This is a genomic window from Variovorax sp. PAMC28562 (genome assembly GCF_014303735.1).
In the GTDB taxonomy this organism is placed as follows: Bacteria; Pseudomonadota; Gammaproteobacteria; order Burkholderiales; family Burkholderiaceae_C; genus Variovorax.
Map to the genome: position 1 here is coordinate 1307764 of NZ_CP060296.1, position 115017 is coordinate 1422780.

General features: G+C 65.2%; 102 protein-coding genes and 1 riboswitch (2 of these 103 cut by a window edge). Of the genes, 74 read left to right on the forward strand and 28 right to left on the reverse strand.

Features of this window, described 5'->3' with window-relative positions; genetic code table 11:
* The 9 genes in view from H7F36_RS06190 to H7F36_RS06230 are tightly spaced (at most 38 nt apart) and all read left to right on the forward strand, a layout consistent with a single transcriptional unit that may run on beyond the window.
* On the forward strand, positions 1-245 hold the final stretch of the coding sequence (locus H7F36_RS06190) for an ABC transporter substrate-binding protein (protein ID WP_187053856.1). Its footprint begins 745 nt before the window's first position; only the last 245 of its 990 coding nucleotides appear in the window; its start codon lies off the left edge, out of view; it ends in the stop codon at positions 243-245.
* Between the two features lie 5 nt (positions 246-250).
* On the forward strand, positions 251-1024 hold the full coding sequence (locus H7F36_RS06195; RefSeq protein WP_187054825.1) for an ABC transporter permease: 774 nt from the start codon (positions 251-253) through the stop codon (positions 1022-1024).
* A complete protein-coding gene (locus H7F36_RS06200) occupies positions 1024-1803 on the forward strand; it encodes an ABC transporter ATP-binding protein (protein ID WP_187053857.1) in 780 nt (259 codons plus the stop codon). Before H7F36_RS06195 ends, H7F36_RS06200 begins: the two co-directional genes overlap by 1 nt.
* 14 nt (positions 1804-1817) lie before the next feature.
* Positions 1818-2555, forward strand: coding sequence for a histidine utilization repressor (gene hutC, locus H7F36_RS06205; protein WP_187053858.1), 738 nt, complete (start codon positions 1818-1820; stop codon positions 2553-2555).
* A 5-nt stretch (positions 2556-2560) separates the two neighbouring features.
* Positions 2561-4138: a histidine ammonia-lyase gene (hutH, locus tag H7F36_RS06210; protein ID WP_187053859.1), complete on the forward strand. Its 1578-nt coding sequence runs from the start codon at positions 2561-2563 to the stop codon at positions 4136-4138.
* Positions 4135-5877, forward strand: coding sequence for a urocanate hydratase (hutU, locus tag H7F36_RS06215; RefSeq protein WP_187053860.1), 1743 nt, complete (start codon positions 4135-4137; stop codon positions 5875-5877). The genes hutH and hutU overlap by 4 nt, the downstream gene beginning before the upstream one ends.
* Positions 5878-5915: 38 nt before the next feature.
* The gene (locus H7F36_RS06220; RefSeq protein ID WP_187053861.1) at positions 5916-6671 is read left to right on the forward strand and encodes a transporter substrate-binding domain-containing protein; all 756 of its coding nucleotides are present in this window, start codon (positions 5916-5918) and stop codon (positions 6669-6671) included.
* A gap of 18 nt (positions 6672-6689) precedes the next feature.
* Positions 6690-7358: an amino acid ABC transporter permease gene (locus tag H7F36_RS06225; RefSeq protein ID WP_187053862.1), complete on the forward strand. Its 669-nt coding sequence runs from the start codon at positions 6690-6692 to the stop codon at positions 7356-7358.
* Positions 7355-7930: a HutD family protein gene (locus H7F36_RS06230; protein WP_187053863.1), complete on the forward strand. Its 576-nt coding sequence runs from the start codon at positions 7355-7357 to the stop codon at positions 7928-7930. The genes H7F36_RS06225 and H7F36_RS06230 overlap by 4 nt, the downstream gene beginning before the upstream one ends.
* A 409-nt stretch (positions 7931-8339) precedes the next feature.
* On the opposite strand, the gene H7F36_RS06235 is transcribed toward H7F36_RS06230, so the two are convergent.
* Positions 8340-9254 carry a LysR substrate-binding domain-containing protein gene (locus H7F36_RS06235; protein ID WP_187053864.1) on the reverse strand — a complete coding sequence of 305 codons (915 nt, stop codon included), beginning with the start codon at positions 9252-9254 and terminating at the stop codon, positions 8340-8342.
* 129 nt (positions 9255-9383) lie between these two features.
* On the opposite strand from H7F36_RS06235, the gene H7F36_RS06240 reads away from it, so the two are divergent.
* The 8 genes from H7F36_RS06240 (at position 9384) to H7F36_RS06275 (ending at position 18352) form a co-directional block, all read left to right on the forward strand.
* On the forward strand, positions 9384-10775 hold the full coding sequence (locus H7F36_RS06240) for a sulfatase (RefSeq protein ID WP_187053865.1): 1392 nt from the start codon (positions 9384-9386) through the stop codon (positions 10773-10775).
* 34 nt (positions 10776-10809) lie between these two features.
* Positions 10810-11781 (forward strand): Bug family tripartite tricarboxylate transporter substrate binding protein, encoded by a 972-nt coding sequence (locus tag H7F36_RS06245; RefSeq protein WP_187053866.1) that lies wholly within the window; start codon positions 10810-10812, stop codon positions 11779-11781.
* Between the two features lie 54 nt (positions 11782-11835).
* On the forward strand, positions 11836-13092 hold the full coding sequence (hutI, locus tag H7F36_RS06250; RefSeq protein WP_187053867.1) for an imidazolonepropionase: 1257 nt from the start codon (positions 11836-11838) through the stop codon (positions 13090-13092).
* Entirely contained in the window at positions 13089-14522 is a 1434-nt protein-coding gene (locus H7F36_RS06255) for a formimidoylglutamate deiminase (protein WP_187053868.1), read from the forward strand. Before hutI ends, H7F36_RS06255 begins: the two co-directional genes overlap by 4 nt.
* Positions 14519-15331, forward strand: coding sequence for an N-formylglutamate deformylase (gene hutG, locus H7F36_RS06260; protein WP_187053869.1), 813 nt, complete (start codon positions 14519-14521; stop codon positions 15329-15331). Before H7F36_RS06255 ends, hutG begins: the two co-directional genes overlap by 4 nt.
* A gap of 80 nt (positions 15332-15411) precedes the next feature.
* The gene (locus H7F36_RS06265; protein WP_187053870.1) at positions 15412-16245 is read left to right on the forward strand and encodes an alpha/beta fold hydrolase; all 834 of its coding nucleotides are present in this window, start codon (positions 15412-15414) and stop codon (positions 16243-16245) included.
* Positions 16246-16307: 62 nt separating this feature from the next.
* On the forward strand, positions 16308-17351 hold the full coding sequence (locus tag H7F36_RS06270) for a homocysteine S-methyltransferase family protein (RefSeq protein ID WP_187053871.1): 1044 nt from the start codon (positions 16308-16310) through the stop codon (positions 17349-17351).
* A 221-nt stretch (positions 17352-17572) separates the two neighbouring features.
* Complete coding sequence (locus H7F36_RS06275) at positions 17573-18352, forward strand: SH3 domain-containing protein (RefSeq protein WP_187053872.1); 780 nt, start codon at positions 17573-17575, stop codon at positions 18350-18352.
* A 28-nt stretch (positions 18353-18380) separates the two neighbouring features.
* Here the strand turns inward: H7F36_RS06275 and H7F36_RS06280 are convergent, their stop codons facing one another.
* Positions 18381-19265 (reverse strand): LysR family transcriptional regulator, encoded by an 885-nt coding sequence (locus H7F36_RS06280; RefSeq protein WP_187053873.1) that lies wholly within the window; start codon positions 19263-19265, stop codon positions 18381-18383.
* Between the two features lie 72 nt (positions 19266-19337).
* Here H7F36_RS06280 and H7F36_RS06285 point away from each other — a divergent pair, with 72 nt between their 5' ends.
* From H7F36_RS06285 to H7F36_RS06310, 6 genes are all read left to right on the forward strand, one after another.
* Positions 19338-19787 (forward strand): PACE efflux transporter, encoded by a 450-nt coding sequence (locus tag H7F36_RS06285; RefSeq protein WP_187053874.1) that lies wholly within the window; start codon positions 19338-19340, stop codon positions 19785-19787.
* Positions 19788-19821: 34 nt separating this feature from the next.
* Complete coding sequence (gene dinG / locus H7F36_RS06290) at positions 19822-22107, forward strand: ATP-dependent DNA helicase DinG (protein WP_187053875.1); 2286 nt, start codon at positions 19822-19824, stop codon at positions 22105-22107.
* Positions 22108-22156: 49 nt separating this feature from the next.
* A riboswitch (S-adenosyl-L-homocysteine riboswitch) is annotated at positions 22157-22240 on the forward strand.
* A 41-nt stretch (positions 22241-22281) separates the two neighbouring features.
* Positions 22282-25050, forward strand: coding sequence for a methionine synthase (gene metH / locus H7F36_RS06295; protein ID WP_187054826.1), 2769 nt, complete (start codon positions 22282-22284; stop codon positions 25048-25050).
* A 54-nt stretch (positions 25051-25104) separates the two neighbouring features.
* Complete coding sequence (locus H7F36_RS06300) at positions 25105-26907, forward strand: ArnT family glycosyltransferase (RefSeq protein WP_261802514.1); 1803 nt, start codon at positions 25105-25107, stop codon at positions 26905-26907.
* On the forward strand, positions 26904-27863 hold the full coding sequence (locus tag H7F36_RS06305) for a glycosyltransferase family 2 protein (protein ID WP_187053876.1): 960 nt from the start codon (positions 26904-26906) through the stop codon (positions 27861-27863). The genes H7F36_RS06300 and H7F36_RS06305 overlap by 4 nt, the downstream gene beginning before the upstream one ends.
* Positions 27864-27903: 40 nt before the next feature.
* Entirely contained in the window at positions 27904-28302 is a 399-nt protein-coding gene (locus H7F36_RS06310; RefSeq protein ID WP_187053877.1) for a GtrA family protein, read from the forward strand.
* A gap of 39 nt (positions 28303-28341) precedes the next feature.
* On the opposite strand, the gene H7F36_RS06315 is transcribed toward H7F36_RS06310, so the two are convergent.
* From H7F36_RS06315 to H7F36_RS06330, 4 genes are all read right to left on the reverse strand, one after another.
* Complete coding sequence (locus H7F36_RS06315) at positions 28342-29256, reverse strand: protein NO VEIN domain-containing protein (RefSeq protein ID WP_187053878.1); 915 nt, start codon at positions 29254-29256, stop codon at positions 28342-28344.
* A 72-nt stretch (positions 29257-29328) separates the two neighbouring features.
* Complete coding sequence (locus H7F36_RS06320) at positions 29329-30528, reverse strand: amidohydrolase family protein (RefSeq protein ID WP_187053879.1); 1200 nt, start codon at positions 30526-30528, stop codon at positions 29329-29331.
* On the reverse strand, positions 30474-31229 hold the full coding sequence (locus tag H7F36_RS06325) for a TetR/AcrR family transcriptional regulator (RefSeq protein ID WP_187053880.1): 756 nt from the start codon (positions 31227-31229) through the stop codon (positions 30474-30476). Before H7F36_RS06325 ends, H7F36_RS06320 begins: the two co-directional genes overlap by 55 nt.
* Complete coding sequence (locus H7F36_RS06330; RefSeq protein ID WP_187053881.1) at positions 31229-32002, reverse strand: ferredoxin--NADP reductase; 774 nt, start codon at positions 32000-32002, stop codon at positions 31229-31231. Before H7F36_RS06330 ends, H7F36_RS06325 begins: the two co-directional genes overlap by 1 nt.
* 271 nt (positions 32003-32273) lie before the next feature.
* Between H7F36_RS06330 and H7F36_RS06335 the strand changes: the two genes are divergently transcribed.
* The 12 genes from H7F36_RS06335 (at position 32274) to H7F36_RS06390 (ending at position 47210) form a co-directional block, all read left to right on the forward strand.
* The gene (locus tag H7F36_RS06335) at positions 32274-33863 is read left to right on the forward strand and encodes a 6-hydroxynicotinate reductase (RefSeq protein WP_187054828.1); all 1590 of its coding nucleotides are present in this window, start codon (positions 32274-32276) and stop codon (positions 33861-33863) included.
* A gap of 15 nt (positions 33864-33878) precedes the next feature.
* Entirely contained in the window at positions 33879-34808 is a 930-nt protein-coding gene (locus tag H7F36_RS06340; RefSeq protein ID WP_187053882.1) for a UPF0280 family protein, read from the forward strand.
* Positions 34809-34838: 30 nt separating this feature from the next.
* Positions 34839-35480: an amino acid synthesis family protein gene (locus tag H7F36_RS06345; protein ID WP_187053883.1), complete on the forward strand. Its 642-nt coding sequence runs from the start codon at positions 34839-34841 to the stop codon at positions 35478-35480.
* A gap of 40 nt (positions 35481-35520) precedes the next feature.
* Positions 35521-36105, forward strand: a complete 585-nt coding sequence (locus H7F36_RS06350) for an amino acid synthesis family protein (RefSeq protein WP_187053884.1) — start codon at positions 35521-35523, stop codon at positions 36103-36105.
* Positions 36106-36259: 154 nt separating this feature from the next.
* On the forward strand, positions 36260-37465 hold the full coding sequence (locus H7F36_RS06355) for an ABC transporter substrate-binding protein (RefSeq protein ID WP_187053885.1): 1206 nt from the start codon (positions 36260-36262) through the stop codon (positions 37463-37465).
* A gap of 41 nt (positions 37466-37506) precedes the next feature.
* Positions 37507-39453, forward strand: a complete 1947-nt coding sequence (locus tag H7F36_RS06360) for an ABC transporter permease (protein ID WP_187053886.1) — start codon at positions 37507-37509, stop codon at positions 39451-39453.
* Positions 39450-40286, forward strand: coding sequence for an ABC transporter ATP-binding protein (locus H7F36_RS06365; protein WP_187053887.1), 837 nt, complete (start codon positions 39450-39452; stop codon positions 40284-40286). The genes H7F36_RS06360 and H7F36_RS06365 overlap by 4 nt, the downstream gene beginning before the upstream one ends.
* Entirely contained in the window at positions 40283-41017 is a 735-nt protein-coding gene (locus H7F36_RS06370) for an ABC transporter ATP-binding protein (RefSeq protein WP_187053888.1), read from the forward strand. Before H7F36_RS06365 ends, H7F36_RS06370 begins: the two co-directional genes overlap by 4 nt.
* Positions 41018-41053: 36 nt before the next feature.
* Entirely contained in the window at positions 41054-41698 is a 645-nt protein-coding gene (gene pncA, locus H7F36_RS06375) for a bifunctional nicotinamidase/pyrazinamidase (protein WP_187053889.1), read from the forward strand.
* The gene (locus H7F36_RS06380) at positions 41698-42171 is read left to right on the forward strand and encodes a (2Fe-2S)-binding protein (protein ID WP_187053890.1); all 474 of its coding nucleotides are present in this window, start codon (positions 41698-41700) and stop codon (positions 42169-42171) included. Before pncA ends, H7F36_RS06380 begins: the two co-directional genes overlap by 1 nt.
* A gap of 10 nt (positions 42172-42181) precedes the next feature.
* Positions 42182-45946 carry a molybdopterin cofactor-binding domain-containing protein gene (locus tag H7F36_RS06385; protein ID WP_187053891.1) on the forward strand — a complete coding sequence of 1255 codons (3765 nt, stop codon included), beginning with the start codon at positions 42182-42184 and terminating at the stop codon, positions 45944-45946.
* Between the two features lie 58 nt (positions 45947-46004).
* On the forward strand, positions 46005-47210 hold the full coding sequence (locus H7F36_RS06390; RefSeq protein ID WP_187053892.1) for a fumarylacetoacetate hydrolase family protein: 1206 nt from the start codon (positions 46005-46007) through the stop codon (positions 47208-47210).
* A 30-nt stretch (positions 47211-47240) separates the two neighbouring features.
* Here the strand turns inward: H7F36_RS06390 and H7F36_RS06395 are convergent, their stop codons facing one another.
* A complete protein-coding gene (locus tag H7F36_RS06395) occupies positions 47241-48779 on the reverse strand; it encodes a YifB family Mg chelatase-like AAA ATPase (protein WP_187053893.1) in 1539 nt (512 codons plus the stop codon).
* A gap of 214 nt (positions 48780-48993) precedes the next feature.
* On the opposite strand from H7F36_RS06395, the gene H7F36_RS06400 reads away from it, so the two are divergent.
* From H7F36_RS06400 to H7F36_RS06445, 10 genes are all read left to right on the forward strand, one after another.
* The gene (locus H7F36_RS06400; RefSeq protein WP_187053894.1) at positions 48994-49854 is read left to right on the forward strand and encodes a TorF family putative porin; all 861 of its coding nucleotides are present in this window, start codon (positions 48994-48996) and stop codon (positions 49852-49854) included.
* 64 nt (positions 49855-49918) lie between these two features.
* Positions 49919-50257 carry a P-II family nitrogen regulator gene (gene glnK, locus H7F36_RS06405; RefSeq protein WP_187053895.1) on the forward strand — a complete coding sequence of 113 codons (339 nt, stop codon included), beginning with the start codon at positions 49919-49921 and terminating at the stop codon, positions 50255-50257.
* 26 nt (positions 50258-50283) lie between these two features.
* Positions 50284-51828 (forward strand): ammonium transporter, encoded by a 1545-nt coding sequence (locus H7F36_RS06410; RefSeq protein WP_187053896.1) that lies wholly within the window; start codon positions 50284-50286, stop codon positions 51826-51828.
* 158 nt (positions 51829-51986) lie between these two features.
* Positions 51987-52913: an SMP-30/gluconolactonase/LRE family protein gene (locus tag H7F36_RS06415; protein ID WP_187053897.1), complete on the forward strand. Its 927-nt coding sequence runs from the start codon at positions 51987-51989 to the stop codon at positions 52911-52913.
* A 4-nt stretch (positions 52914-52917) separates the two neighbouring features.
* A complete protein-coding gene (gene glcE / locus H7F36_RS06420) occupies positions 52918-54078 on the forward strand; it encodes a glycolate oxidase subunit GlcE (protein WP_187053898.1) in 1161 nt (386 codons plus the stop codon).
* A gap of 80 nt (positions 54079-54158) precedes the next feature.
* Positions 54159-55388: a glycolate oxidase subunit GlcF gene (glcF, locus tag H7F36_RS06425; RefSeq protein WP_187053899.1), complete on the forward strand. Its 1230-nt coding sequence runs from the start codon at positions 54159-54161 to the stop codon at positions 55386-55388.
* A gap of 248 nt (positions 55389-55636) precedes the next feature.
* Positions 55637-59056 (forward strand): ESPR-type extended signal peptide-containing protein, encoded by a 3420-nt coding sequence (locus tag H7F36_RS06430; protein WP_187053900.1) that lies wholly within the window; start codon positions 55637-55639, stop codon positions 59054-59056.
* 72 nt (positions 59057-59128) lie between these two features.
* The gene (locus tag H7F36_RS06435) at positions 59129-60007 is read left to right on the forward strand and encodes an OmpA family protein (RefSeq protein WP_187053901.1); all 879 of its coding nucleotides are present in this window, start codon (positions 59129-59131) and stop codon (positions 60005-60007) included.
* Positions 60004-60576 (forward strand): hypothetical protein, encoded by a 573-nt coding sequence (locus H7F36_RS06440; protein ID WP_187053902.1) that lies wholly within the window; start codon positions 60004-60006, stop codon positions 60574-60576. The genes H7F36_RS06435 and H7F36_RS06440 overlap by 4 nt, the downstream gene beginning before the upstream one ends.
* Before the next feature lie 82 nt (positions 60577-60658).
* A complete protein-coding gene (locus tag H7F36_RS06445) occupies positions 60659-61072 on the forward strand; it encodes a carboxypeptidase regulatory-like domain-containing protein (protein WP_187053903.1) in 414 nt (137 codons plus the stop codon).
* A 42-nt stretch (positions 61073-61114) separates the two neighbouring features.
* On the opposite strand, the gene H7F36_RS06450 is transcribed toward H7F36_RS06445, so the two are convergent.
* Positions 61115-61603 carry a glutathione peroxidase gene (locus H7F36_RS06450; RefSeq protein ID WP_187053904.1) on the reverse strand — a complete coding sequence of 163 codons (489 nt, stop codon included), beginning with the start codon at positions 61601-61603 and terminating at the stop codon, positions 61115-61117.
* Positions 61604-61621: 18 nt separating this feature from the next.
* On the reverse strand, positions 61622-62926 hold the full coding sequence (gene lplT, locus H7F36_RS06455; protein WP_187053905.1) for a lysophospholipid transporter LplT: 1305 nt from the start codon (positions 62924-62926) through the stop codon (positions 61622-61624).
* Between the two features lie 181 nt (positions 62927-63107).
* On the opposite strand from lplT, the gene alr reads away from it, so the two are divergent.
* Entirely contained in the window at positions 63108-64196 is a 1089-nt protein-coding gene (alr, locus tag H7F36_RS06460) for an alanine racemase (RefSeq protein WP_187053906.1), read from the forward strand.
* A gap of 33 nt (positions 64197-64229) precedes the next feature.
* Here the strand turns inward: alr and H7F36_RS06465 are convergent, their stop codons facing one another.
* Both H7F36_RS06465 and H7F36_RS06470 read right to left on the reverse strand, forming a co-directional pair.
* A complete protein-coding gene (locus tag H7F36_RS06465; RefSeq protein ID WP_187053907.1) occupies positions 64230-65207 on the reverse strand; it encodes a 2-dehydropantoate 2-reductase in 978 nt (325 codons plus the stop codon).
* A gap of 34 nt (positions 65208-65241) precedes the next feature.
* Positions 65242-65637 (reverse strand): 5-carboxymethyl-2-hydroxymuconate isomerase, encoded by a 396-nt coding sequence (locus H7F36_RS06470; RefSeq protein WP_187053908.1) that lies wholly within the window; start codon positions 65635-65637, stop codon positions 65242-65244.
* A 60-nt stretch (positions 65638-65697) separates the two neighbouring features.
* On the opposite strand from H7F36_RS06470, the gene radA reads away from it, so the two are divergent.
* A complete protein-coding gene (radA, locus tag H7F36_RS06475; protein WP_187053909.1) occupies positions 65698-67092 on the forward strand; it encodes a DNA repair protein RadA in 1395 nt (464 codons plus the stop codon).
* Positions 67093-67114: 22 nt separating this feature from the next.
* On the opposite strand, the gene H7F36_RS06480 is transcribed toward radA, so the two are convergent.
* Positions 67115-67618, reverse strand: a complete 504-nt coding sequence (locus H7F36_RS06480; RefSeq protein ID WP_187053910.1) for a hypothetical protein — start codon at positions 67616-67618, stop codon at positions 67115-67117.
* A gap of 136 nt (positions 67619-67754) precedes the next feature.
* Between H7F36_RS06480 and H7F36_RS06485 the strand changes: the two genes are divergently transcribed.
* The gene (locus H7F36_RS06485; protein ID WP_187053911.1) at positions 67755-68189 is read left to right on the forward strand and encodes a glycerate kinase; all 435 of its coding nucleotides are present in this window, start codon (positions 67755-67757) and stop codon (positions 68187-68189) included.
* Here H7F36_RS06485 and H7F36_RS06490 read toward each other — a convergent pair.
* Positions 68186-69217, reverse strand: a complete 1032-nt coding sequence (locus H7F36_RS06490; protein ID WP_187053912.1) for a recombination-associated protein RdgC — start codon at positions 69215-69217, stop codon at positions 68186-68188. The genes H7F36_RS06485 and H7F36_RS06490 overlap by 4 nt on opposite strands.
* A 143-nt stretch (positions 69218-69360) precedes the next feature.
* Here H7F36_RS06490 and H7F36_RS06495 point away from each other — a divergent pair, with 143 nt between their 5' ends.
* The 3 genes from H7F36_RS06495 to bla are packed head-to-tail and all read left to right on the forward strand — an operon-like array spanning position 69361 to position 71494.
* A complete protein-coding gene (locus H7F36_RS06495; protein WP_187053913.1) occupies positions 69361-70320 on the forward strand; it encodes a branched-chain amino acid transaminase in 960 nt (319 codons plus the stop codon).
* A gap of 14 nt (positions 70321-70334) precedes the next feature.
* Positions 70335-70544 (forward strand): zinc-finger domain-containing protein, encoded by a 210-nt coding sequence (locus tag H7F36_RS06500; protein ID WP_187053914.1) that lies wholly within the window; start codon positions 70335-70337, stop codon positions 70542-70544.
* A gap of 35 nt (positions 70545-70579) precedes the next feature.
* On the forward strand, positions 70580-71494 hold the full coding sequence (gene bla / locus H7F36_RS06505; RefSeq protein ID WP_187054829.1) for a class A beta-lactamase: 915 nt from the start codon (positions 70580-70582) through the stop codon (positions 71492-71494).
* A gap of 24 nt (positions 71495-71518) precedes the next feature.
* On the opposite strand, the gene H7F36_RS06510 is transcribed toward bla, so the two are convergent.
* The 9 genes from H7F36_RS06510 to H7F36_RS06550 all read right to left on the reverse strand — a co-directional run bounded on the left by H7F36_RS06510 (position 71519) and on the right by H7F36_RS06550 (position 82582).
* Positions 71519-72070, reverse strand: coding sequence for a phosphatase PAP2 family protein (locus tag H7F36_RS06510; protein WP_187053915.1), 552 nt, complete (start codon positions 72068-72070; stop codon positions 71519-71521).
* Between the two features lie 87 nt (positions 72071-72157).
* A complete protein-coding gene (locus H7F36_RS06515) occupies positions 72158-73423 on the reverse strand; it encodes an O-antigen ligase family protein (protein ID WP_187053916.1) in 1266 nt (421 codons plus the stop codon).
* A gap of 64 nt (positions 73424-73487) precedes the next feature.
* A complete protein-coding gene (locus tag H7F36_RS06520; protein ID WP_187053917.1) occupies positions 73488-74696 on the reverse strand; it encodes an ATP-binding protein in 1209 nt (402 codons plus the stop codon).
* 33 nt (positions 74697-74729) lie between these two features.
* Positions 74730-75452, reverse strand: coding sequence for a response regulator transcription factor (locus H7F36_RS06525; protein WP_187053918.1), 723 nt, complete (start codon positions 75450-75452; stop codon positions 74730-74732).
* A 66-nt stretch (positions 75453-75518) separates the two neighbouring features.
* A complete protein-coding gene (locus tag H7F36_RS06530; protein ID WP_187053919.1) occupies positions 75519-77189 on the reverse strand; it encodes an NAD(P)/FAD-dependent oxidoreductase in 1671 nt (556 codons plus the stop codon).
* The gene (locus tag H7F36_RS06535; RefSeq protein WP_187053920.1) at positions 77189-78007 is read right to left on the reverse strand and encodes a beta-ketoacyl synthase chain length factor; all 819 of its coding nucleotides are present in this window, start codon (positions 78005-78007) and stop codon (positions 77189-77191) included. The genes H7F36_RS06530 and H7F36_RS06535 overlap by 1 nt, the downstream gene beginning before the upstream one ends.
* The gene (locus H7F36_RS06540) at positions 78004-79197 is read right to left on the reverse strand and encodes a beta-ketoacyl-[acyl-carrier-protein] synthase family protein (RefSeq protein WP_187053921.1); all 1194 of its coding nucleotides are present in this window, start codon (positions 79195-79197) and stop codon (positions 78004-78006) included. The genes H7F36_RS06535 and H7F36_RS06540 overlap by 4 nt, the downstream gene beginning before the upstream one ends.
* Before the next feature lie 146 nt (positions 79198-79343).
* Entirely contained in the window at positions 79344-80705 is a 1362-nt protein-coding gene (locus H7F36_RS06545) for an AmpG family muropeptide MFS transporter (RefSeq protein ID WP_187053922.1), read from the reverse strand.
* 74 nt (positions 80706-80779) lie between these two features.
* Positions 80780-82582 (reverse strand): NAD(P)/FAD-dependent oxidoreductase, encoded by a 1803-nt coding sequence (locus H7F36_RS06550; RefSeq protein WP_187053923.1) that lies wholly within the window; start codon positions 82580-82582, stop codon positions 80780-80782.
* A gap of 266 nt (positions 82583-82848) precedes the next feature.
* Here H7F36_RS06550 and H7F36_RS06555 point away from each other — a divergent pair, with 266 nt between their 5' ends.
* The 16 genes from H7F36_RS06555 to H7F36_RS06630 all read left to right on the forward strand — a co-directional run bounded on the left by H7F36_RS06555 (position 82849) and on the right by H7F36_RS06630 (position 104070).
* On the forward strand, positions 82849-89163 hold the full coding sequence (locus tag H7F36_RS06555) for a DUF11 domain-containing protein (RefSeq protein WP_187053924.1): 6315 nt from the start codon (positions 82849-82851) through the stop codon (positions 89161-89163).
* Between the two features lie 90 nt (positions 89164-89253).
* Positions 89254-90975, forward strand: coding sequence for an allophanate hydrolase (atzF, locus tag H7F36_RS06560; protein ID WP_187053925.1), 1722 nt, complete (start codon positions 89254-89256; stop codon positions 90973-90975).
* A gap of 88 nt (positions 90976-91063) precedes the next feature.
* Positions 91064-92065: an ABC transporter substrate-binding protein gene (locus H7F36_RS06565; RefSeq protein ID WP_187053926.1), complete on the forward strand. Its 1002-nt coding sequence runs from the start codon at positions 91064-91066 to the stop codon at positions 92063-92065.
* A gap of 47 nt (positions 92066-92112) precedes the next feature.
* The gene (locus H7F36_RS06570) at positions 92113-92916 is read left to right on the forward strand and encodes an ABC transporter permease (protein WP_410003082.1); all 804 of its coding nucleotides are present in this window, start codon (positions 92113-92115) and stop codon (positions 92914-92916) included.
* Between the two features lie 5 nt (positions 92917-92921).
* Positions 92922-93758 carry an ABC transporter ATP-binding protein gene (locus tag H7F36_RS06575; protein ID WP_187053928.1) on the forward strand — a complete coding sequence of 279 codons (837 nt, stop codon included), beginning with the start codon at positions 92922-92924 and terminating at the stop codon, positions 93756-93758.
* A gap of 7 nt (positions 93759-93765) precedes the next feature.
* The gene (locus H7F36_RS06580) at positions 93766-93972 is read left to right on the forward strand and encodes a DUF4089 domain-containing protein (protein WP_187053929.1); all 207 of its coding nucleotides are present in this window, start codon (positions 93766-93768) and stop codon (positions 93970-93972) included.
* Positions 93973-94007: 35 nt separating this feature from the next.
* Entirely contained in the window at positions 94008-95396 is a 1389-nt protein-coding gene (locus H7F36_RS06585) for an AtzE family amidohydrolase (RefSeq protein WP_187054830.1), read from the forward strand.
* Positions 95397-95427: 31 nt separating this feature from the next.
* Positions 95428-95811, forward strand: a complete 384-nt coding sequence (gene hpxZ, locus H7F36_RS06590; protein WP_187053930.1) for an oxalurate catabolism protein HpxZ — start codon at positions 95428-95430, stop codon at positions 95809-95811.
* A 127-nt stretch (positions 95812-95938) separates the two neighbouring features.
* A complete protein-coding gene (locus H7F36_RS06595; RefSeq protein WP_187053931.1) occupies positions 95939-97051 on the forward strand; it encodes a BMP family ABC transporter substrate-binding protein in 1113 nt (370 codons plus the stop codon).
* A 9-nt stretch (positions 97052-97060) separates the two neighbouring features.
* Positions 97061-98143 carry an ABC transporter permease gene (locus H7F36_RS06600; RefSeq protein WP_187053932.1) on the forward strand — a complete coding sequence of 361 codons (1083 nt, stop codon included), beginning with the start codon at positions 97061-97063 and terminating at the stop codon, positions 98141-98143.
* 16 nt (positions 98144-98159) lie between these two features.
* Positions 98160-99080, forward strand: coding sequence for an ABC transporter permease (locus tag H7F36_RS06605; protein WP_187053933.1), 921 nt, complete (start codon positions 98160-98162; stop codon positions 99078-99080).
* A gap of 36 nt (positions 99081-99116) precedes the next feature.
* On the forward strand, positions 99117-100199 hold the full coding sequence (locus H7F36_RS06610) for a formamidase (RefSeq protein ID WP_187053934.1): 1083 nt from the start codon (positions 99117-99119) through the stop codon (positions 100197-100199).
* A complete protein-coding gene (locus H7F36_RS06615; RefSeq protein ID WP_187053935.1) occupies positions 100199-100921 on the forward strand; it encodes a cysteine hydrolase family protein in 723 nt (240 codons plus the stop codon). The genes H7F36_RS06610 and H7F36_RS06615 overlap by 1 nt, the downstream gene beginning before the upstream one ends.
* An 8-nt stretch (positions 100922-100929) precedes the next feature.
* Complete coding sequence (locus tag H7F36_RS06620; protein WP_187053936.1) at positions 100930-102579, forward strand: ABC transporter ATP-binding protein; 1650 nt, start codon at positions 100930-100932, stop codon at positions 102577-102579.
* Between the two features lie 18 nt (positions 102580-102597).
* Positions 102598-103272, forward strand: coding sequence for a cysteine hydrolase family protein (locus H7F36_RS06625; protein WP_187053937.1), 675 nt, complete (start codon positions 102598-102600; stop codon positions 103270-103272).
* A gap of 105 nt (positions 103273-103377) precedes the next feature.
* Complete coding sequence (locus tag H7F36_RS06630) at positions 103378-104070, forward strand: GntR family transcriptional regulator (RefSeq protein ID WP_187054831.1); 693 nt, start codon at positions 103378-103380, stop codon at positions 104068-104070.
* A 141-nt stretch (positions 104071-104211) separates the two neighbouring features.
* Here the strand turns inward: H7F36_RS06630 and H7F36_RS06635 are convergent, their stop codons facing one another.
* Positions 104212-104397 (reverse strand): hypothetical protein, encoded by a 186-nt coding sequence (locus tag H7F36_RS06635; protein ID WP_187053938.1) that lies wholly within the window; start codon positions 104395-104397, stop codon positions 104212-104214.
* A 21-nt stretch (positions 104398-104418) separates the two neighbouring features.
* On the opposite strand from H7F36_RS06635, the gene H7F36_RS06640 reads away from it, so the two are divergent.
* The 5 genes from H7F36_RS06640 to H7F36_RS06660 all read left to right on the forward strand — a co-directional run bounded on the left by H7F36_RS06640 (position 104419) and on the right by H7F36_RS06660 (position 108818).
* Positions 104419-105237, forward strand: coding sequence for a cysteine hydrolase family protein (locus tag H7F36_RS06640; RefSeq protein WP_187053939.1), 819 nt, complete (start codon positions 104419-104421; stop codon positions 105235-105237).
* A gap of 10 nt (positions 105238-105247) precedes the next feature.
* Positions 105248-105628, forward strand: a complete 381-nt coding sequence (locus H7F36_RS06645; protein ID WP_187053940.1) for a hypothetical protein — start codon at positions 105248-105250, stop codon at positions 105626-105628.
* On the forward strand, positions 105625-106767 hold the full coding sequence (locus H7F36_RS06650; protein WP_187053941.1) for a ring-opening amidohydrolase: 1143 nt from the start codon (positions 105625-105627) through the stop codon (positions 106765-106767). The genes H7F36_RS06645 and H7F36_RS06650 overlap by 4 nt, the downstream gene beginning before the upstream one ends.
* 65 nt (positions 106768-106832) lie before the next feature.
* A complete protein-coding gene (locus H7F36_RS06655) occupies positions 106833-108374 on the forward strand; it encodes an amidohydrolase family protein (RefSeq protein WP_261802515.1) in 1542 nt (513 codons plus the stop codon).
* A gap of 33 nt (positions 108375-108407) precedes the next feature.
* The gene (locus tag H7F36_RS06660) at positions 108408-108818 is read left to right on the forward strand and encodes a DUF3830 family protein (RefSeq protein ID WP_187053942.1); all 411 of its coding nucleotides are present in this window, start codon (positions 108408-108410) and stop codon (positions 108816-108818) included.
* An 8-nt stretch (positions 108819-108826) separates the two neighbouring features.
* On the opposite strand, the gene H7F36_RS06665 is transcribed toward H7F36_RS06660, so the two are convergent.
* Positions 108827-109501: an SOS response-associated peptidase family protein gene (locus H7F36_RS06665; RefSeq protein ID WP_187053943.1), complete on the reverse strand. Its 675-nt coding sequence runs from the start codon at positions 109499-109501 to the stop codon at positions 108827-108829.
* Positions 109502-109604: 103 nt separating this feature from the next.
* Positions 109605-110408 (reverse strand): exodeoxyribonuclease III, encoded by an 804-nt coding sequence (locus H7F36_RS06670; RefSeq protein ID WP_187053944.1) that lies wholly within the window; start codon positions 110406-110408, stop codon positions 109605-109607.
* Between the two features lie 11 nt (positions 110409-110419).
* Between H7F36_RS06670 and pyrE the strand changes: the two genes are divergently transcribed.
* Both pyrE and H7F36_RS06680 read left to right on the forward strand, forming a co-directional pair.
* Positions 110420-111109: an orotate phosphoribosyltransferase gene (gene pyrE, locus H7F36_RS06675; RefSeq protein ID WP_187053945.1), complete on the forward strand. Its 690-nt coding sequence runs from the start codon at positions 110420-110422 to the stop codon at positions 111107-111109.
* A 60-nt stretch (positions 111110-111169) separates the two neighbouring features.
* On the forward strand, positions 111170-111811 hold the full coding sequence (locus tag H7F36_RS06680; RefSeq protein WP_410003070.1) for a DUF4124 domain-containing protein: 642 nt from the start codon (positions 111170-111172) through the stop codon (positions 111809-111811).
* Positions 111812-111843: 32 nt separating this feature from the next.
* On the opposite strand, the gene gatB is transcribed toward H7F36_RS06680, so the two are convergent.
* The 3 genes in view from gatB to gatC are tightly spaced (at most 1 nt apart) and all read right to left on the reverse strand, a layout consistent with a single transcriptional unit that may run on beyond the window.
* Positions 111844-113358 carry an Asp-tRNA(Asn)/Glu-tRNA(Gln) amidotransferase subunit GatB gene (gene gatB / locus H7F36_RS06685; RefSeq protein WP_187053947.1) on the reverse strand — a complete coding sequence of 505 codons (1515 nt, stop codon included), beginning with the start codon at positions 113356-113358 and terminating at the stop codon, positions 111844-111846.
* A gap of 1 nt (position 113359) precedes the next feature.
* Positions 113360-114850, reverse strand: a complete 1491-nt coding sequence (gatA, locus tag H7F36_RS06690; RefSeq protein WP_187053948.1) for an Asp-tRNA(Asn)/Glu-tRNA(Gln) amidotransferase subunit GatA — start codon at positions 114848-114850, stop codon at positions 113360-113362.
* On the reverse strand, positions 114847-115017 hold the 3' portion of the coding sequence (gene gatC / locus H7F36_RS06695; RefSeq protein WP_187053949.1) for an Asp-tRNA(Asn)/Glu-tRNA(Gln) amidotransferase subunit GatC. 129 nt of this gene lie beyond the right edge of the window; the window shows 171 of its 300 coding nt (coding positions 130-300); the start codon falls outside the window, past its right edge — the gene reads right to left on this strand; the stop codon is at positions 114847-114849. Before gatC ends, gatA begins: the two co-directional genes overlap by 4 nt.

Here is a 115017-nt window from a genome sequence, read left to right on the forward strand (position 1 = left end):
TGATCAAGGCCGACCCGGCCAAAGCCAACGAGATCATGGGCTCCGCGGTCAAGCAAGACGGCGCAGCCTTCGCCAAGTCGTCGGCCTACCTGCGCTGGCAAGACAAGGCCGCCAACCAGAAGTTCTTTGCGGGTGAGCTCACGCAGTTCATGAAAGAGTCGGTGCCGATCCTGCTCGAAGCCGGCGTGATTCGCAAAGCGCCGGACGATCTGGCCGTGACCTTCGACGCAAGCTACATCAAGTGATGCGCATGGCGCCGCTGGAGCCGGTGGGGGCGCGCGGTCGATGGGTGCTCGGCATCGGCTTCTTCGTGCTTTTCGTTTGCGCGTGGAGCTTTTTCACGCTGGGCGGCTTCGTCTCGCCGACTTTCCTGGCGAGCCCGCCGACGATGGTCAAAGAGGCGTACCTGCTCTTCGTGGAGTACGGCTTCATCCGCGACATCGGCATGACGGTGTGGCGCGTGTTCGGCGGCTTCGTGCTGGCCGCGATCGTCGCGGTGCCGCTCGGCATCGCGATGGGTGCGTACAAGCCGATCGAAGCTCTTCTCGAGCCCTTCGTATCGTTCTGCCGCTACCTGCCGGCCTCCGCTTTCATTCCGTTGCTGATTCTCTGGGCCGGTATCGGCGAAGCGCAGAAGCTGCTGGTCATCTTCATCGGCTCGGTGTTCCAGATCATCCTCATGGTCGCGGTCATCGTCGGCGGTGCGCGGCGCGATCTGGTCGAGGCGGCCTACACGCTCGGCGCCGACAGCAACGGCATCGTCAAGCGGGTGCTCATTCCGGGCGCGGCGCCGGGCATCGCGGAGACGCTGCGGCTGGTGCTGGGCTGGGCCTGGACCTACGTGATCGTGGCCGAACTCATCGGCTCGTCGTCGGGCATCGGCCACATGATCACCGACAGCCAGGCGCTGCTCAACACCGGGCAAATCATCTTCGGGATCATCGTCATCGGCATCATCGGGCTGGTGTCGGACTTCGCGTTCAAGGCCCTCAACCGCCGCCTCTTCGCGTGGAGTGCCCTCTGATGAGCCAGCTTTCCATCCAGGCGGTCACTCGCGTTTTCGAAGACACCAAAGGCCAGCGCACGCAGGCGCTGCAACCGATCGATTTCGAGGTCAAGGAGAACGACTTCGTCACCATCCTCGGCCCCTCGGGCTGCGGCAAGTCGACACTGTTGCGCATCGTCGCGGGACTCGGTCGTCCGACCAGTGGCCAGGTGCTGCTCAACGGTCAGAAAGTCATCGGGCCTGGCGCCGACCGCGGCATGGTGTTCCAGAGCTACACGCTCTTTCCGTGGCTCGATGTCGAGCAGAACATCCGCTTCGGCCTGCGGGAGCGCGGCATGCCCGAGGCACAGCAGAAAGAACGCGCCGCCTACTTCATCGCCAAGGTCGGCCTGCGCGGCTTCGAGAAGCATTTCCCAAAGCAGCTTTCAGGCGGCATGCAGCAACGCACAGCCATCGCGCGTGCGCTCGCCAACGACCCCCAGATCCTGCTCATGGACGAGCCCTTCGGCGCGCTGGACAACCAGACGCGCGTGCTGATGCAGGAGCTGTTGCTCGGCATCTGGGAGGCCGAGCGCAAGACGGTGCTCTTCGTGACGCACGACATCGACGAGGCCATCTTCATGGCGAATCGCGTGGCCGTGTTCAGCGCGCGACCAGGGCGCATCAAGGCCGAGCTGGCTGTCGATTTGCCGCACCCGCGCCACTACACCGTCAAGACCACGCCCGAGTTCATGGCCTTGAAGGCGCGGCTGACCGAAGAGATCCGCGCCGAGTCCATGGCGTCCGTCGAGCACTGACGAGCACCGACACCATGAAGCGCGACCTGCCGTCCCTCGCCCTCTACGAGCAGGTCAAGGAGCACATCGTCCGCAAGATCCAGGACGGCTCGTGGCCCGCGGGGCACCGGCTGCCTTCGGAGCACGAGTTGGTCGTGCAGTTCGGCATTTCGCGCATGACCGCCAACCGCGCGTTGCGCGAGCTGGTGACTCAGGGACGCGTGGTGCGCGTGGCAGGCGTCGGCAGTTTCGTCGCCGAGAACAAGCCGCAATCGACATTGCTGCAGATCGCCAACATCGCCAGCGAAATCCGCGCGCGCGGCCACGACTATGGCTATCAGCTCATTGCCGCGGAGCGCATCGCGTCGCCCGCCGATGTGTCGGCCTGGCTCGACCTGCGCTCGGGCGAGTCGGTGTTTCACAGCGTCTGCCTGCACCTCGAAAACGGCGTGCCCGTGCAGCTCGAAGACCGCTACGTCAACCCGCGTGTGGTGCCCGACTACCTCGACCTGGACCTTTCCAACCTGCAGCCCAGCGAATACCTCGTGCGCAACGTGCCGTTCGACCAGATCGAGCATCTGGTCGACGCGGTGCTGCCCACCGCCGAGCAGGCGGTACGGCTCGCGATGCCCGCGGCCGAGCCTTGTTTGTTGCTCACGCGTCGCACCTGGACGCGTACGGTGCCGGTCACGCTGGTGCGCTGCCTGCACCCGGCGTCGCGCTATCGGTTGGGCAGTCGTTTCAGTGCCGACGGCAACCCGCGTTCCGGATGAATCACATGCCCAATTCCATGCCGATAGAACCCACTCTCCTGTTGCCAGGCCACGTCGATCTCGCACTGCTGCGCCGCATCCACGCCGGCCGCGACATCACGCTGGCGCTCGACCCATCGACCGCGCACGGCATGGCCGCCGCGCAGGCGGCGGTGCAGCGCATCGTCGATAACGACGAAGTGGTCTACGGCATCAATACCGGCTTCGGCAAGCTGGCCAGCACCCGCATCGGCAACGACCATCTGGCCGAGTTGCAGCGCAACCTGGTGCTGTCGCACAGCGTGGGCACCGGCGAGCCGCTGGCGCCCGCGGTGGTGCGGCTGGTGCTGGCGACCAAGGCGGTCAGCCTGGCGCGCGGCCACTCGGGCGTGCGGCCGGCGCTGGTCGAGGCCCTGCTCGCGCTCTTCAATGCCGGCGTCATGCCGCACATCCCGGCCAAGGGTTCCGTCGGCGCATCGGGCGACCTGGCGCCGCTCGCGCACATGGCTTGCGTGCTGATCGGCGAAGGCAAAGCGACGATGCCGGATGGCGCCATCGTCAGCGGTGCCGAAGCGATGCACGGCATCGGCCTCGATCCCTTCGTGCTCGGCCCGAAAGAAGGGTTGGCGCTGCTCAATGGCACGCAGGTCTCGACTGCGCTCGCGCTGGCCGGCCTGTTCGGCGCCGAGAGCGTTTTCGCGTCTGCGCTGATGTCGGGTGCGTTGTCGCTCGAAGCCATTCAAGGCTCGATCAAACCCTTCGATCCACGCATCCATGCAGCGCGCGGGCAGCCAGGACAAATCGCCGTGGCAGCAGCGGTGCGCACGCTGCTCGATGGCAGCGAGATCGTGCCGTCGCATGCCGATTGCGGCCGGGTGCAAGACCCGTACTCGGTGCGCTGCATTCCGCAAGTGATGGGCGCCTGCCTCGACAACCTGACGCATGCGGCGCGCGTGCTGGTCATCGAAGCCAACGCGGCATCGGACAACCCGCTGGTGTTCGTGGACACCGGAGAAGTCATCTCGGGCGGCAACTTTCACGCAGAACCGGTCGCGTTCGCTGCCGACATCATCGCGCTCGCCATTGCAGAGATCGGCGCCATTGCCGAGCGCCGCATCGCACTGCTGCTCGACACCGGCCTGTCGGGCCTGCCGCCCTTTCTGGTACGCGATGGCGGGCTCAACTCCGGCTTCATGATCGCGCAGGTCACGGCCGCGGCGCTCGCGTCGGAGAACAAATCGCTCGCGCATCCAGCCAGCGTCGACAGCTTGCCGACTTCGGCCAATCAGGAAGACCATGTGTCGATGGCGACCTTCGCGGCGCGCCGGCTGGGCGACATGGTGACCCACACGGCGGTCGTCGTCGGCATCGAGGCGATGTGTGCTGCGCAGGGCATCGAGTTGAAGCGAACCGACAGCGGGCTCAGGAGTTCGCCGCTGGTCGAAGCCGAGTTCGCAAAGATTCGTACCCAGGTCGCTTTTCTCGAACGCGATCGTTACCTCGCGGCCGACATCGAAGCCATGCGCCTGTGGGCGTTCGCGGCCGACTTGCCGCCCGCCTTGACCGACATCCTCCCCAGTCACCGAAAGGAGCCGACACCATGAACGCGCCCGACAAATTCATCGCCACTGGATCAGCTTCGCCCGACGCCAAAGCCGATCCGCGTCACGACCCGACCCGCGTGATCCGGGCCCCGCGCGGCAGCACGCTCACCTGCAAGAGCTGGCTGACCGAAGCACCGTTTCGCATGCTGCAGAACAACCTGGACCCCGAGGTCGCCGAGCGACCGCAAGACCTCGTGGTGTATGGCGGCATCGGTCGCGCTGCCCGCAACTGGGCCTGCTACGACCAGATCCTCGAGTCGCTCAAGGTACTGGAAGACGACGAGTCGCTCTTGATCCAGTCGGGCAAGCCGGTTGGCGTCTTCAAGACGCACGAGAACGCGCCGCGCGTACTGATCGCCAACTCGAACCTCGTGCCCAAGTGGGCGACGTGGGAAAAATTCAACGAGCTCGACCGTGCCGGCCTCTTCATGTATGGCCAGATGACGGCGGGCAGCTGGATCTACATCGGCGCGCAGGGCATCGTGCAAGGTACCTTCGAGACCTTCGTCGAAGCCGGCCGCCAACACTATGACAACGACCTCGCCGGCAGGTGGATCCTTACCGCCGGCCTCGGTGGCATGGGCGGCGCGCAGACACTCGCGGGCGTGCTGGCCGGTGCGTGCGTGCTGGCCATCGAATGCCAGCAGTCGAGCATCGACTTCCGCTTGCGCACGCGCTATGTCGACAAGCAGGCCAGGGACATCGACGACGCACTGGCACTCATCGCGCACCACACGTCGAAGAAGGAAGCGATCTCGATCGCGCTGCTCGGCAACGCCGCCGAGATCGTGCCGGAATTGGTCAGGCGCGCGAAGGCCGGCACCGCCATCAAGCCCGACCTGGTGACCGACCAAACATCGGCGCACGACCTGATTCACGGATATCTTCCTGCAGGCTGGAGCGTGCCGCAGTGGCAGGCCGCCATGAAGGACGAAGCGCAACACGCAGCGCTCACAGCCGCCGCCGCTGCATCGTGCACGGTGCACGTGCAGGCCATGCTCGACTTCCAGTCGATGGGCGTGCCGACGGTCGACTACGGCAACAACATCCGCCAGGTCGCTTTCGATCAGGGCCTGAAGAACGCGTTCGACTTTCCGGGCTTCGTGCCCGCGTACATCCGGCCGCTGTTTTGCGAAGGCAAAGGCCCGTTTCGCTGGGTCGCCTTGTCGGGTGACCCGGAAGACATCTACAAGACCGACGCCAAGATCAAGGAACTGTTCCCCGACAACAAGCACACGCACCGCTGGCTCGACATGGCGCGCGAGCGCATCGCGTTCCAGGGCCTGCCGGCGCGCATCTGCTGGCTGGGCCTCGGCGAGCGCCACATCGCGGGACTCGCGTTCAATGAGATGGTGAAGTCGGGCGAGCTGAAGGCGCCCATCGTTATCGGCCGCGACCATCTCGACACCGGCTCGGTCGCCAGCCCGAACCGCGAAACCGAAAGCATGAAAGACGGCACCGATGCCGTGAGCGACTGGCCGCTGCTCAACGCCCTGCTCAACACCGCGGGTGGCGCAACCTGGGTCAGCATCCACCACGGCGGCGGGGTCGGCATGGGCTACTCGCAGCACGCCGGCATGGTCATCGTGTGCGACGGCACCGACGCAGCCGCAAAACGCATTGGCAACGTGCTGTGGAACGACCCGGCCAGCGGCGTGATGCGTCATGCGGATGCGGGCTACGACATCGCTATCGCCACGGCGAAAAAGCATGCGTTGAAGCTGCCGATGATCGAGTAGTTTCCTTTTCTTTTCGTTGTCCTCCATTGAAAGCATCCATGCCCATTCGCCGTCAGTTTCTCGCTGTCGCAACGACAGCCCTCGCCACGCTCGGCTTTGCATCCGCGCTGCATGCGCAAACCGGCGACACCATCACCGTCGGCACGGACGCCACCTTTCCGCCGATGGAGTTCGTCGACAACGGCAAGCGCACCGGCTTCGACATCGAACTGGTCGAGGCCATCGGCAAGACGCTGGGCAAGAAGATCGAATGGACCGACATCGACTTCAAGGGACTCATTCCCGGCCTGATCTCCAAGCGCTTCGACATGGCGGTGTCCGCCATCTACATCACGGACGAGCGCAAGAAGGTCGTCGACTTCACCACCCCCTACTACGCGGGCGGCCTCGTCGCGATGGTCAAGGCCGACAACACCAGCATCAAGACGCCGGCCGACTTGAACGGCAAGAAGGTCAGCGTGCAAGTGGGCACGAAGTCGGTCACTTACGTGAAAGAAAAGTACCCGCAAGTGCAGCTGATGGAGGTCGAGAAAAACCAGGAAATGTTCAACCTGGTCGACATCGGCCGCAGCGACGCTGCCGTCACGGGCAAGCCCGCCGCCTATCAATACGTGCGCATGCGATCGGGCCTGAAGGTGCTCGACGAGCAACTCACGACAGAGGAGTACGGCATGGCGATCCGCAAGGACACGCCTGAACTGACGAAGGCGGTGAACGGCGCGATCGAGAAGATGAAGGCCGATGGCACGTACGCGGCCATCGTGAAGAAGTGGTTCAGCAACACGGCGAAGTGATGTCGGCTGACCGGCCCCATGGATCTTGATTTCTCCCCAGTCTGGCAAGGCTGGTCTGCCCTTTTGCAGGGCGCGCTCGTCACGGTCGAGCTCACGGCGTGCGCGCTGCTGCTCGGCTGCGTGCTCGGCCTCCTGGTTGGCATCGGCCGGCTGAATCCGAAGCGCCGCTGGCTCTATTCGGTTTGCACGGCTTACGTCGCGGTCATTCGCGGCACGCCGTTACTGGTGCAGCTCTTCATCCTCTTCTTTGGGCTGCCGCACTTCGGCATCCTGCTGCCGGCCTTCTTGTGCGGCGTGCTCGGCATGGGCGTGTACTCGGGCGCGTACGTGTCGGAGATCGTACGGGGCGCCATCCAGTCGATCGACCGTGGCCAGACCCTGGCGGCCGAGTCGCTGGGCATGACGCCGGCTGTCGCGATGCGACAGGTGATCCTGCCGCAAGCTACCGTGCGCATGATCCCGCCACTGGGCAACGAGTTCATCGCGCTGATCAAGAACTCGGCGCTCGTGTCCTTGCTCACCATTCACGACGTGATGCATGAAGGGCAGAAAATCATCAGCGTGTCGTACCGCTCGCTGGAGGTGTACCTTGCGATAGCGCTCGTGTACTTCGTGCTGACCGGTGCTGTCACGCTGGTGCTGCGCCATTTCGAACAACGACTTCGCCAAGGTGGACTGCTGAGATGACCCTGCAACGTTTCGCTCGCAACGCACTGCGCTCGACCCCGTGGAAAAACGGCGGTGGCACCACGCAAGAGATTGCGACCTGGCCACCGGAGGCAGGGCTCAGCGCGTTCGATTGGCGCGTGAGCATCGGCACCGTTGCGGCGAGCGGACCGTTCTCGGTATTCCCCGGCATGGACCGCACCATCGTGCTGCTCGACGGCGAAGGCATGCGCCTGCGTTCCGCCGATGGCCGCGTCGTGCACCGGCTCGACGAGCCGCACGAGCCCTTCGCGTTCAGCGGCGATGTCGAAGTCGACTGCACGTTGATCGGCGGTGCGTCGAGCGACTTCAACGTGATGACGCGCCGTGCGGCGTGGGTCGTCGATGTGCGCGTATTCGAAGAAGGCCTGACTCTCGGCGCCGCCGAGTACGGCGTGCTGATGAGCCTCGACGGGCATTGGCAGGCCGGCGAGCAGAAGTTGAATCAGGGCGAAGGCATCTGGTGGGCAGATGTCCGCACTGAATGGCGCTTGGCGCCGTTGAGCCGCAGCGCGAAGCTGGTGGCTGTGCGATGGAAGCCGAGCGCGCTATGACGCCGTCTTAGCGGCCGTTCGCTCGTATCGCGGTCTTCTTTGCTGCAATGCCTATCCGCGAAGGCACAGCCATCCCACCAGCAATGTGGCGCTGATCCATGCGGCTCGGCGAAGAAAGTGTTGCATATGGTCGCGCCATGACAACGGCATCGGGTTGAGCGCGTGCCGGAGTACGTCGCGGTCCTCGCGACGCTGCATTCTTTGGCGCTGCCGGATCGTTTGCCGACTCAAATTGCAAGCTGTCATGACGTGTCGAAAATTTCCCACTGAATGGCTGGCGTTGCATCAGAGGAGATTCCTCGGCGCATCGACGCTCGATTCTGTGGATTTGGGGGCGACGCTGGAATGCCGAAAGGCGTCATCACGATCACCTTTGGCGATCGTGCCGCTCAGGGAATTCGAAAAAGCGTCAGTCCATCGGGCCAACCAGCCGCGCGTATGAAACGAACATGCTGGTCAACGTGCTGGCAAGCGGCGTGAGCGGAACGCTGTGTCGATGCACCAGGCAGATTTCATACCTGGGAAGTTGCTCCGCGAGAGGAATGGCGACCAATTTGCCGTCCATGATGCCGGCGGTCAAGATCATGCGAGGCAGCGGCGCGAGGAGGTCGGTCTTGGAAAGAATCATCAAACTGTCGAACATCGAATTGCTCGTGACAGCGATCCTCGGACTGCCCAAGCCGCACGCGGCAAACAACTCGACGACACTGCCTTTTGGAGCGCCAAAGGATTCGGGCGAACCGAGGACGAGCCATTCGCTTTCGGCGAGTTCGCGGATGGACTTGGCCCGTGCCATTGGATGGTCTTTTCTAGCCACCACCACGGGCTCGCTTTTGAACAGCCTGGTAACCACCAGATCTTCGGTTTCGATGTCTGCGGGCAAGGGCACGATCGCAAAGTCGAGGCGGCCTTCACGCACAGCCGGAAGAAGCGAGTGCGACAGGCCGCTGGTCAGTTGGACCATCACATCCGGATTGCGTTTGCGAAAGTCGGCGAGCACCGTCGGTGCGAGCAGCAGTGATGGCGCCGTCGAAACGCCGAATGCAACGCTTCCCATACCAAGGCCGCGCAATTGTTGGATCGCCGTCTCCGCCTGGTCGCATTCACGCAAGATCGCTTGCGCGCGCACGAACAGCGCGTCGGCGTAGCGGGTCAGCGTGATGCCACGCGTGGTGCGATGCAACAGGCTGACCTGCAACGAACTTTCGAGGTTTTGCAGGCTCTTGGTGAGGCCTGACTGGGAAGTCTGCAGTGAGCGCGCCGCGGCGCGAACGCTTCCCTGCTGGACCACGGCTACAAAATCTCGCAGTTGCTGAAGTGTCATGGCGTGATCGCTGAAGGTGATCTTGATGCTGTATTGCGACCTTACGTTGTTCAGCACCGCTCTACAGAATGGCTCGGGCGATAGACCCGCTGGAGCCTTCATCGAATGTCGCGCAAAAAAGAATGCCCGATGAAAACTGCGCCAGCCGACCGCCCGAACATCATTTTCATTGTCGCCGATGACCTCGGATATGCCGACCTGGGTTGCTACGGCGGCCGGGCGCCGGTCTCGCCGGTGCTCGACGCTCTTGCCGAGCGGGGCATTCGCTTCGACCAGGGATACGCCAACTCACCCGTGTGCTCGCCGACGCGCTTCGCGTTGATGACAGCCCGGTATCAGTACCACCTCCGGGGCGCTGCAGAGGAGCCCATCAACAGCAAAAGCCGCGGCAGCGCGGAGCTCGGCTTGCCGGCCGACTGCCCGACGCTCCCGTCACGATTGCGGGCTGCCGGCTATCGAACTGCATTGGTAGGCAAGTGGCACCTGGGCTATCCGCCAACCTTCGGCCCTCTCAAGTCTGGGTATGACGAGTTCTTCGGGCCGATGTCCGGTGGTGTCGATTACTTCACCCACTGCGACACCGGCGGCACCCACGACCTTTGGCAGAGCAGCGAACCAGTTACAGAAGACGGCTACCTCACCGACCTTTTCTCCAGGAAGGCCGTGGACTTTATCGAGCGTGCTGCGCCTGCGGCCGATGCGACGCCCTTCTTCCTCAGTCTCCACTACACGGCGCCACACTGGCCTTGGGAGACGCGAGACGACCAAGACATGGCAATGAGCCAGGAACTGCGCGCCAACCTCTTTCATCACGGCGGAGGCAACATCCATGCGTATCGCAAGATGATTCATCACATGGACGAGGGCATCGGCTGGATCGTCGATGCTTTAAAAAAGAAGGGGCTGCTGGACAACACGCTGATCGTCTTCACGAGCGACAACGGGGGTGAGAGATTTTCAGACAATTGGCCTCTTGTTGGCGGCAAGCTCGACCTGACGGAAGGTGGCATCCGCGTGCCATGGATCGCGCATTGGCCAGCCGTCATCGCACCTGGCCGACAAAGCGCTCAGCAATGCATGACGATGGACTGGTCCGCCACGATGCTGGACGCGGCAGGAATCTTGCCCGGTGGCGCGAGTAGTGCGAATAGTGCGAGTAGTGCAATCGACGAGGCAGAGACGCCGATCGATCCAGCCTGCCCGTTGGACGGCGTATCGCTGCTGGCGGTGCTGCGTGGCACGGAGCCCCCGTTTCGCAGGCGGATGCATTGGCGCATGAAGCATCGCGGTCAAAGGGCGCTGCGCGACGGGGATTGGAAATACTTGCGTGTCGACGGGCATGACTATCTCTTCAATCTGGCCGAGGACGAACGCGAGCGCGCCAATCGCGCGACCCATCAACCGCTGTTGCTCGACGCGATGCGCGCGGACTGGGAAGCTTGGAACGCGACCATGCCCGAGATCCCTGCCGATGCCAGTGTGTTGCCCGGTTATTCGGCCAAAGACATGCCGCAGCGCTGAATCGATTTGTCTATCAATGGAAAACGAAAGACCCATGAAATCCAACTTGCTGCACCTGCTCGTCATCGCGAGCTTCACGGTGCTTCCGTTCGGGTCCATTGCGCAAGAGGCGTATCCCGCCAAGCCCATCCGCATCGTTGTTCCCTACCCAGCCGGAGGTGTGCCGGACGTTCTCACCAGAGTCGTGGCAGAGAAAGTGGCTGCGTCCTGGGGTCAGCCATTTGTGATCGAGGCCAAGCCGGGCGCCAGCGGCAACATTGCGGCACTGGCGGTAAAAGGCGCCCCGCCCGATGGCTATACGTTGATGGTTGCAGCCCCTTTTCTGACGATCAATCCGCTGCTCGACACCAACACCAAGTTCGCGACGAAGGACTTCGTGCCTGCTGTCCTGCTGGCCAATTCACCGAACGTTCTGGTGGTGCCGGCAACGCTTCCTGTCAACACGCTGAAGGAGTTCGTTGCTTACGCCAAGTCTCGTCCGGGAAAGCTCAACACCGCCAACCACGGGACCGGAACGTCCAATCACATGGGCACCGAAGTGTTCATGTCGGTTGCGGATCTCGACATGGTCATGATTGGCTACAAAGGGCAGGTCCAGTCGGTGCCTGACCTGCTCAGCGGTCAGATCGATTTCATGTTTTTGGCCTCGGCGCAGGCTGCGCCTTTTCTCAAGTCCGGCAAGCTGAAGGCGCTTGCTGTCAGTGCAGACAAACGGCTCGAGTCGCTGCCCGACGTCCTGACTGTCGGCGAGGCAGGCTATCCCGCCGCCGTTGTGCTCCCGTGGTATGGACTGGTAGCACCCGCAGGCACGCCGACGGCGATCGTCGCGCGCATCAATGCCGCGTTCACCGAAGCGCTGAAAGACCCAGAGGTCGCCAAGCGCCTCCACAGCCTGTACGCCGAACCCATGGGTGGCTCACCCGCAGACTTCCAGCGTCTGCTGGCCTCTGAAAACACGCGCTGGGCCGATGTCATCAAGAAGCGGAACATCCAGCCCGAGAAGTGAAGTCTTACACTGGCTCTTCGCCGGAAAAACATGCCGGCAAGTCTCTGGTGACCCATGACGATTTCGTTTGACTCGCATCCTTCCGCAGACGGCCTCTGGACTGATCTTCGGTTGCCATTCCAGCCTGGAACCAACGTAGCGATCGTCGTCGAGCACGGCATCGTTCGCTGGATCGGTTCGCCCGATGCAGTGCCGAAAGAGTTCTCGGGGTTGCCGACGCATGAGGGTGGAAATGCGCTCGTCACACCCGGCCTCGTCGATTGCCACACGCACCTGGTCTACGGTGGCCAGCGCGCCAACGAGTTCGCGATGCGGCTGGCCGGTGCGAGTTACGAAGAGGTCGCCAAGGCAGGCGGCGGCATCGTCGCGAGCGTGCGCGCCACACGCGAGGCGAGCGAAGACGAACTGTTCTCGAGCGCATCGCATCGATTGCAAAGCCTGTTGTCCGAAGGCGTCTGCGCGATCGAGATCAAGTCGGGCTACGGCCTTGCGCTGGAACATGAGCGCAAGCAGTTGCGTGTGGCACGGCGACTGGCCCGAGCACATGGCGTGACGGTACGCACCACCTTCCTCGGCGCGCATGCGTTGCCGCCCGAGTACGCCGGCCGACCGCACGGCAGTCGCGACTACATCGATCTCGTGTGCAACGAGATGCTGCCCGCGCTGGCAGCCGAAGGACTCGTCGATGCGGTCGATGTGTTCTGCGAGCGCATTGCGTTTTCTCTGGCCGAAACCGAGCAGGTCTTCAAGGCGGCGCGAGCGCTCGGCTTGCCGATCAAACTGCACGCCGAACAACTCTCCGACATGGGTGGCGCCGCGCTCGCCGCACGCCACGGCGCGTTGTCGTGCGACCACATCGAGCACCTGTCGCAAGCCGGCATCGACGCCATGCGCGAAGCCGGCACCGTCGCCGTGCTGTTGCCCGGTGCGTTCTATACATTGCGCGACACGCAGCTGCCGCCGATCGCCGCGTTGCGTGCGGCCGGCGTGCCGATGGCGGTGTCGACCGATCACAACCCCGGCACCTCGCCCGTGCTGAGTTTGCTGCTGATGGTGAACATGGCATGCACCTTGTTTCGGCTGACCGTTCCCGAAGCCATCGATGGTGTGACGGTGCATGCGGCACGTGCGTTGGGACTGCAGGAAACGCACGGCACGTTGGCAGTCGGACGGCCTGCGAACTTCGTTTTGTGGGACTTGCAGGATGTTGCCGAGCTGGCGTATTGGTTCGGTCAGCGGCCGATGAAGGCCGTGGTGCGGCAGGGGCGGATCGCTGAGGGGTCCCGCCTCGCTCAACGCGCAGCACAGTGACAAATTCCGTCTTCGCCAAAGACGCCCTGCTCCCAACGGGCTGGTCCACCAACGTGCGCCTGTCATGGAACGACAAAGGCCGATTGGCCGAAATCGAAACCGACGCAGCTCCCCCGACCAACACCGCCATCGCCATCGCCAAAGGCCCGCTCATTCCGGGTATGCCCAATCTTCACTCGCATGCCTTCCAGCGCGCCATCGCCGGCCTCACTGAGTTCCGCGGCCAAAGCGTCGACGGACAGCAAGACAGCTTCTGGAGCTGGCGCAGCTTGATGTACCGTTTCGCGCTGCGGCTCGACCCGGCGCAAATGGAAGCCATCGCGCTCGGCCTCTACGTCGAAATGATCGAGGCCGGCTACACGTCGGTCTGCGAGTTTCACTATGTGCACCACGACGCCGATGGCCGTCCGTATGCCGACGACGCCACGCTCGCGCTGGCCCTTATGCGTGCTGCGCAACGCGCCGGCATCGGCCTGACTTTGCTGCCCGTGCTGTACCAAACCAGCGGTTTCGGCGGCACCGCACCGGGTGAAGGTCAGCGGCGATTCATCCGCTCGACCGACTCGATGCTGCGACTGCTCGAACGCCTCAAGCCACTGTGCGATGCCCAAGGCGCACGGCTCGGCCTCGCGCCGCATTCGCTGCGCGCGGTGCCGCCCGAAGGCTTGCGCCAAGCGCTTGTCGGACTCGACGCGATCGATGCCACCGCGCCCATTCACATCCACATCGCCGAGCAGACCAAAGAGGTCGGCGATTGCATTGCCTGGAGCGGGCAACGGCCAGTCGCCTGGCTGCTCGATCACGCTGACGTGAATGCGCGCTGGTGCCTTGTGCATGCAACGCACATGGATGCGGACGAGTACGCGCGTGCGGCGCGCAGCGGCGCCGTCGCGGGCTTGTGCCCGACGACCGAAGCCAACCTCGGCGACGGCATCTTCGATTTGTCGGCATGGCGCGCTGCCGGTGGTTCGAGGGGTGCGGGCGGCGTCTGGGGCATCGGCTCCGACAGCCACATCTGCGTGAACGCCGCGGAGGAATTGCTGATGCTCGAATACAGCCAGCGCCTCGCGACGCGCCAGCGCAACGTCGCTGCCGACAGCGGACAACCGCATGTCGCCACGGCGATGACGCTCGCCGCAGTGCAGGGCGGCGCGCAGGCGGCTGGCCGCCTGGACCCCGGATGCGTCGCCGGCCTCGCGATCGGTCAGCGCGCCGACTTCGTCGTGCTCGATGCAGCGCATCCATCGCTCGCCGGATTGGGAGCTGCCGACATGCTCTCGTCCCATGTCTTCGCAAGCCATCGCACCAGCGCCATCGATTCGGTGTGGGTCGGTGGCGCGCAACGCACGAAGGGCGGTCGCCATCTTCTTCACGACTCTGCCACTGCGGGGTTCGTCGCTGCGCGCACGCAACTGCTTTCGACCACATGACCTTCGTCACCGACCAACCTCCGTTTCGCTTTCGCCAGGGCACGCGCCCGCTGCTGATCTCCATGCCGCATGTCGGCACTCACGTTCCCCCGGCATTGGCAGTTCGCATGACAGAAGAAGCGCGCCATGTGCCCGATACCGACTGGCACCTCGAACGGCTCTACGACTTCGCCGATGAACTCGGCGCGTCGGTGCTCGTCGCCACCCATTCACGCTACGTCATCGACCTCAATCGCGCGCCCGATGGCGCCAGCCTCTATCCCGGCCAGAGCGTGACCGGCCTGTGCCCTATCGACACCTTCGACGACACGCCGATCTACACCGCAGGTGATGTGCCCGACGCCGCCGAAATCGCCGCGCGTCGCGATGCGGTCTGGCATCCATACCACCGGCAGTTGCAAGCTGAACTCGCCCGACTGAGGGCGGCGCACGCCACCGTCGTCTTGTGGGACGCGCATTCGATCCGCTCGCGACTGCCGCGCTTCTTCGAGGGCAAGCTGCCCGACCTGAATCTGGGCACCGCCAACGGCGCGAGCTGCAGCGAAGCGCTGGCATCGACACTGCTGGCCATTGCGCAGTCAGCGCCGTCCTACGCGGGCGTGTTGAACGGTCGCTTCAAGGGCGGCTACATCACGCGCAAATACGGCGATCCGGCCGGGGGCGTGCATGCGGTGCAGCTCGAGATGACCCAGTCCAGCTACATGCAGGAAACGCTGCCGTTCAACTACTTGCCCGACGAAGCGGCCGGCGTCCTGCCTCAAGTCCGGCAGATGCTCAACGCGGTGCTGGAGTTCGCCCTGAAACGCTAGGGACATCGAGGGGGCAGCAAAAGCAGGGAGGTGGCGCGAGATACCGTCCCATTGTCCAAACACCCCACAGGAAGAAATGTATGCCGATGATCAAGGTTGCCACCGAGGCGCATCACCCCGTCGAACTTCACTACGAGGACTATGGTGTCGGCAAGCCTGTGGTCTTGATTCATGGGTGGCCGTTGAGCGGTCGTTCCTGGGAGGCGCAGGTGCCTGCGCTGATCAAGGCCGGCTACCGCGTCATCACCTACGACCGACGCGGCTTCGGTACCTCCTCGCAGCCGTGGGCCGGCTACGACTACGACACGTTCGCGGCGGACCTGGATGCCGTGCTGACGCAGCTCGAGCTGCACGGCGTAACGCTGGTCGGCTTTTCAATGGGCGGCGGTGAAGTTGCCCGTTACATCGCGAAGTTCGGCACCGCAAGAATTGCCAAGGCAGTGTTTGCTTCCGCTGTGACGCCGTACCTTTACAAGTCGGCCGACAATCCTGAAGGCGGCCTGGACGACGCAACGATTGCGGGATTTCAAGGCGGTGTCGAAAGTGACCGGCTCGCCTTTCTGGACGCCTTCACCGAAAACTTCTTCAAGGCCGGCGACAAGGTGCAAGTCAGCGAAAGCCAGCGGGTGTATGCGCGCAATATCGCGGCTTTCGCCTCACCCAAGGGCACGCTGGATTGCGTGGCCGCCTTCGCTCGCACGGACTTCAGGGCCGACCTGGAAAAGATCAAGGTGCCCACGTTGGTCATTCACGGCGATGCCGATGCGATCGTGCCGTTCGAAGTGAGCGGTGCGCGCACGCACAAGGCGATTGCCGGCAGTCACCTCACTTTGATCAAGGGCGGCCCGCACGGGGTGAACCTCTCGCACGCTGCCGAATTCAACAAGGCCCTGCTGGAGTTCCTGGCCGTCTGAGTTCCGGGCGCTCCAAGGTTATTTGCCGGGCAACCGAAGTCCCGGTTTCTACAATCGGACGCATGAAGCCTCTCGTCTACACCCGCGGCCAAGCCCTGGCCGGCATTCTTGCCCAGCGCATCGCCATCCTCGACGGTGCGATGGGCACGATGATTCAACGGTTCAAGCTCAATGAGGCGCAGTACCGAGGCCAGCGCTTCAAAGATTTCGAGCGCGACGTCAAAGGCAACAACGAGCTGCTCTCGCTCACCCGGCCCGATGTCATTCAGGACATCCACGAAAGCTATCTGGCCGCCGGTGCCGATCTGATCGAGACCAATACCTTCGGCGCCACCACCATCGCGCAGGAGGACTACAGGATGGCCCATCTGGCGCGCGAGATGAATCTCGAGTCCGCCAAGCTGGCCCGCGCAGCCTGCGACAAATTCAGCACGCCCGACAAGCCGCGCTTCGTGGTGGGCGCGCTCGGCCCAACGCCCAAGACCGCGAGCATCAGCCCGGATGTGAACGATCCGGGCGCGCGCAACGTCGACTTCGAATCGCTGCGGGCGGCCTACTACGAGCAGACCGAGGCACTGGTCGAAGGTGGCTCAGACGTCATCCTTGTCGAGACGATCTTCGACACGCTCAATGCCAAGGCCGCGCTGTTCGCGGTCGAGGAGTATTTCGACAACAGCGGCGAGCGGCTGCCACTGATCATCAGCGGCACCGTGACCGACGCGTCGGGCCGCATCCTGAGCGGCCAGACCGTGACCGCGTTCTGGCACAGCATCCGGCATGCACAGCCGCTGGCCGTCGGCCTCAACTGCGCGCTCGGCGCGGCGCTGATGCGGCCGTACATCCAGGAGCTGGCCAAGGTCGCGGGCGACACCTTCATCAGCTGCTACCCCAACGCCGGACTGCCCAATCCAATGAGTGAGACCGGCTTCGACGAGACGCCCGACGTCACATCGCGGCTGCTGCACGAGTTCGCCGCCGAAGGTCTGGTCAACATCGTCGGTGGCTGTTGCGGCACCACGCCCGACCACATCGCGGCCATCGGGCGGGCGGTGGCGCCGCTGCACGGACGCATGCTGCGCAACGCGTTCTATCGCGAAGCCGCCTGATCGGAAGCGTCGCGATCTGCGTTCGATCGGCGACTTGGCGAGTCTTCACTTTCAGCAAATTTGTGAAGCGCAGATGAAGCTTGCGCTCCAAACGCAACGTGCGTGCACGCGGACGCTTCATGCCGCGTTGTTCGACAAGGTCAGGCCGGCACAGACGCGGTTAAGGCCGATTGACAACGCTTCAGACCGCGGCCTACCCTGACCTCGCACAAGGATTCAACATGAACAAGACAAACGCTCAGCGATGGATCGGCATCGGCGCCCTCGCGCTGATTCTTCCGGTGGCAGCCGCAGCACAGCAGGCCTTCACGCGCGGGCCCGTCAACTTGCGCGCTGGCCCCTCGGGCGACTACCCGACGGTGGCGCGACTCGGTCCGGGCCAGCCGCTCGACGTCATCGGATGCACCAACGGCTACGGCTGGTGCGACGTCGTGTTGCCCGACGAACTGCGTGGCTGGGTCGCAGCTCAAAGCCTCGACTACGCCTACGAAGACCAGCGTGTGCCGTTGGCTACCTACGGCGCCAGCATCGGCGTCCCGATCGTCGGCTTCGCGATCGGCAACTACTGGGCCGATAACTACCGTGATCGCTCCTGGTACGGCGACCGCCGCTACTGGGGCAATCGGCAACCGCCGCCCGTGCAAGGCTGGCGTCCGGAGCGGCCGCCGCAACCGGGCTGGCGCCCTAATCCGTTTCCAGGTGGCGGTGGCGGAGGTGGCTATGGCCCGGGCTTCGGCCCCGGTTATGGTCCTGGCTATGGTCCCGGTTATGGTCCCGGCCGCCCCGGTAATCCCAACTTCGGCGGGCCCGGTGGCGGTCAGCCTCCCGGCTACCGGCCACCCGGCGGGAACTTCAACCCGCCGCAGCAGGGGTTTCGTCCCCAACCGATGCCGCAGCCCGGCTTTCGTCCGCTGCCGGGCGTCGGGCTCCAGCCGTCGCCGCCGCCAGCCCCATCCAACGTACAGCCGCGCAGCAATGGCTTCCAGAAGGACGGCCCCTGACCTGACCCGCAGCGACCTCGCTCGCTGCTCACCCGCGGCGTCGCATCAGGTCGACGAAGCGGCTCGCTCCCAGCCCGAGCGGCCGCTCCTTGGACCACACGACATCGACCCATAGGTCGAGTCCGTTGCTGAGGTTCTCGAAAGGAATTTCGACCAGCGCGCCAGCGGCTATGTGCGGCAGCACCACGTTGCGCGGCAACCAGCCCCAACCCAGGCCTGCCGCGATCAGGCTCAGTGCCGCGAGGGCGTTGTCGGTGCGCCAGGTGTCTCGCGCATAGACGAAGCGCGGATCGCTCGTCGCCAGATCACGCCCAGCGACGACGATCTGCCGCGTCGTGATGAGGTGTTGTTCACGCAGTTTGCCGGCGGCCTGTGCGAGCACGGGGTGCGCTGGCGCGATGACTGCGACCATCGTCTCGCTGCTCACTTCCTGAAAGCCTTCGCGACCGTCCAGGCTCGGCCGCTCGAACACGAGCGCCAATTGCGCGCGACCGGTGTGCAGCATTTCGAGCGCATCGGCCTGCGGCGCCGCCAGCACTTCGACTTCGAGCAGGGGATGCTCTTGCGCCAGTGTGGCGAGCGCGGCGCTCCACGGTGCCGCTAGCAACTCAGGCGCAATGGCCAAAGTGAGCCGGTGCTCCAGGCCCTGCGTCAGCGAAAGCGCTTGAACCTGCAACTGCCGCAACTGCGTTGCCAGCAACCTCGCTTGCGGCTCCAGCGAGCGCGCGGCGGCATTGGGCCGCGGCTCGCGGCCGGCGCGGTCGAACAGCGGCAAATCGAGTTCCGCTTCGAGGTTGGCGATCGCCATGCTGACCGCCGAAGGCACGCGGCCCAGCGCCCGCGCGGCGGCCGAGAACGAGCCTTTGTCGATTACCGCGAGAAAGACTTCGACGCTGTCGCTCGACCAAGCCATGCCGTTCCACCTGTCAATTAAACTGAAAGTAGATGACTTTATATGTCAGCGTGTCGAACATAAAGTCGCTGCATGCAAGGAATCAAACGCCGCGTCGTCTACATCACCCTCTACGAGGGGATCGCCATCGTGGCCGCCAGCGTCGGACTCACGCTGATGTCCGGAAAGGGCCTCGGTCACTCGGGCGCATTGGCGGTCGTCGCCTCGGTCATCGCGGTGCTTTGGAACCTCGCCTTCAATGCCCTTTTCGAGCGCTGGGAGGCGCGGCAATCCGTGCGCGGGCGTAGCGTCAAGCGCCGCATCGCGCATGCCGTCGGCTTCGAGGGCGGGTTGATCGCCTTTCTGGTGCCGGTGTTCGCCTGGGCGCTGGGCGTGAGCCTTCTCGAGGCGCTGGTGATGGACCTCGGCCTGGTCGTGTTCTTCCTGGTCTACACCTTCGTTTTCAATTGGGGCTTCGACACCGTTTTCGGTCTGCCCACATCGGCTGCAACGCCTTCCACGAGCGCTGCTCAGCCGGCCTGAACCCCCGCCGTCTGCGGCATGCAACACTCGCTCGATGTCATCTTTGGAATGGGCCGCGTCGGCCTTGCAGGCGTTCGACGGGGCGGTGGCCGCGAGCAAGGGCTTTCGCAGCCGCGAAGGGCAGCGGCGCATGGCCGAACACGTGGCGCGCACGCTGAGCGTTGCCACGCTCGGCAAGGCTGAAAAGTCGAATCTTCCGCAAGAGTCGCAAATCGGCGCCGTCAGCGGCGCCGATGAGCCGGTCCGCGCGATTGCCGTGATCCAGGCAGGGACTGGCGTCGGCAAGTCGCTCGCCTATTGCGCACCTGCCATCGCGCTGGCCTTGGCGCGCAACACGCGCGTGATGATTTCCACCGCTACGGTCGCGCTGCAAGAGCAGTTGGTGAACAAGGACTTGCCGGCGCTCGCCGCGCTGCTGCCCGAGCCGTTTCGCTTCGCGCTCGCCAAGGGCCGTGGTCGCTATGTGTGCAAGCTGAAGCTTGAACGCCTGACCGGCATGGCGGCGGATGGCGCCGCCGCAGAGCACGGAAGCCACGGCGAAGAGGGCGACAACTTCGAAGACGACCTGTTCGCCGACGAAGAAGCCGGCGAGGGCGCGTCGCGCGCCGTGCGGCCACCGCACGAGGTCGCTGCGCGCCTCCAGTTCCATACCGGTATCGCGCAAGCGCTTGACCGCGGCGTGTGGGATGGCGACCGTGATTCGCTCGACGCCCAGCCCGCCGCCGACCTCTGGGCACCGATGGCGGCCGACGCTGCGTCGTGCACCGGCAAGCATTGCCCATCGTTCAACGGCTGCGTCTACTACGAGCGCCGCAAGACGCTGGTCGGCGCGCAGGTGATCGTGGTCAACCACGACCTGTTGCTGTCGTCGCTCAACAACCGTTTGCTACCCGAGCTCGACAACTGCCTGCTGATCCTCGACGAGGCGCACCATTTGCCGGCCACCGCGCTCGCGCAATTTGCCTGCCGCATGGACCTGGGCCGCCACGCGTGGGCCGAGCGGCTGGCCCAGCGTGCGGTGCGCGTCGGTGTGCGGCTGGAGGTGACCGAGGTGGCCGACATTCCGATGCATGCCTCGCAGATGCGACAGGCACTGCAACAGGTCGAGCGGCTGGTGATGGAGCTGTACGGAGAAGCGCTCCAGACCGGCCTCGCGAACGCCTTCAACGCAACGGGTCGCAACACATCCCGGGCACGTTTGCCGCTCGGTGAACTGCCGGAAGCGCTGCAGGGACCACTCGGTCGGGTGGCGCACCATGCATCCGGATTTTTGGATGCGTTGCGTGTCATCGCGAGCGCGTTGCGAGCCGAAATGCGCGACCAGCCCGCGCTCGCCCGCCGGCTGTCCGCCATGTATGCCCAACTCGGCGCGCTGGCGCCACGGCTCGAACAGACACTCGACACCGCTCAACTGCTGCTGCGCGACGCAACGCCCGGTGCAGCGCCGGCCGCCAAATGGTTCACGCTGGAAGTCGATGGCGACCTGGCCACGCTGCAAGCCCACGCGAGTCCGTTGCTGCCCGGCGCGACGCTGCGCAACAACCTGTGGAACAAGGTGCGCGGCGCAGTGCTCACATCGGCCACGTTGACCAGCTGCGGACGCTTTGATTTTTTCTTGCGCGAGTCGGGGCTGCACGGTTTGCACGAGGAAGGCGTCGCGACCACGCTCGAAGTGCCCAGCCCGTTCGACTACGCCAAGCAAGGCAAGCTCATCGCGGTCGAGACCCGAGCCGATCCGCGCGAAGCTGCCGCCTATGTCGCCGAGATGGTGAAAGCCTTGATGCGCGATCTGGCCGATGTGCGGCACGGTGCGCTCGTGCTGTTCACCTCGCGGGAGCAATTGCGCATGGCCGTCGAGGCGCTGACGTCCCGCCTGAAGTCCATCGTGCTGCTGCAGACGGCGATGCCGCGCCAGCAGTTGATGGCCACGCACCGCCACCGCGTGGCCGAGGGCCTGCCTTCGATCATCTTCGGCATGCAGTCGTTTGGCGAAGGGCTGGATCTGCCGGGCAAGCTGTGTGAGTCGGTCTTCATCGCCAAGCTGCCGTTCGCATCACCCGACGATCCGGTGAGCGAAGCGCGCGCCGAGTGGCTGCGTACAGTCGGCCGCGATCCTTTCACCGAGTTGGTGGTGCCGGCCACGGCGATCCGTTTGGCGCAGTGGGTCGGTCGCGCGATCCGCAGCGAGGACGATCGGGCGAGCGTGTACTGCTATGACCGGCGGCTGGTTCGTACGTCTTATGGGCAACGGTTGCTGCAGGGCTTGCCGGCGTTTGCGCTGACGACTGTGTGTGCGGCGGAGGTGGCGGTGGTCGTTTGACCAAACCCTCACGCGGCATCGACGATCCGAAAGCCGCCTAAAATTGAGTCTCTCGAGGAGCGTTGCAGCGTTGACCGGTCTTTCTCAAGACCCGGTCACGTCAGGCTCGGGATCGCAACGACGCTCACCTGATTTCAAAAATCTACAGGTGAGCCCGTGTCCCAGATGTCCCAGATGTCCCCGAACTCCGAGTCCCCAGAGACCTCAGGTACCCCGATTCCTCCGCCGCTGATGCTCTCCGGCCTGGAGCCGGTCACCATCGGCGAGGGCGCCTTGTTCGTCAACATCGGCGAGCGCACCAACGTCACCGGTTCGAAAGCATTTGCCCGAATGATCTTGAACGGTCAGTTCGAGGAGGCGCTCGCGGTAGCACGCCAGCAAGTCGAGAACGGCGCGCAGGTAATCGACATCAACATGGACGAGGCCATGCTCGACAGCAAGGCTGCCATGGTCCGGTTTCTCAACCTGATCGCCAGCGAACCCGACATCGCGCGGATGCCGATCATGGTCGACAGCTCCAAGTGGGACGTCATCGAAGCGGGGCTGCGCTGCATCCAGGGCAAGGGCATCGTCAACTCGATCTCGATGAAAGAAGGCGTCGACGGCTTCAAGCGGCAGGCCAAGCTGGTGCGGCGTTACGGCGCGGCAGCGGTGGTCATGGCGTTCGACGAAAAGGGCCAGGCCGACACCTACCAGCGCAAGATCGAAATCTGCGAGCGGGCCTATCGCATCCTGGTCGACGAGGTCGGCTTTCCGCCTGAAGACATCATCTTCGACCCGAACATCTTCGCCATCGCGACCGGCATCGAAGAGCACAACAACTACGCGGTCGACTTCATCAACGCGACGCGCTGGATCAAGCAAAACCTGCCGGGCGCACGGGTGTCGGGTGGCGTGTCGAACGTGAGCTTCAGCTTTCGCGGCAACGACCCGGTGCGCGAGGCCATCCACACTGTATTTTTGTACCACGCCATCAAGGCGGGCATGGACATGGGCATCGTGAATGCCGGCATGGTCGGCGTGTACGACGACCTCGAGCCGGTGCTGCGCGAGCGGGTGGAAGACGTGGTGCTCAACCGCCGCGAAGACGCTGGCGAGCGCCTCGTCGAAGTGGCCGAGACGGCCAAGAGCGGCGCCAAGGACGAGAGCAAGAAGCTCGAGTGGCGCGGCACGTCGGAGCATCCGGTGGCGGTCGACCAGCGGCTGTCGCATGCGATGGTGCACGGCATCACCGACTTCATCGTCGACGACACCGAGGAGGCCTACCAGATCATTTTGGCGAAGGGCGGCCGGCCGCTGCACGTGATCGAAGGGCCGCTCATGGCCGGCATGAACGTCGTGGGCGATCTGTTCGGCCAGGGCAAGATGTTCTTGCCGCAGGTGGTCAAGTCGGCCCGCGTGATGAAGTCGGCCGTGGCGCATTTGCTGCCCTACATCGAGGCGGAAAAACTGCTCGACGAAGCCGCGGGGCGCGATGTGCGCACCAAGGGAAAGATCATCATCGCGACGGTGAAGGGCGACGTGCACGACATCGGCAAGAACATCGTCACCGTCGTGCTTCAGTGCAACAACTTCGAAGTGGTGAACATGGGCGTGATGGTCCCGTGCCACGAAATTCTGGCGCGCGCCAAGGTCGAGGGCGCCGACATCGTGGGGCTCTCGGGCCTCATCACGCCGAGCCTCGAAGAGATGCAGTATGTCGCCGGCGAGATGCAGCGCGACGACCATTTCCGCATCAAGAAAATCCCGCTGATGATCGGTGGCGCGACCACCAGTCGCGTGCATACGGCCGTCAAGATCGCGCCGCACTACGAGGGCCCGGTCGTCTACGTGCCCGATGCCTCGCGCAGCGTGAGTGTGGCGCAGAGCCTCCTTTCGGACAACGCGACCAAGTACATCGAAGAACTCAACGCCGACTACGAAAAGGTGCGACTGCAGCACGCCAACAAGAAGCAGATACCGATGTGGTCGCTGGCGAAATCGCGGGCCAACAAGACGCCGATCGACTGGAAGAACTACACGCCGCCGGTGCCCAAGTTCATCGGTCGCCGCGTGTTCAAGAACTACGACCTGACCGAGCTCGCCAAGTACATCGACTGGGGCCCGTTCTTCCAGACCTGGGACCTCGCGGGTCCGTTTCCCGCCATCCTGAAAGACGAGGTGGTCGGAACCGAAGCCGTGCGCGTGTATGCCGACGGTCAGCGCATGTTGAAGCGCCTGATCGAAGGGCGTTGGCTCAGCGCCAGCGGCATCGTCGGTTTCTGGCCCGCCAACACGGTGAACGACGACGACATCGAGTTCTATACCGACGAGAGCCGCACCGAAGTCGCCATGACCTGGTATGGCATGCGCCAGCAGACCGAGAAACAGATGATCGACGGCGTGATGCGACCGAGCCGCTGCCTGGCCGACTTCGTCGCGCCGAAAGACAGCGGCCTGAAAGACTATGTCGGCATGTTCGCCGTTACCGCGGGCCTGGGCGTCGAGAAGAAGGAGAAGTACTTCGTCGACGACCTGGACGACTACTCGGCCATCATGCTGAAGGCGCTGGCCGACCGGCTGGCCGAGGCGTTTGCCGAATCGCTGCATCACCGCGTGCGCACCGACCTCTGGGGCTATGCGCCGCACGAAGGCCTGAGCAACGAGGACATGATCGCCGAGAAGTACCGCGGCATTCGACCGGCGCCCGGCTATCCGGCGTGCCCCGACCACAGCGTCAAGCGCGAGATGTTCGAAGTCATGCAGTGCCAGGACATCGGCATGACGCTGACCGAAAGCCTCGCGATGACGCCCGCCGCCAGCGTCAGCGGCTTCCATTTGAGCCATCCTGACTCGACGTACTTCAACGTCGGCAAAATCGGGCATGACCAGTTGCAGGACCAGGCGGCGCGCAGGAAACAAAGCGAGGCCGAGTTGGAGCGGCTGCTGGCCCCGAATCTATAACCCGTCGGCCGGTGCGTCCGTGGCCGGCGACCGGGAGTTTCTATTTTCCAGAAGTTGATCTTTGCCGCGTCGCACTACGCGGCGCTGGCGGTGTTCGTCGTGAGCTGTTGGGGCTACGGGCGCGCCGTGTTGTCGCGCATCGGCGTGCCCACGCCGGCCGACGTTTGGCTCGAAGCCGGAATAAGCGCCACGCTCGGGGTCGGCCTGTTCATCTGCGCGTTTCAGGCATTGGCCATTGCGGGATTGTTCGGCGTGACGGGCGTGATTGTGCTGGTCGCTATCGGCATCGGCGCTGCGGCGCTGCAAGTGCCGGCATGGCGGCGGCAATTGCGTGAGCGTGCCGCGGCTGCTGCCTTTCCTTCCTCCTGGGGCGCCGACGCGCCGATGTCGTGGCTCGACAAAGCCGCACTCGCCGCGCTCGCGCTGATCGCTCTTCCGGCGCTGGTCGCACCGCTCGCACCGCCCGCCGTCTTCGACGAACTGATGTACCACCTGCCGTACGCGCGCATGCTGGCGCAGACCGGCGCGCTCGGCATCCACGACTGGCTGCGCTACCCCTGGTTTCCGTACAACTACAACCTGCTCTATGCCGCCGCGCTGCTGGTCGGCGACGACGTGCTGCCGCACTTCCTGAGCGCGCTCGCGGGCGCACTGTCGGTAGGGATGGTCTATCGGCTCGGACGACAGCACACCAGCCGCACGCTCGCGCTCGCCGGCGCCGCCATCTGGCTCGGCCTGGGCGACTACGCCAGTGCGCTGATCGACATGGGCGTCGCACTGTTCGTGCTGGCCGGCTGCGTCGCGCTGTGGTGGTGGCGCGAGGCGCAGGGTGCGAAGCGTCCGCAAGCGCCGCGCTGGCTGGTCGTGGCGACGTTTTTCTTCGGCGTGGCGGCAGGGTGCAAGTACCAGGCGTTGACCTTTCTTCCGTTGGTCGCGGTGTTCGTGCTGTGGCGCGAGCGTCGGCCCAAGGTGCTGGCGCTCGCGCTGTTGAGCTTCTTGTTGCCGTGCATCTACTGGTACGCGCGCAACGCCATCACGACGGGCGACCCGTTCAACCCGATCGGCGCGCGCCTGTTCGGCTTCACCAACTGGAACGCCGCCGACTATCAGAACCAGTTCGACGACGTGAAGGCGCACGCGGCATGGCCGAACCTGGCGATCTGGGGCGTCGTGCTGGCGCCTTTGAGCCCATGGTTCAAGCGGTCTGCGGCGGTGCGCGCGGCGGTCGTGTTCTGCGCCTACTCGCTGGTCGTCTGGTTCGTGACGTCGCGCTATCCGCGCTACATGACGGCGTCGTACCCGTTGGTCGCGCTCATGGCTGCGCTGGGCTGGGCCGTGTTCTTCAAGGCGATCGCTTCGGGCGTTCGCAAGGCCGCACCGGCATTCGCGGCGTGGTCACGATGGTCGACGGTCGGCGCCTGGGTCGGTGGACTGTTGATCGTCACGCTCGCCGTTATGTCGGTGCAACAGACCTTCAAGAAAGGCGCCATGGTCTCGGTCACGCCGAGCGCGCGCGACGCCTTCCTGCGCGTGAACGTGCCGGGCTATGAAGTGATGCGCTACCTGCGCGAGCATCCGCACGGCAAGCTCTATCAGGTGGCGCTGAGCGAGGCGATCTACTACGGCCCCGACGAGGTCTGGGGCGACACGCTCGGGCCGTGGCGCTACGCCGATTTTCTGGCGGCGCCGCCAGCCGAGATGGCGCGCAAGTTCATGTCGCTGGGCTTCGGTTCTCTGGTCGTCGCCTCGCCCTATGTGGCGGGCCTGAGCAGCAAGCCCGGCTTCGACAAGCACTTCGTTCCACTGTTCGAAAAGGACGGTGCCAAGGCCTACCGTATCCTCGCGGACGCGCCATGACCGAACTCTCCTCACCTTCCCTGCGCATCGCCGCCGTCATTCCGTGCTTCAACGAAGCGCTCGCCATCGCCCAAGTCATCGCCGAGTTCCGCGACGTCTTGCCCGAAGCGCAGATCCATGTCTTCGACAACCGCTCCACCGACGACACCGCCGCAGTGGCACGCGCCAGCGGGGCGCGCGTCACGCATGTGGCGCTGGCCGGCAAGGGCAACGTCACGCGGCGCATGTTCGCGGATGTCGAGGCCGATGTGTATGTGATGGTCGATGGGGATGCGACCTACGACCTCGACGGCGTGCGCCCGATGATCGACGCGCTGCTCGCCGGCAACCTGGACATGGTGGTGGGCTACCGTGTCGACGACGGTGCCGATGCCGACACCTACAGGGCCGGGCACCGTCTCGGCAATCGCATGCTGACTGGCGCTGTCGCCGGACTCTTCGGCGGCCACCTCACCGACATGCTGTCGGGCTACCGGGTGTTCTCGCGCCGCTATGCCAAGTCGTTCCCGGCCGTGTCGGCGGGTTTCGAGATCGAGACCGAACTCACGGTGCACGCGCTCGAACTGCGCATGCCCTTCGCCGAACTGCCGGTGCGCTATCGCTCGCGGCCCGAGGGCTCGCACAGCAAGCTGTCGACCTACCGTGACGGCTGGCGCATCCTGAAGACGATCTGCAAGCTGTTCGTGAGCGAACGGCCGCTGCAGTTCTTTGCCAGCATCGCCGGCGTGCTGGCGCTCGTGTCGCTGCTCGCCGCCCTGCCGCTGGCGCTCACTTACGTCCACACTGGTCTGGTGCCGCGCTTGCCGACAGCCGTGCTGCTCACCGGCAGCATGCTGACCGCCATGCTCGCCTTCGTTTGCGGCGTGGTGCTGCACACGGTGACCATCGGCCGGCGGGAAGCCAAGCGGCTGCGCTACCTCGCGATCCCGGGCGTGCGACACGCTGTCGGGCCTTGAAGCATCCACCGATGTGCAGCGATGCGGCGATCAAAGCGCGATGAAGCTCGGTCGTGAATTCCTGACCTTCGCTGCGGTGGGCATCGTCGGCCTGGGCGTCGACGTCGGCGTGCTGTACCTCGCCGCGCCGGTGTTCGGCTGGTATGCGGCGCGCGTGTTGTCGTTTCTGGCGGCGGCCAGCGCGACCTGGGCGCTCAACCGGCGCTACACCTTCGCGGCGCGGTCGTCGAACACGTCGATCTGGCGTGAGTACCTCGGCTACCTGGTGACGATGCTGGGCGGCGCCGCCATCAACTATGTGGTTTACGTCGCGACCCTGCACTGGATCGACGGTCGCTGGGCGCCCGCGCTCGGCGTCGCGCTCGGCAGCTGCGCCGGCCTCACGCTGAACTTTCTGTCGGCGCGGCAGCTGGTGTTCAATGCCCGGCGCGGTCCCTGACTGGGAACCGCGACGCCACGCGGGGTGGGGCCGGGCAGGCTAGTCGAGCAGCGGCTCGAGCCCTGATGCGCTGTCGATTTCGGTGGGCTTGTAGAGCTTGTGCGCCGCCGCCGGGCCGGGGACATCGGTAACGACGACCAAACGCCATTGGTCTGTCGTCTTGGCGCACGCGCGCTCTTGCGCCGAGAGCTGAAAGCTGGCCATCCCCGCCGCCGTGCCTTTCACCGCGAGCTTGAGCAACGTGGCGCCCTTCTTGTCCTTGACCTCGATGTCGTAGCCGAGGTTCTGGCCGACCACGTTCTCGGGCTTGTAGCCGTAGCCCGCGAAGTGGCGCGTCAGATACTCCAGCGCGGCCGTCTGCAGCTCTTCACGGGAGGCGACGACCACCACGACTTTCGGCGGCGGCACCGGAACGCCGCCCCGCGCACGTGCGGCCAGCATGTCTTCGTCGGTAGGCAGCCAGCCGCGCGCGCCACGCACCAGCACTGCGACCTTCAGGTCGGCATCCCACGAAGCGACGTGCCATTCCTGCTCGTCCGGGACACGTGTCGAGACTTTGGCCGCCTTGTCTGTTTCCAGGTCGGCAATCGCGATGCGGTTCGTCTGCAATACGGCCCGCACGCCTTGGCCCGCGTCGAGCGACCGCTTGAGCAAAGTCAGACGGTCTTTGGCGCGCTGAATCTGCTGGGCGCTTCGCTCCCCGCCGTCCAGCCGGCGCTGCGCATCCAGCGACTCGAGATAGAACCAGCGCCCATCGCCGGAGATGCTGACCAGCTCCGCCCAGACGGTGGCGATGACGTTGTCGCCGGTCGCCAGCCAGGCGTGATCGCCCGCTTTGTCGCGTGCTTCGAACACGCCCATCCGGGCAATGATTTCGACAGGCGTGCGTTTTTCGCCGGTGAGGCGCTTTTCGTTGATGAGGGCCAGGACGGCGGGTTCGACTTCTTTTTCCATGCGGGGGGGAATCTGCGGGTTGTGACCGTTTCAAGTATGCCGCGAAGTCTTTGCGCGCTCTAGTGCAAGCGCTCAGTGCGCGCCGGAAAGTACCGTCGGCACCTCGGTCGCAGGCGGTGTATTGCGACTCCGGCCGCAACGCACGATGCCGTCGATCATCACCATGCCGACGCCCGGAATGTCGCCAATCTGCACGCTCTCCAGCAGTCCGGCAGCGGGCGAATGCTGCGCCCGGTCCATGAACACGAAGTCGGCATCGCGGCCGACTTCGATCAGGCCGCTGTTCAGATTACGGATGCGCGCCGTGTTGCCGGTCGCAAAGCAGAACACCTGCTCTGCCGGAATGTTGGCGAAGGCTGAAATGAACGACACCATGCGCAGGATGCCGAGCGGTTGCACACCCGAACCCGCAGGGCCATCGGTGCCGAGGATGACGCGGTGCGGGCACTTCAGTTCCATGGCGGCGCGGGCCGCGGCGATGGCGGTTTTCTCATTGCCGTTGTGCACGATCTCGATGGCGCGCGAACTCTTCTCGCACAGCTCGCACACATGCGCTTCGGGCAGCGAGGTGTGGCCGCCGTTGATGTGGCCGATGATGTCGGCGTCGGCTTCGAGCACCACGTCCTTGTCGATGTAGCCCGAACCCGGCACGGATGGGCCACCCGTGTGGATGGTGCTCTGGATGCCGTACTTGCGCGCCCAGGCCACCATCTCCTTGGCTTCGTAGCCGGCCTTGACCGTGCCCAGTCCCACTTCGCCCAGCAGGCCGACGCCGGCTTCGGCCAGTTCCTTGAAGTCGCTCTCGACCATGCCTTTTTCGATGACGGGCGCACCGGCCAGCACCTTCACGCCGGCCGGGCGAAAGTTGTCGAACGCGCGTTGCGCCGTGATGGCGAGCGCCTTCAGTCCGACGATGTCTTTCGGTCGTCCCGGCAGGTGCACTTCACCGGCCGAGATCATGGTCGTCACGCCGCCGTTCATGCTCGACTCGATCCAGCCGAGCTGGCTCTGGCGTGGCGTCCAGTCGCCGAACACCGGGTGCACGTGGCTGTCGATGAGACCGGGCGCCACGGTGGTCTGATGGCAGTCGATGACGGTCTTGGCACCCTCGACATCCAGGTCCTTGTACTTGCCGACCGCGACGATCAAGCCGTCGTTCACCACGATGGTGTCGGCATCGAGGATGGGCTTGTCGATGTCGCCCGAAAGCAGCAGGCCTATGTTCTGGATGACGACTTTGCCCGACTTGCCGCCGGTTGCGATTTCTGCCATTTCTTGACCTCGTGGGGGACTGTTGTTGGTTCATCGGGGACGCCGGCATCGACCGTGCGCAACACGGTCTCGATGACGAAGTCTTCCCAGTGCGACACCGCTTCGGGCGTTTCGAGCGGCTCGCCCAGAAACGCCGTGAGCGTGTGTCGGTTCGACGTATAGAAGTAGCCGGTCGACGCGATCAGCAGGTAGAGATCGCGCGCGGCGACGTCGGCGCGAAAGAGCCCTTGCTGCACGCCGCTCGTGAGCAGTTGCTGGATGATGGCGATGGCCTGCGAGGAGTACTCGCGCGCCCGCAGCGACTTGGCGATGTGCCGACCCTTGTGCAGGTTCTCGGTGTTGAGCAGCGTGACGAACTCGGGGTTCTTGCGGTAGTAGCCGAGCACGAAGCGAATCACCGCGGTGAGCGCCTCGACAGGCCGCGTGGCATCGAGTTCGATCGAGGCCTCGGCCTCGTCCATGCGCCGGTAGATGCCTTCGAGCACCGCGATGAAGAGGCCCTCTTTGCTGCCGAAGTAGTAATAGATCATCCGGTCGAACGACTTGGCGGCTTTCGAGATTTTCTCGACGCTTCCGCCGTCGTAACCGTACTTGGCGAAGACCTTGGTCGCCGCCTTCAAGATCGAATCGCGCGTGGCCTGCGCCGCAGCCTCGCGCACGCCGGTACGACGTGTGGGCTTGGCGGCAGCCTTGCGCTCCATTATTTTTCAGCGAAGGCGCGTTCGATCACGAAGTCGCCGGGCGTCGACGTGTTGCCTTCCTTGAAGCCTCGCGCTTCGAGCATGTGCTTCAGGTCGACCAGCAGTCCGGGGCTGCCGCACAGCATGACGCGGTCTTCTGCGGCATTGATCGGCGGCAGGCCAAGGTCGTCGGTCAGCTTGTTGCTCTCGATGAGCTCGGTGATGCGGCCCATGTTGCGGAACTCTTCACGCGTCACGGTCGGGTAATAGAGCAACTGCTTTTCGATCATCTCGCCCAGGATCTCGTGCTTGGGCAGGTGGTCGGTCACCAGGTCGTGATACGCCAGCTCGTCGATCTGGCGCACGCCGTGCACCAGGATGACCTTCTCGAACTTCTCGTACGTTTCCGGGTCGCGGATGATGCTCATGAACGGTGCGAGGCCGGTGCCGGTGCCGAACAGATAGAGCCGCTTGCCGGGCAGCGTGTAGTCGATGAGCAGCGTGCCCGTGGGCTTGCGACCCACGATGATGGTGTCGCCCGGCTGGATGTGCTGCAGCTTCGAGGTCAGCGGGCCTTCTTCGACCTTGATGCTCAGGAACTCCAGGTGCTCTTCGTAGTTGGGGCTCACGATGCTGTAGGCGCGCAACAACGGCTTGTTGTTCACCTTGAGGCCGATCATGGTGAAGTGGCCGTTGGAGAAGCGCAGGGAAGGATCTCGCGTGGTGGTGAAGGTGAACAGCCGATCGGTCCAGTGGTGGACGGTCAAAACGCGTTCTTCGCTGAATGCACTCATACGGGATTCGATGTTGGTTGTGAACAGAAGTCGATCATCCGATTGTCCTAGGTTGCCAAAAGCCTTGCGAGCCCGCTTTGGAAACGCCGCTCGAAAACACCATTGCAAGCCTCGGGCCCGTTTGCTACATTGACCGTGAATGTAGTGAACACCACATGAAAGTGTAGGGAATGCTACACAAATGTCAGACGCCCTACAAGCGCGGCTGTCGGCACGTTTGTTGCACGCAGCGGGAACACGCATCCAGAAGAATCCCAACGAGATCGCCACGATGACCGAACACACCAAGACAGACGGATTGCCCGGCATGGACATGCCGGTGCCCGCCAGCCGCGAGGACCACGCCGTCGCCAAGCCGGCCAAGATCGAGTGCAACGCCTGCCCCGTGCTGTGTCAGATCTCCGATGGCCGCACCGGCGCCTGCGATCGGTACGCCAACCGCGACGGCGTGCTGGTGCGCGTCGATCCCGTGGTGCTGCTGCGTCGTGAGCTGTCGAGCGCCTCGCCCGCACTCGTACCCTTCGACCGACCGGCCGCAGAAACCGCCGATGGCATCGACCCCGACTGGAACGGCGACCTGCTGCATTCCGACGAAGTCTTCGTTACCGGCGTTGGCTCGTCGACGACGTACCCCGACTACAAACCGGCGCCCTTTATCGTGGCGTCGAAGGCGCGCGGCGTGGACATGATCACCGTCGTGACCGAAGGCATCTTCAGCTACTGCAGCCTGAAGGTGAAGATCGACACCGATCGTTTTCTGGGCGCCGAACAGGCCAACGTGCGCTACCGAGGCGAAGTCGTGGGGCACGTCACCACGGCGGAATACGGTTCGCAGATGCTGTCGCTCGGGGGTGTGCATCACCTCACCGGTGGCAGCAAGAAAGAAGGCCGCATGACGGTCGAGCTGATGCAGTTGCTCGGCAACAAGAAGCCGGTCGAATGCACCATCGACGGCGGCGCGAGCATGGTGATCCAGGCGGGCAAGGCGCCGATCGTCAACGGCGTCGAAGAGCAGCGCATGCGCGTCGGCTGCGGCTCGGCGGCCGTCGGCATCTTCGCGCGCCAGTTCGCCAGCGTGGCCGACGAGGTGGTGGTGGTCGACGACCACATCACCGGCGTGCTCACCGAACACCAAGCCGGCAAGTGCCTCGATATGCCGAAGTCGGGGGTGCAGATGCGCGGCCGCAAATCGACGCCCGGCCGTTACTTTCAGGTGGCCAATCCGGGCAATGGCTGGGGCGGCACCGACATCGACGATCCGCTGTCGATCATCGAAGGTTGGGAAGCGGGCGTCGCCAAGCCCGGCCTGCGCCTGCTCATGACATCGACCACCGGCGAGCACGCGCAGTGGTACGTGCTGGACGACGCGCTGCGGCCCGTCGAGCAGCCGATGCCGTCCGAGGTGCGCCGCATCGTCGAGCGCATCGGCGAGAACTGCGAACCGTCGCTGTGCACGGTGTTGTTTCTCGGCGGCGCCGGCGGCAGCCTGCGCGCCGGCGTCACGGAAAACCCGGTGCTGCTGACGCGTGCGATCAAGCAGGCGCTGGTCAACGTGACCTGCGGCGGCGCGCCAGCCTATGTCTGGCCCGGCGGCGGCATCACGGTCATGGCGGATGTCATGCGGATGCCCGACAACAGCTTCGGCACCGTGCCGACGCCGGCCATCGTCGCGCCGATCGAGTTCAGCATGCGGCGCGACGACTACGCCGCCCTCGGCGGCCACATGGACAGCATCTTTTCGCTGGAGCAGGCGCTCGCGCGCGGTGCCTGGCAAGACGATGGCGCCCCGCTCGCGCGCCAGTGGCTGGCGATCGACGAGGCCAATCCGTGGCCACTGGGTCAACCGCCGATGCTGGGTTAAGGCACTGCTCCGAATATGACGGCACGACGCAACCGGCTCGACGCGGACCGCTGGCATTTCAGCCACGGGCCGATCGACGTCATCGCCGAGGCACATGGCGATGCCGCGGTCGTTGCCGAGGCACATGAGGCCGCGTGGCAGCGCTTCGCCGGCGTGCTCGACGAACTGGTGGGCGAGCTGCGCGAACTGCGTCGACCGATTCAAACAGTGCAGGCGACGCATACGCTGCACGGCCCTATCGCACGCCGCATGTGGTCGGCCTGCGCCCCCTTCAGTGCCGGCTTCATCACGCCGATGGCAGCCGTCGCCGGCTCAATCGCGCAAGAGCTCGTCGCCTGCTATCTGCGCAGCGGTATCGAACGTGCCTGGATCAACAACGGCGGTGACATCGCGCTGCACCTCGCGCCGGGCGCGCAGGTGCGCATCGGCCTGCTGGCGGACATCGCGACCTTCGATTGGCGCGACGCCGGCCCGCTCTTCACCGACGGCCAATTCGACATCACTGCCGACATGCCGGTGCGCGGTGTCGCGACCAGCGGCTGGCGCGGCCGCAGCTTGTCGCTCGGCATCGCGGACAGCGTCACCGTGCTGGCGGCCACTGCAGCCGAGGCCGATGCGGCGGCGACGGTGATCGCCAACGCGGTCGATGTCGACGACGCGGGCATTCGACGCAAACCGGCCAGCGAATGCAAGGACGACAGCGACCTCGGTGACATCCCTGTGACGGTCGATGTCGCGACGCTCGATCCCCTGCAGGTGCGCCGTGCACTGGAGGCGGGAGCGGCCTGTGCCAAGGCGCTGCAACAGGCCGGCCGCATCCACGCGGCCGTGCTGGTTTGCCAGAAGCAATGGCGCATGGTCGAGCCCTTATGCTCGGACGCATTGCAGAACGCGCAGCCCGCCGGGCGCGTCGCGATGTCTGCAGTTGGTTCAGTATTTGCTTAACGAAAAGCAAGGCAACTTTCAATGATCGCAATGATCGATATCCGTCGCGTCTTCACCCATGTCGAGCACATCCACCACGAGTTCGGGCCGCGCGCCGAGACTCCGTTGGTGCGTGGCGCCATCGGCGTGGTGATGACCAATCCGTTCGCCGGCCGCTACGAGCCCGACATCCTGCCGATGATGGCCTTGCTCGATCCGGTCGGGGTCGACATGGCGCACCGGCTGCATGCCGCCATGGACGTGCCGCTCGACCGGCTTGCGACTTATGGCAAGGGCGCCATCGTCGGCGCTTCCGGCGAGCTGGAGCACGGTGCGCTGTGGCATGTGCCCGGCGGCTATGCGATGCGCGAGCTGCTCGGCTGGAAGGGCGACCGCGTCGCCTACATGGCGGGCAAGGCCGCCGCCGGGACCGGCCAGCCGGCCAACGCCTTGTCGATCGTGCCGTCGACCAAGAAGGTCGGCCCGCCCGGTGCCGCGCTCGACGTGCCGCTGACCAACATCAATGCCAGCTACGTGCGTGGTCAGTTCGATGCGATCGAGGTGCGCGTGCCCGGTGCGCCGGCTGCGGACGAAATCGTCTTCATCCTGGCGATGAGCACGGGCTATCGCATCCACGCGCGCGTCGGTGGGTTGCTGGCCAAAGACATCGCCAAATGGGATGGCCTGCGTTGAACGCAGCACCCACGACGCATAGAAAGACAAGGAAGAATTCATGAGCGCGAACATCAGAAAACTCGTTGTGCAAGTCGACGAAATCCGCAAGGAAATGGGCCAGCCCATCGATCCGCCGACGCGTCGTGCCGTCGCCATCGCCGTCATCGAGAACCCGTACGCCGGCCGCTACAGCGAGAACCTCGACGCGCTGATCGCCATCGGCGAAGAGCTCGGCGCACTGCTCGGACAGAAGGCCGTCGCCGCGTTGGGCATCGCGCCCGGCGACGTCGAGAGTTACGGCAAGGCGGCCATCGTCGGCGAGGCCGGCGAGCTCGAACATGCGGCGGCCATCCTGCATCCGAAGCTGGGCGCGCCCCTGCGAGCCGCGGTCGAAAAAGGCGCCGCATTGGTGCCGTCGAGCAAGAAGCGCGGCACGCTCGGCACCGCCATCGACGTGCCGCTCGGTCACAAGGACGCCGCATTCGTGCGCAGCCACTTCGACGCGATCGAAGCGCGTGTGTCAGATGCGCCGCGCGCCAACGAGATCGTCGTTGCCGTGGCCGTCACCGACAGCGGCCGACCACTGCCGCGCATCGGCGGCCTGAAGGCCAGCGAGATCAAAGGCGAAGACGGTCTTCGCTGAACATGAGCACACCCCCAGCCTTCGCGCACTTCGTGTCGCTTCACCAACCCCCTTGCAGGGGGCAACACCAGCGGCCGGGCAAAGCCCGTTCCGCGGTGTTCCCGGCGAAGAGCTACTCATTCGTTACTTGTCACCATCCCGAAGGAGTTTTCCGATGAACCCATTGCGTCATGTCTTCAGCGCCGCGGCCCTCGCCGTGTTCGCCATCGCCGTCGTGCCCGCCCATGCGCAGGGCGTGATCAAGATCGGCGAAGTCAACAGCTACAAGGCGCAGCCCGCCTTCCTCGAGCCCTACAAGAAGGGAATGGAGCTGGCGGTCGAGGAGATCAATGCCAAGGGCGGCGTCAACGGCAAGAAGGTCGAGCTCATCACGCGTGACGACAACGCGAACCCCGGCGACGCCGTGCGCGTGGCCGAAGAACTGGTGGCGCGCGAAAAGATCGATGTGCTGACCGGCACCTTCCTGTCGAACACCGGCCTGGCCGTGGCCGACTTCGCCAAGCAAAAGAAAATTTTCTTTCTGGCCGGCGAACCACTGACCGACAAGATGACATGGCAGGGCGGCAACGAGTACACCTTCCGCCTGCGCCCCGGTACCTACATGCAGGCCGCGATGCTGGTACCCGAAGCCGTCAAGCTCAACAAGAAGCGCTGGGCCGTCGTGTACCCCAACTACGAATACGGCCAGTCGGCAGTCGCTGCGTTCAAGACGCTGCTGAAGGCGGCACAGCCCGATGTCGAGTTCGTGGCCGAGCAGGCGCCGCCGCTGGGCAAGGTCGACGCCGGTGCGGTCGCGCAAGCGCTGGCCGATGCCAAGCCGGACGCCATCTTCAACGTGCTGTTCGGTGCCGACCTGTCGAAGTTCGTGCGCGAAGGCAATACGCGTGGCCTCTTCAAAGACCGCGCGGTCGTCAGCGTGCTGACCGGCGAGCCCGAGTATCTCGATCCGCTCAAGGAAGAGACGCCCAACGGCTGGATCGTCACCGGCTACCCGTGGTACGGCATTCAAACGCCCGAGCACAAGGCCTTCTTCCTGGCCTATCACGCCAAGTACAACGACTATCCGCGCCTCGGCTCGGTGGTCGGATACACCATGATCAAGTCGGTCGCAGCCGGCATCGCCAAGGCGAAGAGCACCGAGCCGCTGAAGCTGGTCGCCGCCTTCAAGGGCCTGCCGGTCGACACGCCATTCGGCAAGATCACCTACCGCGCCGAAGACCATCAATCGACGATGGGTGCGTTCGTCGGCAAGACCAAGAATGAAGGCGGCAAGGGCGTGATGGTCGACTACACGTACTTCGACGGCGCCAAGTTCCAGCCGAGCGCCGCCGACGTCAAGAAGTCGCGCGCCGCAGACTGATCGTTCTTTTTTTCGACCGCTAGCTTTCGACTGCCCGACTCATGAGCCTCTCGTCCCTGCTGCTGCAGTTCCTCACCGGGCTGTCATCGGCTTCTTCGTTGTTCCTCGTGGGCGCGGGTCTGTCGTTGATCTTCGGGGTCACGCGCATCGTCAACTTCGCGCACGGCTCCTTCTTCATGGTGGGTATCTACATTGCCTACACGCTGGTCGACCGGCTCGGCACCGGGCTCGGTTTCTGGCCGGCCGTCGTGATCGCCGCGCTGGCCGTCGGGGTGCTCGGCGCGCTGATCGAAATGGTGCTGCTGCGGCGCATCTACAAATCGCCGGAACTGTTCCAGTTGCTGGCCACCTTCGCACTCGTCCTGGTCATCAAGGACGCGGTGCTCTATCTATGGGGGCCCGACGAATTGCTCGGCCCCCGCGCGCCGGGTTTGTCGGGCGCGGTTGAAATTCTCGGGCGGCAGTTCCCGACCTACGACCTGTTTCTGATCGTCGTCGGCCCGGTCGTTCTCGGCCTCATGTGGTTGCTGCTGACACGCACGCGCTTCGGCACGCTGGTGCGCGCCGCCACGCAAGACCGCGAGATGGTCAGTGCGCTGGGCGTCAACCAGGCGTGGCTCTTTACGGCGGTGTTCGCGCTGGGCGCCATGCTCGCGGGACTCGGTGGTGCGCTGCAACTGCCGCGCGAGCCGGCCACGCTGGCGATGGACTTGAACACCATCGGTGCCGCCTTTGTTGTGGTGGTTGTCGGCGGCATGGGCTCGATCCCCGGTGCCTACGTCGCCGCGCTGCTCATCTCCGAAATCAAGGCGGTCTGCATCTGGCTCGGCGTGGTGGAACTCTTCGGCTACAGCGTCTCGTTCTCCAAGCTCACGCTGGTGGTCGACTTCATCGTGATGGCGATCGTGCTGGTGTGGCGCCCGTGGGGCCTGTTCGGCCGGCCGCAGGCGCCGAGCCGCTATGTCGGTATGGCTGAAGAACCATTGCGTCGCGCCAGCAAGGGCTATCTGTGGGCCGTTGCCGTGCTCGGCGTACTGCTGATGGCGATGCCGCTGCTCACGGTCGACTCGCCGTACACCACGGTGCTGATGATCGACCTGCTGATCGCCGCGCTCTTCGCTGCCAGCCTGCACTTCATCATGGGTCCGGCCGGAATGCATTCGTTCGGCCACGCCGCGTATTTCGGCCTGGGTGCCTACGGCGCTGCGCTGCTGGTCAAGGCCAGCGGCCTGCCGATGGAACTCGCGTTGATCGTGGCGCCGCTGGTCGCAGCCATCGGCGCTTTCGTCTACGGCTGGTTCGCGGTGCGGCTGTCGGGGGTCTATCTGGCGATGCTGACGCTGGCCTTCGCGCAGATCACCTGGGCCATCGTCTACCAGTGGGATTCGTTCACCGGCGGCAGCAACGGGCTCACCGGCGTCTGGCCGTCGGAATGGCTGTCGGACAAGCGCATGTACTACTGGCTCACGCTGATCCTGGTGGCGGCCGGCGTGCTGCTGCTGCGCCGCGTGCTGTTCTCGCCCTTCGGCTACGCGCTGCGCGCCGGGCGTGACTCGGTGCTGCGTGCCGACGCCATCGGCATCGACGTCAAGCGCATGCAATGGACGGCGTTCGTCATCGCCGGCACCGCAGCCGGTCTAGCGGGCTCGCTCTATGCGTTCTCCAAAGGCAGCATTTCGCCAGAGAGCCTGAGCGTCGACAAGTCGGTCGACGGGCTCGTCATGGTGTTGTTAGGCGGTGTCCAGACTCTGGCGGGCCCGGTCGTCGGTGCCGTCACCTTCAGCTGGTTGCACGACACGGTGGCGCGCAATACCGACTACTGGCGCGCGATGCTGGGTGCGATTATTTTGATTTTGGTGCTGCTGTTCCCGCAGGGCATCGCGGGGTTTTCCAAGCAGATGTTCGACAAGCTGAAACGCAAGACTGTAATGGCGGGGGATACCCCCGTCCCAGCCTTCCCCCGGAAGGGGAAGGAGCAACTTCCATGAACGCAGACATCGCAACATCCGTGACCGACGTCCCGCTTTTGAAGGTCACCGGCCTCGGCAAATCCTTCGGTGGCGTGAAGGCGGTCGACGGCATCGACTTCGAGTTGAAGGCCGGCGAACTGCTGGCGCTGATCGGGCCGAACGGCGCGGGCAAGTCGACCACCTTCAACATGGTCAACGGGCAGCTCAAGGCCGACCAGGGTTCCATCCTGTTCGACGGTCACGAACTGGTGGGCATGAAGCCGCGCGCCATCTGGCGCCTGGGTGTCGGCCGCACCTTCCAGATCGCAGAAACCTTCGCTTCACTGACGGTGGTCGAGAACGTGCAGATGGCGATGCTGTCGCACGACGGCAAGCTGTTCTCGATGTGGCGCCGCGCCGCCGAGCACAAGCGCGACGAGGCCATCGCCTTGCTCGACCAGGTCGGCATGAAGGCGCAGGCCGATCGGCCGTGCAGCGAACTGGCTTACGGTGACGTCAAGCGCGTCGAGCTCGCCATCGCGATGGCCAACGCACCCAAGCTGCTGTTGATGGACGAGCCCACTGCCGGCATGGCACCTAAGGAGCGCAACTCGCTGATGGCACTGACCAAAGACCTCGTGATCAGCCGCGGCTTGGCCGTGCTGTTCACCGAGCACAGCATGGACGTGGTGTTCGCGTACGCCGATCGCATGATCGTGCTGGCGCGCGGACGCCTGATCGCGCAGGGCAAACCGCTCGAGATCCGCGACCACCCGAAAGTGCAGGAGGTGTACTTCGGCAGCGGCAAGACCTTCGAGAAGATCGCGGAGAAAGCGGCGGCTGTGTCGGCCGCATTGGGGGCTGCCGTATGAGTGCAAACGAATTGCTGCTCGAAGCCAAGTCGCTCTGCGCCTGGTACGGCGCAGCGCAAATCCTGTACGACGTCGACCTCGAGGTGCGGCGCGGCGAAGTCGTCGCGTTGATGGGCCGCAACGGCGCCGGCAAGTCGACCACGCTGAAGACACTGATCGGCATGCTGACCAAACGGCGCGGCGCGGTGCGCTTCCTGGGGCACGACATTTCGAAGAGCGAGCCGCATGTGGCGGCGCGCCTCGGGCTCGGCTTCGTGCCGGAAGACCGGCGCGTGTTCACCGATCTCACGGTGATGGAGAACCTCGAAGTCGGCAAGCAGCCTGAACGGCACTGGACCGACGGCACGGCGGCACCGGTCTGGACGCCCGAGCGGCTCTTCAAGCTGTTTCCCAATCTCGGCGAAATGCCGAACCGGCCGGGTGGCCGAATGAGCGGCGGCGAGCAGCAGATGCTGACCGTCGCGCGCACGCTGATGGGCAACCCGTATCTGGTGCTGCTCGACGAACCGTCAGAAGGCGTCGCGCCGGTCATCGTCGAACAGATGGCCAACATGATCCTCGAGCTCAAGTCGCAGGGCGTCAGCATCCTGCTGTCGGAGCAGAACATGCACTTTGCGGAACTGGTGTCTGATCGCGCTTATGTGCTTGAAAAAGGTCAGATCCGTTTTCACGCGTCGATGGCCGAGCTTGCCGCCAACGAAGATGTGCGGCGGCAATATCTGAGCGTTTGATTTGTCGCTTCAATCATCCAGTCAAGGAGCCCCACCATGCATGCAGAGCTGCCCAGCGCATTCAGTCGAACGACACTGATCGTGGTCGACGTGCAGAACGGCTTCATCGACGGCGGTGGCCTGCCGGTGAAAGGCGGTGCCGAAGTCGTGCCGGTGATCAACCGCCTCGCGTCCGTCTTCGAGAACATCGTCATCACGCAGGATTGGCATCCGCCCGGCCATGCCTCTTTCGCGGTCAACCACGCGGGCCGCAGCCCTTACGAGATGGCGACGATGCCGTATGGCGAGCAGGTGCTGTGGCCGGTCCATTGCGTGCAGGGCACCGCAGACGCCGCGCTGCACAAGGACCTCCACCTTCCCACGGCACAACTCATCATCCGCAAGGGCTTCCATCCGGGCATCGACAGTTATTCAGCCTTCGAGGAAGCCGATCGAAAGACGTCGACCGGCCTGGCGGCGTACCTGCATGCGCGCGGCATCGACACCGTCTATGTAACCGGACTCGCGACCGACTTCTGCGTCGCGTGGACCGCGCTCGATGCGCGCACCGCCGGCTTCACCGCGTTCGTCATCGAAGACGCGACGCGTGCGATCGATCTCGATGGCTCGCTCGACAAGGCCTGGGCGCAGATGGCCGCGCAGGGCGTCGGGCGCATCCAGTCGGCCGAGCTAATCGGTTGATGGACTTTTCCCTGACCGTTAACGGCCGAGCGCAACCGCTGTCCGTGTCGCGCGAGGCGTCGCTGCTGCACGTGCTGCGCAACGACCTCGGGCTCAACGGGCCCAAGTACGGCTGCGGACTCGGCCAGTGCGGCGCCTGCACCGTGTGGGTCGACGGCGTGGCGGCGCGCAGTTGCGTGATCCCGGCGCACGGCGTCGAAGGGCGCGAGATCACCACGCTCGAAGGGCTTGGATCGCGCCATGACTGGCACCCCGTTCAAAAGGCTTTCGAAGACGCGCAGGCGGCGCAATGCGGCTACTGCCTCAACGGCATGGTGATGCAAGCGGCCGCACTGCTGGCGCGCGAGCCGAATCCCAGCGAAGACCGTATCCGCGCCGAGCTGTCCGGCAACCTGTGCCGTTGCGGCACGCATGTCGAGATCGTTCGCGCGGTCCAGATAGCGGCGCTGCGGCTGGCTGAGGCCGCGTCATGAGCGCTGCGCAATGACATCGCGGCGGGCCGACCAGCCGCGCACCCGCGCCGACTTCTTGAATGCCGATGGCGTGCTCGTCATCGTGCGCGCTACACCGCCGGCGCCGCCGCCGGCCAAGGGCCAGCCTGCGCTCGTGTCGGGCAACCCGGAGGAAGGCGACGAGGTGCTGCTCGCGGTGTGGGACGACGGCAGCGCGACCGGCTTGAACGGCCACGTCGATCTGGGCACCGGCCTGCAGACCGCACTGGCGCAGATCGTCGCCGAAGAGCTCGACCTCGGCATGCCGTGCGTGCGCATCATGCTGGGCGACACGGCGCGTGCGCCCAACCAGGGCGGGACCATCGCGAGCGCGTCGATCCAGAACCATGCGAGGCCGTTGCGCTTCGCCGCCGCACAGGCGCGAGCCTGGTTGATGGCGCGTGCCGCGGCACGGCTCGGTGCGCCGGCCGACGCGCTGGTCGCTCGTAACGGCGTGGTTCACTTCGCCGATGCACCGGAGCGCAGCGTCGCTTTCGGCGAGCTCGTGGCCGGCCAGCGCACCGTGCTGCAGCTGGCGCATCACGTCGAACTGAAGCATCCGGACGACTACCGCATCGTCGGCACTTCGCAGCCGCGCGTCGACATCCCGGCAAAGTTGGCGGGCGAACTCGTCTTCGTGCACGACATGCGCGTGCCCGGAATGCTGCACGGCCGCGTGGTGCGCCCACCGTATGCCGGTGCCGACCATGGCGACTTCATCGGCAACACGTTGGAGTCGGTCGATGAGGCATCGATCGCGCACATCCCCGGCCTGCGTGCGGTGGTGGTGATCCGCGACTTCGTCGGCATCGTGGCGGAGCGCGAAGAGCACGCGGAGCAGGCGCTACGCGAACTGCGTGTCACGTGGAAGCCGTGGCCCGGCATGCCCGACCTCGGCGACGTCGCGCAGGCGATTCGCGACAACCCGTCGACGCAGCGGCTGCTGGTCGACGAGGGCGATGTCGATGGCGCGCTGGCTGCGCTCGGTGCTGCGGGTGGCTCCATGAAGCGGACCTATGTCTGGCCGTACCAGATGCACGCCTCGATCGGGCCTTCCTGCGCGCTGGCGGAATGGCATGCGGGCGGCGAGGCCGATGCAGAGTCCGATGCAGAAGCCGACCCGCCCATCGTGCTGCGCGTCTGGGCCGGTTCGCAGAGCCCGCATGTGCTGCGCGACGACCTCGCGACGCTGATGGGCGTGCGCGATGTGCAGGTCGATGTCGTTCGCATGGAAGCGGCCGGCTGCTATGGCCGCAACGGCGCCGACGACGTGGCCGCCGATGCCGCCTTGCTGGCGCGTGCCGTCGGCGCGCCGGTGCGGGTGCAGCTCACGCGCGAGCAGGAACACGCCTGGGAGCCGAAGGGCGCGGCGCAACTGATGGAGATCGACGGCGGGCTGCTTGCCGATGGCCGTATCGCTGCCTACGACTTCGAGACTTCGTACCCATCGAACGGATCGCCGACGCTCGCGTTGCTGCTCACCCGCACCATCGAGCCGGTGCCACACGCCTACGAAATGGGCGACCGTACGGCGCGTCCGCCGTATGCGGTCGACAACCTGCGCGTCAAGGTCAACGACATGGCGCCGATGGTGCGCGCGTCGTGGTTGCGCGGGGTGTCGGCGCTGCCGAACTCGTTCGCGCACGAGTCGTACATCGACGAGCTGGCGACAGCCGCCGGAGTCGATCCGGTGCAGTTCCGGCTGCGCCATCTGCACGATCCGCGTGCTGTCGAGCTGGTGCAGGCGACCGCGCAGAAAGCCGGCTGGCGCATGCGTACCGGGCCGCAGGAAAACGCCGACGGCGGGCTGGGCGAGGGCGGCGACATCCTCTTTGGCCAGGGCTTCGCTTATGCGCGCTACGTGCACAGCAAGTGGCCGGGCTTCGGTGCGGCCTGGGCGGCGTGGGTGGCCGATGTCGAGGTCAATCGCAAGACCGGCGAAGTCCATGTGCGGCGCGTGGTCGTCGGCCACGATGCGGGACTGACCATCAACCCCGCGGGCGTCGAGCACCAGGTGCACGGCAACGTGATCCAGACCACGAGTCGTGCGCTGATGGAGGAGGTGCGGTTCGCACCGCAGCAGAAGGCCGGCGAACGCTTGCCCGGCGTGCTGCCGTCCGGCGTCGTCGCGAGCCGCGAATGGGGCAGCTACCCGATCATCAATTTTCGGCAGGTTCCCGTCATCGAAGTGATCCAGATGGCGCGCCCCGGCGAGCCGCCGCTGGGCGCGGGCGAGTCGTCTTCGGTGCCGGGGACGGCGGCGATCGCGAATGCGATCTTCGATGCGACGGGGGTGCGGTTTCGGTCGCCACCGTTCACCTCCGAAGTCATCCGTGCTGCGCTCGGCAGTTCACTCCCTCCCCCGCTGCGGGAGGGCATGGGTGAGGGCATGAAACCGGCGCAACTTGACCTGCGCGTGCCCCCGTCCCAGCCTTCCCCCAAAGGGGGAAGGCGCAACGCGCGGAGCGTGTGGGCGATGGGGACTGCGTTGGTCATCGGCGGCATCGGTGTCATCGCGGGCCTACTCGGCTGGCGCTCGGTCATCGCGCCCGTCTCGTTCAGCGCGCCCGTTTACAGCGCCTCGACCATCGAGCGCGGTCGGGTGCTCGCAGCGCTCGGCGATTGCGCCGTGTGCCACACCGCTGCAGGCGGCGTGCCCAACGCCGGCGGACGTGCGATGGAGACGCCCTTCGGCACGCTCTACGCAACCAACCTCACGCCCGATGCCGACACGGGTCTCGGGCGCTGGTCGTTCAGCGCATTCCAGCGTGCGATGCGCGAAGGCGTCTCGCGGGATGGCCATCACCTGTACCCCGCATTCCCCTACACCGCCTTCGCGAAGACCAGCGACGACGATCTTCAATCGCTCTATGCGTACTTCATGTCGCTGCCCGCGGTCCGCGCCGAAACGCCGCCTGCCGAGTTGAAGTTTCCGTTCAGCATTCGCCCTTTGATGGCGGGATGGAACGCGCTGTTTCACGATGCGACGCCTTACCAACCAGTCGCCACGCAGACAGCCGAGTGGAATCGTGGCGCCTATCTGGTCAACGGCCTCGGCCATTGCGGCGCGTGCCACACGCCGCGCAATTCGCTCGGCGCGGAGCAGGGCGGCAATGCGCTCTTTTCGGGCGCCATCGCCGACGGGTGGGAAGCGCCGGCACTCACATCGCTCTCGAAGGCCGCAGTGCCGTGGGACGCCGACGAGCTGTATCGCTATCTGCGCCAAGGGCACACGCAACGGCACGGCATCGCCGGCGGTCCGATGGCCGAGGTCGTGCGTGAACTCGGCGCGGTCAGCGACGACGATGTACGCGCGATGGCAAGCTATCTGGCGTCGTTCAATGCGGTGACGACATCGGCATTGCCCGAAGCGCACGCCGCCACGGCGACCCGCGCTATCGACAGCGCCGCCGCCGGTCGCGGCCCGCTGCTCGGCTCGGCGCAGCGCATGTTCGACAGTGCCTGCGCCGTCTGCCATCACGATGGCGACGGGCCGACGCTGCTCGGCGTCAACACGCCCCTCGCGCTCAACAGCAACCTCACCAGCACGCGACCCGACAACCTGCTGCGCACCATCCTCGATGGCGTGCGCGCGCCGGCGACCAAAGACATCGGCTTCATGCCCGCATTTCGCGATGCACTCGACGATGCGCAGGTCGCGCAACTCGCGGGCTACATGCGCGCGCGCTTCGCACCACAGGAGCCGGCATGGAACGATCTGCCGGCGCAGGTCGCACGCGTGCGGGCCTTGCGCTGATCGCCGTACCATCGACGGCAGACGCTGCTTTCAAGCGCCGAACCAGGAGACACGCCCAATGACCACCACCCTCTCGCCCGACACCAGCCTGCCCCGCGACGCCGACCGCGCCACGCTCATCGGGCGCATCTGGCAACCCGGCATCGGGCCCACGCTGGTCGCAGTGCACGAAGGCGGACTCCACGACCTTTCGCACCTCGCGCCGACCACGAGCGACCTGCTCGAAGCCGATGTGCCGCCCGCCGATGCCGTGCGCGAAGCCATCCAATCCGGCAAAGCGCCACGCATCGCGCACCTCGCCGATGTGCTCGCCAACAGCTTCGAGGCGCAAGACGACGAGACCAATGCGCGAGACTTCGGCCGGCCCTGGTTACTGGCGCCGTGCGACCTGCAGGCCATCAAGGCCAGCGGCGTCACCTTTGTCGACAGCCTGCTGGAGCGGGTGATCGAGGAACAGTCCCGCGGCGATGCATCCAAGGCCGACGCGATTCGTGCGGCGCTCAGCGGTGTGCTGGGCGACAACCTGGCCGGCATCGTGCCGGGGTCGCCCGAGGCCGCGAAGGTCAAGGCTTTGCTGATCGCGCAAGGCGCCTGGTCGCAGTACCTCGAAGTCGGCATCGGCCCCGACGCCGAGATCTTTACCAAGGCGCCGGTGCTGGCGGCGGTGGGCACCGGCGCGCAGGTCGGCATTCATTCGGGTTCGGTCTGGAACAACCCCGAGCCCGAGGTCGTGCTGGCGGTGAACAGCCGGGGTCAGACGCTCGGTGCGGCGCTCGGTAACGACGTCAACCTGCGCGACTTCGAAGGCCGCAGCGCGCTGCTGCTCGGCAAGGCGAAAGACAACAACGCGTCATGTGCCATCGGCCCGTTCATCCGCTTGTTCGATGCGCACTTCGGCATCGACGATGTGCGCCGCATCACGGTCGGACTCAAGGTCGTCGGACCCGAAGGCTTCGCGCTCGAGGGCTCGAGTTCGTTGTCGAAGATCAGTCGCGATCCGCTCGACCTGGTCGGTCAGGCGATCAACCCGCATCACGCGTATCCCGACGGCCTGATGCTGTTCCTCGGCACCATGTTCGCACCGACGCAAGACCGGCACGGTCCGGGCCAGGGCTTCACGCATGTGGTCGGCGACCTCGTGACGATCTCGGCACCGGAACTCGGCGCACTCGTGAATCGCGTGGTGCACGCCGATCAGGCGCCGCGCTGGAACTTCGGCATCTGCGCGTTGATGCGCAATCTTGCGGGGCGCGGGTTGCTCTAGCGTTTCAGCGCGGACGTTTTAGCGCGTCCTTCAGAGCGTCCCGCGCAGGGCGCGCCTGTATTGAACTGCCTCCGCCACATGCGCGACCTCGACCAGCGGCGATGAGGCCAGGTCGGCGATGGTGCGCGCGACCTTGAGCGCGCGATGCGTCGATCGCGCGCTCCAGCCCAGCTTGGCGGCGGCCGTGTGCATGAACTTCAGGGCTGCCGGTTCGAGACCGGCATGGCGATCGATGTCTGCGCCTTGCAGTGCCTGGTTGGGCTTGCCCTGCCGCGCAACGGCGCGGTCCCGAGCCGCCGCTGAGCGGGCCCGGATGCTGTCGGTCGATTCCCCGGCCGGTGAATCGAGCAGCTCCTTGGCCGATACCGCAGGTACTTCGATATGCAGGTCGATGCGGTCGAGCAGCGGTCCGCTCAGCTTGCCCTGGTAGCGCGCGACCTGGTCGGGCGTGCAGCGGCAGGCTTTCAGCGTGGAGCCGAGGTAGCCGCAAGGGCAGGGGTTCATCGCGGCGATCAGCTGGAAGCGCGCCGGGAATTCAGCGCGCCGGGCCGCGCGTGCAATCGTGATGGTGCCGGTCTCCAGCGGTTCTCGCAACGCTTCAAGCGCCGAGCGCGCGAACTCGGGAAATTCGTCGAGGAACAGCACACCGTGATGCGCCAGCGAAATCTCGCCCGGTCGCGGTGGCGATCCACCGCCCACCAGCGCCACCGCGCTGGAGGTGTGGTGCGGCGCCGAGGTCGGCCGCTGCATCCAGCGCTCGATGGCGAAGCGGCCTCCGAGGCCGGCCACGGCGGCGCTTTCGAGCGCCTCGTCGACCGTCATCGCCGGCAACAATCCGGCAAAGCGTTGCGCCAGCATCGACTTGCCCGAGCCGGGCGGGCCGACCATCAGCAGCGAGTGATTTCCCGCCGCTGCGATCTCAAGGGCCCGCTTGGCGCCGACGTGGCCTTTGACGTCGGATAAATCGGCGTACCGCGGCGGCGCGGCGCTCTCGGCCGGCAGCATGCGCGCCCAGCCGTCGATCGGAGCATCTATTGGTGCGGTCGCGTCGGCTGGCAAAAATTGACGCACCACATCGAGCAGATGCGCCGCGCCATAGACCTCGGTGCCATGCACCAGTGCGGCTTCCCGCGCACTTTCCGTCGGCAACACCAGCTTCGTCGCGACACCGCAGGTGTGCAGCGCGAGTGCCATCGCCAGCGCGCCCCGCACCGGCCTCAACTGGCCTGACAAGGACAACTCACCCGCGAACTCGTGGCCGGCCAGCCGCGCACTGTCGATTTGACCGCTGGCCGCCAGGATGCCGAGCGCGATCGGCAAATCGAGGCGGCCCGAGTCCTTCGGCAGGTCGGCCGGGGCGAGGTTCACGATGATTCGCTTGTTGTTCGGGAAGTCGAGCCCGGCGTTCTGGATCGCGGAGCGAACCCGCTCACGGGCTTCCTTGACCTCCACATCGGCCAGCCCGACCAGCGCAAAGCTGGGCAACCCGTTCGCCAAATGCACCTCGACGGTCACGCTGGCAGCTTCCAGGCCCAGCAAAGCGCGGCTTTGCACCAAAGACAAACTCATTTCACTCCCTTTCCCCAAGATGGTGCACCATCCTTTTGTGGGGTCGTTGCTGCCGGTTGGTGGGCGGCCAACTGACAGAAACAGTTTGATTAACTTTTGCCCGGCAAGCGATTCGGAATCGTTCCCCAGGTTCCCGGCTTGCGTGAACTTTGGCACGCTCCCTGCTTTGAGGTTCGCTCCCATCCATTTAAATAACGCCCCGAGGAGCTACCCGATGATGCACCGTACCGCCGCCAAGACCCTGGTTGTCCTGGCCACCGCTCTGACCGCGACGGGTGCCGCTCTGGCCCAGACGACGCCTGCCGCCGACCCGGCTCCAGCTGCCACGTCCCCCCTGACCGCCAACATCTCGCTGACCACGAACTACAAGTTCCGCGGCCAGGACCAGGACGCCATCGGCCACAACGGTCTGTACAAGAAGCGCGGCGTCAAGCCTGCAGTGCAGGGCGGCTTCGACTACGCCTTCGGCGAAAGCGGCTTCTACGTTGGCAACTGGAATTCCAGCGTCAACTGGCTCTCGGGCAACAGCATCGAGATGGACATCTACGGCGGCTACAAGATGAAGGTCGGCGTGTTCGACCTCGACTTCGGCGTGCTGACCTATGTGTACCCGGGCAACCACCTGGGCAACACCACAGAACTCTACGGCGCTGCCACCTACAGCGACGACGCCCTGGGCGCCTTCACCGCGAAGTACTCGCACACCGTGTCCAAGGACTACTTCGGCTTTGCCGGCGCGGCCAACGGCTCGGGCCTGAAGGGCCGCAACAGCGGCTACCTGAACCTGTCGTACGCCAAGGAAGTGATTCCGCACCTGACGTTGAAGGCCGCGGTCGGCTACACGCGCCTGAGCAGCGACATCCGCAAAAACACGGGCTACAAGAGCTACGTCGACTACAACGTCGGCGCGTCGTGGGACTTTGGCGGTGGCCTGTCGCTGGCCGGCGCGGTGGTCGGTGCCAACAAGAAAGATGCCTACCTGGCGGTCGTGGAACCGGGCTTTGGCCCGATCGGCGTGCAAACTCAGTCGATCAACAAGGCGCAGTTCATTGCTACGCTGACCAAGACGTTCTGAACCTCCAATTAGAAAGCGCGGCGCCTGCCGCCGCGCCCGCCGGTTTTATCTCAAGGAGAACATCATGAAGCTGGTTACAGCCATCATCAAACCATTCAAGCTCGACGAAGTGCGCGAAGCACTGTCGGCCATTGGCGTGCAGGGCATCACCGTGACCGAGGTCAAGGGCTTCGGTCGCCAGAAGGGCCACACCGAGCTCTACCGCGGCGCTGAATACGTTGTCGACTTTCTGCCCAAGGTCAAGATCGAGGCCGCCGTTTCCGACGAGCTGGTCGAGCGCGTGATCGAAGCGGTCGAGGGTGCCGCACGCACCGGAAAGATCGGCGACGGCAAGATTTTTGTCTACAACCTCGAGCAGGTTGTTCGCATCCGCACCGGTGAAACGGGCCGCGAAGCGCTCTGAGATCAAGGCACGAAAGAACAACTGAAATGAAAAAACTGCTCGTCTCCCTCGCGCTCGGCCTGAGCGTGTTTGCCGCTGGCTCTGCGTTTGTCACCTCGGTGCAAGCGCAGACCCCGGCGCCTGCCGCCGAAGCGGCTGCGCCCGCGGCCAGCGCTGCGCCAGCGGCTCCGGCACCTGCCGCTGCAGCAGCTGCGACTCCGGCAGCCGACGCTGCTGCAGCGCCTGCCGCTGCCGCCCCTGTCATCAAGTTCGACAAGGGCGATGTCAGCTGGATGATGGTGTCCACGCTGCTCGTCATCTTGATGACCGTGCCGGGCCTGGCGCTGTTCTACGGCGGCCTGGTCCGCAGCAAGAACATGCTGTCGGTGCTGATGCAGGTCATGGTCACGTTCTCGCTGATCGTGCTGCTCTGGCTCATCTACGGCTACAGCCTCGCCTTCACGGAAGGCAACGCCTTCGTAGGCGGGTTCGACCGGCTCTTCATGAAGGGGATTTTCGACCCGGCCACCGGCGTGTTCGCACCCGGCGCAACCTTCAGCAAGGGCGTCTATATCCCTGAACTGCTGTTCGCCGCCTTCCAGGCCACGTTCGCCGGCATCACCTGCTGCCTGATCGTCGGTGCCTTCGCAGAGCGCGCCAAGTTCGGCGGCATCCTGCTGTTCATGGTGCTGTGGTTCACCTTCAGCTATGCGCCCATCGCGCACATGGTCTGGTTCTGGATGGGCCCTGACGCCTACGCAAGCAAGGACGTCGTCGATGCGATGAACTCCAAAGCCGGCCTGATCTGGCAGTGGGGCGCGCTCGACTTCGCAGGCGGTACTGTCGTGCACATCAACGCAGCCGTCGCCGGCCTCGTGGGTGCCTTCATGATCGGCAAGCGCATCGGCTTCGGCAAGGAAGCCTTCACGCCGCATTCGCTGACGCTGACGATGGTCGGTGCCTCGCTGCTGTGGGTGGGTTGGTTCGGCTTCAACGCAGGATCGGCCCTCGAAGCCGGTACCAGCGCCGTGCTGGCCTTCATGAACACCTTCTCGGCCACCGCCGCCGCTGTGCTCGCATGGTGCATCGGTGAAGCGCTGCACAAGGGCAAGGCTTCGATGTTGGGTGCTGCTTCGGGTGCTGTTGCCGGCCTCGTCGCCATCACGCCGGCCGCCGGCAACGTCGGTCTCATGGGCGCCATCATCATCGGCTTCGTTGCTGGCTTCGCTTGCCTCTGGGGCGTGACCGGTCTGAAGAAGCTGCTCGGTGCGGACGATTCGCTCAACGTCTTCGGCGTGCACGGTGTCGGCGGGATCGTCGGCGCGTTGCTCACCGGCGTGTTCAACACGCAATCGCTCGGCGGCCCCGGCATCGTCGGCGACTGGGTTACGGCCAGCGTCGTCACCAGCGAAATCGGCCCACAGGTCTGGATCCAGCTCAAGGCTGTGGTGCTGACCATCGTGTGGTCGGGCGTGGTTTCGGTCATCGCCTACAAGATCGCCGACCTGACGATCGGTCTGCGTGTGACGGAAGAAGAAGAGCGCGAAGGCCTCGACATCTCTTCGCACGGCGAGACCGCATACAACAGGTAACCCCCCAAGGGCTTTGCGCACTTCGTGTCGCTTTGCCCTCCCCCCTGCTGGGGGCGACACCAGCGGATCGGCAAAGCCGGATCCGCGGTGTCTTTGGAATTTAAAGGCCACCTTCCGGTGGCCTTTTTTATGGGCGGCGGTGACGCACAATTACTTCCATGTGGACCACGCTTGACGACAGCCTTTGCGAACTGGGTGAATCGCCGTTCTGGCACCCGGGTGAACGATCTCTTTACTGGCTGGATATCGCTGGACGTACTGTGTTGCGGACTCGGGGGGACATCGGTGCCGCCGGCGCGACCGTCGAGCGATGGACGCTGCCGAGCGAGCCGGGCTGCATGGCGCCGGCGCGGCGGGGCGGTTTGGTCATTGCGCTGCGCGATGGCATCTACCGGGCCAAGACATGGGGCGGCGCGCTGACGCAGCTTGTCGGTGTCGACTACGACACGCGCACGATGCGCTTCAACGACGGCAAGTGCGACCCGCTTGGCCGCTTCTGGGCCGGCACATTGAACGAGGCCAAGGACAAGTCCAACGCCGAGCTCTATTGCCTCGACATGCGCGACGGGCGTGTGCCGGTGTTGCAATGCATGGCCGGTGATGCCATGACCGCCAACGGCCTCGCGTTCTCCCCTGACGCCGGCACCCTGTACTGGTCGGACACGGCGGCGCATGCGACCCGCGCGTGGGACTGGGTGGCCGATTCCAATACGCTGACGCGGCCGCGCGTGTTCGAGCAGTTCGCGGCCAAGCCCGCAGGCTGGACGCCATCGTCGCCGGTGCGCTATGCCGGTCGCCCCGATGGCGCCACGGTCGATGCCGAGGGCCACTACTGGGCAGCGATGTACGAGGGCGGTCAACTGCTGCGCTTCGCCCCCAATGGCAAGCAGGTCGGCGCCATCGCGACGCCGGTGCAGTGCCCGACGATGCCGTGCCTCGGCGGCGATGATTTGAAGACGCTGTTCGTGACGAGCGTGCGCAAGGGACGTCCCGCAGAGGAACTCGAAGAGCGACCGGCCTCGGGTTGCGTCGTCTCGATGCGCGTCGACACACCGGGGTTGCCGGTGGCGTTCTTCGAAGATTGACACGATGACCAATTCCGTTGAACTCCAGCGCATCGTCGAGCGCGTGCGCGCTGCCGCGGCCGACGCCACCCCGCTCGACATTCGTGGGGGCGGCACCAAAAATTTCTATGGTGAGGTCGCCTCGGGCGAACCACTCGTCACCAGCGAGCTCAGCGGCATCACGAGCTATGAACCCAGCGAGCTGGTCGTCACCGTCCGTGCCGGCACGCCGCTCGCCGAACTCGAAGCGCTGCTGGCCGACCAGGGCCAATGCCTGCCTTTCGAGCCACCGCGCTTTGCGCATCCGGCCAACCCCGGCGTGCGCGGTGGCACCGTCGGCGGCATGGTCGCAGCGGGCTTGAGCGGGCCTTCGCGCGCCAGCGTCGGTGCGGTGCGCGACTACGTGCTCGGTGCCACGCTGGTCGATGGTCGCGGCGAGGTGCTGCACTTCGGCGGCACGGTCATGAAGAACGTCGCGGGCTATGACGTCTCGCGCGTGCTGGCCGGGTCTCTCGGTACGCTTGGCGTGATCGCTGAGGTGAGCCTGAAGGTGCTGCCCGTCGCGCCGGCCGAAGCGACGATCGAGTTCGCTTGCGAGCAGGCCGATGCATTGCGGCTGCTCAACGAATGGGGCGGTCGTCCATTGCCGCTGAACGCCAGCTTGTGGCGACGGCGCGATGGTGCGGGCGTGTTGTCGTTGCGCTTGCGCGGTGCGGTCGCGGCCGTCGACGCGGCGTGCCGTCATCTGGGCGGTGCGCTTCAGGCCGCAGAGCCCGCTGCAGCCGGCTGGCAATCGCTGCGCGATCAGCAGCATCCGTGGATCGCCGACCGTGAGGCGAATGGCGGTGCTTCGGCCAACACGGACGACCTCTGGCGCCTGTCGGTGCCGCAGACTGCGCCGGCGCTCTCGCTCGATGGCTCGCCGTGGATCGAATGGCATGGCGGCCAGCGCTGGTACCAGGCCGGGCAAGGGCAAGCTGAGCGCATGCGTGCGACGGCCCGCGCGGTCGGCGGTCACGCGACGCTGTTCAGGGCGGCAGGCCGTACCGAAGCGACCGATGCAAGCGCACCGGCTGCAAGGTTCGATGCGCTGAGCGTGCCGTTGGCGCGCATTCATCGCGCGCTAATGAAAGAGTTCGACCCGCACCGGATCTTCAACCGCGGCCGGCTGTTGCCGGAAGCTTGAGTCGTCTCGCTTCTTCAGCCAACACGTCAGCCAACACGTTAGCCAACACAGCCAGCTATCAAGGCCAGCCACTACCCCACATGCAAACCGAACTCGCCGCTGAATTTCGTGACACCGCAGACGGACAAGAGGCTGAAGCCATCCTGCGCAAGTGCGTGCACTGCGGCTTCTGCACCGCCACTTGTCCGACCTATCAATTGCTGGGCGACGAACTCGACGGCCCGCGTGGCCGCATCTACCTTATTAAACAGGTGCTCGAAGGCAAGCAGCCGACGCGCAGCACGCAACTGCATCTGGACCGTTGCCTGACCTGCCGCAACTGCGAAACGACCTGCCCGAGCGGTGTGCAGTACGGCCACCTGGTCGACATCGGCCGGAAGATCGTCGACCAAAAAGTGCCACGCCCCGCAATGGAATCGGCCACGCGCTGGCTGTTGAAAGAAGGCCTGCCGTCGCCGCTCTTTGGGCCGGCCATGAAGGTCGGCCAGGCGGTGCGCGGACTGCTGCCCGCCGCGCTGAAAGCCAAGGTGCCCGCCAAGCAGGACGCCGGTCTCTGGCCGACGACCCAGCATGCGCGAAAGGTGCTCATGCTGTCCGGTTGCGTGCAGCCCGCGATGATGCCGAACATCAACAGCGCGACCGCGCGTGTGCTCGATGCTGCGGGCATCCAGACCGTCATCGCCAGAGAGGCCGGTTGCTGCGGTGCGTTGAAGTTTCACCTCAACGACCAAGAAGGCGGTAAGGCGAACATGCGCACCGCCATCGACGCGTGGTGGCCGCATGTGGAACGCGCCGAAGTCGAAGCCATCGTGATGAACGCATCCGGCTGCGGCGTCACGGTACGCGAATATGGGCACATCCTGCGTGACGACCCGGCATACGCGGCCAAGGCCCGACGCATCAGCGAACTGACCAAAGATCTGAGCGAGCTGCTGCCCGATCTGGTGCCCGTGCTGAAGGCGCGTGTGAAGCCACCCGAGGGTGTGATCGCCTACCACCCACCATGCACGTTGCAGCACGGCCAAAAGCTGCGTGGGGGCGTCGAAGTCAACTTGCGCGCATTGGGTTTCGATGTGCGAGTCGCTCTCAACGAAGCGCATCTTTGCTGCGGCTCGGCCGGGACGTATTCGGTGCTGCAGCCCGAGCTCGCTTATCCGCTGCGCGATCGCAAGCTCGGCAACCTGAACCAGCTTCAGCCGAGCGTCATCGCCTCGGCGAATATCGGCTGCATCACGCATTTGCAGAGCGGCAGCGGCGTGCCGGTGAGGCATTGGATCGAGTTGCTCGACGCTGCGATTTCCGCGCATTGACGTGGCACTCAGAGTGCAGCCGAAGAGGCGTCTTTCGTGGCGTTTCTTAACATTTAATTTCTTTTTAGAAACATTGAGGTGACACTTGCGGCCGTCGCAATTGTTAATTGCTTCACGCATTATTAAAGAGAGTGTCAGCTTCGAATAAGACCGCGACTTAGTGCCTGCGCACTCCCAAATTCCGACCAGATACTCGCGCCCCATTGCCAAGGCACTTTTGACCGAGGCACCAATCAGGGGGAAGAAAGATGAACCGGTCATTCAAGAGCATCTGGAGCGAGGCGCAAGGCGCGTGGGTTGCGGTTTCGGAAGTCGCTGGGGGGCGCGGGAAAAAGAGTCGCAGTGGTGTAACCGCTGGCCTCGTTGCGTTGTCGGTCACGATGGCCTTGCTGGCCGCGCCCACAGGGGCACAAACTCTGATCGACAACGCTGGTGTGCGCGCCGGCGGTAACGCGAGTGCTGCGGTGGAGATAGGTCAAGCTGGTGGTGCCACTCAGGGCTTTCTGACTGCTCGCGTTGCCCTTACAGCCGCCAACGTTTTCGGCCTGACCGGTAACACCATGACCGCCGGCATGCAGGTCTACAACACGGCCACAACCACTGGCGCGAACGGTGTGAGTCCAGGCCTCTACACGTGGAACGGCAGCCAGTGGATCTCCAACAGCGAGGTGCCGTACTTTCATTCGAACTCGACGGCGGTAGGCAATTCGACCGCGGCTAATTCCGGTGCCACCGGTGCTAACAGCATCGCCATCGGACCCAATGCGACGGCCGCCGGGGGCACCAGTCTTGCCGCAGGTTTCGGCGCCAATGCCAGCGGGTCGCAGACGATTGCGTTGGGATGGAGTGCAAACGCAGGCGGCGTGAACAGCATCGCATTGGGCACCAAGAGTTCTACAGCCGGCTTTACGCAGATTGCGATCGGCTCGGGTGCAAAAACAGACGTGCTTTCCACTGACTCAACGGTGATCGGTGGCGGCGCCTCTGCAATCAATTCTGCTTTCAGTACGGTCGTCGGCACTGGCGCCAGCGCCGTCGGGAATACCAACTCGGTCTTCGGCTACCAGGCTTCCGCAATCAACGTAAGCAATGCCACCGCGATCGGCGAAGGCGCTTCGGTGACGGGCTCTGCTGGCATTGCACTGGGGTCTGGCGCCGCTGCGACCGGTAGTCTGACCACCGCCATCGGCGTGGGCGCCGCATCGAGTGGCAGCACCGGCATCGCACTGGGCCTGAACGCTGTCAACACGGTCGCCAACTCGGTCGCGTTGGGAACGAATGCTTTCGACAGCGCCACGGCAAGCGCAACGACTGCGGGGACGACGGCCTACAACAGCAGCGTTATCAACGGCACAACATACAACTACGCTGGTGGCGCTCCAATCGGCGTGGTTTCGATCGGTAGTCCTGGCGCAGAGCGTCGCATCCAGAACCTTGCGGCCGGACAGATTTCCGCCACAAGCACCGATGCAGTCAATGGTAGTCAGCTTTATGCGGTTGGCAGCTCAATTACTTCTACGATTGCTGCAGGCCAGACGCATTACTACAGCGTAAACGACAACGGAGTGCAGACTGGTAACTACGCGAACAACGGTGCAACTGCCGCGTTCGCTATTGCTGCGGGTACCAATGCCGCGGCGGGAGGTACCGGTGCGGTGGCAATGGGTGGCAATGCAGTAGCCAGCGGCAGCACGGGTGTATCGATCGGCTATGTCGCCGGGACGGGTTCCACCAACACCGCCGGCACCGTCAATGTCGGCTATGCCACAGGCATCAGCGGAAGCGGCAAGAACAACACGAACGTGGGTACGACCACTGGCGGCCTGACCAACGGCGACGGCAATACAGCGATGGGCTACGACACCGGCCGCGGTATCACTGGCAGCTACAACTTGAGCGCGGGTCAGAGCGCCGGGACTGCGACTGTCGGCAACGCCAACATTGCACTCGGTGAGGGCACTGGGCAATTGCGCACCGGCAATGACAACGTCGCGATGGGCACGAGCGCCGGAGTCAACTCCAACGGCAACCGAAACATTTCCATTGGCAGCGGCGCAGGCGGTAACTTCGGCGCAGTAACCAATGCTGACGATGCCATCGCCCTGGGCACAAACAGCGTGGCGTCGGCCAGCAATGCGATGGCGTTGGGTGCCTATGCACGTGCCAACAACGCAAGTGATGTAGCGCTGGGGGCCAGCTCTTTCACCGCTGCGCCCAACGCCACGCCAACCGGCACCATCAACGGCACGACTTACACCTACGCCGGCGGTGCGCCAACCAGCGTGGTGAGCGTGGGCAACGTCGGTAACGAGCGCCAGATCACCAACGTAGCGGCGGGCCAGGTCACGGCCACCAGCACCGATGCAGTCAACGGCTCGCAGCTGTATGCGACCAACTCGGCAATCAGCAACGTCACCAACGGTGGCGGCATCAAGTACTTTCATGCGAACTCGACAGCTGCCGATTCGGTCGCAGCCGGCGCAGAGAGCGTCGCAATCGGCCCTCAAGCGGTCGCAAATACTGCTGGTGGCGTGGCCCTGGGTTCAGGCGCGTTGTCGGATCGCACCATCGTCCAAGGCACTGGCACCTTCAGCAGCGGCTCGACCGCAGTGGGCTACAACACCACCGACCGCACTTTGCTCGGCGCAGTGAGCGTCGGCAACAGCACCGGCTACCGCCAGATCATCAATGTCGCAGACGGCACCCAGGCCAGCGATGCGGTGACGGTGAGGCAGTTGAGCGGTGCACTGGGCAGCATCGCCGCCACGACGGGCAAGTACTTTCACGCCAATTCGACCGCTGCTGATTCGCTGGCAGTCGGTACGGAGTCGGTGGCCATCGGTCCACAGACCGTGGTCAACGGCAACAATGGCATCGGCATCGGCAACGGTGCGACGGTGCAGGCCAGCGCCACAAACGGTCTTGCCATCGGGACGGGCGCCAGCGTGACGCAGGTCGGCGGAGTCGCTTTGGGCGCAGGTTCCATTGCCAGTACAGCCGCCGGCGCCAAGGGCTATGTTCCGACCGGTGCCAGCGTGGCGCAGACGGCGGCGGTCAACGCCACGACCAGCACACTGGCGGGTGTGTCAGTAGGCAATGCGGCCACGGGCCAGTTGCGCCAGATCAACGGCGTGGCGGCAGGCTCGGTCGACAGCGACGCGGTCAACGTGAGCCAGTTGAAGGCGGTGCAGACCTCCGTCACCACGCTCGACAACAACGCGGTCAAGTACGACACCACGACCGCCGGCACGACCAACTACAACTCGGTCAACCTGGGCAACAGCAACTCGACCGGGCCGGTGACGCTGGGCAACGTTGCCAACGGAGTGGCGCCCTACGATGCGGTCAACGTGCAGCAGCTCAATGCGGGCGTGGCGTCCGCCAATGCCTATACCGATGCGCGAGTCAACGGATTGCAGGGGAACATCGACGGCGTGGCACGGAAAGCCTATGCCGGTGTGGCGTCGGCGATGGCGCTGGAAAGCGCCCCGTACATCGCGGGCAAGACGACCTATGCGGCCGGCATGGGTTACTACCAAAGCCAGGGTGCGGTCGGCATCGCGTTGCGTCGCACGGCGGACAACGGACGATGGAGCGTGACGGGTGGCGTGTCGGCCAGTGCTGGCGGCGTGGCGGTGCGCGCGGGCGTGTCGGGGATATGGGACTGACGGGATGAGAGCGACCACCACTTCATTCGCATCCAACTCCTCCTTCATCCCACTTTCCCGGAGATAGACACCATGTCATCGCACTCATCTTTTCGTTTCGTTCGCGCCACCTTCGGCCTGGTCGTGCTCACCTGTGCCGGTCTCGTGGCTTCGGCGCAGCAAGCGCAACCTGCGGTGTCCGCCGCGGCCTCAGGCGAGGTCGCCTTTCCGTCGCTCGACAGCTCGTATCTCAAGACCGGATCCTTCGTCGGCCCCGACCATGTGCGACGCATCACGCCCGGTTTGAGCAAGGACCAAGTGCGGCTCGAACTCGGCAATCCGCAGTACAGCGAAGGCCTGTTCGGCGTGCGCGAATGGGACTACGCCTTCAACTTCTATACGGGCAAGGGCAATGAGTACATCACCTGCCAGTTCAAGGTGAAGTTCGACTTGGTCGACGATGTCTATCGCGCGGCCAGCACGCACTGGAAAGGCGTTGCCTGCGAACGCTATCTGAACCCGGTGGTGATGGCGCAAGCCGTTCCGGTGGTGATGGCCGCACCGGCGCCGGCACCCGTGCCCACCACGCGCCGCCTGACATTGGGTGCCGATGGGTTGTTCAAGTTTGCCAAGTCCGGTTTCGACGATCTGCTGCCTGCAGGTCGCGGCCGGCTCGAGGCCTTGGCGGTAGAACTGCGTCGCGATGGCGTCGTGCTCAGCTCGATCATCATCACCGGCCACACGGACCGCATCGGTTCCGACGCGTCCAACGTGGCGTTGTCGCAAGCGCGTGCCAACACCGTGCGCAACTACCTCATCGGCAAGGGCCTCGACGGCAGGCTGGTGCGTGCATACGGTGCTGGAGAAACGCAGCCGGTGACGCAATGCGCCGGCGAGCGGGTCACGCCCGAACTGGTGGCTTGCTTGCAACCGAACCGCCGCGTCGACATCGAAGTCGCGGGTCAGCAGTGACAGCGCAGCGCGCGCTGGATCAGTCGCGGCGCGGTGACTGCATCCGTGCTTCGCTCCTGAGCAGTTTGCTGGTCTGTTCCACGCTGGTGTCGGCACAGGTTCAGCAGGCCCAGCCGGTTGCACCCGCACCGCCGCCGCGCAATGCGCTGGAGCAACTGACCGCGCAAGCCGGCATCGGCACCTGCATGAGCACGATGCATCGCGTCGCACCGGCCCTGACCGGCCCCTCAGGCGCTTTCGCCGCCATGCTGATGACCAACCCGGTAGCGCCCGATGCCTCCGCGTTCGCAGCGTCGGTCGAGCGCGCGGAGCCGACGGGCACGCGCTTCGTCAGCGCGGTGTTCGCACCGACCGGGCGTGGCGGGTGCGACGTGGGCTACGACATGATCGACGTGTGGGGCAAGCCGTGCGCGCAAGTCGCGGTGCAGGACCTCGGCTACGCCAAGCCGCTCGATGTCGTGGGCAAGTCGATCGGCGTGGTCCCGATCAGCCCGACGCATCACATCTACCTGATGCCTACGGCCGGCAACGGTTGCGTCAGCATTACCAAGGAACTGCTGTTTCCCTGACCTGGTCTGGCGCTGCGGTCCGACCCGGCGCGCGAATTTATCGGGCGAAGCTTTGCTCCGCTGTTTGAAGGAGTGCTTTGCCATGGTCAGGAAAATTCGTCCCGCTTTCTCTTTCGCTGCATGCTTGGTGCTGGCCGGCGCCGCGACCCTCGCTGCAGCGCAATCCGCGATGCCGGCCATGCGTGGCGAGGGCGCTGCGCGTTACGTCTGCGGTGGCATCGGTTCCGATGAATCGACTGCCTTTCGCGCCTCGATGAAAGAGCATCCGCTGGCGCTCTTGTTTGCCCGTGCAGACGGCGCTTACGAGGCCGACGTCGCAGTCAGCATTCAGGATGAGAAAAACATCACTGCGTTGGCGTTTCGCGCCAGCGGGCCGGTATGCCTGATCGATCTCCCTGCCGGAAAGTACGTCGTCAACGCCGACGCTGGCAGCGCTTCCAAGAAGCAGTCGGTCACCGTAGGTGGCGGCTCGAAGTCGGTCGACTTCCGCTTTTGATCTGACGTGAGCTGGCGCCGCCTTGCGCGGGCGCCGTGTTTGTCAGGCCGTTGCCAGCGCCTTCTCGATGTCGCGCTCCATCGATGCCGGCGTGTCGAGCGGCGCATAGCGCTTCAACACGCTGCCGTCGCGCGCCAACAAAAACTTGGTGAAGTTCCACTTGATGGCCGTGCTGCCGAGCAAGCCAGGCTTCTCCTTGCTGAGCCACTGGTACAGCGGTGCAGCGCCGCTGCCGTTGACGTCGATCTTCTCCATCATCGGAAAGCTGACGCCGTAGTTCTTGGTGCAGAACGCGCCGATTTCTTCGTTGCTGCCGGGGTCTTGCGAGCCGAACTGGTTCGACGGAAAGCCAAGCACCGTCAGGCCTTGTTCAGCGTACTTTTCATGTAGCTTTTCGAGCCCCTCGAACTGCGGCGTAAAACCGCATTTGCTCGCGGTGTTGACGATCAGCAAGACCTTGCCGCGATAGCTTGAAAGCTGCACGCTCTTGCCATCGATCTGGGTTGCGTCGAAATCGTAGACGGTGGTCATGTGGTGTGTCTTCCTGGGTCAGTGGTGTTTGTCGCTGCGCGCGATGGCAAGCAGATGCTGCACCTCTTCCGGGTATTTCCGCAAGTTACTCAGGTGCCAACGGCGAATGAGCCACATGAAACCGGCGACCAGTCCGCCGAAAGCGGTGATGGCGGCGTTGGCCGACAGGCCGAGGCCGGTGCACGCGCTGTAAAAACCACCGAGCAACAAAATGCAGGCTTGCTCGTTGAAGTTTTGTACGGCGATCGAACGGCCAGCGCCCATCAGGTTGTGGCCGCGATGCTGCAGCAGCGCGTTCATCGGCACCACGAGAAATCCGCCGCATCCGCCCAACAAAATCAGGAACGGCACAGCAAGCCACACGTTGCCGATGAAGATCATGCAGACCACCAGCACTCCCATGCCGATGCCCATTGGAATGACCTGCGTTGCGGTGTCGAGCTTCATGCGCATCGACGCCGCCACAGCGCCGACCGCCATACCGATGGTGACCACGCCGGTCAGCCAGGACGCCTGCGTCGTGTTGTAGCCGAGTGCCACCGAACCCCAGGCGATGACGATGTACTTCAAGTTGCCGCCAGCGCCCCAGAAAAGCGTGGTGGTCGCGAGCGAAATCTGGCCGAGCTTGTCGCGCCAGAGGCGGGCATTGCAGTGCCAGAAGTCGGGCAGTAACGATGCGATGTTGCGCACGAGGCCATGCTGCTTGTTGCTGCGCAGCGACCGCATCTCTACGCCGGTGTGCGGGATGCGCGTGTTGAACCAGGCCGCCAATGCGTAGACGAAGATCAGCACGCTGATCGCGGCGGCCGGCGGCGTGTCGACGCCGGTGTCGATGAACGGCAGATCGAACCGCAGCAGATGGCTCGACACCGTGTGCCCGACCAGCGTGCCGCCGAGCACGATGCCCAGCAGGATCGATGCGATCGTCAGGCCCTCGATCCAGCCGTTGGCCTTGACCAGTTGCGACGCCGGCAGCAGCTCGGTGAGGATGCCGTATTTGGCCGGCGAGTACGCCGCCGCGCCGAGTCCGACGATGGCATACGACAGCAAGGGGTGCGTGCCGAACAGCATCATCAGGCAGCCGACCACCTTGATCGCATTGCTGATGAACATCACTTTGCCCTTGGGCAAAGCGTCTGCGAAGGCACCGACCAGCGGCGCCAGCACCACATAGAAGACCGCGAAGATCGGCACCAGCGCGGCGCGCTGCCATTCGGGCGCGCCGGCACTTCTCATCAGTTCGACGGCGGCCACGAAAAGCGCTTGGTCGGCCAGTGACGAAAAGAACTGGGCCGACATGATCGTGTAAAAACCGCGCTTCATCGAGGGGCTGAATGGCCAGAGAGGGGGCTGCTGGCAATAGTGAAAAAAGGCTTCCGCTGCAGGCGGATGGGCGGTTATAGCATGGGGTTGCGATGCCAAAATGAGCACTACCACCCGTGTTTTCTGTGGGCATTGCGCCTTTTTTCGCACATTCTTTTGCACATTCAAAAACGAGTTTGAGATGCCCCGTCCGATTCTTGCCACCCTTCACGCCGACGCGCTGCGCCACAACCTCGAGCGCGCGCGCCGTGCCGCGCTCGATTCGCGCGTGTGGGCGGTGGTCAAGGCCAACGCTTACGGCCATGGTATCGAGCGCGTGTTCGACAGCTTTCGCGGCGCCGACGGTTTCGCGCTGCTCGACCTGGCCGAAGCCGAGCGGGTCCGCGCGCTCGGCTGGCGCGGTCCGGTGCTGCTGCTCGAAGGCGTGTTCGAGCCGCGCGACCTCGAACTTTGTTCCCGCCTCGACCTCTGGCACACCGTGCATTGCGACGCGCAAATCGACATGCTGGCCGCGCACAAGACGCAGGCGCCGCAACGCGTGTTCCTGAAAATGAACTCCGGCATGAACCGGCTCGGTTTTGCACCGTCGCGTTTCAGGTCGGCGTGGACGCGACTCAACGCGTTGCCGCAGGTCGACGAGATTTCGCTCATGACGCACTTCAGCGACGCCGACGGCGCGCGTGGCATTGCGCATCAACTTGCAGTGTTCGAGAACGCCACGCGAGACTTGCCCGGCGAACGTTCGATCGCCAATAGTGCCGCGACGCTGCGCCACGCACCGCTGGCTCGCGGCGATTGGGTGCGGCCCGGCATCGTTCTGTACGGCAGCGCGCCCGACTTTCCCGAACACGACGCGGCGCACTGGCAGCTGCAACCCGGCATGACGCTCGCAACGCGGCTGCTTGCAGTGCAGACGCTGCAGGCCGGCGACACCGTCGGTTACGGCTCCAGCTTCACCGCCGAAGGGCCGTTGCGCATAGGAGTCGCTGCAGTGGGTTACGCCGACGGCTATCCGCGCCATTGCACTACCGGCACGCCGGTGCTGGTGAACGGCGTGCGCACGCGCATGGTCGGGCGCGTCAGCATGGACATGATCACGGTCGACCTCACGCCCGTACCGGACGCAGGTTTCGACAGCGAGGTCACGTTGTGGGGCCGCGCCGCCAACGGCACGCTGCTGCCCATCGACGAAGTTGCGCGGGCGGCAGGCACGGTCGGCTACGAGCTGATGTGCGCTGTGGCGCCGCGCGTGCCGTTCGCGGTCGACTGAGCGGGTCGACTTCGCGAGCGACTCAGCGCAGACTCAATAGAGCCCGAGCTCCCGACCCTTGAGCCGTGCCAGTCCGAGCAGCGCATCGGTGAACGGTGTCGGAACCTTGGTCAGTTGCCCGAGTTCACGCACAACGCTCACCAGCGCATCGAGCTCGATGGCGCGCCTTGCTTCCACGTCCTGCAGCATCGAGGTCTTGAAGGCGCCGAGCTTGCGCGTGACGGCATGCCGGTCTTCCGGGCTGTCGGTGATCGCGATGCCGATGCGTGCGCCGATCTCCTTGGCCTCCAGCATCACCGCCGAAATGAAGCCGAGCACCAGATCGTCGGACATGATCTTGTCGGTGGTGGCGCCTGTGAGCGCGCTGATCGGGTTGACGGTCATGTTGCCCCACAGCTTGAACCAGATGTCTTTCTGGATCTGCGGCGACACGCTGCATTCGATGCCTGCTCGCGTCAGCAGCGCGGCCAGTTCGGTCACGCGCGATGACGCACCGCCAGCCGGCTCGCCCACGATGAGCCGGTTACCGAAGTGGTGCCGCACCATGCCGGGCGCGTCGAGCGAGCAGCTCGCATGCACCACGCCGCCGATCACATGCGACGCCGGGATGGCGGCGGCGATGGCGCCGTCGGGATCGACCGCTGCCAGCCTCGAGCCGGCCAGCGTGCCGCCGAAGCCGCCTTCGAGGAACCACCAGGGCACGCCGTTCATCGCGGTCAACACCATGGTGTCGGGACCGATCAATGGCGCGATCTGCGCAGCCACGCCCGCCAGCGCCGGTGCCTTCACCGCGACCACCACCAAGTCTTGTAGCCCGAGCTCGGTCGGGCTCGCCACTGCGTTGACCGGCACGTGCAGCCGCTCGTCGCCACGCACGAGCGACAGGCCGTCCCGTCGCAAGGCGTCGAGCGTGGCACCGCGTGCCACGACGTCGATCCGTTCACCAGCTTGGGCAAGGGCGACGCCGATCCATCCGCCGATTGCGCCGGCGCCGTAGATGCATATTTTCATGATGTCAGAGGTGTCGAAAGGTCTTGAAGATGGCTCAGAGGTACTGGGCGAGGTTGTTGAGTTTGCCGGCGTAGACCTCGGCACCCTCGTCGATCTGCAAGGTGAGCCCGAGCGCACGGCCAGCGGCGATCGGTGAGAAGTGCGTTTCGATGGCGACCATCAACATGTCGCCCACTTTCTTCTTGAGCGCATCGCTGCGGCCGGGGTTGATGCGCAGCTGGAGCCAGACGAAGGCGCGGTCGGGAGCCCCATCGGCCACCGCGAACTGTTGCACCGGCCAGGCCAGCACCCGAGTTCCGGTAATCGGAAAGACCGGCGCGCCGCTGTCGTCGAGCGTGCCGACGAGCGTCGCGCGCAGGTGTTCGCAAAGTTCGTCGATGCGAAGTTCGTCTTCGAGGTTGGCGGTGTATTCGATGCGAAGGTGCGGCATGGCGCGGAGTCTCCTTGCGTGGCGGGTGAGCGGGGCGACCACCTTTATAGTCGCAGGCCCATGGCCAAAGACAGAAGCATCTACGTTTGCACCGAATGCGGAGGCACGAGCGCGAAATGGCTCGGCAAATGCCCGAGCTGCGATGCATGGAATACGCTGGTCGAACAGGCCGCTGCCGTGCAACCCGGCAGCGCCAACAACCGATTCGGCGCTCCGGTTTTCACCGCGCTGGCCGGCGCAGCCGAACTCGCCACGCTGTCCGATATCGAAGCCACCGACATGGCACGCACGCCGACCGGGCTCGACGAGCTGGACCGCGTGCTCGGCGGCGGCATCGTGTCGGGCGGCGTCACTCTCATTGGCGGCGATCCGGGGATCGGCAAGTCGACGCTGCTGCTGCAGGCCGTCGATGCGTTGCAGCGAGCCGGGCAAAACGCGATCTACGTCACCGGCGAAGAAAGCGGCGCTCAGGTTGCGCTGCGCTCCAAACGCCTGGGGCTCGATCACTCCCAGGTGCAGGTGCTGGCCGAGATCCAGCTCGAAAAAATCCTAGCCACGCTCGACGCAACGCGGCCGGCGATCGCGGTCATCGATTCGATCCAGACCGTCTACTCGGATCAGCTCACGTCTGCGCCCGGCTCCGTCGCGCAGGTGCGCGAGTGCGCGGCGCACCTGACGCGCTTCGCCAAGGCCAGCGGCACTGCGGTGGTGCTGGTCGGCCACGTCACCAAAGAAGGCGCGCTGGCCGGCCCGCGCGTGCTGGAGCACATGGTCGACACGGTGCTGTACTTCGAGGGCGACACGCACTCGAGTTTCCGGCTGGTGCGCGCCATCAAGAACCGCTTCGGCGCGGTCAACGAGATCGGTGTCTTCGCCATGACCGAGCGCGGGCTGAAGGGCGTGACCAACCCGAGCGCGATCTTCCTGAGCCAGCACGCGGAGCCGGTGCCCGGCAGCGTGGTGCTGGTCACTCTCGAAGGCACGCGGCCGATGCTGGTCGAAATCCAGGCGCTGGTCGACAACGGTGGGCCGAGCCCGCGGCGGTTGTCGGTCGGCCTGGACCGCGACCGCCTCGCCATGCTGCTGGCGGTGCTGCACCGTCATGCGGGCATCGCCTGCATGGACCAGGACGTGTTCGTCAATGCGGTCGGTGGCGTGCGCATCAGCGAGCCGGCGGCCGACCTGGCCGTGATGCTGGCCATCACTTCGAGCCTGCGCGGCAAGCCCTTGCCCAAGGGCTTTATCGCGTTCGGCGAAGTCGGCCTGGCCGGCGAAGTGCGGCCGGCGCCGCGCGGCCAGGAGCGCCTGCGAGAAGCCGCCAAGCTCGGCTTCAGCGTGGCGGTCGTCCCAAAAGCCAACGCGCCCAGAAAGGGCGCGAAGGAAATCGAAGGGCTGACCATTCACCCGGTCGAGCGCATCGAGGAAGCGATGGACGTGGTGCGGCAGCTTCAGTAGCTGCGCGCAGGCCCAGCCTCGGTCAGCCGATGTGCATCGTGAAGGTTGGACCGTTGTTCAGTACGCAGGTGCCGCTGCCGAGCGTTGCCGAATTCATCGTGTAGCGGCAACTCAGCATGCCGCCGCGCGTGCCGCTGGCATTGGCGATGCCGCTGCGCTGCGAAGTGCCTGCTTGCCGCGTCGACTCACCCTGGAATTGCTCGCCAGCGATCGTCGCGTTGAAGTAGCCGCGACCGTTCATGTCGTTCGTGACCGTGCCGGTGATCGTTCCGTACATGACTGCTTCGGCGTTGGCCGGGTAGAGGCGTGCGGTGAAGGTCGGCGCCACCATCGGAAGCGGCGTCACCATCGATTGCGGCGCGGCCATCGGCACCGTTGCGACCGGAAACAACTGCTGGGACGGCACCTGCGGCGGTGGCGTCTGCAACGGCACGATGTAGCAGCCGCTCAAAGCGGCGGCCGCGAATGCGCCGGCAAGGGAAAGACGAACAACAGAATAAGACAAGCGCGAAGGCAAGAGCTTCATACACTTTTCGGTGGCCCGGGCAGATGCCCGTGAACGCAATGTCGTCGACACGGTCAGCGAAGCGCCGGGGATTTGGGTCGAGTAGCGCCACGCGCTCCCGCGGGTAACGCCAGCCGCACCCGGCGACAATCGGTTCATGAATTTCAGGAAGATCCTCGTGCCGCTGGTTGGCATCGTGCTCCTCGGGGTGGCTTACCGCAGCTACGGCTGGCAGGGCGTCGCGCTCGTCGGCGGCGCCATCGTCATGTTTTTGCTGCTGCACTTCAACCGCGCGATGAAGGTGCTGCAACGCGCCGCCGAGCGGCCTGTGGGCTATGTCGACAGCGCCGTCATGCTCAACGCCAAGCTCAAGCCGGGCTCGACGCTGATGCACGTGGTCGCGATGACGCGCGCGCTCGGAGAGCCGAAGTCGCAAGAAGGCTCGCAGCCCGAGCTGTACCGCTGGACCGACAACGGCAACTCGTGGGTCGACGCGACCTTCGTCGGCGGCAAGCTGAAGGAATGGGCGCTGACGCGGCCCGACGGGCCGGCGGAAGACACTCCCACCGGCCCGTCTACCTTGGCGCGCTAGAACGGCGCGGATTCGTCCGCGAGTTCTTCGGCAGTGGGGCCGTTGGTCGAGGTTCCGGGCGACTTGCCACCTTGCGCCTTCAGCTTCGCGACGGTGTCGTTCGCAGCATCGGCCGCAGATGCACCCAGCTGCATCTCACCGCCAAGCGCCTCGAGCAATTCAGGCACCAACTGCCCCAGCTCACCGGTCGCGATCGCCGCATCCGCATCGAAGTTGTCTTCCTTGCCGCCCTTGTTTGCGACTGCACTGTCGGTGCCCTCGAGAAACACGATCTTGCGAATCACCATCGCGTCGGTCAGCTCGAACGACACGCGATCGTCCCAGGTCATCGCAAGGCGCGTCGGGCGCTTGCCGTCGGCGATGTGCTGGCGAACCTCTTCGATGTCGAGCGCGTGCTTGGCGTAACGCACGACGGATTTCGATTCGTCGCTGGCGCGCAGTTCGCATTCGCGGTCGATCGTGAAGCCGGCCGGCGGTTCCTGGCTGGAGAGCCACTCCGACATCGCGGCGGCCGGCTCCGTTTGCGTTTGCAGCAGTGCCACCGAAAAACCTTCTAGGCACTGCACCAGGCTGGTCACAACTTCGTCGGCGCGCGACACGTTGCCGGCGTTCACCACCAGGCGGCGCTCGGCTGGGTCGATCCACACCATGATGCGTGCGTGCTTGGTGAAGGCCAGCGGCAGCAGCTCGTGCGTGACGTCTTCCTTCAGGTCGCGCTTTTCTTTCTTGCCCGGCTTGCGGCCGGTGGTGGCCTCGATTTGCGCGGCGCGTTCCTCTACTTTGCGCCGGATCACCGAGGCCGGCAGCGCCTTGCTCTCGATCATGTACTCGAGCAGCCACTGGCCGCCGATGGATTCGACCAGCGGCCCGTTTTCTTCACCGCGGGGCTCGGTCCAGCCGGCGGACTTTTCTTGCGACGGGCCGCAGGCCACGAAGCGGTTGGCGCCCAGGGCCTCTTCGGCCTGGGTCGATGTTTGCGACCACGATGGTTCGATGCGATAGACGATGACGTTCTTGAAGACGGACACTGAAACCCTTTTTCGAGTGATTGGCAGAGTTGTCCATTGTGGGCCTCTCGTCGCGCCGGCCCGTGGCAATACCAACACGCGCCGCCGCCGTAAAATCGAAAGCTTCTGCGACAGCATTCCCACACGCCCCAAAGGACCAAGACATGAGCGCCCTCGTACCGCCTCCCGCTTCCCTAGACGACCGCGACGGCAAGATCTGGATGGACGGCGAACTGGTCGACTGGCGCAATGCCACGGTCCACGTCCTGAGCCACACGCTGCACTACGGCTGCGGCGCCTTCGAAGGTGTTCGGGCCTACGACACGGTCGATGGCACTGCGATCTTTCGTCTTGCCGAGCACACCGAGCGCCTCTTCAACAGCGCCAAGATCCTGCGCATGAAGATCCCTTTTTCGCAGGAAGAAGTGATGGCGGCGCAAAAGCAGGTCGTGCGCGAGAACAAGCTCGCAAGCTGCTACCTGCGCCCGCTGATCTGGATCGGCTCCGAAAAGCTCGGTGTCAGCCCCCGGGGCAACAAGATCCACGCGATGGTTGCGGCCTGGGCCTGGGGCGCCTACCTCGGTGAAGAAGGCATGCGCCGCGGCATCCGCGTGAAGACGTCGAGCTACACGCGGCACCACGTCAACATCACCATGACGCAGGCCAAGGCGGTGAGCAACTACACCAACTCGATCCTCGCCAACATGGAAGCGCTCGACGACGGCTACGACGAGGCGCTGCTGCTCGACGCCAGCGGCTTCGTCTCCGAAGGCGCCGGTGAAAACATCTTCGTGGTGAAGGGCGACGTGGTCTACACGCCCGACCTGTCGGCCGGTGCGCTCAACGGCATCACTCGCAACACCATCCTGCATATCTGCAAGGACTTGGGGCTGGAGCTCGTGCAAAAGCGCATCACGCGCGACGAGGTCTACATCGCCGACGAAGCCTTCTTCACTGGCACCGCGGCTGAAGTGACGCCGATTCGCGAACTCGACCGCATCGAGATCGGCAACCGTGGCGACGGCGGTTCTCGTGGCCCGATAACCGAAAAAATCCAGAGCGCGTTCTTCGACATCGTGAACGGCAAAAATCCCAAATACGCCCATTGGCTCACCAAAGTCTGAAGACCCGTATCACCATGTCGACCACCGCCGTCATCGAACTGCTCGCGAAAGAACTCAACCACCAGGGCGGCGTCCACTGCCCGAGCCCGCTGGCCGACATGAAGCTCTGGAGCGCGCACCCCAAGGTCTACCTCGACGTGGCACGCACGGGAGAAGCGAAGTGCCCGTATTGCGGCACGGTGTACCGCCTGAAGGCGGGTGAGTCGGCAGTGCATCGGCACTGAGCCGCTGACCTGCGCCAAGCGATAAGGACAAGGCGATCAACAAGCTTTCTGTCCCCCGTCGAGCGTTGTTGCTCGGCGCGTTTTCCGCACCGTTCGTCGGTGCATGCGCTCCCTTGTCGCATGACGCCGGCGCATCGGCGGCTGCGCTGCAGGCGCTGGACAAACTCGAAGCATCCGCGGGCGGCCGCCTCGGCATCGTGGCCTTCCGGACCGATGCCGGCAGCGGTGGCGATGTCGGCGCGCGTTCTACGGTGCAGCATCGCGCCGATGAACGCTTTCCGATGTGCAGTACGTTCAAGGTGCTGGCCGCCTCCGCCATTCTTCAGCGCAGTGCGATCGAAATCGATCTGTTGCAGCGTCGCGTGAGCTATGCCACCAGCGACCTTGTGACCTATTCGCCCATCACTGAGAGCCATGTACGTGACGGCATGACCATCGCCGAACTTTGCGCCGCCGCGCTGCAACACAGCGACAACTCGGCCGCCAACATGCTGCTCGACGCACTCGGTGGTCCGCCAGTGGTCACTGCCTTTGCGCGATCGATCGGCGACACGGCTTTCCGACTCGACCGCCGCGAGACGGAACTGAATACAGCGCTGCCCGGCGATCCCCGCGACACGTGCACGCCTCGCGCCATGGCGCGCAATCTGCAGGTACTGCTGACGGGCAACGCATTGCCCACGCGACAGCGCGATCAACTCGTCGCATGGATGCTCGGCAACACCACCGGTGCCACGCGCATTCGTGCAGCGGTGCCTGCCGACTGGCGCGTCGCCGACAAGACCGGCTCGGGCGACTATGGAACGGCGAACGATATCGGCGTCGCATGGCCGCCAGCGGGTGCGCCGATCGTCATGGCGATCTACTTCACCCAGACCGTCAAAGAGGCGCCGATGCGCAACGATGTCATCGCAGCCGCAGCGCGCATCGCGGCCACTGCATTGGCCTGAGCGCGCCGGTCGAATCTTGCAGGCTCACGCGTCAGGGGCGGTGTATCGCCGGCGCATCCACCACTGCACACCGCTGCGCAGGCCGGTATAGACCGCGAGAACGACCGTGCCCAGCAGCAGCCCGGCAGCGATATCCGCTGGAAAATGCGCGCCTGCGTAGATGCGGCCCCATGCAGTGGCAAAGGCCAGCGCCAGCAACACGGCACCCGCGGTATGCAGGCCCGGACGCACCAGGCAACCCAGCGCGACCAACGACATCACCGACATGTGCGTGCTCGGCATGGCGCCTCGTCCACCGTGCTGGAGGTAATTGGGGCTCATGCCTATCGCGAAGGGGCGAGGCATGTCCACGGCGCTCGAGATGGCTTGAGACAGCACGGACGTGATGCATGCCAGCAGCAGCAAGAGGACCAGATAGAGGCGCTGAGATGGCTGGCGAAAGCCGCTGTAGAGCACTGTCAGGCCTGCAGCCCAGGCGCCGTACACGGCGATCCAGCATGCCGCCGCCAACAGCCAGGGCGTGGGATGGAAACCGCCTGCCATCCATTCGAACAATCCGTAGTTCACATAACGCATGGCAAAACCTCCCGACCGAGACGTCGACCACCGTCAAGGGCAGTTCGGTTGCGGATTATTGAAGGCACCACGCTGCGATTCTCAAAATCAGGGGTTAACCGAAGCTGAACGTGGCGGTTGCAGCCGCATCAACTCCTGTAGCCGCAAGGGCAGCATCTCGCGCCACGGCTGGCCCGGCTCCTGCACCAGCCGCAGGTAGACCATCGCGATCCACAGCAGGCTGAGTCCGATCTGCGCATCGCGCAGCGCAGAGTTCACGCTGGTCGCGATCAGCATCACCAGCATGGCTGCAAAACCGCAGCGTCCGGTGATGTCGTTCCGGCGCCAGCCCTGCCACACGCCGACCAGCATGATGACCAGCAGCGTCAGCAGTCCCGGCACCCCGGCCTGCGCGCCCATCCACAGGAAATCGTTGTGGGGCATGTTGTAGTCGGCCAGCAGCTTGGGCCCGCGCAGGTGCCACTGCTCGGTCCAGCCGCCGATGCCCCAGCCTGCGAGCGGTTTGTCGATGATCATGCGTGCGGTGTCGCGGTACATGTAGAAGCGCACGACCCAGCTGCCTTCCGACACCGCACCGGCCTGCGCTGCTTCGATTTCCTGCGCGCCCAGCGCGAAGGTGCGCTGCACCACCGGCGACTGCCACACCAGTACGGACGCCGCGCCAACCGCGATCACCAGCACCACCGCCAGCACCCGCAGTTGCTTACGCCACTGATGCACGCACACTGCAACGCCCGCAACCAGCAGCCCGAGGAGCGAAGTCCGAGACGGCAACCACAGTGTGATGATCACCGCGACAAAACCGGTGAGCGCGAAAGCGGGCAGCGCCCAGTGCCCCTTCTTGTCGTGGATATGGGCCAGCCCGAATGCCACCGCACTCACACCCAGCACCGTGAAGAGCAGCGCATCGTTGATCGATTTGTTGCCGACCAGCACCAGCGTGGCGCGCCACAACTCGGCCACCGGAAAGCCGACAGTGCGATAGAGCAGCACCATCAACACGCTGGCGAACGCGATGACGAAGAAGCCGCGCAGCGCCCACAGCGCTTCGTCGCGGGTGAGCGCCATCGCCATCACAATGGTCGCTGCGATACGGAAGCCATGCCAGAGGTTCGAAGGTGTCTGCGGGTAGTGCGGCCTGAATGCAAGCACGACAAGCGTCCAAGCAACATAAGCGACCACCGGCCACCACAGCGGATTGGCACGGATGCGCGCCGCGCGTTCCTGCAAATTGCCCGCGGTAAAGAGCGTCGCGAACATCAACACGGCGGCTAGGTAGTTGACGCCCACCGGTGCGAAGACTGCAAGCCCCCAGAACATGGCGGCGGGGCGGGCAATCGTCGATCTCTGCATGGTGGCGGCGATTCTAGGTGCGGCCTCCGGGTGGCCACCTGACTTCACCGCCTCGCCTTGAGGCTCAAGCTCGGTTAGGCAGCGCGATGACGAAACTGGCGCCGCCGCCGGCGCGGTCTTCGCAGCGCACCGTGCCGCCGTGGCGTTCCACGATCGACTTCACCAGCGCCAACCCCAGGCCCACACCGCCTTCGCGCTCGCTGGCGCCGGGCAGCCGATAGAACGGCTCGAAGATGCGGTCGCGCAAGGCGGCCGGCACGCCCGGCCCGCGGTCGTTCACGCGCACGATGGCAAAGCCGCCCGCGCCGGAAGCGGTTGCCAGCTCCACCGAAATCTCGCCGGCGCCATAGCGCCGTGCGTTCTCGAGCAGATTGCGGATCGCGCGTCGCAGCAGCCGCGGCACGCCACGCACCGTGAGCGCACTGCTGTCTGTGCCTTCGGCCACGTCGAGTTCCGCGCCGACCTGAGCGCACTCTTCGGCAGCCAAGCCCATCAGGTCGACGGTTTCGATCGTGCCCATGTCGGCTTCGCTGGCGTCGAGCCGGCTGGACAACAAAATCTCGTCGATCAACTGGTCGAGCTCACCGATGTTGCGGGCGATTTCCTGCCGCGACTTCGGGTTCGGCGTGTCGCCCATCAGCTCCAGCCCCATGCGGATGCGCGTGAGCGGCGAGCGCAATTCGTGCGACGCGTTGGCCAGCAGCGACTTGTGCGAGCGCACCAGTCGTTCGATCCGCACCGCCGCCGCATTGAAGCGCCGCGCCAGGTCGCTGACCTCGTCTTGCCCTTCTTCGGCCACGCGCACCGACAAGTCACCCTCGCCCCAACGCTGCACGCTGCGCTGCAACGACTCCAGCCGCTTGGTGAGCCGCCGCACGATCGGGTACACGCCGAGCGCGACCGAGACGCCGACCAGCACGATCATCCAGACAAAGCCGAACGGCGTGCGCCACGGCGGCGGTGGTGGCCGGCCTTCGCTGGCGATGGTGCCCGGCTCGCGCCGGTTCACTTCGAGCGACAGGGCGCGGCCGTCGCTGAGCGTCAAGTCGAACTCCAGGCCTTGGCCGCGCGCACGCGTCGCCTGGCCGGTGCCGATGACGTTGTTCTCGGTGTCCCGCACGATCACCTCGCGCGGCAGGGCGTTGATGCGGTCGCGCTCGCTCTCGGCGGAGATGCGCACCAGCCAGCCAGCCGTCAGCGTGAGCACCACGACACCCGCTACCACCGCCAGCCAGATGCGAACGTAGAGGTGGCGCGAGTAGAGGCTCAGCATCGGTCGGTCAATCGGTCAATCGATTTGAGCCGATCAGTCTTGTTGCTTGGCAAAAACGTAACCGACGCCGCGCACCGTGAGGATGCGCTTCGGGTTCTTCGCGTCGATCTCGATGGCGGCACGGATGCGGCCCATGTGCACGTCGATCGAGCGATCGAAGGCTTCGAGCTCGCGGCCGCGCACCGCTTCCATGATCTGGTCGCGCGTGAGGACGCGGCCCGCGCGCTCTGCCATCGCGACCAGCAGGTCGAACTGGTACGAGGTGAGGTCGGCCAGTGCGGCCGCGACGGTCACGGTGCGGGCGTTGCGGTCGATCTCCAGGGTGCCGAATCGCATCATGGTCGACGCTGCGGCTTCGCTCGTCGTCTCGCCGCGACGGCGCAGCACGGCGCGAATGCGGGCCAGCAATTCACGCGGCTCGAAGGGCTTGGGCAGATAGTCGTCGGCCCCGATTTCAAGGCCGATGATGCGGTCCATCGGGTCGCCCTTGGCCGTGAGCATCAGCACCGACACCTTCGCAAGGCCACCCGGCAGTGCGCGGATGCGGCGGCACACTTCGAGCCCGTCGGTATCGGGCAGCATCAGGTCGAGGATGACGAGGTCGGGTGCATGCTCCTGCAACTGCGCCAACCCGCTCGCACCGTCGGCCGCGTGGTTGAAACCGAAGCCCGACTGCGTCAGGTACTCGCCCACCATTTGCGCCAGGCGGGTGTCGTCTTCGATCATCAGAAGTTGGGGGGTGCTCATGGGCTTCATGGTGAAGGTCGGCGAGCAACCCGCGTTGAACGCTGCGTAAAGTTGGGGTAAACGTCGGGGTGTGCCTCAGGCGGCGAACAGCATGGTCCCTTGAGTGGAATGGACTGGCACCATCGCCATTTTTTCTTTGAGCAACATGCGCAATTCGGTCGCCTCGATACCGGGGTGTTCCGTCGATGCGCGCACCAGAATCTCTGCGGCCAATCGACGCAACTGCCCGGCCGAAGCGCGCATGCGATCGCGAAACGCGTTGTCGTCGAGATCGTCTTTCAGGCTCCGATTGAGGTCGGCAAACCATGGCAGCGCGGCCTGGTCGAGCATCACCGCCGGGTTGCGCTTGGTCGTCAGGCCGGACCATGCGCGCAGGAAGTGCTGCACCGCGACGTTGAGCTTCTGGCAGTGCTGCAATTCTTCCTTCAGGCTGCCCAGCAGCGCCAGGTCGGTGAGCCGATCCTGGAAGAAAATTTGCGAGAGCACGCCCCAGTAGTAGGTGTAGTCCCAGATCACCTTGATCGGCAGCACCTCGGGGTCGCCGAAAAGCGCGTACTGGTCCTGGTAGAGCGCGAGCGTGCTCTCGTAGAACGAGTGATAGATCTGGTCGTAGAGCTGCGCGCGTGCTTCCACCGAATGCCCGGCGCGGTCGTGCGCGATGAGGTCGGTGATGTAGGTGTTGCCCATCGCGATGAAGTCGCTACCGGGCGAATAGAAGGGGTCGAGAAAGAGCCCAGCTTCACCGGTGAGCGCCCAGCGCTTGCCCGAGAAAACCTGCTTGCAGCCGTATGAAAAATTCTTAAAGAAGGCGAAGTCCTGCAAGAGATGGCGCTTGCCGTCGAGCTCGTCGTAGAGCGCAGGCTGCCAGGTCTTGAACCAGTCCATCGCCTTGTCGAATGTGTCGAAACGGTCGAGCGGGTGAATGCGCGGGTCGGCCACGATGCCGATCGAGTGCGAGCCCGATGCCAGCGGAATCAGCCACACCCAATAGCCCGCGCCGACCAGGTGATTGGTCGACAACCAGCGTGCTTGCGGCTCGCAGCGCTCGCGCCATTCGGTGTTGTCGCTCCAGTGGTCGATGGTGATGCGGTCGCCGATGCGAAACCACACCGCGTTGCACTCGTGCGAGTTGGGCTCGGCCAGGCCGAGCTTGCGCTTCAGCATGCCCGCACGGCCGCAGGCGTCGATCACCCAGCGCGCATGGATCTCGTGCGACTCGCCGTCTTGCGTCCAGCGCAGCCGATGCGGCTGGCGAGCGTCTTCGGCCAAGTCGATCTGCTTGACCAGCGCGTTGTCGACGAAGCGGACGCCGCAACGCGCAGCTTCTTCGGCCAGGTAGTTCTCGAAGATGCCGCGATCGATCTGGTAGCTCGGCACCGACAGGTAGCGGCTGGCGCCGATCTCGGTCACCTGATCGATATCCCGCCGCCCTTCGCTGAAGAAAAAGCGAAAGCCGAACTTGCGCAGCTGTTCACCTTGCAGGTGCGGCTTCAGGCCTAGCACCGTGTCGAAGTAGTGCGCGCCGATCTCGACCGACGATTCGCCGACCTTGTGCGCGGCGTGCGGCACCGGATGCGAGCGACGCTCGAGCACCAGCACGTCGATGGAGTCGAAGCGGTTTTTCAGCTGCAGCGCCAGCGTGAGCCCGGCCAGCCCGCCGCCCATGATCACGACATCGTGCGCGCTCACATTGGCATCATCGGATGCTGTATTGGCGGCGGCCGCCGCAACGGCTTTGATGGACATCAGGCCTGCTCGAGCCGCATTTGAAGCGACAGTTTGGGTGACAGCGGGAGCGCCAGCGTGCCCGCCTCGCCCAGCGCAAGCAATTCGAACAGCGGCAGCGCGTCGGCCATGGCGTTGGCGGTGAGCGCCTGCGATATGTCGCTGCGCGGTGGGATGGTGTGCGCTTCGCCGCTGACCAGCGACCAGTCGAACGATGCCACCGTGCGCTCGGTGCGCTCGGGCGCGATCACCATGCCGACTGCCAGCAGGCCCCGGCTGGTGGTGACCGACGACAACGCACCGACCGACGGAATGTCGTAGCCCACGAGCAGCACCGGCGTCTGGTCGGCGGCGCACTGCGCGGCGGCTTCGAGCAGGCCAGCGGCAAAGCTGCTCTCGAAAGCCGAGATCGAATTGCTGGCCGCCATGCAGCCGGTGCCGATGGTCCAGTAGCCCACGGCGGCGTTGTGCACCGAGTTGTGGAACTTGGTCGGCGACAGCACCGATGGATCGCTGGCGAGCACCGTGCACATGTAGTCGTTGATCGCCAGGTCGCCGTGCGCCGAGACGAACACGCACGGCAGGTCGGGGGCGTGGCGGCCGGAACCGGCGATGGACGCGGCCGCAACTTCCAGTGCCAGCGCCACGGTGTCGGGCGCGCGGCGACGCTCGGCCGGGGCCAGCACCATCGGCGCGGGGCGCTTGGCGGGCGGCTCGGTCACGCTGCCTTCGCCACGAAACGCGGCGCGGGCGTTGTCCCAGCCCGGCAGGCTCGGGGCCCAGAAGGCCGGACCTTCGATGTAGAGGGTCGGAGGTTTTGGGATGTCGTTGGTGCTCATGCCGCGGCTCCCTTGCCGAACACCAGCGAGCAGTTATTGCCGCCGAAGCCGAAAGAGTTGGACAGCACGTAGCGCACCTCGCCGTGCGCCGGCCTCAGCCGGATCTGCGGTCCGAAGTCCGGATCGATGACAGTGGTGTTCACGGTGCCCGGCTTCAGCCCGCGCTCGATGGCGAGCAGGCTAATGACGGCTTCCACGATGCCCGCCGCCCCGAGCGTGTGCCCGGTGAAGCCCTTGGTCGAGCTCGCGTGCGTGGTCGCCGGGAAGCGGCGCCCTACCAGCGCGCCTTCGACCTCGTCGTTCTTCATGCTGGCGGTGCCGTGCATGTTGATGTAGTCGATTGCGTCGGTGCCGAGGCCCGCGCGAGCCAGTGCATCGTTCAGCGCCCTTTCAGCGCCGAGGCCTTCGGGGTGCGGCGTCGACATGTGGTGCGCATCGCTGGCTTCACCGTAGCCGAGCAGTTCGAGCGCACCGGCGCCGCGTTCGAGCAATGCGAAGCCGGCCGCCTCGCCCAGGCTGATGCCGCCCCGCGCCGCATCGAACGGACGGCATGGCTGGTTCGACACCAGCTCGAGCGAGTTGAAGCCGAACAGCACGCTGCCGCACAGCGTGTCGACACCGCCGACCACCGCCGCATCGACAAGGCCGAGGCGGATCAGCCGCTCGGCGGAGGCGAATACTTTGGCGCTCGACGAACAGGCCGTCGAAATGGTCTCGCACGGACCTTCGAGGCCGAGAACTTCCTGTACGAACATCGTGAGCGAGTGCGGCGTGTGAACTTCAGGGCGCCGCTGGTCTGCGGGAAAGTGGCCTTCGGCGTCGAGCTGCGTGTATGCGAGCTCGGTTTCGCCGATGCTCGATGTCGACGTCCCGAGGATCAGCGCGATGCGCGACGCGCCGTACTTTTCTCGCGCTGCGGCCACGGCCTGCTCGAAACCGTCGGCTTGCAGGCCGAGCCAGGCGAGACGGTTGTTGCGGCAATCCCAGTGCGCCAAGGCCTCCGGGAGACGCACTTCTTCGACGCCCTCGACGCGGCCGATCCAGGTGTCGAGCGGTGCATCGCCGAAGTCGTTGGGACGCAGGCCACTGCGGGACGATTCGAGCGCGGTGGCCAGCGACTCCTTGCCGCTACCGACGGCCGAGGTCGCGGTGTAGGCGCTGATCTTCAGAGGGGGAATTCGGGAGGGCACGGTGATGAAAAGAGAAAAAATACAGGAGTCGGGCGCACGGTGAGGTGCAAGCTCTCGGGCGGGCCCGCTCGAAAACCATTACAGCCTACCAGTAGCACGCTCTGTGCCGCGTCGGCGCAATCCGATAGTCCGGAGCCGTAGCGGGGCTAGCTGTTCGGGTCGGTCGAAGCGGTCGAAGCGTGCTGGGCCCTGGCGGCACGCGACGCCAGCGCGACCAGCGCCAGCACCGGCACGCCCAGCACCGCCGTGGCGATGAAGAAGGTGCTGTAGCCATAGGCATCGACGAAAACGCCCGAGTAACCGGCGATGAACTTCGGCAGCAGCAACATGAGCGAACTGAACAGCGCGTACTGCGTCGCCGAATAGCTGACGTTGGTCAGGCTCGACAGGTAGGCGATGAACGCCGCCGAGGCGATGCCGCCGGCCAGGTTGTCGGCCGACACCACCGCGATCAGCGCGTGCAGGTCGTGGCCGCGGCCGGCCAGCCAGGCGAAAAGCAGATTGCTGGCCGCGCTCAGCACTGCGCCCAGCATCAGCACCCGCATGACGCCGATGCGCATCGACAGCACGCCGCCGACGAAGGCGCCGACCAGCGTCATGATGACGCCGAACACCTTGCTGACGTTGGCCACCTCTTCCTTGGTGAAGCCCATGTCGACGTAGAACGGGTTCGCCATGATGCCCATCACCACGTCGCTGATGCGGTAGATCGCGATCAGCGACAGGATGAGCGCCGCCTGCCATTTGTAGCGGCGAATGAAATCGGCGAAGGGTTCGATCAGCACGCTCTGCAGCCACTCGGCCGCATTCTTGGGCTGTGGCAACACGCGACGGATGGGCTCGGGCGACAGCAGCACCGTCAGCACGCCGACCGCCATCGAGCCGGCCATCACGAGGTACGCCGTTTTCCAGGCGCCGTTCTGGTAGCCCGACGCACCACTCACCTCGGCCCAAGCCGCGACCCACAGCACTCCGGCACCGGCCCAGATCATCGCCAGCCGATAGCCCGTCTGGTAGGCGGCGGCGAGCGCGGCCTGCTTTCGCGTTTCGGCCGACTCGATGCGAAAAGCGTCGAGCGCGATGTCCTGCGTGGCCGAACCGAAGGCCACCAGCAACGCGCACCAGATCATCGGACGCAAACCGGCGCTCGGGTCGTTCACAGCCATGCCGACGAGCCCGACGATCACGACCATTTGCGCTAGGAGCAGCCAGCCGCGCCGGCGCCCGAGCAGCGTCGTAAGCGGTGGCAGCGGCAGCCGGTCGACCAGCGGTGCCCACACCCACTTGAAGCCGTAGGCCAGGCCGACCCAGCTCAGGAAGCCGATGGTCGCGCGGTCGATGCCGGCTTCGCGCAGCCGAAAGCTCAGCGTGCCCAGCACCAGCAGCAGCGGCAACCCCGCAGAGAAGCCGAGGGCCAGCATGCGCAGCGTGGCAGGTTCGAGGTAGACCTTGAGCGCGTCGCGCCAGGGCAGGGCGGGGGTGGCTTCGGCAGCCGAGGGTGCGGACATGAGGGCAATAGGGTGGGGCTCTCCTATTATTCCCTCATGCCTGCGGCCGCCCCGGCCTTGCCCGCCGGGCGCCGTCAGCGCCGGTGGTACGTAGGCGCCAGTTGGTACACCGGCGTCGGGATGCCTTCCATTCGCGCCTTGAGTTGCAACGCCAGAAACTGCGAATAGTGGCGCGACTGGTGCAGGTTGCCGCCGTGAATCCACAGCTGGGCGACCTGCGTCGGCTTCCACATGTTGCGCAGCTCGCCTTCCCACGGACCGGGATCCTTGGGCGTCGCGGAGCCCAGGCCCCAGCACTTGCCGACCTGGTCAGCGACCTCCGGTGAAATCATGTCGGCCAGCCAGCCATTCATCGAACCGTAGCCGGTCGCGTAGACCAGCAGGTCGGCCGGCAACGCGGTGCCGTCGGTCAGGGTGACCGAGTGCGCCTCGATGCGCTCGATGCCGACGCCGCTCCTGAGCTTGACACTGCCGTTGGCCACCAGCTCCGAGGCGCCGACGTCGATGTAGTAGCCCGAGCCGCGGCGCAGGTATTTCATGAACAGGCCCGAGCCGTCGACGCCGAAGTCGAGCATGAAGCCGGCCTTCTCCAGGCGCGCATACAGGTCGGCGTCGCGCACCTTCATGGCGTCGTAGATTGGCACCTGCATCGGCGCCATGATCTTGTAGGGCACCGAGGCGAAGGTCAGGTCTGCCTTGTCGGTGGTCATGCCCGCCTTCACCGCAGCATCGGAATACAGCCCGCCCAGCGCCAGCTCCATCAGTGAATCGGACGGCGCGATGTGGGTCGAGCTGCGCTGCACCATGGTGACGTCGGCGCCGTGTTCCCACAATGCCGCGCAGATGTCGTGGGCTGAATTGTTGGAGCCCAGCACCACGCATTTCTTGCCTTCGTACGCCTCCGGTCCGCGGTGTTTGCTCGAATGGTGTTGCTCGCCCTGGAAGTCGGCGGCGCCAGCGATCTCCGGCGTGTTCGCATAGCCCGAAACGCCCATCGCGAACACCAGCTGCTGCGGCCTGAGCACGACCTCCTTGCCTTCGCGTTCGACCACCACTTCCCATGCCTGGGTGGCTGCGTCGAAGTGCGCCTTTTTTGCGACGGTCGAGTGCCAGTAGTTGAGCTCCATCACGCGGGTGTACATCTCGAGCCAGTCGCCGATCTTGTCCTTCGGCGCGAACACCGGCCAGTCGTCCGGAAACGGCATGTAGGGCAGGTGGTCGTACCACACCGGGTCGTGCAGACAGAGCGACTTGTAGCGGTTGCGCCAGGCGTCGCCAGCCCGGGCGTTGCGGTCGACGATGATGGCCGGCACGCCGAGTCGCCGCAGCCGCGCTCCCAGCGCGATGCCGCCCTGACCGCCGCCGACGATCAGCACATAGGGCTGCTCGTCGTAGCCGAGCGTGGCTTCTTCTTGCTGCCGCCGTTCCAGCCAACTTTGGCGCCCGCGCCGCGCACCGTGTTCCGCTCCCTTGATGCGCCGCGCGCCGGTCTTCTCTTCGAAGCCTTTGAGCTCGGTCATGGTGGTCAGCAGCGTCCAGGCCTTGCCATGGCGCAAGCGCAGGTGGCCGCGGCCACGCGCCACTGCCGTCTCGAAGGTGAACCACGCATCGACCACCCCGTCGGCCTCGGTGGCCTGGCCTTCGACGGCAAAGCTGCTCGGCTTGGTGTCGGTGAGGCGCGCTTGCAACAGGGCGCGGATGGCCTCGGGCCCGTCCTGCGTGCAGATATTCCAGGTGAAGGCGACGAGGTCTCGCCAGTAACAGTCCGGCTCGAAGAGGTCGACGGCGGCGTCGATGTCTTCGCGTTCCAGGGCGGACGAAAAGTCCGCGAACCAGGCGCTGGCAGCCTGGGTCGGATGAGTCGACAGGTCAGTCATCGAATGTCTCCGTGCATGGGGGATCCCGGCAACAGGTTCCGGCGTCGAGCCGACGCGTGCCAGAGGTAAAACCCGTGGCGTTGCATCAAGTCGTAATCCGCATGCAGAACAGATCGTGGGCGCGAGTTGCGCTTTCGACAAAACAGTATTGCAATCGGTGGAACGTCTTAAGGGTGCTCAAGATCGAGATTTGACGGGGAAGGGGCGCACCCGCCACTAGAGTTGCCCCAATCCCGCAACTTCTTCACGGGGGTCAGGATTTATATGTGTTCTTGCTGATCGGTTTTGCGCGGTCATACGCCAAGGCCGAGTGGCACCCGGTGCCGTGGCGCGGCGCTGTGCTTGCATGCCTGGCTGTGCTGGCGAGCTGCGGCGCGCAGGGCGCCCAAACCGCTTGCACCCCCCAAGCGGGCTTTACCGCGTGCACCCAATTCAGCTACAGCGGTGTCGATCAGACGTTCACCGTGCCTGCCGGCATCACGACGCTGAACTTCAAGGCCTGGGGCGCGGGCGGCGGAGGTTCCGTGCCGAACGCGTACGGCAACGGTTCGGCCGGTGGCGGCTACGCGACCGGCAACCTCGTCGTCGCAGCTGGCAACAGCCTTACCGTGGTCGTCGGTGGCGGCGGCTCGGCTGCTACCGCATCGGCCGTTAGTGGCAGTCCAGCTTACGGGGGCTGCGGCGCCGGCAGCAGCGCCACGGGCGGCACGCCGCTTGTCGGCGGGGGCGGGGGCGGTCGCAGCGCAGTTCAATTGAGCGGCACTGAAAGGCTGACTGCGGGCGCTGGTGGCGGCGCCGTGGTCGATCAAGCGTACGACACGTTTCCAGTCGCGGGAGCGGGTGGCGGGACGACCGGACTGGCGGGCAGCAACTACGCGCCGGCCGGTTGCGGGGCTGCCGGTGGCTCCGGTGGACAGGGTGGCACCCAGGGTGCTGGTGGGGCGGGTGGGGTCAGCGCCGATTCGGCCCGAAACGGGTCGGCCGGTGCCGCGAGACAGGGCGGTGCAGGCGGCAACGGCGTCCCTTTTGCGTCATCCACCGGAAACAGTGGAGGCGGCGGCGGCGGAGGGGGCTACTACGGTGGTGGCGGCGGCAACGGCGACTCGAATATCAGCTGTGGCTCGCAGGCCGCGGGCGGCGGCGGTTCGAGCTACACGGGTGCCGTCACAGGGGGATCGACCACGGCGGGGACTGGCAGCACCGCCGGCAACGCGGTCGACAGCGTGTACGTAGCGGGCGTGGGTGCAGGCGGTGCGCAAGGCGCCGCCGGTGGCAACGGCTTGGTGGTGATCCAGTACAACTTGCCGCCCGTTGTCACATCGAGCATGACGGCCAGTGCCAACCCGCTGCTCGGTGGCGTATCGGGGCAGTACTACACGCTGGTGGTGAACGTAGGCACCGCGCCGACTACGGCGCCGATCAGCATCGCCGACACGCTGCCTGCCAATATCGTTCTGAGCGGCACGCCAACGATCGTGGCGGGCACCGCCGTGCTGTCCGGCTGCCCTTCCACTGGCGGCGCCACGGGCGGCTGCACAGTCGCTGCAGGCGTTGCGGTCGGCAGCTTTTCCATCCGGTTTCCGATTAGCGTCGCCACAACCGCAACCTCCGGCACCAACTCTGCCAACCTCTCGGGCGGCGGCGATCCCAACTGCACGGCAGTCCTGCCAGATGCATGCGACGCTACGACGCCGACCACATCCGTCTACAACCCGCCGCTGGTGATGCTGAACGCACAGACGGCTTACGCCGCATCGAACTCTTCGACTTTCGGCTACACCATCACCGGCCTGTCAATCAGCAGCGATTCGATCGCGACGGTCGGTTCAGGCTACACGGCGTCGTCGCAAAACGCTGCAGGCATCTACGGCACAGCGGGAACCACTGTCACGATCGTAGCGTCCGGTATTCCAGCAGGCTGGCCGACCAATCTGGATAGCGCGACATGTACCGATGCCAATGCTGCCACGGACGGCAACGGCTCGACCTCCACCAATTTCGCCAGCTACACCGGTAACACGCTCACGTTGCCCGGCACGGCAATGCGAGCCGGCGCCAGATTTACCTGTGCCATGGGCAACGCGCGTCCGAGCGTGTTCCTGAAAAAGCAGATCTTCGGCATCCCGCCAGATTCGGGACTATTCAACTTGACCATCGGCGGGGCGAACCTGACATCGGGCGGCAACCCTGTGTACAACGTCGGCAGCGGCGGAACCACCACAGGGGTTGGCGTCGATGTTGGCAGCGCGTTGACCCTGACTGAGACCGCAGGCACCAACACCAATCTAGCAAGCTACGTCTCCAGCGTCGCATGCATCGACTTTTCCTCCAGCGCCTATTCGACCGGCGTCGGCGGCTCTGCGGGCAATTACACACTCACCGCGCCTTCGGCCTCGAGCAGCGGCAAAGCCAAGAACCTGATCTGCACCATCACCAATACGCTGGCGCCCGGAGTCCTGGTGGGCAAGCAGAGCATCGGCAGTACCGGGACCTTCAACTTCTCGCTCACCGGCGTGACCAACACGAGCGACAGCGTGACCACGGTGAATCCGTCGGTCACGGTCGTGTCGGGCGTCCAGCATGCCGGCACTGTCGGCACAGCGATCACGGTCTCCGAGACGGCAACGCCCGGCTACACCACCAGCGCCAGTTGCGCCGATGCGAACAACTCGGTCACGGGCAACAACACGCCGATCGTCTCGGCCACCAACAGCATCACGATTCCTGCTGGGAACGTGAAGACGAGTGCGTCGTACGTCTGCACCTTCACTAACAACAAGCTGCCGACGGTCCGGATTACCAAGGTCAGCAATGGCGGCGGAAGCAGCGGTGTCGGCACTTTCGGCTTCACCGGAACCAACGGTGTCAGCGCTGTCAGCATCACCACCACGAGCCCCAATGTGGCGGCATCGGGGCCCGAGCAAACGGTGTCGTTGGCCAACACGGTGACGACGGTCAAGGAAAGCTCGGTGCCGGCCTTTTGGCCGAGCAACCCGGCCTCCGTGTTCTGCGTCGACAACAACGCGTCGGTTTCGGGCAATTCCGCCGGTGCCAACTACGCGACGCTGGCAGGCAACGTGGCGACGATTCCCGCAGCCGCGATGAAGAGCGGCGCCACTTTCAATTGCACTTTCTACAACACGCTCTACCCGCCGCCGAACCTGTCGTCGACCAAGACGCCCAGCGCCAATCCGCTGATCGTCGGCGCCAGCGGCCAGTCGTACACGGTCAATATCTTCACCAACGCGACGACGACCGCGCCTATTGTCCTGAACGACACGCTTCCGACCGGCATCACGCTGTCGGGCGTGCCGACGCTCATTGCCGGTACCTCCACCGGCACGTTGTCGGGCTGTCCTTCCAGCGGCAGCAACACCACCGGCTGCACGGTGGCGACCGGGGTCGGTGCGGGCTACTTCAGCATCAGGATTCCGGTCGACGTGGCGCCCACTGCCACCAGCGGCACCAACACCGCCAACATCGGCGGCGGCGGCGACGCCAGCTGCACGACGGCCGCCGACTTTTGCGACAGCACCACCGACAACACGCCGATCGCCGGCCTGCCCACGGTCAACCTGTGGAGCAACACCGCGACCGCCAGCGCTGCCACGTCGACCTTCGGCTTCACCCTGACCGGACTGTCCGCCACCACCGACAGCATCGCGGTCACCGGCAATGCGCTGGTGCGCTCCGCGCTGAACCTCACCGGCACGGTCGGCGTCGTGGCGACGATCCGCGAGTCGACCATTCCGGCCGGTTGGCGCACTTCGTTCGACGTGGTCGACTGCAGGGATTCCAATGCGCCGGGCGATGGCAACCCGACCAGCAATCTGGCGGCGCTGGCTGGCGCCACGATCACGCTGCCGGCCGCCGCGATGCGGGGCAACGCCAATATCACCTGCACGTTCTACAACCGCAGGCCGACCATCACCGTCGTCAATCAGATCCTCGGCACGCCGCCAGACAACGGGCTGTTCAACCTGACGATCGGCGGTGGCGCGCCGGGCGTCGACGGCACCGCGAACCCAGTGCTCGCCGTGGGCAACGGCGGCACCATCGCCAACATCGGCGTCAACGCGGGCGGTGCGCTCACCATCGCGGAGACGGTCGGCAGCGGCACGGTGTTCGCGAACTACTTGTCGTCGTTCGCCTGTCGGGACGATCACTTCGCCATCTATGGGTCCACCGGCGGGTTCAGTGGCAACTTCACTGCGACTGCGCCGCCTGCCAGCAGCAACTCCGGTGCCGAAAATCTGACCTGCACGCTCACCAACACCGTGCTGCCTACCGTCAAAGTCGCCAAGCGATCGACCGGCGGTACCGGCGCATTCGGATTCACGCTGAGCGGCGTCACGAACACGACCGATAACGTCACCACCACCACATCGGGCACGACAGTCACTTCTGCCACGCTGCATCGCGGGTCGGTCAGCACGGCCGCCACGGTCACGGAAACGGCCGTCGCCGGGTACGCCACTTCGGTCAGCTGTGCCGATACCAACGCGGCGGCCACCGGCAACTCGCCGGCGCTCGTCGCTGCTTCCAACACCATCACGATCCCGCCCGCCAACATGCTCGCAGGCGCAGCGTACGTGTGCACCTTTACCAACAACAAGGTGCCGTCGATCAGCGCGACCAAGACGACCAGTACGAGCCCGTTCCTGGTCGGCGCGACAGGTCTCTACTACTCGGTGAACGTCACCGTCGGCGCATTGACCACGACGGCCGCCATCACGGCAGCCGACACCTTGCCCAACGGCATCACGCTCAGCGGCACGCCCACCTTGGTTGCGGGCACCACCACCGGTGTCCTGAGCGGCTGCCCGACCAGCGGCAACAACCTCACCGGCTGCAGCGTCGCCAGTGGCGTGGCGCCGGGCACTTTCTCGATCCGCGTACCGGTCAGCGTGGCCGGCACTGCCATCGGCGCTGGCGGCGGCACCAACACCGTCAACCTGAGTGGCGGTGGCGACCCGTCTTGCACCTCGGCGGCAGGCGAGGCTTGCGATGCCAAGACCGCGGCGATTCCAGTGGTCGCCAGCAACCCAACAGTGCAGATCGTCAAGACGGTCGCCAGCGGGTCGGGCAGCAACCTGTTCGGCTTTGCGTTGAGCGGCCTGTCCGCGCCGACCGACAGCGTGACGGTGGTGGGCGCGGCGTCGGGCAACGGCGCTGCCAACCTTACCGGCACCAGCGGCATCGCGGCGACGCTTCGCGAGACCTCTCCCGCCGGTTGGCCAACCAACCCTCAGAGCGCGAGTTGCGTCGACGGTAATGCGGGCGTCAGCGGCAATCCTGCCACTGCCATCGGGACGCTGTCGGGCGCGTTGCTGACCATTCCGGCAGCCAACATGATCAATGGCGCAGCCTTCACCTGCACCTTCGTGAATGCCTATGCGTTCAGCGTGACCGGCCGCGTGTTTACCGACGACGGTGCGGGCGCAGGCACGGCCAACGACGGCGTGTTGAACGGCGCAGAAGCCGGGGCGTCGGGGGTGACGCTGAAGTTGCTCGATTGCGGCAGTTCGAGCCTGATCGCCACGGCCGTCACCGACGGCGCGGGCCGCTACTCGCTGGCGGTGCCGTTCGCCACCGCGGTCGGCGGCAACCTGTGCGTGCAAGAGACGACGCCCGGCACATGGCTCTCGACCGGTGCGTCGGTCGGGTCCATCGCGTTGCCTGCGGGCTCGCTCGTCACAACAGGCGGCACCGGCTACACCTACACCCGCGCGGTGCCGCTGGACGTCATCGCATTCGCATGGAACGGCAGCGGTCACGCCGACTTGAACTTCGGCGACGTACCGCCCAACACCTTCGCGACGGGGGAGGGCAAGAGCGGCACCGCAGGCAACACCGTGAGCTATCCGCACAGCTTCTCTGCGCGCAGCGCCGGGTCGGTCGGGTTTGCGATTGCCTCGTCGGTCAGGTCGCCGCCGCTGAGCGGCTGGAACGAGAAGATCATTGCCGACCCGGGCTGCACCGGTACGCTGCAAGCCGGCGCCGCCATACTCTATCCGCCCACCGTGTCGATGGTGGTCACGGCGGGCCAGCCGGTGTGCATCCTGGTGCAGGTGTTCGTGCCGGCGACCGCGCCGGCCGGCTACACCGACAACGCTGTGGTCCAGGCGAGCTTCAGCTACACCGGCGCGATGTCGGCATTGACGGCCACTTACACGCTGAACGACCTCACGACCGTTTCGGGCGGCGCGCTCGACCTCAAAAAGGAAGTTCGCAACCTGACGCAGAACGGCGTCTTCGGCTTCGACAACCTGGCCAAGTCGGGCGAAACGCTGGAGTACCGCATCACCTACACCAACAATGGGCCGGCGCCCATCACGGGGCTCGACGTCAACGACGTGACGCCCAGCTACACCACCTTCGTCGCGGCGACCGCAGGCACCACGCCAGCGGCATTGACCGCCTGCGCCAAGCGCACGCCGGGCAACCCTGCGCCACAGCCGACCGTGCCGTGCGCCACCGTGCAGTCGACCGGCGGCACCGGCCCCCTGCGCTGGAGCTTGACCGGGCCGCTCGATCCGGGTGCCAGCGGAACGGTGCTGTTTTCCGTCAAGCTCGACTGACCTTTCGCTCGCGCCGCCTTCCGCCCGCCGTGGGAATGCGCTGGCACGTCGCTTGCATGGCATCTTGTACACAAGACGGGATGCTTGACGATGGTGCATACGAAAAGCGACGGGGCCCCGGCTGCCTGGATCACCCGGTTCGACACCGCGGCGGCGACCGCGAGCGCTGTTTCGAGTGCGGCGGGCGCGCTGGCGGGGCTCAGCTTCGCCGCCAAAGACAACATCGACGTTGCCGGCGTGCCGAGCACTGCCGCCTGCGCCGAGTTCGCGGCTTTCCGTGCGACACCTAGTTCGCATGCCTATGTGGTGCAGCGCCTGCTCGATGCCGGTGCGGCATGCCTTGGCAAAACCAATCTCGACCAGTTTGCCTGCGGCCTGAACGGCACGCGTTCGCCCTACGGCGCGGTCCCCAACAGCTTCGATGCGCGCTATGTCTCGGGCGGATCGAGCTCAGGCTCTGCCTACGTTGTCGCGACCGGGCAAGTCGACTTCTCGCTCGGCACCGACACCGCAGGTTCCGGCCGCGTGCCGGCCGGGCTCAACAACATCGTCGGCCTCAAGCCGTCGCGCGGGCTCATCAGCGCACGCGGCGTGGTGCCGGCGGCGCAGAGTATCGATTGCGTTTCGATCTTCGCGCGCACCGTGGCGCTGGCGCTCGAGGTGCTGCACGCGGCAAAGGGCTTCGACGCGGCGGACCCGTACGCGCGGCAACTTGAACTGACGAACGTACCGTACCCGAAGCGCTTTAGATTCGGCGTGCCGTCGGCGCTGGCCTTCTTTGGTGACGACGCATCGGAAGCTGCATTCGCACACGCGATCGCGCGGCTTAAAGCAATGGGCGGCGTGCAGGTCGCCATCGACTACGCACCGCTCGCAGAGATCGCCGCACTGCTCTACGACAGCGCACTGGTCGCCGAGCGCTACGCCGCGGTGCGCGAGTTCTTCGACGCGCACGAGGCCGAAGTGATGGAGCCGGTGCGCGGCATCCTCGCTGCCGGTCGTGGTTACAGCGCGGCCGATCTGGTCGAGGCACAAATCAAGCTGCGCACACTGGCCCAGCGCGTCGCCCCAATGTGGAACGACATCGACCTGCTGCTGGTGCCGACTGCGCCGACGCACTACACGATCGAAGCGATGCAGGCCGACCCGGTCGTGCTCAACCGCAACCTCGGCGCGTACACCAACTTCGTCAACCTGCTCGACTACGCCGCGATCTCTGTGCCGAGCACCTTGCGGCCCGACGGCATGCCGTTCGGCATCACGTTGATCGGCCTGTGCGGCAGCGACTTGCAACTGGCGGAACTGGGCCAGCGCTATCACCACGCGAGCGGGCTCACGCAAGGCGCGACTGGCGAGCCGCTGCCGGCGCCCGTCGACGTGTTCGCGAACGCATCGACGGCCCCGGCAACATCAGCGCCTGCCATGGCGCGCGTCGCCGTCGTCGGCGCTCATCTGTCGGGCATGCCGCTCAACAGCCAACTTGCCGACCGCGGCGCGACGCTGGTCGCCAAGACGCAAAGCGCACCGAGCTACCGCCTCTACGCCTTGCCCGGCACCGTGCCGCCCAAGCCCGGCATGGTCCGCGTCGCGCCGGGCGAAGGCGTCGCGCTCGAACTCGAAGTGTGGGAGATGCCGATGGCGCAATACGGCAGCTTCGTTGCGCTCATTCCTGCGCCCCTCGGCATCGGCACGCTGGCACTGGCCGATGGCAGCAGCGTGCAGGGCTTCGTCTGCGAAGCGCTGGCGCTCGACGGTGCCGAAGACATCTCGCATCACGGTGGCTGGCGCAGGTACATCGCTTCGCGCTCATGACGCCTGCCCTTCTTCGCCTTCGCCTTCTTCTCCCGCCTTTTCCCTTGTCCTTTTCTCTACCGTCCCATTCAACGAGGAGCCCGAGTCCATGAGCAACCCCGAACAGTTTCATCGCGCATCGCGCCGGCAGCTTTTGCAGGCGGGCGCCGCGGGGGTCGCCGTGCTGGCAGCACCGGCCATCGTGCGCGCCCAGACCGGCCCGAAAATCCGCATCGGCTTTTGGCCCGTCGCGGCCGGTCTGCCGTTTTTTGCCGCCCTTGAAAAAGGCTACTTCAAGGAAGCCGGACTCGACGTCGAGCCGCTCAAGTTCGCGGGCGCGCAGCAGGTGATGGAAGCCATGCTCTCCGGCCGCGGAGATGGCAGTGCCAACGGCACCGGCACGGCCAACCTCGCCATCGGCGAGATCGCACAGCCCGGCCTGTTCAAGATCTTCTGCACCAACCCGAGCAACGTGAAGTACGTGCTCGACGAGTTCATCACCGGCAAGGACAGCGCCATCAAGACGATGGCCGACCTGAAGGGCAAGCGGGTCGCCTCCGGGCCCGGCATCCAGAACACCACGCTGTGCAAGACCATGCTGGAGCGCGCCGGCGCAACCGGCGCCACGGTGACGGAGCTGCCCATCGGCCAGCACGTCGCCTCGCTGGTGGCAGGCCAGGTCGACGCCTGCTACACGCTGGAGCCGACCGGCACCATCGGACGCATGAACGGCACCACCCGCGTCATCGAAGCGGGTGTCGTCGCCAAGTACATCCTGGGCGATCCGATGGCGCCATGGCACGGCGGCGCGGGCAGCCTCACGACCGAGTTCATCAAGAAGAACCCCGAAGTCTCGAAGAAGTTCATCGCGGCCTATGCACGTGGCGTCGACCTCGTGCGCACCAAACCAGACGAAGCCCGCCAGTTCATGAAGGGCTACACGGCCATCGAAGGGCCGCTCACCGCCGAGGTGCCGCTGGCCTCCTACATGCTCTACAACGAATTCAAGCCGAGCGACATCGCGTACTTCCAGAAGTTCTACGACCTGTTCAGCGACAAAGGCATCTTCGAGAAGAAGGTTCCGGTCGAGCCTTTGATCTACAAGGCCTGACCATGGCCGACGCCACGATCAGCACCACTCCACCGTCCGCCACGGCGATGCCGTGGAAACCGCCTGCCGGCGCTGCCGCCGTCTCGGTGTCCACGGCACCCGCCTGGGACCGCTTGCTGCCCTTCATCGGGCCGATCGTGCTGTTCATCTTGTGGGACCTGGTGGTGCGCTTCGGCTTCATCAAGCAGATCCTGCTGCCGACACCGATCGACACGCTGCACGCACTCGCGACCGGTCTCGCTGGCGGGCCGCTGCTCCTCGATTTCGCGGTCACGGTGTGGCGCACGCTGCAGGCTTTCGTGATCGCGGCCGTCATCGGCGTACCGCTCGGCGTGCTGCTCGGCAGCAATGAAAAGGCGTACCGCAGCGTCGAGTTCCTGATCGACTTCTTTCGCTCGACGCCCTCGTCCGCACTGATCCCGTTGTTCCTGCTGGTCTTCGGCGTGTCGGACGTCAACAAGGTGGCCATCGCCGCCTTCGGCGCCTTCCTCATCGTGATCTTCAACAGCGCCTACGGCGTGATGAACGCCCGCAAGCAGCGCGTCATGGCGGCCCGGGTGATGGGCGCTTCGCGCTGGCAGATCTTCAAGGACGTGCTGATCTGGGAGAGCCTGCAACCGACCTTCGTGGGCCTGCGCTCTGCCGTATCGATGGCGCTGGTGATCGTGATCGTGGCCGAAATGTTCATCGGCTCCGACAGCGGCTTGGGCCATCGCATCATCGACGCGCAGCAGGTGCTCAACGTGAAGAGCATGTACGCGGCCATCCTGGCGGCCGGCGCGTTGGGCTATGCGCTCAACATTCTTTTCCTGCTGGCCGAGCGCCGCATCGTCCATTGGTCGGGGAGGTGAGCACCATGCGCGCAATCCTGAATGGGCCGGTATTGAATGGCCCGGTGTTCGCCGATGTGCCGGTACCCGCCTTCGTGCCCGGCCCCGCCGGCACGCACATCACGATCCGCGGTCTGACCAAGTACTTCGCCGGTTGGCCGCTGTACGAGAACTTCGACCTCGATATTCCGAAGCATGCGATCGTCTCGGTGTTCGGGCCCAACGGCTGCGGCAAGTCGACGCTCATCAACATGATCGCGGGGCTGGTCCCGATCGATGCGGGCGAGATCCTGTTCGACGGCAAGCAGCGCAAGGACACCAAGATCGGCTACGTGTTCCAGAACTACCGCGAGGCGATGTTCCCGTGGATGCGCACCATCGACAACATCGCCTATCCGCTCAAGCTGGAAGGCAAGAGCAAGGCGGAAGTCGACCGCCGCATGGCCGAACTGGTGGCGTCGTTCGACGTCAAGTTCGACCTCAAGCGCTACCCGTACGAGCTCTCCGGCGGCCAGCAACAAACAGCGTCGATCATGCGGGCGCTGGCGCCCAACCCCGAAGTGCTGTTCTTGGACGAGCCGTTCTCCGCGCTCGATTTCGAGATGACGCTCTTCATCCGCGAGAAACTGCAAGAGGTCTTCATGAAGACCGGCACCACCATGCTGCTGGTCTCGCACGACCTCGAAGAAGCCGTGTACCTGGCCGACCAGGTGCTGCTCCTGACCAAGCGCCCGACCCGGGTGGCCGAAATCTTGCGTTATGGCGATGCACGGCCCCGCACCGTGGAGACGCTGAGCGAGCCGAGCTTCGTGGCCATGAAAAAGCGCAGCCTCGAAATCTTCCAGCGTGAAGTCAGACGATGAGGTTGCCATGACGCCTGTGCAGATCGAAACCTATGTGGATGCGGCGGCTGCCGCGCTGGGGCTTCGGCTTCGGCCGGAGCACCGTGCGGGCGTTCTGGGCTACTTCACGCTGGCGGCGGGATTTGCCGACATCGTCGAGGCGGTACCTTTGGCGCCTTCACACGAGCCCGCGGTGACGTTCGTGCCCGTGAGCCCGACGGAGCAAGAGCAGTGAACCCCGCAGCGTTTCTGGCCAGCGATGCGTCGTCGATGGCCGCCGCGGTGCGGGCCAACGAGGTCAGCGCGGTGGCGCTGGTGCAGGCCAGCCTGGAGCGCATCGCCGCGACCGACAGCCGCGTCAACGCGTTCACCGAAGTGCTGCAGGCGCGGGCGCTGCGGCGCGCGTCGCAGGTCGATGTCTCGCTGGCTTCGGCCCACGGCGATCGCACGCGCGAGCTGCCGCTGCTGGGCGTGCCGTTCGCCGTCAAGAACCTGTTCGACATCGCCGGCATCGCCACGTTGGCCGGCTCGAAGATCGAGCGCGAGAGTGCGCCGGCGCGCAGCGATGCTGCGCTTGTGCGACGCCTCGAAAGCGCTGGCGCGGTGCTGGTCGGCGCGCTCAACATGGACGAGTACGCCTACGGTTTCACCACCGAGAACAGCCACTACGGACCGGTGCGCAATCCGCATGACGGCAGCCGCATCGCAGGTGGTTCGTCGGGCGGTTCGGGTGCTGCGGTGGCGGCGGGGCAGGTGCCGCTGACGCTCGGCTCGGACACCAACGGATCGATCCGCGTGCCGGCTTCGCTGTGCGGCGTGTTCGGGCTCAAGCCGACCTTCGGCCGCCTGCCGCGCACCGGCAGCTATCCTTTCATTTCGAGCCTGGACCACCTCGGCCCGTTCGCGCGGTCGACGCGCGATCTGGCGCTGGCGTACGACGCCATGCAGGGGCCGGAGAGCTTCGGCCATCGCGACCCCGGTTGTGCGCAGCGCGATGTAGAGGCCGTCGTCAAAGATCTCGACCTCGGCACGCAGGGTCTGCGCATCGGCGTGCTCGGCGGCTACTTTCGGGAGCACGCAGGGCCGGAAGCGCTTGTCGCGGTCGACCGCGTGGCCGATGCGCTGGGTGCGGTCAACACCGTGATGCTGCCGATGGTCGATGCCGGCCGCGCGGCCGCGTTTCTCATCACCAACTCCGAAGGTGCGGCATTGCACTTGAGTGACTTGCGCAACCGTCCGCACGACTTCGAGCCGCTGTCGCGCGACCGATTTTTAGCCGGTGCGTTGCTGCCGGCCGCGTGGGTTGCGCGCGCCCAGCGTGTGCGCCGCGCCTATGCCGAGGCGGTGGCGCGCGTGTTCGAGCGCTACGACATCCTGCTGGCCGCGGCAACGCCTTCAGCTGCCACGCCCATCGGTGCGGAATGGTTCGAGATCAACGGCCAGCGGCTGCCGGTGCGCCCGAACATGGGGCTGCTGACGCAACCCATTTCTTGCGTCGGGCTGCCCGTCTGCGCGGTGCCGGTGTGGGGCGCCCATGCGACCTTGCCGATCGGGGTGCAGGTGATCGGCGCACCCTGGCGCGAAGACCTGGTGCTGCGCGTGGCGGCCGCGCTCGAAGCGGCCGGCGTGGTGCATGCGCCGGTGGCTGCGCTCAACTGAATCACTTCAACACGACAACCTAAAGACGATCATGTTCCCGCAACTCAGCATCAACCTGCCCGACGTCGTTGCACAAGTCACCGCCGCATTCGAGCGCTACGAAGACGCGCTCGTCACCAACAAGGTCGAGGTGCTCGACGAATTGTTCTGGGCCAGCACGCTCACGCTGCGCTACGGCGCCACCGAAAACCTGTACGGCCATGCCGAGATCCAGGCCTTCCGTGCCGGACGCCCCGCCGTGGGGCTTCAGCGCGAATTGCTGCGCACCGTCATCACCACTTATGGGCACGACTTCGCGACCGCCAACTGCGAATTTCGCCGTGCCGGCACCGAGCGCACGGGCCGCCAGAGCCAGACGTGGATGCGCACGCCCGAGGGCTGGCGCGTGGTGTCCGCGCATGTGAGCCTGCTCTGAAATCGGTATCGATTTCGGTGCACTTGGGCTCGGCACGCTTTGTGCATACCTTCTTGTATCCAAGATAGAACCGTTGTTGGATCTGTCCAAGGACTAAACCGCAAGTTGCCCAAAACCGGAGAGAGCCATGAAGAGTCAATTCAACCGTCGCGATTCCCTCAAGTCCCTTGCCGCGCTCGGCGCAGCGGGCACCCTTGGAGGTTTCAGCGCACTCGCCAGCGCGCAAAAGCCGCTCACCGTCGGCGTCATCTACGTCGGCCCGCGCGACGACTACGGCTACAACCAGGCCCACGCCCAGGCTGCGGCCGAGATCAAGAAGATGCCCGGCATCAAGGTCGTCGAAGAAGAGAACGTACCCGAGACCGCGGCGGTGCAAAAGACCATGACCGGCATGATTTCGCAGGACGGCGCCAAGCTGCTGTTCCCGACTTCTTACGGCTACTTCGACCCGCACATCCTGGCGCTCGCCCCCAAGGACCCCGATGTACGCTTTTCGCATTGCGGCGGCCTTTGGACCGAGAGCATGCCGAAGAATGTCGGCAGTTTCTTCGGCTACATCGACGAATGCCAGTTCTTGAACGGCGTGATTGCCGGCCACATGAGCAAGAGCGGCAAGATCGGCTTCGTCGCCGCCAAGCCGATCCCGCAGGTGCTGCGCAACATCAACGCCTTCACGCTGGGTGCGCGCTCGGTCAAGCCTGGCATCACCTGCAGTGTCATCTTCACGGGTGAGTGGTCGATGCCGGTGAAAGAAGCCGAAGCCACCAACAGCCTGGCCGACCAGGGTTGTGACGTTTTCACGATGCACGTCGATGGCCCCAAGGTGGTCGTCGAGACGGCAGCCAAGCGCGGCAAGATGGTTTGCGGCTACCACGCGAGCCAGGCCAAGCTGGCGCCTCAGGCCTACCTCACGGGTGCCGAGTGGAACTGGCTCACCGCCTACAAGACCATCATCGAAGCCGCGCAAGCCAGCAAGCCGCACCCCAACTTTTTGCGTGGCGGCCTGAAGGACGGCTACGTGAAGATGTCGGCCTACGGCCCGGCCGTGACCGACGCCGCCAAGAAGCAGGCCGACGACGTCAAGGCCCGGATGATCGCCGGCACCTTCGACATCTTCAAAGGCCCGTTGAAGGACAACAAGGGCAAGGAAGTGCTGGCGGCTGGCAAGTCGCAAAAGCAGACCGACATCGAACTCGAAAAGATGAACTATCTGGTCGAAGGTGTGAACGGCAGTTTCTAAAGGCCGAGCATGCGCAACGCCCTCCGCGAAATCGCTTTGCCGGTGTTCGCTATCGTGGCGGCGCTGTTGCTCTTCGGCCTGCTGGTCGCCTTTGCCGGGGTCGATCCGGTGGCAGTGTGGGTGACGCTTTTCAAGGGCGCGTTCGGCGACTGGTTCTCATGGCAGAACACGTTGCAGCGGGCGGCGCCGCTCATGCTCACCGCGTTGTGCGTGGCCATCCCGGCGCGGGCCGGGCTGGTCATCATCGGCGGCGAAGGGGCGTTGGTGCTGGGCGGACTCGCCTGCGCGGCATTGGCCCATGCCGTCCCGTTGCCTGCCAACGTCATCGGCACCGTGCTGGTGTGCATCGCCGGCGCCTTCGCCGGGGGGCTGTGGATCATGCTGGCGGGCCGGTTGCGGCAGTACCGTGGCATCAACGAAACCATCAGCAGCCTGCTGCTGGCCTACATCGCCATCGGCATCTTCAAGCACCTGGTCGAAGGCGTGCTGCGCGACCCGGCCAGCCTGAACAAACCCTCGACCTATCCGCTGCCCGAAGCCTTGCTCATCGGCGGCATCGGCGGCTCCGACATTCATTGGGGTCTGGTCATCGGCATCGTGGCCTGCATCGGACTCGGGCTCTGGTTGCGCATCACGGCGTCGGGCTTTGCGATCCGGGTGGTGGGCGGCAATCCGCGCACCGCGCAGCTCGTCGGCCTGCCTGCGACCAAGTTGATTCTTGCGGCGTGCGGTATCGGCGGTGCGTGTGCCGGCGTGGCGGGCGCGGTCGAAGTCGCTGCCGTGCACACCAACGCCAACGCGTCGCTGATCGCCGGCTATGGCTACGCCGGCATCCTGGTCTCGTTCATCGCGCGGCACAACCCGATCGCGATCATTCCGGTCGCCATTTTGTTCGGCGGCTTCGGTGCGGCGGGCAGCCTGTTGCAGCGTCGGCTCGGCTTGCCCGATGCGTCGGTGCTGGTGCTGCAGGGGATCGCGTTCGTGCTGATCCTCGCGAGCGAGGGGCTGCGGATGATCGACTGGAAGAAGCTGAGCGCGAAGACCATCGCTGCGGGTTCGGCCCAGAAGACCAACACCGTGGAGGCTGCATGAACGCTGCCCGTTCACCATGACCGCGGACCAATGGGTGGCGCTTGTCGCCGGCATCGTCGGCGGTGCCTTGCGTGTTGGCGCACCGTTTCTTTTCGTGAGCCTGGGTGAATGCCTGACCGAGAAATCGGGCCGTATCAACCTGGGCCTCGAAGGCGTGCTGGTCCTGTCGGCGATGGCGGCTTTCGGCGGTGCGTACTTCACCGGCTCACCCTGGCTCGGCGTGCTGATCGGCGCCTGCGCCGGCGCGGCGCTCGCCTTGCTGCACGGCTTGTTGTGCTCGCTTGACGGCGTCAACGACGTCGCGACCGGCATCGCGTTGATGCTCTTCGGCACCGGCCTCGCGTTCTATCTCGGCAAGCCGCTGATCCAGCCGCAAGCGCCGCAGATCCCGGCGATCCCGCTCGGCGACTGGAGCGACAACCCGGTCGTTCGCTCGGCGCTGCAGCTGAACGCGCTGGTGCCGGTCGGCCTCCTGCTCGCGGTCTTTTTGTGGTGGGGCTTCGCACGTACGCGCGCCGGCCTGCTGGTGCGCATGGCGGGCGATTCGGCCAACGCGACGCGGGCGCTCGGCTACTCGGTGGCGGGCATTCGCATCGCGGCCACCACGGCGGGCGGCTTCATCGCCGGGCTCGGTGGGGCGTCGCTCACGCTGTTCTATCCGGGCAGCTGGAACGAGGGCATCTCCAGCGGGCAGGGCTTGATCGCGGTGGCACTGGTCATCTTCGCGCGCTGGAGCCCGCTGCGGTGCGTCGGTGCGGCCTTCCTCTTCGGCGGTGCGGGCGCCATCGGACCGGCGCTGCAATCGGTCGGCGTGGGCTGGGGCTACCACCTCTTCAACACGGTGCCCTACGTACTCACGCTGGTGATCCTGGTCATCACATGCAAGCCCGGGAGCGTCGCGATCGGCAGTCCTGGCGAGTTGTCTTCGACGCGCTGATCGTTCGGCGCGCCAACCCTTATAGGAATCAGTGAAATGAGTGGATTCGGTGGCTTGAACAAATCGGCGAACGGCGTCGTCATCGGCCTGGTGCAACTGCAGTTGCCAACGGTCAAGACCAAAGCCGACCTCACGGCGCAGACGCAGCGTGTCTGCGACATGGTCGGCAAGGCGAGGCGCAACCAGGGCACGATGGACCTCGTCGTGTTTCCCGAGTATTCGCTGCACGGCCTCTCGATGGACACCTCGCCTGAAATCATGTGCGAGCTCGACGGCCCCGAGGTGAAGGCGCTGCGGCAGGCGTGTGTCGACAACACCATCTGGGCCTGCTTCTCCATCATGGAAGCCAACCCCGACGGCAACCCGTACAACTCCGGGCTCATCGTCGACGACATGGGCGCGATACGGCTCTACTACCGCAAGCTCCATCCGTGGGTGCCGGTCGAGCCGTGGGAGCCGGGCAACGTCGGCGTGCCGGTGTGCGACGGCCCCAACGGCAGCAAGCTCGCGCTCATCATCTGCCACGACGGAATGTTCCCGGAGATGGCGCGCGAGGCCACGTACAAGGGTGCTGAAATCATCCTGCGCACCGCCGGCTACACGGCGCCGATCCGCCATGCCTGGAAGATCACCAACCAGGCCAACGCCTTCTGCAACCTGGCCTACACCGCGAGCGTGTGCCTGTGCGGCAGCGACGGCAGCTTCGACTCGATGGGCGAAGGCATGTTCTGCAGCTTCGACGGCACGGTGATGGTCGAAGGCGGCAGCCGCGTCGACGAAATCATCACTTGCGAACTGCGGCCCGACCTGGTGCGCGAAGCCCGCACCGGATGGGGCGTCGAGAACAACATCTACCAGCTCTACCACCGCGGCTACGTGGCAGTGAAGGGCGGGGCGCAAGACTGCCCCTACACCTACATGCAGGACATGGCGGCCGGCAACTACAAGCTGCCGTGGAGCCACCAGGTGCAGGTGACGGACGGCACCTCGTGCGGCTTTGCGGCGCCGCTTCGTGCCTACAAGGGCCACGAGATGCATCCGCTCGTACCGCAACTCCCCGCCGCGCTGCCCGACATTCCGCAAGACCCCGCCTCGGCACACCGGAGGGCTCTCGATTGATGACCGACGCCGCCAATTTGCCAGCGCTGCACATCGCGGCCGAGCCTTACGCATGGCCCTACAACGGCGACCTGCGGCCGGCCAACACGGCGCTCATCGTCATCGACATGCAGACCGACTTCTGCGGCAAGGGCGGCTATGTCGATGTGATGGGCTATGACCTCGCGCTCGTGCAGGCACCCATCGCGCCGATCGCGCGCTTGCTGGCCGTGCTGCGGCCGCTCGGCTTTCACATCATCCACACGCGCGAAGGCCATCGGCCCGACCTGGCCGACCTGCCTGCCAACAAGCGCTGGCGCTCGCGGCAGATCGGCGCCAACGGCGTCGGCATCGGCGACGACGGGCCGTGCGGCCGCATATTGATTCGCGGCGAGCCGGGCTGGCAGCTGATTCCCGAGCTGGCACCGCTGCCGGGCGAAGTCGTCATCGACAAGCCGGGCAAGGGCGCGTTCTATGCGACCGATCTCGAACTCATCCTGCGAACCCGCGGCATCGAGAACCTGATCCTCGCCGGCATCACGACCGACGTGTGCGTGCACACGACGATGCGCGACGCCAACGACCGCGGCTTCGAATCTTTACTGCTGTCGGATTGCACGGCAGCCACGGACCACGGAAACCATATGGCCGCGCTGAAGATGATCACGATGCAAGGCGGCGTGTTCGGTGCGCATGCCACATCGACGGCGTTCATCGACGCCGTCGGCGCCCTCGAGCACTGAAAGACCGCATGGCCGCAAAGCTCAGTGCACCCGCAGATATCGCAGAGCGCACGCACCCTATCGGCGCGTTGCCCGCGGGCACCGGCGCGCTCACGCTCGACACCTACCGGCTCACCAAGCGCTTCGGTGCCTTCACCGCGATGGACTCGGTGACGATGCACGTGGAGCCCGGCACGGTGCACGCGCTGCTCGGAGAAAACGGCGCGGGCAAGAGCACGCTGGTGAAGTGCGTGGCGGGCTTTCAGCGGGCTGAAGAAGGCGGCATCCTCATCGACGGCCGGGAACAAGACATCGCCAACCCGATCGTCGCGCGCGCTTTGGGCATCGGCATGGTGTATCAGCACTTCACGCTGGCACCGGGCATGACGGTGGCGGAGAATCTGTTGCTGGCCGGCGGCAAGACGCCGGCGCTGATCGACTGGAAAGCCAAGCGCGCCGACCTCAAGGCATTTCTCGCGACCACGCCCTTCAGCCTCGACCTCGACGTCACGCCTTCGTCGTTGGCGGCCGGAGAAAAGCAGAAGCTCGAACTGTTGAAGCAGTTGTACTTGCGGCCGCGTCTGTTGATCCTCGACGAGCCGACCTCGGTACTGACGCCGCAGGAAGCCGATGAAGTGCTGGGCCACGTGCGCGACTTTGCGCGGAGCGGCATGTGTACCGTGCTCATCATCACGCACAAGTTTCGCGAAGTGATGGCCTATGCCGACAGCGTGACGGTGCTGCGCCGCGGCAAGGCGGTGCACCACTGCCGCGTCGACGAAACCAGCCCGGCGCAATTGGCTGCGGCCATGATGGGCGAGGCGGGCGAAGGCGTGGCGCCACCGCCCGAAGGCGATGCACCGGCCGTGCTGGAAGCGGTCGCGCCGACCGGCCGTGCGCGGCACACGATGAAGGTGCTGGCGAGCGACGCGCCGATCGCCTTGAATGTCGAGAACCTGCAAGCCATGGGCGACCGTGGCACGCTGGCGTTGCACGACCTGAGTTTGTCGGTGCGCGCCGGCGAAATCCTCGGCGTGGCGGGCGTGTCGGGCAATGGGCAGCGCGAGCTGGTCGAGGCGCTGGTCGGCCAGCGTGCACGGCTGTCGGGCAAGGTCACGGTGATGGGCCAGCCCTATGCTGCAAAGCGCAGCGAGAACCGCGAACTGAAGGTACGCAGCCTGCCCGAAGAACCGTTGCGCAATGCCTGCGTCGCCGATTTGAGCGTGGCCGAGAACATGGCGCTGCGCGACTTCGATCAGCTTCCGTTAGCGCGCGGCGGCTTGCTGAACTTTTCCGTTTGGCGCAGTCGCGCGCGGGAGTGGATCGGCGAGTACGGCGTCAAGACGCAAGGCGAAGGTGCCCCCATTCGCAGCCTCTCGGGCGGCAACGTGCAACGCGCCGTGTTGGCGCGCGAACTGGCCGGCGACATCAACGTGCTCATCGCGGCCAACCCGGTGTTCGGGCTGGACTTCGCTGCCGTGGCCGAGATCCACGCGCGCATCGTGCAGGTGCGCGAAAAGGGCGGCGCCGTGCTGCTCATCAGCGAAGACCTCGACGAGTTGCTGGAGCTGGCCGATCGCATCGTGGTCATGAGCGAAGGCCGCGTCGTGTTCGAGACGCCTGCGGCCACAGCCGAGCGGCACGTGCTCGGCGCGCACATGGGCGGCGGGCACCACTAACCAACCGAGAAGCACACCATGCGCGTGGAAGCCAACCCCTTCGCCTTCGACTTCGACATAGATAAAACCGCCCTTGTGTTGATCGACATGCAACGCGACTTCATCGAGCCCGGCGGCTTCGGCGAGACGTTGGGCAACGACGTGTCCTTGCTCGAAGCCATCGTGCCCGCGACGCAAACGATGTTGCAGGCGTGGCGCGAGGCCGGCGGCCTGGTGGTCCATACGCGCGAGGCGCACGCGGCTGACTTGTCGGACTGCCCGCCGGCCAAGCTGAACCGCGGCAGCCCGACGTTGCGCATCGGCGACGTAGGGCCGATGGGTCGCATCCTCGTCAAGGGCGAGGTCGGCAACCAGATCATCGAAGCACTGGCGCCGGTCGAAGGCGAACTGGTCATCGACAAGCCCGGCAAGGGCATGTTCTACGCGACCGGCCTGCATGAAACGCTGCAGGCGCGCGGCATCACGCACCTGCTCTTCGGTGGCGTCACGACCGAGGTCTGCGTGCAGACCAGCATGCGCGAAGCCAACGACCGTGGCTACGACGGACTGCTGCTCGAAGACTGCACCGAGAGCTACTTCCCCGCATTCAAGGCGGCGGCCATCGACATGATTCGCGCCCAGGGCGCCATCGTCGGCTGGACCGCGCCGAGCAATGCAGTGTTGACTGTCTTGCGCGGCACCGGCAGCGACTAACATTCCGCGGTGTCTACCGTCCGTACTCCTGTCACGCGCGCCGCCCGTCCTGTCGGCTCCGCTGCTGCGGTCGCTGCCGCTGCCGCTGCGTCGACGCCGGACCCCATCGTCCCTGCTCCGGTGCCGTTCCGCACCCGCGCCGACGAGGTCTATGCGCAGCTGAAGCGCGACGTCGCCGAGTTCCGCATGGTGCCCGGCGACCGCTTCACTGAAAACGAGATCAGCGAGCGCTTGGGCGTCTCGCGGACGCCTGTGCGCCAGGCGCTGTTTCGCATGCAGCAGGAAGGGTACGTCGAGGTTCTTTTCAGAAGCGGTTGGCGCGTGCTGCCGTTCGACTTCGACCAGTTCGAACAGCTCTACGACCTGCGCATGGTGCTGGAGACCACAGCCGCGCATCGCCTCTGCGAAACCGACCGCCACATCGACCGCGCGATGCTCGACACGCTGGTCGCCATCTGGCTGGTACCCAGCGCCCAGCGCAGCACGGATGCGACGCAGGTCGCGCAGTGGGACGAGGAGTTTCATTGCTCGCTGGTCGCCGCCGCCGGCAACACCGAGATGGCCCGCGTGCATCGCGATGTGACCGACCGCATCCGCATCATTCGCCGCCTCGACTTCACCAAGCAGCCGCGCATCGACGCGACGTATGACGAGCACGCCAAGATCCTGAAAGCCATCCGCGCGCACCGCGGCGATCAGGCGGCGATGTTGTTGCGGGCGCACATCGGGACGAGCCAGGCGGAGGTGCGAAAGATCACGCTGCACCAAGTGCACATGGCGCGGCACGCGGCTGGGTGAGTAGTCTGCTGGTCACGACGTTCGCTTTATGACAACGCACCGCAATCGACAGAGACTGTCGACAACTCGCGAAGAAGAAAATAGATGAACAAAGGCCGGATCGATTCACAAAGTTTTGTAGTCGCGTAACTACCAGCGCCCTCACTTTAGCGCTCTCAATTCTTCCCCCAAAAACTCCGTAAACGCATAGGCAATCAGCGGCGGCTGCCGCCCGTGCAGACTCGCCAGCACCATCTCCACTTTCGGAAAGCCGCGGTCCTCGATGGACGCCAGCGCCTGGCTGGCGACCAGCGCGATAAGGCAGCAAAGCAATGCGCCGTGTGGCACGGTGGGTGCTTGTGAAGGAGCATGAAAGACTCATCGCGCACGCCACGCCCCAAGATGGCGCCGAAGCGGCCCGAAGCGGTGACATTCGGCCCCGCTCTGCACAACGCGTGGCAACTGCATGCCGACCGCATCAGCTTTGTGCGCCAGCCGCTCGCGCCGCAGCCGCTGCTGATCGACGCCCGGCCGCAGCCGATTGAGATCGACCTGGCGCACAGTGCCCTCGTGGTGGTCGACATGCAAAACGACTTTTGCCACCCCGAAGGCTGGTTCGCGCAAAAAGGCATCGACACCGAGTCGGCACGCCGGCCGATTCCCGTTCTTCAAGGCCTGCTGCCGGCATGGCGCGAGGCCGGCGGCGCGGTCGTGTGGCTGAACTGGGGCATCCGCGCCGACAAGCGCAACCTGAGCCCGACCGTGCAGTTCAAGGGCAAGCGCCGCGCCGATGCGGTGGGCTACGCCGAACACTCGCCGATCGACCACGGCGCATCGCTGGTGCAGGGTTCGTGGGGCGCCCAAGTCATCGACGAACTGGAGCTGGCGCCGGCCGACATCACCGTGCACAAGCACCGCCTGAGTGGCTTCTGGGACAACGAGTTCGACAGCCTGTTGCGCCAGCAAGGCATCACGACGCTGCTGTTCGCCGGCATCAACACCGACCGCTGCGTGTTCTCGACGCTGCAAGACGCCGCCTTTCTCGGCTACGACTGCGTGCTGCTCGAAGACGCCTGCAGCACACCGTCGCCCGCCTTCGTGACCCAGGGCGTGCTCTACATCGTCGAACTGCTGCACGGCTTCGTGGCGACGGCGGCGGCGCTGCGCCTTTCACTTTCCCGTTCTTGAGCGTTCGCCCATGCCTTCCAAACGATTCGATTGCTCCTTGGCCCGCCTTGCTGCCACAGCGCTGCTGGAGGCAACGCCGGCCGACGCACAAACGCCCATCAAGCTGGTGCTGAAAGTACGAAGGCCCGCAAGCGTGGTTCTTCCTGCCGACCTTCCAACATCGCCCGCTGAACACCAGAAAACCGACATGGACTTGCAACTCAAAGACAAGGTGACGCTGTTGGACTACGTCAAGTGGAGCGCCGTGGCGCCGGCCAAGGCCTGGGGCCTGTATGGCACCAAGGCCGTGACAGGGCCCGGTGCCCATGCCGACATCGCCATCGGCGCCAAGTCACCCGGCATTCCGCTCAACGCGCTGCCGTTGGTTGACGGGCTGGTGGGCGCGCTGTGAGCACGCCGGCCGCGCCCCGGCAAGCGCAAAAGGTCGAGGTGTTCCGGGTGCCGTGCAGCGGGCCGGGCGACCTGTCGGGCGTGCAGGCGCTGGTCGATGCGGGGCGGCTCGACCCAGCGCAGATCGTCGCGGTAATGGGCAAGACCGAAGGCAACGGCTGCGTCAACGACCACACCCGCGATTTCGCCGCCACGGCCTGGTGCCACTTCCTCGCGCCACATCTCCGCTGCACGGTGGCGCAGGTGCACGACCGCGTGGCGCTCGTAATGTCGGGCGGCACCGAGGGCGTCCTGTCGCCGCACTTCACGGTGTTCACGCGTGGCTTCATCGATGTCAGCGATGCCGCGAGCGTGTCGGGCGAGAAGCGCCTGGTGATCGGCACGGCGCACACGCGCGCCTTCGCGCCCGAAGAGATCGGCCGCATGGCGCAGGTCGCGGCCACGGCCGAAGCGGTGCGGGCCGCGATGCGCGATGCCGGCATCGACGACGCGGCCGACGTGCACTTCGTGCAGGTCAAGTGCCCGTTGCTCACGTCCGCCAAGGTGCTGGCGGCGCAACAGCGCGGCGCAGCGACGGTCACGCGCGACAGCTATGAATCGATGGGCTGGTCGCGTGGCGCCTCGGCGCTCGGCGTCGGACTGGCACTCGGCGAATTGGCCGCAGTCGATGAGGCGGCGATCCTGCAAGACAGCGCGCTGTATTCGGCACGGGCCTCGTGCTCGGCCGGGATCGAGCTCGAAGGCAACGTCGTCATCGTGCTGGGCGAGGCCGTCGGCAGCGCATCGGCCTACCGCATCGCGCACACCGTGATGCAGGACGCGGTCGATGCCACCAGCGTGCGCCGCCTGCTGCGCGAGGCTTTCGGGCTCGACCCCGAGCGCGATGCCGACGCCATTCGCGGGCGGCTGGTCAACCTGCTGGCCAAGGCGGAGGCCAGCCCGAGTGGGCTGGTGCGCGGCGCTCGTCACACCATGCTGAACGACTCCGACATCAACGCCACGCGGCACGCCCGCGCAGCGGTCGGCGCCGTGCTGGCCTCGGTGGTCGGCCAGACCGCCCTCTACGTCTCGGGCGGTGCCGAGCACCAGGGGCCAGCCGGCGGTGGTCCGGTCGCCGCGATCTTCGCGGTCGTGGGCTGAAAGCCATGGTGCGCAACGCCAACCTGGGCGTGGCATGCGCTTCGACCCGCACAATTCGCACTGAAATGACGACACCCCAGATGCCTGACGCTACGCCGACCCGACAAAGCTTTGATTGCGCCTGGCTGTTGACCGACCCCGGCGCTGCGCCTGCGCAGGCCGATGTGCGAGTGGCAGTTTCGGGCGGTCGCGTGGCATCGATCGATGCGCTGGAGGCACTGGGCGCCGCAGTCACGGCGCGTCGCCTGCTGGCCTTGCCGGCCCTGTCCAACGCCCACGACCACGCCCGCACCGTCCGCAGCGCCACCCTCGGCGCCTTCGACCAACCGCTCGAAAGCTGGCTCCCCTACCTCGGCCTCGCACCCGGCGTCGACCCGTACCTTTGCGCCGCCACCTCGTTCGCGCGCTCTGTGCGGCACGGCGTCGCCAATCTGATGGTTCACTACACGCGGGTGCAGGGCGGCATGCCGTATGTCGACGAGGCCCGCGCGGTGGCACGGGCGGCGAGTGATGTCGGTGTGCGCATCGGCTTCGCAATCGCGATGCGCGACCGCAATGGCATCGCCTACTGCGACGACGCGACGGTGTTGAAGGCACTGCGGCCGGGCATTCGCGACGTGGTCGCGCAGCGGCTGTCGGTCAAGCCGATGGCGCCGGCCCAGCAACTCGCGTTGGTGGACGAGGTCGCTGCGATGGTGAGCGAAGGTGGCTATGGCGATCACGTCACCGTGCAGTACGGCCCGGCCGCCGTGCAGTGGTGCTGCACGCCGTTGCTCGAAGCGATTGCACAGGCCTCCGCAGACACCGGCCGCCCCGTGCACATGCACCTGCTGGAAACCAAGTACCAGCGCGCATGGTCCGATGCGGCGCATCCCGGCGGCATCGTTCAATTTCTCGACAGCATCGGCTTGTTGAGTCCGCGTCTCACGCTGGCGCATTGCACCTGGGCGCGCGCCGACGAGCTGGCGCTGCTGGCCGAGCGCGGCGTGACGATCGCAGTCAACACCAGCTCCAACCTCGGCCTCAAGTCGGGCATAGCGCCACTGCCCGAGATGCTGAAGCAAGGCTGTCGCGTGGCGATGGGCCTCGACGGCATGGCGTTCGACGAAGACGACGATGCGCTGCGCGAGATGCGGCTCGCCTATTCGCTGCACCGCGGCTGGGGCTTCGACACGACGATGACGCGCGATCAGCTGTGGGGCTTTGCGGCGCGACACGGTCCGCGCAGCGTGGGGGGCGCCTTGCGTAGTGGTGGACGCATCGAGCCCGGCGCGCCGGCCGACATCGTGCTGCTCGACTGGGATGCGCTCGACGACGATGCGCTGTTCTCCGACATCGATCCGCTCGATCTGTTGTTGGCGCGCGGCAATGGCAGCCACATCGCGCAGGTGCTGATCGGCGGCCGCAGCGTGGTCGAAGGCGGCCGTGTGACCGGCATCGACGAGACGGCCTTGCGTGCCGAGTTGTTGGCGCGAATGCGCGCGGCTCTGTCCAGCGATGTGTCCAGCGATGCGGCCAGCGCTTCATGGCGCGGCACCGTACAGGCGCTGTCCGAAGACCTCGCGCCGTTCTATCGCAGCGGGCACTTCGGCGGCTGCTGCGACTGACCCAATTTCAATATCTCAAACCTTGAATCTCGCATGACACGACTCGACATCACCGCCGGCGGCCTTCACTTCGTCGCCGAAACCCATCCCGACGCACCGCTCACCGTGGCTGCCTTTGCCAAGCTGCTGCCGTATCGGCAGAAGCTGATTCATGTGCGATGGAGCGGCGAGGGCTGCTGGGTTCCGCTCGGCGACTTTCAGTTGGGCGTCGGCTTCGAGAATCACACCGCCCATCCGTCACGCGGCGACATCCTGTTCTACCCGGGCGGCTACAGCGAGACCGAGATCATCTGGGCGTATGGACCGTGCAGCTTCGCGAGCCGCATGGGGCCGCTGGCGGGCAATCACTTCCTGACGATCGTCGAAGGGCAGGATCAACTTCAGGCGCTCGGCCGCAAAGTACTGTGGGAAGGTGCCCAGGACGTTCTGTTCGAACTGGCCTGAGCCCAAGCTCAACCGAAGCTGGCGGCCTCGACCGACGTTGTCTGCTTCGGCAGTGCGATCGGTACTTCGGTCACCCACATCTGCAGCGGATACGGCCGGAGGAATGCCGATGTTTCTTCGATGGGCGCATAGAGCCACTCGTCGACCCAGCCGTCGGGCAGGATCACAGGGCGGCGCCGCGGACGTTCGCCCCTGAGTTGCTGCATGAGCGCGTCCTCGGTGGCGTCGATCGTCAACAGCGCAAAGCTCTCGACACACGCGCCTTGTGGCGAGCGCCAGCCGTTCCACAGCCCGGCGATGCAAAACGGTGCGCCATCGAATCGCTCGATGCGAATTTCGCTGCCGGTGTCGGTCGTTTCGAACAACGCATGGGCAACCACCACGCAGCGGTGCGAGCGTTTCCATGGCTGATAGAAGTTGCGTTCGGTCGCGGCGGTTTCGCTGGCTGCTTCATGCGTAAGGCGGTCGCGACCGTCCGGTGAAAACAGCGGGATCAAACCCCAGCGGCCGGTCGCGGCTTCAAAGCGAGGTAGCTTGCCACCGCGGGCCGCGTCGGTGCGCGGTCGGCAGACGAACACGCCTTGTTCGTGGACGCGAACTTCAGGCGCCACGGCCGGCGCCTGAACGCCAAACTGGCGCCAAAAATGCGCTGGATCCTGAACGGCGTGATAGCGGTGGGCCATGCGACCAACTCTAAATGCAACGGAATATTTCGGGAGAAAAATTGCGGCCAGCAGTTAATGCAAACGGCTTACCTTTCCCCTGAATTCGAAGCTTTTTACATCTTCAAAGCGAAAAATCGTAGTCGACGGTGATCGGCGCGTGGTCGCTGAACTTGACGGTCTTGAAGATCGACTCGTGCTGTGCCAAGTGAGCGAGCGCTGGCGTCGCCAAGTGGTAGTCGAGACGCCAACCCACGTTGTTGGCATAGGCCTGACCGCGGTTGCTCCACCACGTGTAGGCCGCGTCAGTGGTCTCGGGCTGCAGCATGCGATAGACGTCGACCAGTCCGGCGCCCTCGGTGCCGGCATCGAGCAGTCGCGTCATCCAGGCGCGCTCTTCAGGCAAGAAGCCGCTGTTCTTCTGGTTGCCGCGCCAGTTCTTCAAATCGATTTGCTGGTGCGCGATGTTGATGTCGCCGCACAGGATGAACTCGCGTTCTTTCTTCAACGCGGTCAGATGCGGAAAGAAGCCCTTGAGGAAACGGAACTTGGCGGCCTGCCGTTCCTCGCCCGAGCTGCCGCTGGGGAAGTAGCAGCTGATGATCGACAGCTTGCGCGCAGGGGTGTCGAAGCGCAGCTCGAGGTAACGGCCTTCGGCGTCGAACTCGGCGTCGCCCCAGCCGATGACGACGTCGCTCGGCGCATGGCGCGTGTAGATGGCGGTGCCGGCGTAACCCTTTTTCTCGGCGAAATGGAAGTGGCCTTTCAGGTTGGCCATTTCTTCGAATCGGCCTTCGACATCGCTTGCCTGGACGCGGATTTCCTGCATGCAAATACAATCCGGCGCCAGTTCGGCCACCCAGTTGGCCACGCCCTTGGTCGTTGCCGAACGAAGGCCGTTGAGGTTGAGGCTTGTGAGTTTGAACAAAGGAATTCCCGATGGCTGAGTTGACTGAATTGAATGAGGCTGGCAGTTCGGTCGCGCTGGACTTCGTGCAGTTCGCGATCGATTCCGGGGTGCTGCGCTTCGGCGAATTCAAGACCAAGGCCGGTCGCATGAGTCCCTACTTTTTCAACGCGGGCCTGTTCGACGACGGCGCCAAGCTGATGCGGCTGGCTGAATTCTATGCAGACCGGTTGATCGAAAGCGGCATCGAGTTCGACATGATCTTCGGCCCGGCCTACAAGGGCATTCCATTGGGGGCGACGGTGGCGGCGGAGCTGGCGCGGCGTGGCCGCAACGTGCCGTTTGCCTACAACCGCAAGGAAGCCAAGGACCATGGCGAGGGCGGGACGCTGGTCGGTGCGCCGCTTGCGGGTCGCGTGCTGATCGTCGACGACGTCATGTCCGCCGGCACTGCGGTGCGCGAATCGATCGCGGCCATCGAGGCTGCCGGCGCGGTCGCGCACGGCGTGGTCATAGCGCTCGACCGACAAGAAAAAGCGACGGAGAACGGCATCGATGTCGACCACAGCGCTGTGCAATATGTACGCAATCAGCTCGGCATGGCGGTGGTGGCCATCTCCACGTTGAACGACTTGCTACATTACCTCTCGGAACGCGCAGACCCTTCGCTGGGCGTTCATCGCGAGGGAGTTATGGCTTACCGACAGCGCTACGGCGCCTGAGCTTTTTCGGTCGGCTGAAAGACAGGATTTCTGGTGCGCACACATAATTTTTTCGCGATCTTGTCTTCAATCCTGTTGCTCGTTGGAGGGACTGCAAACGCGCAGACGACAGCCAACTCGGGCGGTCCGAGCGGCGGCATCTACAGCTGCACCGATTCGCGCGGCCGCATCATCACCGCCGATCGCCCGATTGCAGATTGCATCGACCGCGAGCAGCGCGAACTCAACCCGAGCGGCACCACGCGCCGCACCGTCGAGCCGACTTACACCGCACGAGAATCGGCCGAGCGCGAGGAGCGCGCGAGGCAGCAGTCGCTGCTTCAGGCGCGCCAGCTCGAAGAGCGGCGACGGGAACGCGCGCTGCTGGTCCGATACCCCAACGCCGCGGCGCACAACCGGGAGCGCGCCGAGGCACTCGTGCAGATCGACGCTGTGACCCAGGCAGCAAAGAAGCGCCTGGCCGAGCTGTCCGACGAGCGCAAGAAAATCGACGAAGAGCTCGAGTTCTACAAAAGCGACATCGGCCGTGCCCCGGGTGCCGTGCGTCGCAAGCTCGACGACAACGTGCAGAGCATGGCGGTGCAAAACCGCTTTGTCAGCGACCAGGAAGACGAGAAGAAGCGGGTGAATTCGCGCTTCGATGACGAGCGAATCAAGCTGCGCCAACTCTGGACATCAGACGCTGGCGGCACGGCGAAATAGCCGACGCTCCCGCGGGCGCCGGCTCTGCTGCGCTAGCTCAACTTCGACTTCAAGAGCGCGTTGACCTGCGCCGGGTTGGCCTTGCCCTGGCTGGCCTTCATCACCTGACCGACGAGCGCGTTGAAGGCTTTCTCTTTGCCGGCGCGGTACTCGTCGATGTTCTTCTGGTTGGTCGCCAGCACGCCGTCGACGATGGCTTCGAGGGCGCCGGTATCGCTCATCTGCTTCAGGCCCTTGGCTTCGATTAGCGCATCGACGTCGGTACCTTCGCGGGACCAGAGGGCATCGAAGACTTGGCGCGCTGCGTTGTGCGACACGGTGCCATCGGCGATGCGCGTGACCAGCTTGGCGAGTTGCGCAGAAACGACCGGCGCGTCGGTGATCGCGATGTCTTCGGCGTTGAGTCGCCTCGCCATCTCGCCGGTGATCCAGTTGCTTGCGAGCTTTGGCGCAGCACCTGCCGCGACCGTGTCGTCGAAGTAGCGCGCCAGTGCCGTGCTCTGCGTGAGTTGCGCCGCGTCGTACTGGGAAAGTCCGTGTGCAGTCACATACCGCGCAGCCATCGCACGCGGCAGTTCCGGCATCTCAGCCTTGACGCGGTCGATCCAGTCTTGCGCAATCGCCAGCGGGGGCAAATCAGGGTCGGGAAAGTAGCGGTAGTCGGCCGCGTCTTCCTTGGTCCGCATGGCGCGCGTCTCGCCCGAGTCGGGGTCGAAAAGAATGGTTGCCTGCTGTACCTTGCGGCCATCTTCGATCTCTTCGATCTGCCAGCGAATCTCGTAGTCGATCGCCTGTTGCATGAACTTGAAGCTATTCAGGTTCTTGATCTCGCGTCGCGTGCCCAACGGCTGGCCGGGCTTGCGCACCGACACGTTGGCGTCGCAACGGAAGCTGCCTTCCTGCATGTTGCCGTCGCAGATGCCGATCCACGTCACGATCTTGTGCAGCTCTTTCGCATACGCCACGGCCTCGGCGGTCGAGCGCATGTCGGGCTCGCTCACGATTTCGAGCAGCGGGGTACCCGCACGGTTCAAATCGATGCCGGACTGGCCGATGAAGTTTTCGTGCAGCGACTTGCCGGCGTCTTCCTCCAGATGCGCACGCACCAGTCGAACGGTCTTGGGTTCGGGTGGCTGTCCGGCCGTCGCCGCAGGCACGAAGAAAGACACCTCGCCACCTTGCACCACCGGGATCTCGAACTGGCTGATCTGGTAGCCCTTGGGCAGGTCGGGATAGAAGTAGTTCTTGCGCGCGAACACGCTGCGCGGCGCGATGGTGGAGCCGAGCGCGAGGCCCAGCTTGATGGCACGTTCGACCGCGCCCTTGTTCATCACCGGCAGCGAGCCGGGCAGTGCCAGGTCGACCGCGCAAGCCTGTGTGTTGGGCTCGGCACCGAAGGCGGTCGAGGCACGGCTGAAGATCTTGCTGGCGGTCGACAACTGCGCATGCGTCTCGAAGCCGATGATGACTTCGTAGCCACGCACCAGCGGGCCGGTCGGTCGGCCTTCCTGCATCTGTTCGAAAGAGTTCATCACGGGTTGGCTCATCTCAAAAGCCCTCCGGCGTACGTGTGTGCCAATCGGTCGCTTGTTGAAAACGATGCGCTGCATTCAGCAACTTCGCTTCGCCGAAATAGTTTCCGATCAATTGAAGGCCAACGGGCATGTGCCCATCGAAACCGGCCGGCAGGCTCATGCCCGGCAGGCCGGCGAGCGAGGCGGGGAGGGTGAAGATGTCGGCCAGGTAGTCGGCGACAGGGTCGTTGCCATGCTCGCCGAACTTCCACGCGACCGTGGGTGCCACCGGGCCGGCGATGACGTCGCATTGCGCGAAGGCCTGCTGGAAATCGTCGGCGATCATGCGGCGCACCTTTTGCGCCTGCAGGTAGTAAGCGTCGTAATAGCCGTGGCTCAGCACGTAGGTGCCGATCATGATGCGGCGCTTGACCTCGTCGCCGAAGCCTTCTTCGCGCGTCTTGCCGTACATGTCGGCCAGGTCTCTGTACTGCTTGGCGCGATGACCAAACTTGACGCCGTCGAAGCGGCTCAGGTTGCTCGAGGCTTCGGCCGCGGCAATGATGTAGTAGACCGGAATCGACAGTTCGGTGCGCGGCAAGCTCACCTCGACGCGGCGGGCACCTAGCTTCTCGTATTCGGCAAGCGCTGCATCGACCGCAGCGCGCACGCCGGGCGCCACGCCATCGCCCAGAAACTCCTTGGGCACGCCGATGCGCAGGCCATCGAGCGAAGCATCGAGCGAGCGCGAATAGTTCTCGGCTGGGCGGTCGATCGATGTCGAGTCGCGGTCGAGATCGGGTCCACACAGGGCCGACAGCAGCAAGGCGCAGTCTTCAGCCGAGCGGGCCATCGGGCCGGCCTGATCCAGGCTCGACGCAAAGGCCACCATGCCGTAGCGCGAAGCGCGGCCGTAGGTCGGCTTGATGCCGGTCACGCCGCAGAAGGATGCGGGCTGGCGGATCGAGCCGCCGGTGTCGGTGCCGGTGGCGGCCGGCGCCAGTCGCGCGGCCACGGCCGCTGCACTGCCGCCGGACGAGCCACCCGGAATGCGCGCCCGATCCCATGGGTTTTGCACCGGCACGGCCTTGTCGTGGCCGACCGCAGGCACGGCGACGTTCTCGTTGGCCGAGCCCATGGCGAACTCGTCGCAGCTGAGCTTGCCGAGCGTCACGGTGCCGGCCTCGGCCAGCTTGCGCACCACGGTCGCATCGAAAGGGGATCGGTAGCCGGCCAGGATGCGTGAGCCCGCGGTGGTCGGGAAGTCGAGCGTCACGAAGATGTCTTTGTGCGCGATCGGCACGCCGGCGAGGGCCGGTGCGTTGCCGGCCGCCATCGATGCATCGGCTGCACGGGCCTGGGCCAACGTGACCTCCGGGTCGACCGCGACGAAGGCGCCGAGCGATTCGTGCGCCTTCATGCGGCCGAGAAAGTGTTGCGCGGCTTCGACGGCCGAGACTTCGCGGGACGCGAATGCACGGGCTAGTTCGGCCACGCCTTTTTCGTGAATCTGCGTGCCGCTCATTCGATCACCTTCGGCACCAGAAACAGGCCTGCCTCGACGGCGGGTGCACTTCTTTGATTGGCTTCGCGGTTGTTCGGCTCGCTCACCACGTCGTCGCGCAGGCGCAGCGTGATGTCTTCGATGGCGGCCACCGGATGCGCCAAGGGCTCGATTCCTGCGGTGTCGAC

Excerpts from the sequence above, each read along its gene's own strand:
- H7F36_RS06195 (WP_187054825.1), top strand. The coding sequence starts at position 251 with ATGGCGCCGCTGGAGCCGGTGGGGGCGCGCGGTCGATGGGTGCTCGGC.
- H7F36_RS06200 (WP_187053857.1), top strand. The coding sequence starts at position 1,024 with ATGAGCCAGCTTTCCATCCAGGCGGTCACTCGCGTTTTCGAAGACACC.
- hutC (WP_187053858.1), top strand. The coding sequence starts at position 1,818 with ATGAAGCGCGACCTGCCGTCCCTCGCCCTCTACGAGCAGGTCAAGGAG.
- hutH (WP_187053859.1), top strand. The coding sequence starts at position 2,561 with ATGCCCAATTCCATGCCGATAGAACCCACTCTCCTGTTGCCAGGCCAC.
- hutU (WP_187053860.1), top strand. The coding sequence starts at position 4,135 with ATGAACGCGCCCGACAAATTCATCGCCACTGGATCAGCTTCGCCCGAC.
- H7F36_RS06220 (WP_187053861.1), top strand. The coding sequence starts at position 5,916 with ATGCCCATTCGCCGTCAGTTTCTCGCTGTCGCAACGACAGCCCTCGCC.
- H7F36_RS06225 (WP_187053862.1), top strand. The coding sequence starts at position 6,690 with ATGGATCTTGATTTCTCCCCAGTCTGGCAAGGCTGGTCTGCCCTTTTG.
- H7F36_RS06230 (WP_187053863.1), top strand. The coding sequence starts at position 7,355 with ATGACCCTGCAACGTTTCGCTCGCAACGCACTGCGCTCGACCCCGTGG.
- H7F36_RS06235 (WP_187053864.1), bottom strand. The coding sequence starts at position 9,254 with ATGACACTTCAGCAACTGCGAGATTTTGTAGCCGTGGTCCAGCAGGGA.
- H7F36_RS06240 (WP_187053865.1), top strand. The coding sequence starts at position 9,384 with ATGAAAACTGCGCCAGCCGACCGCCCGAACATCATTTTCATTGTCGCC.
- H7F36_RS06245 (WP_187053866.1), top strand. The coding sequence starts at position 10,810 with ATGAAATCCAACTTGCTGCACCTGCTCGTCATCGCGAGCTTCACGGTG.
- hutI (WP_187053867.1), top strand. The coding sequence starts at position 11,836 with ATGACGATTTCGTTTGACTCGCATCCTTCCGCAGACGGCCTCTGGACT.
- hutG (WP_187053869.1), top strand. The coding sequence starts at position 14,519 with ATGACCTTCGTCACCGACCAACCTCCGTTTCGCTTTCGCCAGGGCACG.
- H7F36_RS06265 (WP_187053870.1), top strand. The coding sequence starts at position 15,412 with ATGCCGATGATCAAGGTTGCCACCGAGGCGCATCACCCCGTCGAACTT.
- H7F36_RS06270 (WP_187053871.1), top strand. The coding sequence starts at position 16,308 with ATGAAGCCTCTCGTCTACACCCGCGGCCAAGCCCTGGCCGGCATTCTT.
- H7F36_RS06275 (WP_187053872.1), top strand. The coding sequence starts at position 17,573 with ATGAACAAGACAAACGCTCAGCGATGGATCGGCATCGGCGCCCTCGCG.
- H7F36_RS06280 (WP_187053873.1), bottom strand. The coding sequence starts at position 19,265 with ATGGCTTGGTCGAGCGACAGCGTCGAAGTCTTTCTCGCGGTAATCGAC.
- H7F36_RS06285 (WP_187053874.1), top strand. The coding sequence starts at position 19,338 with ATGCAAGGAATCAAACGCCGCGTCGTCTACATCACCCTCTACGAGGGG.
- dinG (WP_187053875.1), top strand. The coding sequence starts at position 19,822 with ATGTCATCTTTGGAATGGGCCGCGTCGGCCTTGCAGGCGTTCGACGGG.
- metH (WP_187054826.1), top strand. The coding sequence starts at position 22,282 with ATGTCCCCGAACTCCGAGTCCCCAGAGACCTCAGGTACCCCGATTCCT.
- H7F36_RS06305 (WP_187053876.1), top strand. The coding sequence starts at position 26,904 with ATGACCGAACTCTCCTCACCTTCCCTGCGCATCGCCGCCGTCATTCCG.
- H7F36_RS06310 (WP_187053877.1), top strand. The coding sequence starts at position 27,904 with ATGAAGCTCGGTCGTGAATTCCTGACCTTCGCTGCGGTGGGCATCGTC.
- H7F36_RS06315 (WP_187053878.1), bottom strand. The coding sequence starts at position 29,256 with ATGGAAAAAGAAGTCGAACCCGCCGTCCTGGCCCTCATCAACGAAAAG.
- H7F36_RS06320 (WP_187053879.1), bottom strand. The coding sequence starts at position 30,528 with ATGGCAGAAATCGCAACCGGCGGCAAGTCGGGCAAAGTCGTCATCCAG.
- H7F36_RS06325 (WP_187053880.1), bottom strand. The coding sequence starts at position 31,229 with ATGGAGCGCAAGGCTGCCGCCAAGCCCACACGTCGTACCGGCGTGCGC.
- H7F36_RS06330 (WP_187053881.1), bottom strand. The coding sequence starts at position 32,002 with ATGAGTGCATTCAGCGAAGAACGCGTTTTGACCGTCCACCACTGGACC.
- H7F36_RS06335 (WP_187054828.1), top strand. The coding sequence starts at position 32,274 with ATGACCGAACACACCAAGACAGACGGATTGCCCGGCATGGACATGCCG.
- H7F36_RS06340 (WP_187053882.1), top strand. The coding sequence starts at position 33,879 with ATGACGGCACGACGCAACCGGCTCGACGCGGACCGCTGGCATTTCAGC.
- H7F36_RS06345 (WP_187053883.1), top strand. The coding sequence starts at position 34,839 with ATGATCGATATCCGTCGCGTCTTCACCCATGTCGAGCACATCCACCAC.
- H7F36_RS06350 (WP_187053884.1), top strand. The coding sequence starts at position 35,521 with ATGAGCGCGAACATCAGAAAACTCGTTGTGCAAGTCGACGAAATCCGC.
- H7F36_RS06355 (WP_187053885.1), top strand. The coding sequence starts at position 36,260 with ATGAACCCATTGCGTCATGTCTTCAGCGCCGCGGCCCTCGCCGTGTTC.
- H7F36_RS06360 (WP_187053886.1), top strand. The coding sequence starts at position 37,507 with ATGAGCCTCTCGTCCCTGCTGCTGCAGTTCCTCACCGGGCTGTCATCG.
- H7F36_RS06365 (WP_187053887.1), top strand. The coding sequence starts at position 39,450 with ATGAACGCAGACATCGCAACATCCGTGACCGACGTCCCGCTTTTGAAG.
- H7F36_RS06370 (WP_187053888.1), top strand. The coding sequence starts at position 40,283 with ATGAGTGCAAACGAATTGCTGCTCGAAGCCAAGTCGCTCTGCGCCTGG.
- pncA (WP_187053889.1), top strand. The coding sequence starts at position 41,054 with ATGCATGCAGAGCTGCCCAGCGCATTCAGTCGAACGACACTGATCGTG.
- H7F36_RS06380 (WP_187053890.1), top strand. The coding sequence starts at position 41,698 with ATGGACTTTTCCCTGACCGTTAACGGCCGAGCGCAACCGCTGTCCGTG.
- H7F36_RS06385 (WP_187053891.1), top strand. The coding sequence starts at position 42,182 with ATGACATCGCGGCGGGCCGACCAGCCGCGCACCCGCGCCGACTTCTTG.
- H7F36_RS06390 (WP_187053892.1), top strand. The coding sequence starts at position 46,005 with ATGACCACCACCCTCTCGCCCGACACCAGCCTGCCCCGCGACGCCGAC.
- H7F36_RS06395 (WP_187053893.1), bottom strand. The coding sequence starts at position 48,779 with ATGAGTTTGTCTTTGGTGCAAAGCCGCGCTTTGCTGGGCCTGGAAGCT.
- H7F36_RS06400 (WP_187053894.1), top strand. The coding sequence starts at position 48,994 with ATGATGCACCGTACCGCCGCCAAGACCCTGGTTGTCCTGGCCACCGCT.
- glnK (WP_187053895.1), top strand. The coding sequence starts at position 49,919 with ATGAAGCTGGTTACAGCCATCATCAAACCATTCAAGCTCGACGAAGTG.
- H7F36_RS06410 (WP_187053896.1), top strand. The coding sequence starts at position 50,284 with ATGAAAAAACTGCTCGTCTCCCTCGCGCTCGGCCTGAGCGTGTTTGCC.
- H7F36_RS06415 (WP_187053897.1), top strand. The coding sequence starts at position 51,987 with ATGTGGACCACGCTTGACGACAGCCTTTGCGAACTGGGTGAATCGCCG.
- glcE (WP_187053898.1), top strand. The coding sequence starts at position 52,918 with ATGACCAATTCCGTTGAACTCCAGCGCATCGTCGAGCGCGTGCGCGCT.
- glcF (WP_187053899.1), top strand. The coding sequence starts at position 54,159 with ATGCAAACCGAACTCGCCGCTGAATTTCGTGACACCGCAGACGGACAA.
- H7F36_RS06430 (WP_187053900.1), top strand. The coding sequence starts at position 55,637 with ATGAACCGGTCATTCAAGAGCATCTGGAGCGAGGCGCAAGGCGCGTGG.
- H7F36_RS06435 (WP_187053901.1), top strand. The coding sequence starts at position 59,129 with ATGTCATCGCACTCATCTTTTCGTTTCGTTCGCGCCACCTTCGGCCTG.
- H7F36_RS06445 (WP_187053903.1), top strand. The coding sequence starts at position 60,659 with ATGGTCAGGAAAATTCGTCCCGCTTTCTCTTTCGCTGCATGCTTGGTG.
- H7F36_RS06450 (WP_187053904.1), bottom strand. The coding sequence starts at position 61,603 with ATGACCACCGTCTACGATTTCGACGCAACCCAGATCGATGGCAAGAGC.
- lplT (WP_187053905.1), bottom strand. The coding sequence starts at position 62,926 with ATGAAGCGCGGTTTTTACACGATCATGTCGGCCCAGTTCTTTTCGTCA.
- alr (WP_187053906.1), top strand. The coding sequence starts at position 63,108 with ATGCCCCGTCCGATTCTTGCCACCCTTCACGCCGACGCGCTGCGCCAC.
- H7F36_RS06465 (WP_187053907.1), bottom strand. The coding sequence starts at position 65,207 with ATGAAAATATGCATCTACGGCGCCGGCGCAATCGGCGGATGGATCGGC.
- H7F36_RS06470 (WP_187053908.1), bottom strand. The coding sequence starts at position 65,637 with ATGCCGCACCTTCGCATCGAATACACCGCCAACCTCGAAGACGAACTT.
- radA (WP_187053909.1), top strand. The coding sequence starts at position 65,698 with ATGGCCAAAGACAGAAGCATCTACGTTTGCACCGAATGCGGAGGCACG.
- H7F36_RS06480 (WP_187053910.1), bottom strand. The coding sequence starts at position 67,618 with ATGAAGCTCTTGCCTTCGCGCTTGTCTTATTCTGTTGTTCGTCTTTCC.
- H7F36_RS06485 (WP_187053911.1), top strand. The coding sequence starts at position 67,755 with ATGAATTTCAGGAAGATCCTCGTGCCGCTGGTTGGCATCGTGCTCCTC.
- H7F36_RS06495 (WP_187053913.1), top strand. The coding sequence starts at position 69,361 with ATGAGCGCCCTCGTACCGCCTCCCGCTTCCCTAGACGACCGCGACGGC.
- H7F36_RS06500 (WP_187053914.1), top strand. The coding sequence starts at position 70,335 with ATGTCGACCACCGCCGTCATCGAACTGCTCGCGAAAGAACTCAACCAC.
- H7F36_RS06510 (WP_187053915.1), bottom strand. The coding sequence starts at position 72,070 with ATGCGTTATGTGAACTACGGATTGTTCGAATGGATGGCAGGCGGTTTC.
- H7F36_RS06515 (WP_187053916.1), bottom strand. The coding sequence starts at position 73,423 with ATGCAGAGATCGACGATTGCCCGCCCCGCCGCCATGTTCTGGGGGCTT.
- H7F36_RS06520 (WP_187053917.1), bottom strand. The coding sequence starts at position 74,696 with ATGCTGAGCCTCTACTCGCGCCACCTCTACGTTCGCATCTGGCTGGCG.
- H7F36_RS06525 (WP_187053918.1), bottom strand. The coding sequence starts at position 75,452 with ATGAAGCCCATGAGCACCCCCCAACTTCTGATGATCGAAGACGACACC.
- H7F36_RS06530 (WP_187053919.1), bottom strand. The coding sequence starts at position 77,189 with ATGTCCATCAAAGCCGTTGCGGCGGCCGCCGCCAATACAGCATCCGAT.
- H7F36_RS06535 (WP_187053920.1), bottom strand. The coding sequence starts at position 78,007 with ATGAGCACCAACGACATCCCAAAACCTCCGACCCTCTACATCGAAGGT.
- H7F36_RS06545 (WP_187053922.1), bottom strand. The coding sequence starts at position 80,705 with ATGTCCGCACCCTCGGCTGCCGAAGCCACCCCCGCCCTGCCCTGGCGC.
- H7F36_RS06550 (WP_187053923.1), bottom strand. The coding sequence starts at position 82,582 with ATGACTGACCTGTCGACTCATCCGACCCAGGCTGCCAGCGCCTGGTTC.
- atzF (WP_187053925.1), top strand. The coding sequence starts at position 89,254 with ATGGTGCATACGAAAAGCGACGGGGCCCCGGCTGCCTGGATCACCCGG.
- H7F36_RS06565 (WP_187053926.1), top strand. The coding sequence starts at position 91,064 with ATGAGCAACCCCGAACAGTTTCATCGCGCATCGCGCCGGCAGCTTTTG.
- H7F36_RS06570 (WP_410003082.1), top strand. The coding sequence starts at position 92,113 with ATGCCGTGGAAACCGCCTGCCGGCGCTGCCGCCGTCTCGGTGTCCACG.
- H7F36_RS06575 (WP_187053928.1), top strand. The coding sequence starts at position 92,922 with ATGCGCGCAATCCTGAATGGGCCGGTATTGAATGGCCCGGTGTTCGCC.
- H7F36_RS06580 (WP_187053929.1), top strand. The coding sequence starts at position 93,766 with ATGACGCCTGTGCAGATCGAAACCTATGTGGATGCGGCGGCTGCCGCG.
- H7F36_RS06585 (WP_187054830.1), top strand. The coding sequence starts at position 94,008 with ATGGCCGCCGCGGTGCGGGCCAACGAGGTCAGCGCGGTGGCGCTGGTG.
- hpxZ (WP_187053930.1), top strand. The coding sequence starts at position 95,428 with ATGTTCCCGCAACTCAGCATCAACCTGCCCGACGTCGTTGCACAAGTC.
- H7F36_RS06595 (WP_187053931.1), top strand. The coding sequence starts at position 95,939 with ATGAAGAGTCAATTCAACCGTCGCGATTCCCTCAAGTCCCTTGCCGCG.
- H7F36_RS06600 (WP_187053932.1), top strand. The coding sequence starts at position 97,061 with ATGCGCAACGCCCTCCGCGAAATCGCTTTGCCGGTGTTCGCTATCGTG.
- H7F36_RS06605 (WP_187053933.1), top strand. The coding sequence starts at position 98,160 with ATGACCGCGGACCAATGGGTGGCGCTTGTCGCCGGCATCGTCGGCGGT.
- H7F36_RS06610 (WP_187053934.1), top strand. The coding sequence starts at position 99,117 with ATGAGTGGATTCGGTGGCTTGAACAAATCGGCGAACGGCGTCGTCATC.
- H7F36_RS06615 (WP_187053935.1), top strand. The coding sequence starts at position 100,199 with ATGACCGACGCCGCCAATTTGCCAGCGCTGCACATCGCGGCCGAGCCT.
- H7F36_RS06620 (WP_187053936.1), top strand. The coding sequence starts at position 100,930 with ATGGCCGCAAAGCTCAGTGCACCCGCAGATATCGCAGAGCGCACGCAC.
- H7F36_RS06625 (WP_187053937.1), top strand. The coding sequence starts at position 102,598 with ATGCGCGTGGAAGCCAACCCCTTCGCCTTCGACTTCGACATAGATAAA.
- H7F36_RS06640 (WP_187053939.1), top strand. The coding sequence starts at position 104,419 with ATGAAAGACTCATCGCGCACGCCACGCCCCAAGATGGCGCCGAAGCGG.
- H7F36_RS06645 (WP_187053940.1), top strand. The coding sequence starts at position 105,248 with ATGCCTTCCAAACGATTCGATTGCTCCTTGGCCCGCCTTGCTGCCACA.
- H7F36_RS06655 (WP_261802515.1), top strand. The coding sequence starts at position 106,833 with ATGACGACACCCCAGATGCCTGACGCTACGCCGACCCGACAAAGCTTT.
- H7F36_RS06660 (WP_187053942.1), top strand. The coding sequence starts at position 108,408 with ATGACACGACTCGACATCACCGCCGGCGGCCTTCACTTCGTCGCCGAA.
- H7F36_RS06665 (WP_187053943.1), bottom strand. The coding sequence starts at position 109,501 with ATGGCCCACCGCTATCACGCCGTTCAGGATCCAGCGCATTTTTGGCGC.
- pyrE (WP_187053945.1), top strand. The coding sequence starts at position 110,420 with ATGGCTGAGTTGACTGAATTGAATGAGGCTGGCAGTTCGGTCGCGCTG.
- gatB (WP_187053947.1), bottom strand. The coding sequence starts at position 113,358 with ATGAGCCAACCCGTGATGAACTCTTTCGAACAGATGCAGGAAGGCCGA.
- gatA (WP_187053948.1), bottom strand. The coding sequence starts at position 114,850 with ATGAGCGGCACGCAGATTCACGAAAAAGGCGTGGCCGAACTAGCCCGT.